Annotated in this window: 115 protein-coding genes, 2 pseudogenes and 1 riboswitch (2 of these 118 cut by a window edge); of the genes and pseudogenes, 29 read left to right on the forward strand and 88 right to left on the reverse strand. The window is 36.4% G+C overall.

Annotated elements, in window-relative coordinates; translation table 11 throughout:
• The 3 genes from CS937_RS02480 to CS937_RS02490 form a co-directional block, all read right to left on the reverse strand.
• On the reverse strand, positions 1 to 877 hold the 5' portion of the coding sequence (locus CS937_RS02480) for a peptidase (protein WP_099156908.1). It extends 308 nt beyond the left edge of the window; 877 of the gene's 1,185 nt are visible here — the first part of the coding sequence; it begins with the start codon at positions 875 to 877; its stop codon lies beyond the left edge, outside the window.
• 145 nt (positions 878 to 1,022) lie between these two features.
• Positions 1,023 to 2,216, reverse strand: a complete 1,194-nt coding sequence (locus CS937_RS02485; RefSeq protein ID WP_099156909.1) for an HD-GYP domain-containing protein — start codon at positions 2,214 to 2,216, stop codon at positions 1,023 to 1,025.
• Between the two features lie 207 nt (positions 2,217 to 2,423).
• Complete coding sequence (locus CS937_RS02490) at positions 2,424 to 2,627, reverse strand: hypothetical protein (protein WP_245835675.1); 204 nt, start codon at positions 2,625 to 2,627, stop codon at positions 2,424 to 2,426.
• Between the two features lie 361 nt (positions 2,628 to 2,988).
• Here CS937_RS02490 and guaC point away from each other — a divergent pair, with 361 nt between their 5' ends.
• The gene (guaC, locus tag CS937_RS02495; protein ID WP_099156911.1) at positions 2,989 to 3,972 is read left to right on the forward strand and encodes a GMP reductase; all 984 of its coding nucleotides are present in this window, start codon (positions 2,989 to 2,991) and stop codon (positions 3,970 to 3,972) included.
• Positions 3,973 to 4,463: 491 nt separating this feature from the next.
• Here guaC and CS937_RS02505 read toward each other — a convergent pair whose 3' ends face one another.
• The 6 genes from CS937_RS02505 to CS937_RS02530 form a co-directional block, all read right to left on the reverse strand.
• On the reverse strand, positions 4,464 to 4,853 hold the full coding sequence (locus tag CS937_RS02505) for an acyl-CoA thioesterase (RefSeq protein WP_099156913.1): 390 nt from the start codon (positions 4,851 to 4,853) through the stop codon (positions 4,464 to 4,466).
• A gap of 41 nt (positions 4,854 to 4,894) precedes the next feature.
• On the reverse strand, positions 4,895 to 6,067 hold the full coding sequence (locus CS937_RS02510; RefSeq protein ID WP_099156914.1) for an iron-containing alcohol dehydrogenase: 1,173 nt from the start codon (positions 6,065 to 6,067) through the stop codon (positions 4,895 to 4,897).
• Positions 6,068 to 6,315: 248 nt separating this feature from the next.
• On the reverse strand, positions 6,316 to 7,776 hold the full coding sequence (locus CS937_RS02515; RefSeq protein WP_099156915.1) for a CoA-acylating methylmalonate-semialdehyde dehydrogenase: 1,461 nt from the start codon (positions 7,774 to 7,776) through the stop codon (positions 6,316 to 6,318).
• 182 nt (positions 7,777 to 7,958) lie between these two features.
• Positions 7,959 to 9,470 (reverse strand): sodium:solute symporter family protein, encoded by a 1,512-nt coding sequence (locus CS937_RS02520; protein ID WP_099156916.1) that lies wholly within the window; start codon positions 9,468 to 9,470, stop codon positions 7,959 to 7,961.
• Positions 9,471 to 9,529: 59 nt separating this feature from the next.
• Positions 9,530 to 10,903, reverse strand: a complete 1,374-nt coding sequence (locus CS937_RS02525; RefSeq protein WP_099156917.1) for an LLM class flavin-dependent oxidoreductase — start codon at positions 10,901 to 10,903, stop codon at positions 9,530 to 9,532.
• A gap of 218 nt (positions 10,904 to 11,121) precedes the next feature.
• A riboswitch (SAM riboswitch) is annotated at positions 11,122 to 11,225 on the reverse strand.
• 468 nt (positions 11,226 to 11,693) lie between these two features.
• The gene (locus CS937_RS02530) at positions 11,694 to 13,274 is read right to left on the reverse strand and encodes a BCCT family transporter (protein ID WP_099156918.1); all 1,581 of its coding nucleotides are present in this window, start codon (positions 13,272 to 13,274) and stop codon (positions 11,694 to 11,696) included.
• 204 nt (positions 13,275 to 13,478) lie between these two features.
• Between CS937_RS02530 and CS937_RS02535 the strand changes: the two genes are divergently transcribed.
• Positions 13,479 to 14,105: a metal-dependent hydrolase gene (locus CS937_RS02535; RefSeq protein ID WP_099157758.1), complete on the forward strand. Its 627-nt coding sequence runs from the start codon at positions 13,479 to 13,481 to the stop codon at positions 14,103 to 14,105.
• Between the two features lie 34 nt (positions 14,106 to 14,139).
• Here CS937_RS02535 and CS937_RS02540 read toward each other — a convergent pair whose 3' ends face one another.
• From CS937_RS02540 to CS937_RS02560, 5 genes are all read right to left on the reverse strand, one after another.
• Positions 14,140 to 14,922 (reverse strand): ABC transporter permease, encoded by a 783-nt coding sequence (locus tag CS937_RS02540; RefSeq protein WP_099156919.1) that lies wholly within the window; start codon positions 14,920 to 14,922, stop codon positions 14,140 to 14,142.
• Positions 14,919 to 15,845 carry an ABC transporter ATP-binding protein gene (locus CS937_RS02545; protein ID WP_099156920.1) on the reverse strand — a complete coding sequence of 309 codons (927 nt, stop codon included), beginning with the start codon at positions 15,843 to 15,845 and terminating at the stop codon, positions 14,919 to 14,921. The genes CS937_RS02540 and CS937_RS02545 overlap by 4 nt, the downstream gene beginning before the upstream one ends.
• Before the next feature lie 3 nt (positions 15,846 to 15,848).
• Complete coding sequence (locus CS937_RS02550; protein ID WP_099156921.1) at positions 15,849 to 16,457, reverse strand: TetR/AcrR family transcriptional regulator; 609 nt, start codon at positions 16,455 to 16,457, stop codon at positions 15,849 to 15,851.
• Positions 16,458 to 16,607: 150 nt separating this feature from the next.
• Entirely contained in the window at positions 16,608 to 17,174 is a 567-nt protein-coding gene (locus CS937_RS02555; protein WP_099156922.1) for an NADPH-dependent FMN reductase, read from the reverse strand.
• 12 nt (positions 17,175 to 17,186) lie between these two features.
• On the reverse strand, positions 17,187 to 18,245 hold the full coding sequence (locus tag CS937_RS02560; RefSeq protein WP_099156923.1) for an LLM class flavin-dependent oxidoreductase: 1,059 nt from the start codon (positions 18,243 to 18,245) through the stop codon (positions 17,187 to 17,189).
• A 220-nt stretch (positions 18,246 to 18,465) separates the two neighbouring features.
• On the opposite strand from CS937_RS02560, the gene CS937_RS02565 reads away from it, so the two are divergent.
• Entirely contained in the window at positions 18,466 to 18,810 is a 345-nt protein-coding gene (locus tag CS937_RS02565) for a winged helix-turn-helix transcriptional regulator (RefSeq protein ID WP_099156924.1), read from the forward strand.
• 22 nt (positions 18,811 to 18,832) lie between these two features.
• On the opposite strand, the gene CS937_RS02570 is transcribed toward CS937_RS02565, so the two are convergent.
• The 13 genes and pseudogenes from CS937_RS02570 to CS937_RS02625 form a co-directional block, all read right to left on the reverse strand.
• On the reverse strand, positions 18,833 to 19,330 hold the full coding sequence (locus tag CS937_RS02570; protein ID WP_099156925.1) for a metallophosphoesterase family protein: 498 nt from the start codon (positions 19,328 to 19,330) through the stop codon (positions 18,833 to 18,835).
• A gap of 200 nt (positions 19,331 to 19,530) precedes the next feature.
• The gene (locus CS937_RS02575) at positions 19,531 to 19,806 is read right to left on the reverse strand and encodes a hypothetical protein (RefSeq protein ID WP_099156926.1); all 276 of its coding nucleotides are present in this window, start codon (positions 19,804 to 19,806) and stop codon (positions 19,531 to 19,533) included.
• A gap of 727 nt (positions 19,807 to 20,533) precedes the next feature.
• Positions 20,534 to 20,761 (reverse strand): hypothetical protein, encoded by a 228-nt coding sequence (locus CS937_RS02580; RefSeq protein WP_099156927.1) that lies wholly within the window; start codon positions 20,759 to 20,761, stop codon positions 20,534 to 20,536.
• Between the two features lie 268 nt (positions 20,762 to 21,029).
• On the reverse strand, positions 21,030 to 21,188 hold the full coding sequence (locus CS937_RS19315; protein ID WP_176555716.1) for a hypothetical protein: 159 nt from the start codon (positions 21,186 to 21,188) through the stop codon (positions 21,030 to 21,032).
• A 181-nt stretch (positions 21,189 to 21,369) separates the two neighbouring features.
• Complete coding sequence (locus CS937_RS02585; protein ID WP_099156928.1) at positions 21,370 to 22,806, reverse strand: DUF6179 domain-containing protein; 1,437 nt, start codon at positions 22,804 to 22,806, stop codon at positions 21,370 to 21,372.
• Positions 22,806 to 23,276 (reverse strand): DUF6323 family protein, encoded by a 471-nt coding sequence (locus CS937_RS02590; RefSeq protein ID WP_099156929.1) that lies wholly within the window; start codon positions 23,274 to 23,276, stop codon positions 22,806 to 22,808. The genes CS937_RS02585 and CS937_RS02590 overlap by 1 nt, the downstream gene beginning before the upstream one ends.
• A 291-nt stretch (positions 23,277 to 23,567) precedes the next feature.
• A complete protein-coding gene (locus CS937_RS02595) occupies positions 23,568 to 25,181 on the reverse strand; it encodes an ABC transporter permease (protein WP_099156930.1) in 1,614 nt (537 codons plus the stop codon).
• 24 nt (positions 25,182 to 25,205) lie between these two features.
• Positions 25,206 to 26,087, reverse strand: a complete 882-nt coding sequence (locus CS937_RS02600) for an ABC transporter ATP-binding protein (RefSeq protein WP_099156931.1) — start codon at positions 26,085 to 26,087, stop codon at positions 25,206 to 25,208.
• 172 nt (positions 26,088 to 26,259) lie between these two features.
• Positions 26,260 to 26,886 carry a TetR/AcrR family transcriptional regulator gene (locus CS937_RS02605; protein ID WP_099156932.1) on the reverse strand — a complete coding sequence of 209 codons (627 nt, stop codon included), beginning with the start codon at positions 26,884 to 26,886 and terminating at the stop codon, positions 26,260 to 26,262.
• A 453-nt stretch (positions 26,887 to 27,339) separates the two neighbouring features.
• A pseudogene (locus CS937_RS02610) lies at positions 27,340 to 27,489 on the reverse strand (FtsW/RodA/SpoVE family cell cycle protein); the annotation flags it as partial.
• 106 nt (positions 27,490 to 27,595) lie between these two features.
• Positions 27,596 to 28,192 (reverse strand): class I SAM-dependent methyltransferase, encoded by a 597-nt coding sequence (locus CS937_RS02615; protein WP_099156933.1) that lies wholly within the window; start codon positions 28,190 to 28,192, stop codon positions 27,596 to 27,598.
• A 264-nt stretch (positions 28,193 to 28,456) separates the two neighbouring features.
• Positions 28,457 to 29,116, reverse strand: coding sequence for a type A chloramphenicol O-acetyltransferase (catA, locus tag CS937_RS02620; protein WP_099156934.1), 660 nt, complete (start codon positions 29,114 to 29,116; stop codon positions 28,457 to 28,459).
• A 207-nt stretch (positions 29,117 to 29,323) separates the two neighbouring features.
• The gene (locus CS937_RS02625; protein ID WP_099156935.1) at positions 29,324 to 29,731 is read right to left on the reverse strand and encodes a pentapeptide repeat-containing protein; all 408 of its coding nucleotides are present in this window, start codon (positions 29,729 to 29,731) and stop codon (positions 29,324 to 29,326) included.
• A gap of 220 nt (positions 29,732 to 29,951) precedes the next feature.
• On the opposite strand from CS937_RS02625, the gene CS937_RS02630 reads away from it, so the two are divergent.
• The gene (locus tag CS937_RS02630) at positions 29,952 to 30,476 is read left to right on the forward strand and encodes a DinB family protein (protein WP_099156936.1); all 525 of its coding nucleotides are present in this window, start codon (positions 29,952 to 29,954) and stop codon (positions 30,474 to 30,476) included.
• Between the two features lie 163 nt (positions 30,477 to 30,639).
• On the opposite strand, the gene CS937_RS02635 is transcribed toward CS937_RS02630, so the two are convergent.
• The 3 genes from CS937_RS02635 to CS937_RS02645 form a co-directional block, all read right to left on the reverse strand.
• Positions 30,640 to 31,791 carry a PstS family phosphate ABC transporter substrate-binding protein gene (locus tag CS937_RS02635; protein ID WP_099156937.1) on the reverse strand — a complete coding sequence of 384 codons (1,152 nt, stop codon included), beginning with the start codon at positions 31,789 to 31,791 and terminating at the stop codon, positions 30,640 to 30,642.
• A 113-nt stretch (positions 31,792 to 31,904) separates the two neighbouring features.
• The gene (locus CS937_RS02640) at positions 31,905 to 32,162 is read right to left on the reverse strand and encodes a hypothetical protein (RefSeq protein WP_099156938.1); all 258 of its coding nucleotides are present in this window, start codon (positions 32,160 to 32,162) and stop codon (positions 31,905 to 31,907) included.
• Positions 32,163 to 32,198: 36 nt separating this feature from the next.
• The gene (locus CS937_RS02645) at positions 32,199 to 33,068 is read right to left on the reverse strand and encodes an alpha/beta fold hydrolase (protein WP_099156939.1); all 870 of its coding nucleotides are present in this window, start codon (positions 33,066 to 33,068) and stop codon (positions 32,199 to 32,201) included.
• A 129-nt stretch (positions 33,069 to 33,197) separates the two neighbouring features.
• On the opposite strand from CS937_RS02645, the gene CS937_RS02650 reads away from it, so the two are divergent.
• Together CS937_RS02650 and abc-f are read left to right on the forward strand one after the other, a co-directional pair.
• Positions 33,198 to 33,791: a TetR/AcrR family transcriptional regulator gene (locus CS937_RS02650; RefSeq protein ID WP_176555717.1), complete on the forward strand. Its 594-nt coding sequence runs from the start codon at positions 33,198 to 33,200 to the stop codon at positions 33,789 to 33,791.
• Positions 33,792 to 33,892: 101 nt separating this feature from the next.
• Complete coding sequence (abc-f, locus tag CS937_RS02655) at positions 33,893 to 35,449, forward strand: ribosomal protection-like ABC-F family protein (RefSeq protein ID WP_099156941.1); 1,557 nt, start codon at positions 33,893 to 33,895, stop codon at positions 35,447 to 35,449.
• A gap of 40 nt (positions 35,450 to 35,489) precedes the next feature.
• Here the strand turns inward: abc-f and CS937_RS02660 are convergent, their stop codons facing one another.
• Together CS937_RS02660 and CS937_RS02665 are read right to left on the reverse strand one after the other, a co-directional pair.
• Positions 35,490 to 35,894 (reverse strand): hypothetical protein, encoded by a 405-nt coding sequence (locus tag CS937_RS02660; protein ID WP_099156942.1) that lies wholly within the window; start codon positions 35,892 to 35,894, stop codon positions 35,490 to 35,492.
• A gap of 120 nt (positions 35,895 to 36,014) precedes the next feature.
• Positions 36,015 to 36,596, reverse strand: coding sequence for a vWA domain-containing protein (locus tag CS937_RS02665; RefSeq protein WP_099156943.1), 582 nt, complete (start codon positions 36,594 to 36,596; stop codon positions 36,015 to 36,017).
• A 97-nt stretch (positions 36,597 to 36,693) separates the two neighbouring features.
• On the opposite strand from CS937_RS02665, the gene CS937_RS02670 reads away from it, so the two are divergent.
• The 3 genes from CS937_RS02670 (at position 36,694) to CS937_RS02680 (ending at position 39,302) form a co-directional block, all read left to right on the forward strand.
• Positions 36,694 to 37,185 carry a hypothetical protein gene (locus CS937_RS02670; protein WP_099156944.1) on the forward strand — a complete coding sequence of 164 codons (492 nt, stop codon included), beginning with the start codon at positions 36,694 to 36,696 and terminating at the stop codon, positions 37,183 to 37,185.
• 78 nt (positions 37,186 to 37,263) lie between these two features.
• The gene (locus CS937_RS02675) at positions 37,264 to 38,106 is read left to right on the forward strand and encodes an aldo/keto reductase (RefSeq protein ID WP_099156945.1); all 843 of its coding nucleotides are present in this window, start codon (positions 37,264 to 37,266) and stop codon (positions 38,104 to 38,106) included.
• Positions 38,107 to 38,276: 170 nt separating this feature from the next.
• Positions 38,277 to 39,302, forward strand: a complete 1,026-nt coding sequence (locus CS937_RS02680) for a DUF3231 family protein (RefSeq protein ID WP_099156946.1) — start codon at positions 38,277 to 38,279, stop codon at positions 39,300 to 39,302.
• A gap of 45 nt (positions 39,303 to 39,347) precedes the next feature.
• On the opposite strand, the gene CS937_RS02685 is transcribed toward CS937_RS02680, so the two are convergent.
• The gene (locus CS937_RS02685; RefSeq protein ID WP_099156947.1) at positions 39,348 to 40,172 is read right to left on the reverse strand and encodes a M23 family metallopeptidase; all 825 of its coding nucleotides are present in this window, start codon (positions 40,170 to 40,172) and stop codon (positions 39,348 to 39,350) included.
• A gap of 4 nt (positions 40,173 to 40,176) precedes the next feature.
• A complete protein-coding gene (locus tag CS937_RS19320) occupies positions 40,177 to 40,347 on the reverse strand; it encodes a hypothetical protein (RefSeq protein WP_176555718.1) in 171 nt (56 codons plus the stop codon).
• Positions 40,348 to 40,421: 74 nt separating this feature from the next.
• Here CS937_RS19320 and CS937_RS19620 point away from each other — a divergent pair.
• Positions 40,422 to 40,573 (forward strand): annotated as a pseudogene (locus CS937_RS19620) (3-hydroxyacyl-CoA dehydrogenase family protein); the annotation flags it as partial.
• Positions 40,574 to 40,822: 249 nt separating this feature from the next.
• Here the strand turns inward: CS937_RS19620 and CS937_RS02695 are convergent.
• Together CS937_RS02695 and shc are read right to left on the reverse strand one after the other, a co-directional pair.
• Entirely contained in the window at positions 40,823 to 42,313 is a 1,491-nt protein-coding gene (locus tag CS937_RS02695) for a BCCT family transporter (protein ID WP_099156948.1), read from the reverse strand.
• Between the two features lie 260 nt (positions 42,314 to 42,573).
• Positions 42,574 to 44,451 carry a squalene--hopene cyclase gene (gene shc / locus CS937_RS02700; protein WP_099156949.1) on the reverse strand — a complete coding sequence of 626 codons (1,878 nt, stop codon included), beginning with the start codon at positions 44,449 to 44,451 and terminating at the stop codon, positions 42,574 to 42,576.
• 110 nt (positions 44,452 to 44,561) lie between these two features.
• On the opposite strand from shc, the gene CS937_RS02705 reads away from it, so the two are divergent.
• Entirely contained in the window at positions 44,562 to 45,716 is a 1,155-nt protein-coding gene (locus tag CS937_RS02705; protein ID WP_176555719.1) for a DUF2515 family protein, read from the forward strand.
• Positions 45,640 to 46,092 carry a CBO0543 family protein gene (locus tag CS937_RS19930; protein ID WP_425445446.1) on the forward strand — a complete coding sequence of 151 codons (453 nt, stop codon included), beginning with the start codon at positions 45,640 to 45,642 and terminating at the stop codon, positions 46,090 to 46,092. Before CS937_RS02705 ends, CS937_RS19930 begins: the two co-directional genes overlap by 77 nt.
• Positions 46,093 to 46,126: 34 nt before the next feature.
• On the opposite strand, the gene CS937_RS02715 is transcribed toward CS937_RS19930, so the two are convergent.
• The 5 genes from CS937_RS02715 to CS937_RS19325 all read right to left on the reverse strand — a co-directional run bounded on the left by CS937_RS02715 (position 46,127) and on the right by CS937_RS19325 (position 49,518).
• Positions 46,127 to 46,666 (reverse strand): GNAT family N-acetyltransferase, encoded by a 540-nt coding sequence (locus CS937_RS02715; RefSeq protein ID WP_099156951.1) that lies wholly within the window; start codon positions 46,664 to 46,666, stop codon positions 46,127 to 46,129.
• Positions 46,667 to 46,689: 23 nt separating this feature from the next.
• On the reverse strand, positions 46,690 to 47,508 hold the full coding sequence (locus CS937_RS02720) for a phosphotransferase family protein (RefSeq protein ID WP_176555721.1): 819 nt from the start codon (positions 47,506 to 47,508) through the stop codon (positions 46,690 to 46,692).
• A gap of 43 nt (positions 47,509 to 47,551) precedes the next feature.
• Entirely contained in the window at positions 47,552 to 48,193 is a 642-nt protein-coding gene (locus tag CS937_RS02725; RefSeq protein ID WP_099156953.1) for a YdbC family protein, read from the reverse strand.
• A 28-nt stretch (positions 48,194 to 48,221) separates the two neighbouring features.
• Complete coding sequence (locus CS937_RS02730) at positions 48,222 to 49,199, reverse strand: quinone oxidoreductase family protein (RefSeq protein ID WP_099156954.1); 978 nt, start codon at positions 49,197 to 49,199, stop codon at positions 48,222 to 48,224.
• Between the two features lie 148 nt (positions 49,200 to 49,347).
• Positions 49,348 to 49,518, reverse strand: a complete 171-nt coding sequence (locus CS937_RS19325) for a hypothetical protein (RefSeq protein WP_176555722.1) — start codon at positions 49,516 to 49,518, stop codon at positions 49,348 to 49,350.
• Between the two features lie 146 nt (positions 49,519 to 49,664).
• Between CS937_RS19325 and CS937_RS02735 the strand changes: the two genes are divergently transcribed.
• Positions 49,665 to 50,585, forward strand: coding sequence for an SDR family oxidoreductase (locus CS937_RS02735; protein WP_099156955.1), 921 nt, complete (start codon positions 49,665 to 49,667; stop codon positions 50,583 to 50,585).
• Positions 50,586 to 50,822: 237 nt separating this feature from the next.
• Here CS937_RS02735 and CS937_RS02740 read toward each other — a convergent pair whose 3' ends face one another.
• A complete protein-coding gene (locus CS937_RS02740; RefSeq protein WP_099156956.1) occupies positions 50,823 to 51,182 on the reverse strand; it encodes a hypothetical protein in 360 nt (119 codons plus the stop codon).
• Positions 51,183 to 51,385: 203 nt separating this feature from the next.
• On the opposite strand from CS937_RS02740, the gene CS937_RS02745 reads away from it, so the two are divergent.
• Positions 51,386 to 51,769: a MarR family winged helix-turn-helix transcriptional regulator gene (locus CS937_RS02745; RefSeq protein WP_245835676.1), complete on the forward strand. Its 384-nt coding sequence runs from the start codon at positions 51,386 to 51,388 to the stop codon at positions 51,767 to 51,769.
• Entirely contained in the window at positions 51,769 to 52,170 is a 402-nt protein-coding gene (locus CS937_RS02750; RefSeq protein ID WP_099156958.1) for a rhodanese-like domain-containing protein, read from the forward strand. The genes CS937_RS02745 and CS937_RS02750 overlap by 1 nt, the downstream gene beginning before the upstream one ends.
• A gap of 56 nt (positions 52,171 to 52,226) precedes the next feature.
• On the opposite strand, the gene CS937_RS02755 is transcribed toward CS937_RS02750, so the two are convergent.
• A complete protein-coding gene (locus CS937_RS02755) occupies positions 52,227 to 52,640 on the reverse strand; it encodes a DUF4181 domain-containing protein (protein ID WP_099156959.1) in 414 nt (137 codons plus the stop codon).
• A 343-nt stretch (positions 52,641 to 52,983) separates the two neighbouring features.
• Between CS937_RS02755 and CS937_RS02760 the strand changes: the two genes are divergently transcribed.
• The 4 genes from CS937_RS02760 (at position 52,984) to CS937_RS02775 (ending at position 57,568) form a co-directional block, all read left to right on the forward strand.
• Positions 52,984 to 54,492, forward strand: a complete 1,509-nt coding sequence (locus tag CS937_RS02760; RefSeq protein WP_099156960.1) for a spore germination protein — start codon at positions 52,984 to 52,986, stop codon at positions 54,490 to 54,492.
• Positions 54,489 to 55,631 carry a Ger(x)C family spore germination protein gene (locus CS937_RS02765; RefSeq protein ID WP_099156961.1) on the forward strand — a complete coding sequence of 381 codons (1,143 nt, stop codon included), beginning with the start codon at positions 54,489 to 54,491 and terminating at the stop codon, positions 55,629 to 55,631. Before CS937_RS02760 ends, CS937_RS02765 begins: the two co-directional genes overlap by 4 nt.
• Positions 55,632 to 55,665: 34 nt before the next feature.
• Positions 55,666 to 56,751: a GerAB/ArcD/ProY family transporter gene (locus CS937_RS02770; RefSeq protein ID WP_099156962.1), complete on the forward strand. Its 1,086-nt coding sequence runs from the start codon at positions 55,666 to 55,668 to the stop codon at positions 56,749 to 56,751.
• A 337-nt stretch (positions 56,752 to 57,088) separates the two neighbouring features.
• On the forward strand, positions 57,089 to 57,568 hold the full coding sequence (locus CS937_RS02775; protein WP_099156963.1) for a carboxymuconolactone decarboxylase family protein: 480 nt from the start codon (positions 57,089 to 57,091) through the stop codon (positions 57,566 to 57,568).
• Between the two features lie 260 nt (positions 57,569 to 57,828).
• Here CS937_RS02775 and sigJ read toward each other — a convergent pair whose 3' ends face one another.
• Positions 57,829 to 58,695, reverse strand: coding sequence for an RNA polymerase sigma factor SigJ (gene sigJ / locus CS937_RS02780; RefSeq protein WP_099156964.1), 867 nt, complete (start codon positions 58,693 to 58,695; stop codon positions 57,829 to 57,831).
• Between the two features lie 296 nt (positions 58,696 to 58,991).
• Positions 58,992 to 59,843 (reverse strand): aldo/keto reductase, encoded by an 852-nt coding sequence (locus CS937_RS02785; protein WP_099156965.1) that lies wholly within the window; start codon positions 59,841 to 59,843, stop codon positions 58,992 to 58,994.
• A 491-nt stretch (positions 59,844 to 60,334) separates the two neighbouring features.
• Here CS937_RS02785 and CS937_RS02790 point away from each other — a divergent pair, with 491 nt between their 5' ends.
• Positions 60,335 to 61,474 carry a glycerate kinase gene (locus tag CS937_RS02790; protein ID WP_099156966.1) on the forward strand — a complete coding sequence of 380 codons (1,140 nt, stop codon included), beginning with the start codon at positions 60,335 to 60,337 and terminating at the stop codon, positions 61,472 to 61,474.
• 190 nt (positions 61,475 to 61,664) lie between these two features.
• Here CS937_RS02790 and CS937_RS02795 read toward each other — a convergent pair whose 3' ends face one another.
• Positions 61,665 to 61,931: a plasmid pRiA4b ORF-3 family protein gene (locus CS937_RS02795; protein ID WP_218012832.1), complete on the reverse strand. Its 267-nt coding sequence runs from the start codon at positions 61,929 to 61,931 to the stop codon at positions 61,665 to 61,667.
• A gap of 310 nt (positions 61,932 to 62,241) precedes the next feature.
• Here CS937_RS02795 and CS937_RS02800 point away from each other — a divergent pair, with 310 nt between their 5' ends.
• The gene (locus CS937_RS02800) at positions 62,242 to 63,984 is read left to right on the forward strand and encodes an ABC transporter ATP-binding protein (RefSeq protein ID WP_099156967.1); all 1,743 of its coding nucleotides are present in this window, start codon (positions 62,242 to 62,244) and stop codon (positions 63,982 to 63,984) included.
• Between the two features lie 509 nt (positions 63,985 to 64,493).
• Here CS937_RS02800 and CS937_RS02805 read toward each other — a convergent pair.
• The 13 genes from CS937_RS02805 to tcuA all read right to left on the reverse strand — a co-directional run bounded on the left by CS937_RS02805 (position 64,494) and on the right by tcuA (position 77,063).
• Entirely contained in the window at positions 64,494 to 65,099 is a 606-nt protein-coding gene (locus CS937_RS02805) for a bifunctional 2-keto-4-hydroxyglutarate aldolase/2-keto-3-deoxy-6-phosphogluconate aldolase (RefSeq protein ID WP_099157760.1), read from the reverse strand.
• Between the two features lie 21 nt (positions 65,100 to 65,120).
• Positions 65,121 to 65,891: an SDR family oxidoreductase gene (locus tag CS937_RS02810; RefSeq protein ID WP_099156968.1), complete on the reverse strand. Its 771-nt coding sequence runs from the start codon at positions 65,889 to 65,891 to the stop codon at positions 65,121 to 65,123.
• 18 nt (positions 65,892 to 65,909) lie between these two features.
• A complete protein-coding gene (locus CS937_RS02815) occupies positions 65,910 to 67,139 on the reverse strand; it encodes an enolase C-terminal domain-like protein (protein ID WP_099156969.1) in 1,230 nt (409 codons plus the stop codon).
• A gap of 11 nt (positions 67,140 to 67,150) precedes the next feature.
• Positions 67,151 to 68,167, reverse strand: a complete 1,017-nt coding sequence (locus tag CS937_RS02820; RefSeq protein ID WP_099156970.1) for a zinc-binding alcohol dehydrogenase family protein — start codon at positions 68,165 to 68,167, stop codon at positions 67,151 to 67,153.
• A 20-nt stretch (positions 68,168 to 68,187) separates the two neighbouring features.
• Complete coding sequence (locus CS937_RS02825) at positions 68,188 to 69,462, reverse strand: TRAP transporter large permease (protein WP_099156971.1); 1,275 nt, start codon at positions 69,460 to 69,462, stop codon at positions 68,188 to 68,190.
• Entirely contained in the window at positions 69,459 to 69,950 is a 492-nt protein-coding gene (locus CS937_RS02830; RefSeq protein ID WP_176555723.1) for a TRAP transporter small permease, read from the reverse strand. Before CS937_RS02830 ends, CS937_RS02825 begins: the two co-directional genes overlap by 4 nt.
• 63 nt (positions 69,951 to 70,013) lie before the next feature.
• Positions 70,014 to 71,012: a TRAP transporter substrate-binding protein gene (locus CS937_RS02835; protein WP_099156973.1), complete on the reverse strand. Its 999-nt coding sequence runs from the start codon at positions 71,010 to 71,012 to the stop codon at positions 70,014 to 70,016.
• A gap of 105 nt (positions 71,013 to 71,117) precedes the next feature.
• Positions 71,118 to 72,128: an ureidoglycolate dehydrogenase gene (allD, locus tag CS937_RS02840; RefSeq protein ID WP_099156974.1), complete on the reverse strand. Its 1,011-nt coding sequence runs from the start codon at positions 72,126 to 72,128 to the stop codon at positions 71,118 to 71,120.
• A gap of 14 nt (positions 72,129 to 72,142) precedes the next feature.
• A complete protein-coding gene (hxlB, locus tag CS937_RS02845; RefSeq protein ID WP_099156975.1) occupies positions 72,143 to 72,694 on the reverse strand; it encodes a 6-phospho-3-hexuloisomerase in 552 nt (183 codons plus the stop codon).
• A gap of 4 nt (positions 72,695 to 72,698) precedes the next feature.
• On the reverse strand, positions 72,699 to 73,313 hold the full coding sequence (hxlA, locus tag CS937_RS02850) for a 3-hexulose-6-phosphate synthase (RefSeq protein ID WP_099156976.1): 615 nt from the start codon (positions 73,311 to 73,313) through the stop codon (positions 72,699 to 72,701).
• 9 nt (positions 73,314 to 73,322) lie between these two features.
• On the reverse strand, positions 73,323 to 74,273 hold the full coding sequence (locus CS937_RS02855; protein ID WP_099156977.1) for a sugar kinase: 951 nt from the start codon (positions 74,271 to 74,273) through the stop codon (positions 73,323 to 73,325).
• Positions 74,274 to 74,276: 3 nt separating this feature from the next.
• Positions 74,277 to 75,296: a LacI family DNA-binding transcriptional regulator gene (locus tag CS937_RS02860; protein ID WP_099156978.1), complete on the reverse strand. Its 1,020-nt coding sequence runs from the start codon at positions 75,294 to 75,296 to the stop codon at positions 74,277 to 74,279.
• Between the two features lie 258 nt (positions 75,297 to 75,554).
• A complete protein-coding gene (tcuA, locus tag CS937_RS02865; protein WP_099156979.1) occupies positions 75,555 to 77,063 on the reverse strand; it encodes an FAD-dependent tricarballylate dehydrogenase TcuA in 1,509 nt (502 codons plus the stop codon).
• A 176-nt stretch (positions 77,064 to 77,239) separates the two neighbouring features.
• Between tcuA and CS937_RS02870 the strand changes: the two genes are divergently transcribed.
• Positions 77,240 to 78,106, forward strand: coding sequence for a LysR family transcriptional regulator (locus tag CS937_RS02870; protein ID WP_099156980.1), 867 nt, complete (start codon positions 77,240 to 77,242; stop codon positions 78,104 to 78,106).
• A gap of 31 nt (positions 78,107 to 78,137) precedes the next feature.
• Here the strand turns inward: CS937_RS02870 and CS937_RS02875 are convergent, their stop codons facing one another.
• From CS937_RS02875 to CS937_RS02910, 8 genes are all read right to left on the reverse strand, one after another.
• A complete protein-coding gene (locus tag CS937_RS02875; RefSeq protein ID WP_099156981.1) occupies positions 78,138 to 79,304 on the reverse strand; it encodes a 2-methylaconitate cis-trans isomerase PrpF family protein in 1,167 nt (388 codons plus the stop codon).
• Between the two features lie 15 nt (positions 79,305 to 79,319).
• Positions 79,320 to 80,699, reverse strand: coding sequence for an MmgE/PrpD family protein (locus CS937_RS02880; RefSeq protein WP_099156982.1), 1,380 nt, complete (start codon positions 80,697 to 80,699; stop codon positions 79,320 to 79,322).
• A 14-nt stretch (positions 80,700 to 80,713) separates the two neighbouring features.
• A complete protein-coding gene (locus CS937_RS02885) occupies positions 80,714 to 81,169 on the reverse strand; it encodes a tripartite tricarboxylate transporter TctB family protein (RefSeq protein WP_176555724.1) in 456 nt (151 codons plus the stop codon).
• Between the two features lie 35 nt (positions 81,170 to 81,204).
• On the reverse strand, positions 81,205 to 82,683 hold the full coding sequence (locus CS937_RS02890; RefSeq protein WP_099156984.1) for a tripartite tricarboxylate transporter permease: 1,479 nt from the start codon (positions 82,681 to 82,683) through the stop codon (positions 81,205 to 81,207).
• 72 nt (positions 82,684 to 82,755) lie between these two features.
• Complete coding sequence (locus CS937_RS02895) at positions 82,756 to 83,877, reverse strand: Bug family tripartite tricarboxylate transporter substrate binding protein (RefSeq protein WP_099156985.1); 1,122 nt, start codon at positions 83,875 to 83,877, stop codon at positions 82,756 to 82,758.
• A 221-nt stretch (positions 83,878 to 84,098) separates the two neighbouring features.
• Positions 84,099 to 85,523, reverse strand: coding sequence for an SLC13 family permease (locus CS937_RS02900; RefSeq protein WP_141554319.1), 1,425 nt, complete (start codon positions 85,521 to 85,523; stop codon positions 84,099 to 84,101).
• Positions 85,524 to 85,715: 192 nt separating this feature from the next.
• Positions 85,716 to 86,393, reverse strand: coding sequence for a serine/threonine protein kinase (locus CS937_RS02905; RefSeq protein WP_099156987.1), 678 nt, complete (start codon positions 86,391 to 86,393; stop codon positions 85,716 to 85,718).
• A 275-nt stretch (positions 86,394 to 86,668) separates the two neighbouring features.
• Complete coding sequence (locus CS937_RS02910) at positions 86,669 to 87,931, reverse strand: MFS transporter (RefSeq protein ID WP_245835677.1); 1,263 nt, start codon at positions 87,929 to 87,931, stop codon at positions 86,669 to 86,671.
• A gap of 186 nt (positions 87,932 to 88,117) precedes the next feature.
• Between CS937_RS02910 and CS937_RS02915 the strand changes: the two genes are divergently transcribed.
• From CS937_RS02915 to CS937_RS02945, 7 genes are read left to right on the forward strand one after another with little or no spacing between them, the layout of a single operon-like run.
• Positions 88,118 to 88,756, forward strand: a complete 639-nt coding sequence (locus CS937_RS02915) for a GntR family transcriptional regulator (protein WP_141554320.1) — start codon at positions 88,118 to 88,120, stop codon at positions 88,754 to 88,756.
• Positions 88,753 to 89,949: a CaiB/BaiF CoA transferase family protein gene (locus tag CS937_RS02920; RefSeq protein ID WP_099156989.1), complete on the forward strand. Its 1,197-nt coding sequence runs from the start codon at positions 88,753 to 88,755 to the stop codon at positions 89,947 to 89,949. The genes CS937_RS02915 and CS937_RS02920 overlap by 4 nt, the downstream gene beginning before the upstream one ends.
• Positions 89,950 to 90,009: 60 nt before the next feature.
• Positions 90,010 to 90,924 carry a hydroxymethylglutaryl-CoA lyase gene (locus tag CS937_RS02925; RefSeq protein ID WP_099157762.1) on the forward strand — a complete coding sequence of 305 codons (915 nt, stop codon included), beginning with the start codon at positions 90,010 to 90,012 and terminating at the stop codon, positions 90,922 to 90,924.
• A gap of 14 nt (positions 90,925 to 90,938) precedes the next feature.
• Complete coding sequence (leuC, locus tag CS937_RS02930) at positions 90,939 to 92,375, forward strand: 3-isopropylmalate dehydratase large subunit (protein WP_099156990.1); 1,437 nt, start codon at positions 90,939 to 90,941, stop codon at positions 92,373 to 92,375.
• Positions 92,359 to 92,970 carry a 3-isopropylmalate dehydratase small subunit gene (gene leuD, locus CS937_RS02935; protein WP_099156991.1) on the forward strand — a complete coding sequence of 204 codons (612 nt, stop codon included), beginning with the start codon at positions 92,359 to 92,361 and terminating at the stop codon, positions 92,968 to 92,970. The genes leuC and leuD overlap by 17 nt, the downstream gene beginning before the upstream one ends.
• 34 nt (positions 92,971 to 93,004) lie before the next feature.
• On the forward strand, positions 93,005 to 93,253 hold the full coding sequence (locus CS937_RS02940) for a hypothetical protein (protein ID WP_099156992.1): 249 nt from the start codon (positions 93,005 to 93,007) through the stop codon (positions 93,251 to 93,253).
• Positions 93,250 to 94,743 (forward strand): sodium:solute symporter family protein, encoded by a 1,494-nt coding sequence (locus CS937_RS02945; protein ID WP_099156993.1) that lies wholly within the window; start codon positions 93,250 to 93,252, stop codon positions 94,741 to 94,743. The genes CS937_RS02940 and CS937_RS02945 overlap by 4 nt, the downstream gene beginning before the upstream one ends.
• A 203-nt stretch (positions 94,744 to 94,946) precedes the next feature.
• On the opposite strand, the gene CS937_RS02950 is transcribed toward CS937_RS02945, so the two are convergent.
• The 21 genes from CS937_RS02950 to CS937_RS03050 all read right to left on the reverse strand — a co-directional run.
• Entirely contained in the window at positions 94,947 to 95,738 is a 792-nt protein-coding gene (locus CS937_RS02950; protein ID WP_099156994.1) for an SDR family oxidoreductase, read from the reverse strand.
• Between the two features lie 15 nt (positions 95,739 to 95,753).
• Positions 95,754 to 96,629: a fumarylacetoacetate hydrolase family protein gene (locus CS937_RS02955; protein WP_099156995.1), complete on the reverse strand. Its 876-nt coding sequence runs from the start codon at positions 96,627 to 96,629 to the stop codon at positions 95,754 to 95,756.
• Positions 96,630 to 96,671: 42 nt separating this feature from the next.
• On the reverse strand, positions 96,672 to 97,922 hold the full coding sequence (locus CS937_RS02960; protein ID WP_099156996.1) for a nickel pincer cofactor-dependent isomerase, group 22: 1,251 nt from the start codon (positions 97,920 to 97,922) through the stop codon (positions 96,672 to 96,674).
• 65 nt (positions 97,923 to 97,987) lie between these two features.
• Entirely contained in the window at positions 97,988 to 98,515 is a 528-nt protein-coding gene (locus tag CS937_RS02965; RefSeq protein ID WP_099156997.1) for an ECF transporter S component, read from the reverse strand.
• A gap of 51 nt (positions 98,516 to 98,566) precedes the next feature.
• Positions 98,567 to 99,178 carry a uridine kinase family protein gene (locus CS937_RS02970; RefSeq protein WP_218012833.1) on the reverse strand — a complete coding sequence of 204 codons (612 nt, stop codon included), beginning with the start codon at positions 99,176 to 99,178 and terminating at the stop codon, positions 98,567 to 98,569.
• A gap of 51 nt (positions 99,179 to 99,229) precedes the next feature.
• Positions 99,230 to 100,369: a mandelate racemase/muconate lactonizing enzyme family protein gene (locus CS937_RS02975; protein ID WP_176555725.1), complete on the reverse strand. Its 1,140-nt coding sequence runs from the start codon at positions 100,367 to 100,369 to the stop codon at positions 99,230 to 99,232.
• A gap of 96 nt (positions 100,370 to 100,465) precedes the next feature.
• Positions 100,466 to 101,452, reverse strand: coding sequence for a 2-hydroxyacid dehydrogenase (locus CS937_RS02980; protein ID WP_176555726.1), 987 nt, complete (start codon positions 101,450 to 101,452; stop codon positions 100,466 to 100,468).
• 20 nt (positions 101,453 to 101,472) lie between these two features.
• Positions 101,473 to 103,002: a tripartite tricarboxylate transporter permease gene (locus tag CS937_RS02985; protein WP_218012834.1), complete on the reverse strand. Its 1,530-nt coding sequence runs from the start codon at positions 103,000 to 103,002 to the stop codon at positions 101,473 to 101,475.
• A gap of 12 nt (positions 103,003 to 103,014) precedes the next feature.
• On the reverse strand, positions 103,015 to 103,494 hold the full coding sequence (locus tag CS937_RS02990; RefSeq protein ID WP_099157000.1) for a tripartite tricarboxylate transporter TctB family protein: 480 nt from the start codon (positions 103,492 to 103,494) through the stop codon (positions 103,015 to 103,017).
• Positions 103,495 to 103,552: 58 nt separating this feature from the next.
• Positions 103,553 to 104,563, reverse strand: coding sequence for a tripartite tricarboxylate transporter substrate binding protein (locus CS937_RS02995; protein WP_099157001.1), 1,011 nt, complete (start codon positions 104,561 to 104,563; stop codon positions 103,553 to 103,555).
• A 13-nt stretch (positions 104,564 to 104,576) separates the two neighbouring features.
• Positions 104,577 to 105,632, reverse strand: a complete 1,056-nt coding sequence (locus CS937_RS03000; RefSeq protein ID WP_176555727.1) for an Ldh family oxidoreductase — start codon at positions 105,630 to 105,632, stop codon at positions 104,577 to 104,579.
• Positions 105,625 to 106,308 carry an RraA family protein gene (locus CS937_RS03005; RefSeq protein ID WP_099157003.1) on the reverse strand — a complete coding sequence of 228 codons (684 nt, stop codon included), beginning with the start codon at positions 106,306 to 106,308 and terminating at the stop codon, positions 105,625 to 105,627. Before CS937_RS03005 ends, CS937_RS03000 begins: the two co-directional genes overlap by 8 nt.
• 187 nt (positions 106,309 to 106,495) lie before the next feature.
• Positions 106,496 to 108,187, reverse strand: a complete 1,692-nt coding sequence (locus CS937_RS03010; protein WP_099157004.1) for a dihydroxy-acid dehydratase — start codon at positions 108,185 to 108,187, stop codon at positions 106,496 to 106,498.
• Positions 108,188 to 108,285: 98 nt separating this feature from the next.
• Positions 108,286 to 109,002, reverse strand: coding sequence for a FadR/GntR family transcriptional regulator (locus CS937_RS03015; protein ID WP_099157005.1), 717 nt, complete (start codon positions 109,000 to 109,002; stop codon positions 108,286 to 108,288).
• Positions 109,003 to 109,601: 599 nt separating this feature from the next.
• Positions 109,602 to 110,687, reverse strand: a complete 1,086-nt coding sequence (locus CS937_RS03020; protein WP_099157006.1) for a mandelate racemase/muconate lactonizing enzyme family protein — start codon at positions 110,685 to 110,687, stop codon at positions 109,602 to 109,604.
• Between the two features lie 76 nt (positions 110,688 to 110,763).
• The gene (locus CS937_RS03025) at positions 110,764 to 111,393 is read right to left on the reverse strand and encodes a YesL family protein (protein WP_099157007.1); all 630 of its coding nucleotides are present in this window, start codon (positions 111,391 to 111,393) and stop codon (positions 110,764 to 110,766) included.
• A gap of 12 nt (positions 111,394 to 111,405) precedes the next feature.
• On the reverse strand, positions 111,406 to 112,200 hold the full coding sequence (locus CS937_RS03030; RefSeq protein ID WP_099157008.1) for an MBL fold metallo-hydrolase: 795 nt from the start codon (positions 112,198 to 112,200) through the stop codon (positions 111,406 to 111,408).
• A gap of 221 nt (positions 112,201 to 112,421) precedes the next feature.
• The gene (locus CS937_RS03035) at positions 112,422 to 113,453 is read right to left on the reverse strand and encodes an iron-containing alcohol dehydrogenase (protein WP_099157009.1); all 1,032 of its coding nucleotides are present in this window, start codon (positions 113,451 to 113,453) and stop codon (positions 112,422 to 112,424) included.
• A gap of 45 nt (positions 113,454 to 113,498) precedes the next feature.
• On the reverse strand, positions 113,499 to 114,344 hold the full coding sequence (locus tag CS937_RS03040; RefSeq protein WP_218012835.1) for a carbohydrate ABC transporter permease: 846 nt from the start codon (positions 114,342 to 114,344) through the stop codon (positions 113,499 to 113,501).
• A 15-nt stretch (positions 114,345 to 114,359) separates the two neighbouring features.
• On the reverse strand, positions 114,360 to 115,292 hold the full coding sequence (locus CS937_RS03045; protein ID WP_099157010.1) for a carbohydrate ABC transporter permease: 933 nt from the start codon (positions 115,290 to 115,292) through the stop codon (positions 114,360 to 114,362).
• A gap of 27 nt (positions 115,293 to 115,319) precedes the next feature.
• Positions 115,320 to 115,343: the 3' portion of an ABC transporter substrate-binding protein gene (locus CS937_RS03050; RefSeq protein WP_099157011.1), read on the reverse strand. The gene runs 1,272 nt beyond the window's last position; 24 of the gene's 1,296 nt are visible here — the last part of the coding sequence; the start codon falls outside the window, past its right edge; its stop codon occupies positions 115,320 to 115,322.

A 115,343-nucleotide genomic window follows, 5' to 3' on the forward strand; every position in this document is an offset into this window, starting at 1 on the left:
GCCTCCCATTTTCCATAAGATTGTAGCACCCTGTCATGTTTTCACAAAGATAGTATAAATCTGTTTTCATATAAAAACAGCATTGGTAAATCGCTTTTATAACGATATCAAGGATAACTATCCCTACTATACCTGCAACAATTGTATCACCTACTGGAAGAAATACCTTTATACTGAATGCAATAAAAATCATCAGCTGGTCAAAACAAATACCAGCTAAGTATAAGACATTTCGTTGTTTTGGCTGTAATTTCCATGCAGGTGATAAATCTGTCTCAAACACGACAAAAAATAAGCGATTTCCTATATCCAGTTTAGCAGGTAGATCATACGAACGAACAGCCACTATATGACCGAATTCATGAATTAAAATCAAAAACAAAGTGATCCCTGTGTAGGTTAAAATGTTCAGCATCATAGCATCAAACAAAAATAAGTCCTGATACTCAGGAAATAATTGCGGATTCATTATAACAAAAATAATGTTGATACAAATGAGTGCCATAAATAGTTTTGTAGTTACTTTATTAAAAAAAAGACGTGCTACCTTAGGCGAAATCCATGTAAAACCGCCTGGGGACTGATCTTTTTTCTTAACAGCAATTGCTTCACCATCGATTTTTTTTACAAGATCCATTTCTAATAACTGTTTAGCAAAATTAACCAGGTCTACATCTTCATCTGGATACGCATTTTTTAGTTCCTGTTCAATAGTTGCTAATAACTCACCTTTATTTATTAAATGAATGGCATCAATACAAATCTTAGGCATTTCAAAAAAATCACCAGAAAGGCTTTCTTCAACAATATAATGCTTTTTATCTTGCCGAATTGTTAGAGGATATAAGGTTAGTCGAGATTGTAGGGAAAGATTCATGTTTTGCACCACCGATTTAGGGAATGAAATAGGATGCTAGAGTTCTAGCATCCTATACCTACTTAGTTGTTATTAACGTCCTACAAAAACACACCACCAGCAAGTAACTTTTATTTTTTTAAGTTTACGGATTTTCATATGTATTTCACCCCCTTTTTAAAGCGGCTGTCTTATCTATACTCTTATTTTGTGCATAATAAGTTTTGTGATAGTCGATCCAAATAGGATAAACCTTTTTAAATTTATCTTCTAGGTTGGGATCGAATTGTGTTCCCATCTCTTTAATAATACGCTTGTATGCTTCATCCAAAGGGAGTGCTGATCGATATGACCTGGAAGATGTCATCGCATCAAATGCATCTGCGATAGCGGTAATTCTTGCAAGGAAATCTATATTTTCTCCTCCTATTTGATCAGGATAACCATTACCATCCCAGCGTTCATGATGATGGCGAATCACGTTAATATTATCAGCAATTCCCACTACCTGTTGTACTGCTTTAGCTCCCACATCAGGATGTGTCTTAACTACATCAAATTCATCTTTTGTCAATCTTCCTGGTTTAGTCAAAATTGAATCTGGAATATGGATTTTTCCAATATCATGTAATAGACAAGTATAATAGAATGATTTAAGCTTTTCTTCCTTAAGTCTTCCTGTAGCCTTCGCTAAAATCATTGCGTATTGAGCAACACGTTCACTGTGTCCACGTGTATATGGATCTTTAAGTTCTAAAGTAGCAATAATCCCCTTAACAATACCTTCTAACTGTTTATCATAAGATTGTTTAACAGCATCAATGTAGTTCAAGAAACGATGGAGAAAAATGTATCCAATCATGGACAAAACAACTATTATAAGTAATGGGAACAAAACAACAGTATCTCGCAGAACCAAGCCTATTACGATGAACTTTAAAATTGTTCCGTAAGAGACTAAAGTAAAGAACTTTTTGTTAACAAATATTGGTGAAAACATTACGATAACTAATTCAACCACGTTTCCACTACTGTATGAAACATTACTATCCCAATAAATCCAAATGTCATTAATTATATTTAGAGAAGTATATGTTATAAAGTAAATGTATTTTATCAACCAAATTTTCTTTTTTTTAATCAAATGAAAAGAGAAGGGTAATAGACCAAACATTACTATGTACATCCAAAAAGTTATACCCATACTCAAAATGTCCTGTCCGGATTCCCAGGAAAATTCGGGTAATATGTAATAATAAGTTATATCGTAAGCTAGATATATAGTATAAAATAACCATAAAAACCAAATTGTGGTTCGTTTCTCTTCATTTAATAAGGATGTCTGAATTCGTTTCTGCATGTTGAATTCCTCTCTGTTTCTAGTATTCTTATTATACTATATAATAGATTTTACTTTTTTGAAAATGTTTCCTATCTATAGTCAATATTGCTTATATAAAGGCATGGTTTTTTTAAGCAGATACTTAAACCTAATTTTTATATAAAAATAAAATGGTAGACAAGGATCCTTTTATCCTTGTCTACTAAGAAATGGAACAGAACATTTTTAAGGTGAATCTTCCAAAGATGCTTTTGCTCCCATATCCTCTTTCTTCTTTTTAAATCCTTTGTCAAGTTGACCAGCGTTTTCAATGTCACCCGACATGCTGTAACCTTCAATTTCTACATTTCCCGTTGTTCCATAAAGTCCCATACCACCAAGTTCAGTATTTACATTTTTATTGTTTTCTTTCTTTTTTTCATCAGCCAATTGGTTCACCTCCATCAATTTGTAATATTCCCAGGGAAATGATTGTTATCCTTTTTAAAGTCTTCTACCCATTAAAAAAGTAATCCTATTCAAATCACTAAACTGAATAGGATTACCGAATTTATTTTATATTTGACACTATTTCCTACAATTAACCTTATCTTCAGCATTGTTATAATAAATTGACCATCTTTTGCATAAACAATTTTGCCCATATCGTTCATGAAATTTACGAAGAGAACCTAAAGCAGTTCCAATAAATTGTTTTACTTTGACAACCACCACAAAATAAAGTATATTACCAATAGACGAACATTATCATTAAACTTAACTTTATTATTCGTTTTTAGGAGTGTTAATCATGGAAAATGTATTTGATTACGAAGATATTCAATTAATTCCAGCAAAATGTGTGGTAAATAGCCGTTCGGAATGTGATACAACTATTACTTTAGGTGGAAATACATTTAAATTACCTGTAGTACCTGCAAATATGCAAACAATTATAGATGAAAAGATAGCACTTCATTTAGCAGAAAATGGATACTTTTATATTATGCATCGTTTTGAACCTGAAACGAGACTAACTTTTATTGCAGATATGCATGCACGTGGATTGTTTGCTTCCATAAGTGTTGGTGTTAAAGAGGAAGAGTATCAATTCATCCAGCAACTTGCAGATGAACAACTGTCACCAGACTACATTACAATTGATATCGCCCATGGTCATTCTGACGCAGTAATCGAGATGATCAAGCATATTAAGAGACTTTTACCTACTAGCTTTGTGATCGCCGGAAATGTTGGAACTCCGGAAGCAGTAAGAGAATTGGAGAATGCTGGTGCAGATGCAACAAAGGTGGGAATTGGTCCAGGAAAGGTTTGTATAACGAAGATTAAAACTGGATTTGGTACTGGTGGTTGGCAGCTAGCTGCACTACGCTGGTGTGCAAAAGCAGCAAGCAAGCCAATCATTGCTGATGGTGGAATTCGTACACATGGAGACATAGCTAAATCCATCCGCTTCGGTGCTTCTATGGTCATGATTGGATCCTTATTTGCCGGCCATGAAGAATCTCCAGGTGAAAGAATTGAAAAAGATGGTAAGCTTTATAAAGAATATTTTGGTTCAGCTTCGGAATATCAAAAAGGTGAAAAGAAAAACGTAGAAGGCAAAAAAATGCATGTCGAATATAAAGGTCCATTACAAGATACGTTAAATGAAATGGAACAAGATCTTCAATCCTCCATTTCTTATGCTGGAGGAACCAAATTGGACGCAATCCGAAATGTAGATTATGTTGTTGTTAAGAATTCCATTTTTAATGGGGATAAGGTTTATTAAAGGTTTAGGTAATCCTGGTATTTGTTAACTATACGCAAAGACTGTTTATTAATGAGCAGGCTTTGCGTTTTTTATAACACTTATTTTTAACCTCACTTCTTTAATTTCGATTTTCTTTTTGTGTAAATCACATAAAAAATGTTTATGACAACTATTAATAATGAACCACTTAATGCTCCTAATATATAGATCAAGATAAAATCAGGATTTACTATCATACTTCCAACAATCACTCCAATACATATCAAGAGAGCATATATACTAAGACTCCACTCAGAACTTTCCCAAGAATATTTCCTTTTCATACTCCCTTCCTCAATATACTTAAAATTATATGTGCATGAGCAACCTCCTATGGGTCAATGTGTTAATTTGTCTTCATTTCCTTCATTTATTGTTTGATGCAGGGAAGAATATTTATTTGCCACTCAGTATGATTGGGCGATGTGAGATGCGCATCTTACAGACAACCTTTTTTGGAAGACTTGGACTTAAAGCACGTGCAATTCTAATTCTTTTCTAATTGAGTCAGGAATTGGTTCAGACTTTTCTTTTCGTAGATTATAATTCACATAGGTAACATTTCCTTTTACACATAAGCGCTCATCCTGCCAAATTTCCTCGTATAGCTGTAAACTTGAATTCCCTATTTTTTTCACCCATGTGTACACGTTTATATTTGTTCCAAAATAAATCTGGTCTACATAATCAACATTCATATTTAGAATAATCATTTTCCAATTAGCAAACGAACTATCTGGGGTAAATAATTTGAATAGTTTATTCCGTGCTGCCTCGAACCAAACTGGAATGGTTGTATTGTTAATATGACCGACGCCATCAGTTTCTGAAACTCTTGGCTCTATAATCGTTTTATACATTTTCGCTCATCCTTATAAAATTTGATAAATCTACCCAAAGATTATGAGTTTTGCAATACTCCTTCATATGCATTAGTATATATTTGCTTGATAGAATTTTCATCTAAGGTTTTAGGACTTCTATTGAGTAGCCGTTTTTGTTTTACCCCATTCTTTGTTAAGTTTTCAATATCTTTTGACTGAATATTATAGGCACGTAATGTCGTCGGCAACCCAACATCTTTGATTAAATCTTGTAAACTCCTTACAACCTGCTGAGCAATTTCTCTATCACTTTTTTCGTTTATCGGTAGTGAAAAAGCCTTAGCCACATTTTTCATTTTATCGATACATGCCATCCATACTTGATCGTATACATATGACAAAAGTATTGCATTAGATTCACCATGTGATAATTTGAATAAACCACCTAGAGGATAAGCTAAGGCATGTACACCTGCAACTCCCGCATTATAAAAACTTAAACCAGCTATTAAACTTCCTAATGCCATCTGTTCTCTTGCATGTTTATCATTACCATTCCATACCGCAGTTCGAATATTTTCTACTATTCTTTTCATAGCATCTAGTGCAAGCGATTCGGTTAAAGGACTTGCATTAACGGATGTATAGGCCTCAATCGCATGTGTTAGTGCATCTATCCCACTTGCTGCTGTTACTTTTGGCGGTAAGGTATACGTTAATGTAGGATCGACGATAGCGTAATCAGCAAGAAGGTATTCATGTGTAATTACATCTTTCGTATTTTCTAGTGAAAAGACCGCTATATCTGTAACTTCTGCACCAGTTCCCGCTGTTGACGGTATTAGTACTTTTGGTAACCCTTTATTTAATAACTTTTTTGTACTACTTAAATTTAAATAATCTTCCACTCGTCCGTCATTGCCAGCTAATACCGCAGCAGCCTTCGCTAAATCCAAAGCACTCCCACCACCAATACCAATTACTAAATCAGGTTGGATTTTGCGAACTTCATTAACTACTTGATTACCAATTTTCACAGGAGGTTCAGGTACTACATTTTCTCCTAATTCAACTAGCGCATTTTGTCTTTCCAGTATTTCCAGAACAGGGTCAATAACCCCAAGACTTTTTAGCATAGGATCTGTTATAATAAAAATCTTTGTTGCTTTTAAATCTTTTAAAATATCTTCCAACTTGGTAAGAGATCCTTCCCCATGATAGATTTTTTTGGGAGATACAAACTGATCCATTCTACATAACCCCTTCACAAACAATTTATTCTTCTAATAACATTCGTTACTATACCCTACTCAATGATCCAATGTTCTAATAATTACCTATATTCTATCAGATATTAGTTTAAAGTTGAAAAGATTAAATAAATACGGAAATAATTTTCGTTGTAAAATTAGAAAGGAAACCTCGTAATGAAGGTTTCCTATTAACTCCGCTTCTACAAATTGATTATATTATGGAATACAAAATCGATTCACTACTTTTATACCCAGCGAGTAGTAATCACCTTCTGACGAGTATAAAACGCCAATCCATCTTTTCCATTAGCATGCAGATCACCATAGAAGGAATCTTTCCATCCTGAGAATGGGAAAAATGCCATTGGGGCTGGTACACCAATGTTCACACCAAGCATGCCTGCATCAATCGTTTCACGAAATTGCCTTACAGCGCCTCCGTCTTTTGTAAAGATACATGCACCGTTGGCAAAACGTGATTGATTTGTTAACTCAATTGCTGCATCAAGCCCCCTTACTCTGACAATCGATAGAACAGGCGCAAAAATTTCATCCTGCCAAATTTTCATTTCAGACGTTACATTATCGAAAATAGTAGGCCCTATAAAATACCCTTGACGCTCTTGATCACTATCAAATCGTCCATCACGTATCAGTTTTGCCCCTTCCTTTTCACCGGTTTCGATATAGCGAAGTGTACGTTCTTTATGATTTTCACGGATAACCGGACCCAAGAAGACACTTTCGTCCAAACCATTACCTATTTTTATATCATTCGCTTTTTGTTTAAGTAATGCGATAAATTCATCTGCAATGGAATCTTCAACCACTACCACAGAAGCTGCCATACAACGCTCTCCTGCAGAACCAAATGCAGCATTTACAATTTGCGTTGTTGCATTGTCTAAGTTGGCATCACGTAAAACGATCGAATGGTTTTTTGCCCCAGAGAGTGCTTGAACTCGTTTTAAATTGTCTGTACCTCTTTTGTAAACATACTCAGCTACTGGCTGTGAGCCTACAAAAGAAATGGCGGCAACTTTTTTATGATCCAGCAACCCATTCACAACATCATGTGCACCATGAACAATGTTAAATACACCTTTTGGCAATCCTGCTTCCTCTAGTAATTCAGCCAATCGATTTGCAAGTAAAGGTGTCCTTTCTGACGGTTTCAATACGAACGTATTACCGGTTGCGATAGCGATTGGAAACATCCAGCATGGAACCATCATCGGAAAGTTGAAGGGTGTAATTCCACCAACAACACCAATTGGATAGCGATATACACCTGATTCCAGACCATCAGCAATGGATGGTAGCTGTTCCCCCATCATTAAGGAAGGTGCTCCAGCAGCGAATTCAACGTTTTCAATACCTCGTTGAACCTCCCCCTTTGCTTCCTTAATACTTTTTCCATTTTCAACCGTTACAATTTCAGCTAGCTCATCCGAATTATCGACGAGTAATTGTTGATACTTAAATAAAATACGTGTACGTTTGGGAACGGGTACCTCCTTCCACGCTTGGAAAGCTTCTGCAGCTACTTCCACCGCGTTGTCCACATCATCAGCAGAGGAAATAGGGACATGAGCAATTACCTCTCCAGTTGCTGGATTATAAACTTCTGTTGTTTTATCAGATTTTGCCTCAATCCATTTTCCATTTACATAGTTTTTCAACGTTGCTATTTTTATTTGTGTCATAATAAAACCTCCCTGCAGAAAATCATCTACTACACTATCATTCTAGCTAGCTTCCTTGTTTTCCTTTTATTTTGTAAAATACCATTTCCAAAGTGAGAATCCTATGATTACTAGAAATGTTATAAATCCATATAGCCATACGGAAAGCATCGGATTAACAAAAATTTCAACTCATCCTTTCCTTAATTTGCTTTTGTATACCCTTCCTCAACCATTACCTTTTTCACAGTTTGTGGTTCTTTAAAAATTCGTGCCAGGATAACAATCGTGGCGATACCGATAAAGGTTGCAACTGCACCTGCTGACATTGTGCTTGGGATAATTCCTCCAAAATAGAGGATTAGATAGGAAAGCAAACCGACAACCATCGATAGTTCTGCAGCCCTTGCAGAAGCTTTTTTCTTTCCATAAACAGCATAGAGAATTGGTCCCATTGTTCCTGCAGCTATACCTGAAATACCAATCCACATAACATCCCCCATATAAGCTGGTGGCTTTAACACAATTAGAAAGGCTGCCATGCCAACCAATGGGACTGCCATTCGGCTGATTTGAAGGGCAATTTTCTGTGCCTTTTGATCATTAACATTGATAATCCGTTTTTTGACTAAGACTTTTAGAAAAATATCATTAGCGAATACGGTCGAGATTGAAACGAATAAACCATCTGTCGTTGACATAGCAGCAGCGAGTATAACTACTCCAAGAATCGCTACGATAATCGCAGGAAACGCCCAAGTCGCATATTCCATTAAGGCTAGGTCAGCAGCAACAACATTATCACCGAGTGCGGCTCTGCTGTACAAGCCCCCAAATAGAATAACAAGGGAGCATATAGCGGCAATGACATACGTCAAAATCATCTTCCCAAGATCCTTTTCACTTTTTAACCCAAGTACTTTGTTGAATAAATGAGGAGCAGATGCAAATGCCCATTGAATAATAATAGCACCAGTTACAACACCTATGGAATAAAAATGGGTCGAATCAGGATTAAATACTTTTACCAAATTAACGTCCTGATTGGCCAAATTCTGGGTAATGGCAGTAAATGTTGCAGTAATACTCCCGTCCCAGAACAATACAATTCCAGAAACAAAAATAAATATACCCGCGATGCCCATCATAACAGCTTGAACGGCATCTGTGTAAATATCAGCAAACGCCCCACCGGCAAAAACATATACGATTACGATTGCTGCAATAAATATCAATCCACCTGTATATGACATACCAAGCAGATATTCAAATATACGTGCCCCCGCTACAAACTGTCCCGCAATATAAAATATATTAAAAAGCAAAATCAAACCTGTTCCGACTCGTAAAATATCACTGTTGTAAAAGTCACCAAGCCAATCCGGTAATGAAAGCGATTTTTGTCCTGTATTCAATCTTCTTACGCGCTTGGCTACCATTAATACACCAATTGGCCCTCCACCAATGATTGCCAAAAACAGCCAAAGATTTGAAAAACCCCAATCATGAGACCAACCTGGATAGCCAAGAAATGTAGCAGCACTTAAATATGTTGCGGCAAAGGATAGACCGAGTACATATGGTCCGAGACTTCCACCGCCAATAGCAAAATCACTGACATTTTTCGTTTTTTTGGCACTGATGTAACCAAGTGCAAACATGACAACTAGAAATATAGCAAAACCTATCCATGTATAGAGTGTAACTGTACTCATTTCTGTCTCCTTTCACGTAATGTTGAAAATATTGAAGGGAAAGATTTAATCTCCCCTTCTTATTGGGTTTGAGTAATACCAAGCTTTTTCGCAGGATGATTAGCAGGTAGGTGCACATGTCCTTTTCCAAACATATTTTCCCGTAATGTTTTTCCCTCATATTCTTGCCGATAAATCCCGCGATTCTGTAGTTCTGGCACGACATGATCAACAAATTCTAGAAACGTTCCTGGTGAATACGTTTGAGCAATGTTAAACCCATCCACATCCCCCTCTATAGCCCATTCTTCAATTTTATCTGCAATTTGTTCTGGCGTTCCGATAAATTTCACAGTTCCATTGCCAAGACCATGATTTTTTACAGCTTCCCGTAATGTCCATTTTTTATTTGGATCTTTTGCATACATATCCAAATTTCCCTGAACCGCATCTGTTTCCATATCTTCAATGTACTGGTCCGGATCATATTTGGAAAAGTCAATTCCGGTATGGCCGGACAATAAAGAAGCCGTGCCTTCATAGCTGACATGATCGGTCAAATCTTCATACTTTGCGTACGCTTCCTCCTCCGTTGATCCGATTATCGGCAGAATCATTGGGAAGATACGTACATCTTCTGAATTTCTACCCTGCAGCTTCGTCCGTCTCCGTATATCCGCGCTATATTCCTTCAATGCATCTAGGGAGTGATTTTTCGTAAAAACAGCTTCAGCATGTTTGGCAGCGAAATCTCTACCTTTTGGAGAAGCCCCTGCCTGAAACAATACTGGTGTACGCTGAGGTGACGGTTCAACCAAATGCGGTCCTGGAACATGAAAGAACTCACCTTCATGGTTGATCAAATGAACCTTCATCGGGTCTGCAAAAGTGTCACGATCCTTATCATAAACAACAGCCCCATTTTCCCAGCTATGCTCCCATAGCTTATAAACGACTTCCAAAAATTCATCAGCACGGTCGTACCTGAGTTCTTTTGGAAGACGGCTAGATAGCCCAAGATTGACTGCTTCACTTTCCAAATAGGACGTTACTACATTCCATGCAACCCTTCCTCCTGTTATATGGTCAAGTGTTGACAGCTGACGTGCTAATGCATAGGGTTGTGCGTATGTAGCAGATATTGTCGGTGCAAACCCCAGATATTCAGTTGCCGCCGCCATAGCAGAAATCGGAATTAGTGGATCATGGGCCGGTAACTGCACAGCGCCCTTTGCAGCTGCATGATGACTATCTTCATAAACACTGTACGTTCCTAATACATCAGCAATAAACATTGCATCAAATTTCCCCCGCTCGAGAATTTGTGCTGCTTCCACCCAATAAGCTAAACTGTTGTGTGTCGTACCTTGATCCTTGTCATGCTTCCACAATCCAGTTGAGTGCGGAGAAGGCGAATTTTGAATAAAACCATTTAAATGAATTTGTTTAACCATAAATCTTAACCTCTTTTCCCAAAAATTTGCGGGACAGGGGGTCAGTCCCTTTGTCCCAATAAAATGAAACAGTTTGCTTCCTATCCTCCCCTTCCGTAAAATTAATCTATTCCAATTTGTTTACTTGGTTTTTACATAGTAAATCCCACAAATATTACTATTAGCGGAATTTAAAAAACCTCTCCCGATGAGGAAGAGGTTTTTATTCAATACACATCATCTCATCTTTCAAGCAATTGCTTGCTGGAATTAGCACCTTGTTACAAGTAACGGTTGCTGTGGGATCACAGGACCAGATTCCTCCCCCAACTCTTGATAAGGAAATATTCAATTTTTAAGAATTGTACATATCATAACGGAGGCACAAAAAACTGTCAAGTGTCAATTTTACATTTTTTCAAACAGTTGGGACGGGGGGTCAGTCCCCTTGTCACAATTGGTGGCGGGACGAAGGGACTGACCCCTTGTCACAGAATAATTTTTTCCAATTAGGAAATCATATGAGCAAAATATAGAAAGTTGGTGTATCCTATTTTTAAGTATTACATAAAACAATTTCGAAAAATAAACAAATTTATATACTGGGATTTCGGTGATAAGGCAAAATTTATCGCTATAACAAATTTACTAATGTATGCATTGGCGGTTTCATTCCCATCGAATAAGGTCACAGAATCACTTTTCTTTCTGTTCTTTTTAACTTCATTGTCCTATTTTAGTTATTTAATAATTAAACTAGTATTATCAAAAATAGTTCTAAAGTTAAATAATAAACGCGGTTGATAAAACATCAACCGCGTTTAATGACTTGATTTTTATCTTTTCTTACATTATTGATCCAAGCTTTATCCTGATCCATCATTTTTTTAGCAGCGTAAATAGTTAGAAATTGGATAGCTATAATTGGTATCCCCATTATTCCAGAAAGCACTTCCAATGGAGGCAGACCACCGACTCGCATTAATAATAAAGCTAGCACCGTAATTACTCCAGCAACAATAATCCGTAAACTCTTTGAAGGCTCTGCTTTACTCATATTTTTAGTACCAGTATATGATGCAATGGTATACGTTGTTGAATCCAGTGTTGTTGTTAAGAAAATCGTTGCAATAATGATGAAAATCACAATAGCAATTGTAGGTAAGGGCAATGAATTCAATATTGCCGGTATTGCCGCCATTTTATCTTCTTTTACAATATCAAGTACTGTAAGCTCACCTATGAGAAATCGATGGACCCCTAGACCACCAAGCACTCCTGTTGCTACCCAAGAAATAAGAGTAGGAGCCAATAAATAGGTTAAAATCATTTCTCTTATTGTCCGGCCTCTTGAGATCTTTGCGGCAAAAACACTGTGGAGCATGGCCCATGTAGCACTGTAAGCAAACCAGAAAACAGTATGGCTTTCAATGTGTGTGGTACCTTTCATGTCCAATGAGTTCGTATAAAGAGATAAATCAATATAATGCGATACAAGAAAACCGACACTGTCTGTAAAATAATCGAGAATAAAGACACCAGGTCCGATAATTATAATGAATAGCGCAAAAGCACCTGCTAAATACATATTAAGCGTGCTTAATTTCTTAATCCCTTTTTCTATGCCTAAATAAGCGCTAATTGAAAATAAACATACCCAAACTAGCGTAACAATGAATGTTAACATAAAATTAATTTCTAAGTTGAAAATGTCAGCCAAATTGTACGTTATAATTGGCGTTCCCAGTCCTAAAGTCACTGCTGCACCGGATAAAATACTAACAAGGAAAATAACATCTAATATTTTCCCACCAACTCCATCTGTAAAATGGTCACCAAAAATAACCCGACAAGCCTCAGAAATTCGCATAAATGGTCTTTTCCGCACATGTAAAATATATCCCATAGCAGGCGCAGCCATCACAAATATAGCAAAAACCTGAAAGCTCCACATAAACATACTGTAGGAATTCCCCCACATGAGCGCTTCCGTTGAACCAGGCTCAACACCGAAAGGCGGATCATTTGCAACAGCCGTCCATTGAATCATCCCCGTCCGCATAATAGTTGAGCCGAGCCCCATCGCGATTAAAATGGAAGCATATTCAAATAAATTAAACCTTGGCTTCTCCGTCGGATCTCCAAGCACGACATTTCCATATTTAGAAAACGATAAATAAAGGCCAGCTATAACTAAAATAATCGTATACCATATGTAGCCCCATTTAAAACTCTCAACAATTTGATTAAATAGGTTGTTCATTAATTCTAATGAATCACTTTCATTCAATGAAAATGGTATGCAAATTGCAATTATAATAATCAAAGAAGGAAGGAAAATCCGATAATCAATTAATTTCGCGCTAACCCCTCCGTCTTTCTTTTGCCTCATGTTAAGTAAACCCCCTATAAAATAATATTTTCTATACACTAATTACCGGAAAATTACCACTCTAAACATCTTTAGGACTGGGACAGGGGGTCAGGTCCATTGTCCCAATTTTTATTCCCATCTAAACAGAACATACATTTTGTTGTAAACTATAGGATGGTGTCAGAAGAAGAACAACCAATTTTTTACAGAGGAGCTATTTACGTGAATGGTACTGCACATGCAGCAGTAGGCGCTGCAACAGGATTTATTGTCGCAAATAATTTTCAATCAAGCCCGACTACAACATTCTTGTTGGTCAGCTTAGGTACGGTTTCAGGATTGATTCCTGACCTCGATATTGATGGAAAACTTCGTGGCAAAATCACCCTGTCTCATAAAATGTTTCAGACAGTTGGACAATTAATCGGTATTCTAATGATCATTTACAGTATTTACGAGGCAACAAATACGACGAGATACCTCGGGATAGGAATCGGACTTGGATTGATGGCCATTGCCTCATCTATCAGACAGAAACATATGTTGACAATTACTGGGATAGGTGTCTTAGCTGGAGGAATTAATTTACAGGAAATCTGGTTGATGTTACTTGGAGTATACATTTTAATCGCATCATTTGTGGCACATCGAAGTTACACGCATTCGATAGTAGGAATTCTTTTCGTTGGATTCATTGCTTCCAAACTGGAGTTGTCTCTCGGTGTTGAAGGTGTCTTTTATACTTGCCTAATAGGCTATATCAGCCATTTAATCACAGATAGTAAATTACTCCCGTTTAATAAACGTGGAATTAAACTGTTTTTACCACTATCATCAAAGGAAGTGTAATGGGACATAGGGTCTGACCCCGTGTCCCACCCTATTATCCGTTATGGTCTGCGAATCTCCAGTAGCTTAATGTGCTGATTAAACCTATTAAACTTGTAACGAAGATGATTATCACACTTGTAGCTTTTAACAGATTACCTTCTCCACTCACATTACTGAATAAAGCCGGTATTGCCCATGGAAAATAACTTCCATAACCGACAGTAGCAACAATTTGTGACAAGATCATCGTCATAATAACGAATCCAATTGGGGCTAAATAACCTCGGCCATAGCACGCGAAAAGCGCCACGGGAGTACTTAAAATAATCGTTAGCACAGACGTTACAACTAGCACAAAAAGTCCATGTTCCCACACTGTGCTGGACCACTGCGGCAACCCGATAATTCCCCCTACAAAAAACCCTACACCAATGACCCACACTGCTAGAAGTAATGACCATATGAATGTAGTTATAAATTTAGCAATAGGAATATATATCCGTGGAAAAGGAAGAGCAAGCAAATCTTTTACCGTTCGATCCGTGTACTCTCTGCCGAAAATCCAGCTCGTAATAAAACCAAATACAAGTAGGCCACCAATAGCAATTCCTTGTGCAAGAAGACCAAAATAGGATGGCCAATCTGCACTTCCAGCAAGTTGCGCTTTTGCCCCAAGTAACCCCCACTTTTCTGCCACAGCAGGATTTTTCAAAACAAACATAAAAAACCCACCCATGATCGGTAACAGCGTAAAAGCAATAAAGGTGATCCAAATAACTTTCGATTTACGAGACTTGAAAAATTCTGTTGCGATAATGTTAAGCATTTGATTCATAGAACCCTTCCCCCCTTTCTTCCGATAATACGTAAAAAGTAAGACTCTAAATCCTCTTCGTCAACATATAGCATTGTCGGTGGATGATCGGCTCTTACTAAAATTCTTGCCAGTTCTTCTGGATACGTAACTGCCTCGTTACTTTGAATTTCCAACAATCCAATTTCATTCTCACTCACGGCGTACCCTTTATTAGATAAGATTTTAAGCGATTCTTTTATATTCCGTGTGTTTATTAATAGTTTTACAATACGTTGTTTCTCCAGTTCCTCTTTTCGCAGTTCTTGAATTAAACTTCCATTATGGATGATACCAATTTTCGTTGCTATTTTAGAAATTTCCCCTAATATATGACTGGAGATAAAGATAGTTGTGCCTTTAGTAGATGCCAGTTCCTGTAATAACTCCCTGATTTCTACAATTCCAGCAGGATCCAATCCATTTGTAGGCTCATCCAATAATAAAACCTGTGGTTCATGAAGAAGCGCTCTTGCTATACCAAGCCTTTGTGCATTCCCCATCGATAAATGTTTTGCTTTTCTATGTTCATATTTCGTTAATTTCAGTTGCTCTATCACGCGTCCAACTGCTGAATTAGCCTGAACTCGATGCAATCTACATGTTAGTTCTAGATTTTCTCTAACAGTAAGCTCTGGGTACGAATATGGAGTTTCTACCATATAACCAACCTGTTTCCATGTATGATAATTACCTGCACTTACCCTTTGACCATTGATAAAGCATGATCCAGAAGTGGATTGAATCATTCCAAGCAGCATGCGAATTGTAGTGGTTTTTCCCGCACCATTCAATCCTAAAAACCCATAAATTTCACCTTTTTTCACCCGTAATGAAACATGATCAACTGCTTGAAAATCTTGATAGCTTTTCGTGAGATTATGCGTATATATCATATCTCGCATCGCTTATTTCTCCTTCCTGAAAAGACCATCAACGATTAAATCTACTAATAATTCTAGGGTTTGCGGGTAAACATTTTCTCCAATCTCATTCTTGTGAAGACTCATGGTGAACAAAGCGCGAAATAAACCTGCTAACACATCTTCATCTACCTTACGAAGAATACCTAAATCCTTCCATTTAGACGTTATCTGGGCTAATGTGTCAGAATCATTTTCCAAATGCGCTTCTAATTTCTCTTTTGGTAATTTTCTAAGCAATATATCATAATTGTTGTCAAAAAGAAGTTGATTGATTAAAACGTTCTCTTCTATCATGGTCAACGCATGTAGAAGTAAGTTTTTTATTGCTTGTTTAGGGTCCTGGGCACTGGTTATATCAAAATTCATAAATTCCCTTTTGATTGATTCCTCTTCCTGTTCAATGATTTCAAAGTACAGTTCCTCTTTGGAATTAAAAAAAGTATAAAAAGATCCAGGTGCAATTCCAACAGATTTGGTCAATTCTTGAATACTGGTCTTTTTCAAACCAAATTGACTAAAAAGATATTTCGCTTCCACCATCAACTTTTCCTTAATCTTTTCTTTCTCTTGCTCCGTAAAACCTCTAGGCACTTTAAACACCCCTTTTAATATATATGAATAAATATTTTTTTAATTCATATATATTTTATAACAATACAGAACGTTTTACAATATCGGGACAGAGGGTCAGTCCCCCCTTCCCACAAAGAGCGGGACAAGGAGCCTGTCCCCTTGTCCCGCTTAAAATCCGTATTCTGCTTCTTTTGCTTCACGGATGTTTGTGTAAGTTTCTGTTAATATTACTGTATCTTCCGCTAAACGATCGATCCGGAAAAATACATCGTCATTTGTAATTTCTTTTTGATAGAAATCCTTTTCCTCGATAAATACATAGGTTTGAACAATTTGTGCTTTCATATAGGTCAAAATTGGTTTTAATTGCTGTTCTACAATTAAGTAATGTTTTGATGAACCCGCTGTCACAAGCATACTGACAACTTTATCACGAAATGCATTTATCGGAAGTAAATCAAAAATGTTCTTCAATGTTGCTGGTATGGACGCTTGAAAAATTGGTGTACCAATAATAATCGCATCTGCTTCCATTAATGATTGCGCAACATATTTTGTGTCCCCTTCATATTCCAAATAATTACGTCCATCACTAAACTGAACATCATATTCAGCAAGGTCAATCAATGTAACATCTATATTTGGATATTTTTCTGTAACAGTCTTAATTGTATAATCCATAGCCGTTCTTGTTTTTGAGCCGACTTTTGAACCTGATAACCCGACAATCTTCATGTTGGATACCTCCTATTTATTTGCTGTATATTTTTTGATTGCTGGTAATATATCGGTACCAATCAACTCAATATTTTTCATTAATTTATCAAATGGCATTCCACCGAAATCGATTTGTGCAATGTAACGTTGGTGGCCAAATAACTCATACTGATAGAGAATTTTTTCAATGATTTCCTGTGGACTACCGATATTCATGATATTATGCGGATCAACGCCCTGTGCAAAGTGCTGCTTAGGAAAACCTTGCCCGTTCGTTTTTTTCATACCCTCATTAATGTGAGGATATAAGTCTTTCAGAGCTTGTTGTGACGTTTCAGCTGCGTAGAAGAATCCTGCAGTTGCAACTGGCAGCTTAGATGTATCAAAACCGCGACGTCCCGCTGCCTCACGATAAGCATCAATCGTTCGTTTGAAAATGGAAGCTGGTCCTCCTAAATGCGCCATAAACATCGGAACACCTGCATAACCAGCTTTTATCGCACTAGCAGGAGATCCGCCAACTGCACGCCAAATTGGCATGGACCCATTTTGTGGCCGCGGCAGAACCTTCGCATTGTTTAATGGTGCACGGAATTCTCCACTCCAATTAACAACTTCTTCTTCATTAATCTTAAGTAACAAATCAAATTTTTCCTCAAATAATGCTTCATAATCACGAAGGTTATAGCCTAACAATTCATAAAGACCGACTCTCGATGCTCGACCTGCAATAATTTCTGCACGACCCTTCGAAATCAAATCCAACGTTGCAAAATTCTCATACACACGAACTGGATCCGATGTACTGATAATTGTAGAAGAACTTGCAATCTTCATCTTTTCTGTTGCCTGTGCGATAGCTGAAAGAACAACAGCGTGCGCTTGTGTAGCAAAATACTCCTGATGACTTTCACCAACACTAAAAAAATCAATGCCTGCCTGTTCGGCTAGCTTAGCATATTCAATAATTTCATGGATACGTTGTTCCGCAGAAATTCTCTCACCTGTTAAAGGATTTGGCAAATGATCACCAAGTGTATAAATACCAAATTCCAATCCTTTACTCTCATCAATACGATACTTTTCCATTTATCCTCACCATACTTTCCACAGAAACAAAGGGTCAGTCCCCTTGTCCCAATTTTTCTCCGGGACGGAGGGACTGACCCCTTGTCCCGCTATTTATAATTTATTATTTCATTTAAGCTTGCTTTGCACTATGTTATTATAGTTTATAATCATCAAAAACATAAGTACGCACTTTTAAGTAATATAGTATACAAAAAGATACTATCGGAGGAGAGTAATGATGAAAATTGAACCAGAATTATGCCGAGTAGAAGATGCATTAGGTATTTTAGTAGGGAAATGGAAGCCAATTATATTATTAAATCTATTAAAAGAAGGTACACAACGCTTTAGTGAGCTTAAACGAAGTATGCCTGGAATCACCCAAAAAATGCTAACGAAGCAATTACGTGAATTAGAGGATGAGGATATTGTTGAGCGCGTTGTATACCCACAAGTTCCACCGAAAGTAGAGTATTCTATATCAGAATATGGAAAAAGCCTTGAACCAATATTAGCAGCCATGCATGAATGGGGAACGAAGCATACGTTGCATAAGAGGCAAAAATTGGAGCAAAAGGGCTAGAGGGAAAAGTTCCATGTCCCTCTTAGCTTCTCCCATCAAAAAATACAATTTCTGCCCTAATTCTCTCCTCCATTTCAAGAATTCCATATGAATAATAGGGCAGCTTTCGCTTATCGGTTGGCGATCCTGGGTTTATTAACAGTACATGTTTAAAGTATCGGATCAAAGGAATATGTGAATGACCAAATACAATGACATCTACTTCCTTATCATAAAATGCTGCTAATGCTTGTTTTTCCGTTGTCTTTTTATCACCATGTCCATGAACAATGCCAATTTTGTAACCATTAACCTCTACTACTTGCTGTAAGGGAAAAAATTCTTTAACAGCATCTTTATCGACATTTCCATATACTCCCTTAACTTCACCATAACTAGAAAGAGTATTGTATACTTCTAATGACTTCCAATCACCAGCATGAATAATTAAATCAGCCGTCCTACATTCATTTAGAAGACAGGTTGGTAACTGTTTTCCTTTATTTGAAATATGCGTGTCTGCTGTTACAACGATTTTCACTTACAATTCCCCTTCCTAATCCTAATTATTTTCAAAAGCTTCTTCTATCCCACTACAAGCTACAAACTCACTAAGAAAATCACTCTTTATTTCTTCTATAGGAAATTTCCGTCGGTAGGCATTTAATTTATAACGCTTACTTTTATAAAAAAATAAACTCCCTAATTCACTAAGGGAGCCTTAAAAAAATTCCTTACTAGTTACAAAACATCATTATTATTCTGCTGAGCCTCTTGCACTTGTTGACGAATATCATGCAGTTCTTCGTAAGCCTGTTGAAATTGTGCGTTCTCTGTCGCTTCAGTACCAGCTTGATTTTGGGCATTTTGTAATTCCTGTTCTGCTTGTTGTAACTGCTGCTCCGCTTGTTCAAGTTGTTGCATATTGGAACCCTGTGCTTGTAGCACAGCCTCCCTTGCCTCATTAATTTGCTGGCTTGCCTGCTGTAATGTCTGATGTAGGTTCTGTTGTTCCATCTAAGCACCCTCCATAAATTTTGATCGATGAAATCCTATATTTATTGTTGCTTAGATGTATAATTTTTATGTATTCTTCTTCTCTAATACCAAAATTGTCTGAAATTGTCAAGACTATAACAGTCATATATGTTATACTGAAGCCACAGTAGATTGGCTTCACACGAGGGTGGGGTACACTTTTACCTTCTTGGAAAATAACCTGGAAGGGAGGTGTTGCCTATGGATATGGGAAATGTATTAACATTGATGATCTCTTTCGGCATGTTAATCGCATTTATCATGTCCGATAAAAATAAAAAATAACCCCTCATTTGCTTTAGCCCAGCGCTGAGGGGTCATTTCCCAAAAAGTGCCTAACCGCTCTCTTGTTGGGGTTAGTCTATTGGAGCCGTTCCATGTACCAGCATGGACGGTTTTTATTAGTATATGCTTAGACAAGCTCTATATGTACAGTATACCACCAATTTAGTCTTTGTACACCTTTTAGGACTAATGCCTTATCGTTCAATAGTTTTTACCATTTGCCGCAAAGCCCCAAGATGATAAGATGAATGTGCAACGGTCCCCAATACATTTGTCTGCCATTCTCCCAAATCAATGGTATTGATTTCCTCCAACAGAGTTGTATATTCGTTCTTTAATTCCTATCTGATTTCCGCCCATTTTCGTTTCATCACAATGAATCTGCCAGCTTGTCTCCCAATTCTTTTCGAAATCGTCCCCACTAATCATTTTTTCGTATAACCCATAAATAATAGCGCACATGATCTGCATGGGCTGCTATAGTCGATCCATGTTTCGAATGTGAGGCATCTTCTGATGATAAACCATCCAGTGTTCCAAAAATACCGGTATTTGGTTTTGATTCAGTAAAATAACTACCCTCTTGCCCTGGTCCTTCAAATGTTTCAATCAAAAGCGTTTTAATGGAAGTCCCTAACGTCTCTGACATGCTAAATCCTCCTTTATATAAATTATGCTACGTATGAAAAATTAAACCATTTATCTATTTCTATATAAAACCTAAAACTTCTTTATGTTATTTTCTTATGTCTAATTTAGTGACATAGAGATAAGGATCAAATTTTCGAAGTAGTGGTGCAAAAAGACATGTAATCCTATACTGAAGCCGATGGTTGAAGATAAAATATAGGCACCAAGGTTATATCACCAAGGTGCCAGACAATACAGCTTTACTATTTATTTTCTTGTGACGACAGTTACTCCGCACCGCGCATTCGTTCGTTCATCAATTGTCCATCAGTACTTGAAGCATTATTGTTTTTGCCCTGTTTTTCATAATATTTTTCCTCTGGGTTATATAATTTTGTTTCATCCGTATTGTCGGAAGATGCCTTATTTCGTTTCTCATTTTCCATCTAGACTTCACCTCACTCATTAATCGTTTGATTTCTTTATTAGTTTGTGAGATAGTCTGGAAAAAATACAAATGAGTACACAATACATTCTTTCACTAAAAGTATATGAAACAAATCAACGTTTTAATATCAGAAAATGTGATTCGTTTTAAGGTTATAGATTATAGATTATCCTGCATCCCTAGTAAAAATTAATTTCTTCATAATCGATATCACCAACATATTTCTCAATTGTTCTTTTTCTTTCCATGTCCATATTTGTGATAAATGCAATAAATTGGTCCTTCCATTCCGATTCTGCCTTTTTCTCCTTCAACACTGTGGACGATAAATCCGCATCATCTCGAAATTCCTCATAGAACACCATTTTGACTAAAATTGCCAGCTCAATATCGCCAAAAGTCCTAAAAAGAGCTTCATATTCATTGGCAAACAAACAATTGGTATTCAGCATATCAGTATAATCATGAAGGGAATGAAAATGATCCCGAATCATTTCAACTTTACCCATTACATTTTTACAGCCCATGATTTTTTCAGTTAAGAATTGAAAGCGGTTATCACTCATTCTATCAGCTGCTTTGAATGCAGTTTCAATTGATTTTGGTTTCCATTCTTTTTCCATCATAACCACCGTATGCAAATTATTATGATTGACAGCGTTTATAATCGTTTGTATAAGATCAATCCCACACTGTTCCAAATAATTTTTCATTTTTGATTCATTTATATCTAAGTCGTACCTTAATTGGTCAATTGCTTTGTATATAATGGAATGCATTTGGGAATCGTTCGATTGAGTAAACAGACTTTTTAATTGCTTATATTGATTTTCGGAGATCCTCAATTGATTAGCATTCCCTCCTGATAGAATTGAAAAAACCGCATTATTGAATATTAACCTAAAAATATTGAAGAGTTCTATACGGTAATCAAACCTGCATATTTTTCCATAGTTAATTAAAATCTGTTGAAGATCCTCTTGATTGAATAAACGGCAAAACGCTGTTTCCATCATCAAATGCGTTAAATATTGCTTAAGATAAAAAACCCCTTGAAGACCCATATCATCAATCGCTAAAGGATAATCAATACTTGCCATTGTATTATGAGCGTCAAAAATAATCCCATATTTTCTTAGAAATACGGGTATAGATTCTTCGATTGTCACGTTATAGGCTTCTACTGCCACATCCAATTTGTTTGTGTTAATTTTTTTGAAAAGTTGTTCCGTTTCCTTGAAACACTGTTGGACCAATTTTACCCCTTGTTCATAAATACTGGTTACCTTAACCGTTTTTAAATAGGTAACTGCCTCTTTAGGATCATCAAACTGTAACGTATAAGCATCTACAGCATACAAAACGGAAGCAAAGATGCCCTCCGCAGTATCAGAGCTCAGGGAGGAACTTTCCCCCTGGGTATAACGTCCAAGCAACCCTTTCAGAATAAGCATTAATTGACTCTGAATGTCGTATACCTCTTTGTCATTTAGCATACCTACTCGTAATGCTTCATGCAAAAGTGATATCGTATACTGGTTTTGTGATAAATGGGTTTTTTTAATCGTTCCCTGTGCCGCTACCGGTTGAACATTATTTGGATTTTCTGAGTGCATTACAGTTCATCCCTTTCAAGCACAGACTTTCTAAATTGAGCATCACTTCTGAACTGTTCCGCGAATTCTTCAAGTTGGCTTTTTAAAAATTCCATAGAGCCCCTGCAAGTATCATCAAAATAATCCTTCATAATGCCAATCAGCAAGGAATCTCCTATCTCATCTTCCGTCTCGTTTTTTAAATAATGAAATATCTCCTGAAATTCATTTACCATGGATGCAAAATTTTCATTCGCAATATAAGGAGACCTACAAAAAGCCTCCACTAATTCCTTGATTACTTCAACTCCCAGTTCTACACGGGCATAGTCTCGTAATACGCGGTTTCTAACAATTAGCATGTTTTTTATTTCATCGCGAGTTAGGACTAGATCATATTCTTTTAACTTTTTATTTACTTTCAATAGTTCATTTGTATATTTTTCTTGCATAATGTGATCTATAGAGCCTAACAAACGAGGTAAAAACATAAGCATTCCTTCCCTTCAATAAAATTACCGGCATTTTTATTGACATTTTAAAATAAATATGCTATAATAATAAATTATTAATTTTATTTTGGATTATATAGTATAATCTTCTCTTCACTGATTGTCAAATGCATTTTAATAACCTATTTTAAGTAATAATAAAAGCCTAAGGGATACTAGTTAACAGTATCCCTTAGGCTTTTATTATTTTTAATACAGTTATAAATTTAGAGTAAAGATTAGTAATTATGAATCATTTTTTCATATGTTTCACTTACTTCTTGGTCACTATTAAGCTCCTTCAATCATATCCCGCCTACTATAACCAAGATAACCTATTACCATAAAAGCAATGCTAATCACAGTTATTGTAATGAAAATTGGAACATCAAAATCCTCCATCGGCATTTGTGGAATCCAGCTTTGAATGGCTGTTTTTGAAAACCATTCTGGTAAGTCTAATATACCGCCAAAGTAGTTTAGTACAAAGGAGTAGCCAAGATAAACATAAACCACTTTACCTAGTTTTGGTGCCCAACCGAGGGCTAAAGCCGCAAGTCCAGTAAAGAATAATACGGATGGTAAGAAGTTGTAGCCAGCAGCAAGAAAACCAAACGTATTCATCGTTGAGCTATCCCCCATGGCTGTGATAGCTGTACCACCAAGAGCACCTGCGGCTAATAAAATTCCTACTAAACCTGCAATAATAGCTAAGCCAATACTGGTCCAATAAAATTGGCTGCGGGTCACTTTTGTAGCATAAAGCTGACTTAAGTGTAAGCGACTTTCTTCAGAGAACAGTTTATTAACAATGGCAATTGGTAAAATCGAAACCAAACCAATCATGACCATCATAATCGTACTAGTGAATGATTCTTCAATGGAAACGCCTGAATGCATAAACATTTGTTTCATCATTTCGTTACTTTCAAGGAAGGTCTGCATGTCTCCATAAATCGAACCATAGGCAGCCCCCATAATAACAAAAGCAATCAGCCAACCAATTATGACGCCTTTGTTAATCTTGATAAATAAACCATGGACAGACAACAGAGATTTCTTTGCTCTTTCTCGACCTTCTCTTTGAGGAAGATAGCCAGCTCCCATATCGCGAGCTCCTTCAAGGGCAAAAGCAATAATCACTACGATTATACTGAAAATCAAGGCAAAAATAAGTAGGACCCAGTTATTTTCCGTAAAAGGATATGTTAAATACGTCCAACCCAGTGGATTGATCATGGATAAGTCAACATTGGAGACATCTGTCCCCGCACGAACAATATAAAGTAATCCGATAATTCCTAGTGCTGAACCTGTTGCACCAGATGAAGTTGACATAATTTGTGCCATAACCAGAGCAATCCCAGCACCAATAACCCCAGCCATTCCAACTGATGCCCCAAATAAAAAGGAACCTTCAGGAGTAATAGTATCGACACCGAAGCTCAGCATTACTCCACCAATAAAAAGTGCTAATAAGACATTAATGAAAATTGTCTCTATAATTGTGGCAAGAGCGTTTGCTTGACGGCCCACTTGAAATGAGCGCACAAGCTCAGTGAGACCAAGATCTTCCTCTTTACGAGTATGACCTATCACGTGTAAAACAGCTATTATCATCGCAAATAAACCACAGAATAGTAACATTTCATGCGAATACATTGCCCCTAAAGTATAATCAGTTGCTGTTTCGATTGGCGTAGGACCTACCATGGATATCATAGCAGGGTTTTGCAAGGTTTCGTACATTCCCAGCAACCCTTTTCCTTTTGCTATTTCTTCAAAAGCTGGAACATAAGCAGCTGAAAACAACCCAAGTCCTAAAACCCAAACAATAATTTTTTTCCAATCACGTTTTAGATATTGTAAAAACAGTATATCCCATCGCGCAAATTTTTCCTTCATCGTATTTCATCCTCCTATCGGCGCTTATCCTTCATAATGACGCATGAACAAATCTTCAAGAGTTGGCGGTACAGATTCAAATTTCTTGACACCTAATTTGCTTGCTTCCATTAATATATCGTTGAGATATTGATTATCCGCAGAGAATGTCGCTTGATTATCTTTTTGTTTAAAATCAAATACACCATTTACAGTGGCCATTTCAGTTACATCACCTTCTGTTGCTAAAGTAACAGTAGAACGAGCCAAATGACGCAGCTCATCAAGGGTACCTGTTTCCACAATTTCACCTTGGCGAATGATGACAACCTTATCCGCCAAGCGTTCTACTTCACTCAGAATATGAGAGGAAAGCAGGATGGCTTTACCTGATTTTTTGATTTTTTCCACTTCTTCCTGGAAAATTGCTTCCATCAAAGGGTCAAGACCAGAAGTTGGTTCATCAAAAATATATAAATCCGAATCAACAGATAATGCTGCAATCAAACCAACCTTTTGACGATTTCCTTTCGAATATCCTTTGGCTTTTTTCTTAGGGTCCAATTCAAAGCGTTTTATTAAGTAATCGCGTTTTTGCTTGTCTCCGCCACCATGCAATTTAAGGAATAGATCAATAATTTCGCCACCTGTTAGACTTCCCCACAACGAGACATCTCCAGGGACATAAGAAATTCGTTTATGAATTTCAAGGCTGTCTTTCCAAACGTCTTTACCGAATATTTCCACATTGCCGGCATCTCGCTTAATAATACCTAATAAAGTACGAATAGTTGTAGATTTACCAGCGCCATTAGGGCCAATAAAACCGACAACTTCTCCAGCATCTACCGAGAATGTAACATCACTTAATGCTTGAAATTTACCAAATTTTTTTTGTAAACCTTGCACTTTTACAATTTCTGTCATCACACTGACACTCCTTTTTATAAAATAGTGACATCTCTTTATAATGCGCTTTTCAGTTGGAGGAGAAGTTTAAAAACTTAGATAAAAAACTATAGAGACCCACATATCTAAAGTTGTAAACTTCCCACTTCTTTGTTAAATTTCTAACTTTTAATACAGTCCTATTTCATTTCTATTTGTAAAAGCTATGCTTCAGAATCTTAGTATAACCCTCCCATTCTTTAAGATATTGATTTCCAAATTCACCAATATCTTTAAAGGAATCTATTTGATGGATGGACTTCTCCCCAAATCCGAACATGGTCCAATTCAGGATTTCAATTGCTTTTTCGATATCAATCTCTTCACGGAACTTGGAATAATCAATATGTTTGTAAATTATCTTTTTACCTTGATCATATATTGGATCAACTTTCTCCTTTATAATTTCTTTTACTTCAGCCGCTTCCTCTTGGATGGAAGAGGCCAGGAAATCAAATACGTGAGGGAACTTTTGATGGATATTCAATTTCTGTAATCCAATATTTTCGATTCTTTTAAAAAGGTCGGTTTCACTTAAATCAATTTGTTCATAAAGCTTTTCAATAACTTGAATACCGTATTCGATTAAATATACATAAAGATCTTTTTTGCTATTAAAATAGTTAAATAATGAACCTTTAGAGATATTAGCCTCTTTCACAATTTCATTTGTTGATGCTTTTTCAAAACCACTTCTGACAAATTCCTTTATTGCAGCGTTAATAATTCGCTCTTGTTTCTCTGATTTTAAGTTATTAAACATGGAATAAATGGTCATTATCTCCTTTCCGTTAGGCTCAAGTGACCATCTCGGTCATTTTTATTATAATAAAAATGACCAGGTCAGTCAACAGGAAATAAAAAAATGGAGTTCAAGTATAGCCTTGGAATAAGTTCGATTAAAAAATCTTAAAATCCCATATTTTATAATAAATTTAAAGAGCCCATTTTGAAAAAAATTGATCAAAATAGACTCTTCTTCAGCAGTTTTTAGTTTGCTTCTTATAAAAAAGTTTGAGATTTTTATACCTATGATATTCAGCAATTGCGACCAATTGCTTGCCATCAAAAAATAGAAAGACCAAGAATCCAGGTCACGATCTCTTTATGCCCAGAGATTGATGGGTGAAGTCCGTCCAGTCCCATCCCGATTAGCGCCGATTTTTGAACAACGACCACTCCTAATAGGAATATTTAGATTCAATTCTAAATGAAACGACTCGAGACCAAAATTTTTACGTCGATACACACTTAACACGATACCCATTAAAAACGCAGTGAACAGAGTTGGCATCAATCCATAGCTAATAAAAGGCAAGGATATAGAAGTGATCGGTAATAAGCCTAGGATCATTCCAACATTATAAATGAAATAGACTACAAGAAAGAGTTAAAACAAGGATTAGCGCATACAAATACCCATAACGTCAATGGCCAAAACCCTTGATATTATCGGTTCTTTTTTTGGGATTGTGTGAAATAAAAAATTACTTTATACTACTGGATATAAACATTGAGGCATCTTGATTCATAAAAATACGATTTCCATGATAGAATGTCTTCATTTCAATTGATTTAAATCCAACTTCGGATAATCTTTTTTTCAGTTCTTCATGCGAAAAGCCGTTATGAACTTTCGGATGATTTATTTTATCGTTTTTATCAAAATCAATAATAATTAGCTTGCCACCATTATTTAAAACGTTGAACAATTCTTGTAAAATTTTCTCAGTATCCGGAATATGAAGAAGGACTAGTGACATTAAAACGATGTCTGCCTTAATTTCAGGAGTTTCTTTAGTAAAATCTGAATAAAGTACTTTTGAGTTGGTAATTCCTTTGTGAGAAATTTTAGCTTTCGCAACTTCCAACATTTGATTTGATGAATCTACTAACAAGATAGAATCTACTAAATCTGATAATTCTAAACTAATTAGACCAGTACCACTCCCATAGTCTATTAAAGACTTTAATTTACTGTTTCGTAATTCTGGTCTTACTTCCTTAACTATAATTTTAGCTAATTCAATTCTATCTTCTGTATCATATTTTTTTGCCATCTGTTCAAAAACGTTATTTTCCATATTCCATTCTCCTATTTATTAAAAATTAAAGCTACAGTGTGCCTCAGGATTTTTTTTATTATACTGCATTTCTGTATAAACAATTGTAAGTTTCTTTTCAAAATAGACAAATAGTATTTAGCATTTCTTCTTCCCCTAAATAACTAAATAAGAATAATAGTATGCAAATTTTTATAAAAAATGTGTATTAGGGAAAATGATTTTCAGCTATATGAACGGCGCTATCCTTTAGGATTAGCGCCTGATTGTATAAAAGATTATACGTTACCGTTTAAATGTTAACCATTCATGACATTTATTAGCCAACTGCTGTAACTCGTTAATAAACATACTTGCGTGATAGCCATCGCAAACAGCGTGATGCACTTGTAATGAAATAGGTAACAATATCTTATCGTCCTGCTTAAAGTACTTTCCATTTGTAATAATGGGTAACAAGAAATCTCCATTATTATTTATATTTAGATTAAAACCGGTAAAACTCACCCACGGAACAGTAGAAATGGGAAAAGCATTTTGTGGTTCATTCTCTTTTGTAAATAGTCCTAAAACATTAGAGTATTGCTCGCTATCATCTTTATAGTATTTATAAAATACACTAAAATCCTCCGAATACTCTGTCCATATGCTGGAGAACGTTTTGCTGTCATCTTGGAAAATGGTATAACTTGGATTCATTTCCTCCCAAAACCCTAAAGTGCCCTCATTATTAAAGCAAGTTCTTAATTCTTTTTGGGCATTTACTGCTTTGCTCACCATGTAAATAAAGGCAGGGAACAGCTTAACCTCCATAGATCGCAACTGTTCCAGTAACGTTGTAATATCTATATTTGCCGTTAGACTAAACGTACATTTTTGATTTAAATAATGATCAAAATAAGTTTTTCTTTCCCAATTGTTTCTATCAATTAAATTAAATTTCATTTAAATAGCCTCCTAAAAGTGTGTTTTTGCATTTTTAGGAGGCAAATTTATCTGCTTTTACCATAACCCTCTCCTCATGACATTTTTATTCATTTTACCATAAAATTCAGTAAAAATTTATACTTATATAACTATTAGTTGTACTTCATTGAAGTGAAGGAACTTAGAGTTAATATTTTACTTATCCTCACCTTTCACTTTAGCTTCTCAATCTGAATTCCTCACATGTTTTTCCAGTAGTTCTTCAATCAGCACACCATTTATTCGCAAACCTTTAATAGAGCAGTTACTAATGTCGACATTTGATAAATTACAGTTTTTTAATGTACTTGTATTTAAATCACAATTCTCAAATGTTACTGTCCTATGTTTAGCATCAGAATCATGGGCAGGATGTCCTTCTGGTGGCAGTCCAATATGACGAAATGTTGCCCCTCCTATTTGAGCATCCTCAATATGTAAATCACTTAAATTTGCATCTGTTATTTTTGTACCAGAAAGATTTACATTGTGAAAATGCAGTTTTTCCGCCAATACATGGTTAAATTTGGAACCAGATATTTCCGCCATTTCAAGATCCATGAATTGCTTTTTAAGTGGTGGTAGTCCTGACATTTGGGCATCTCCTTTTAATAAATTTATTTTCTAAGTTGGTAAACCTTTTAAATATGATTTCTCGCTTTTTTCATTTTGTCCTGCCAAATATCAAAAATAATTACAGGAATTTACTATTATAGTAGAGAACTAATTAAAATGAAGAATAAGGATGACAATGAAAATAAAAGCATATACATGTTGGTAGAAGAATAATTAATTGCCAGAAAGGAGTAGTTAAATGAATTTCAATATGGATGAAGCTATTGAACTATTGGATCGTACACCACAAACATTGGAGTATTTTTTATCTGGTTTATCTAATGGATGGTTGCAGTGCAATGAAGGTGAAAGAACCTGGAATGCCTCTGAAGTGATTGAGCATTTAATTGAGGGAGAAAAAAATAACTGGATTCCGAGATTAGAAACTATTCTAAGGGGTGGTGAAAATAAAGCCTTTCCCCCATTTGATCGCTTTTCTCACTTAAACAAGTCAGAGCGATCGATTGAACAAAAATTTCTTGAGTTTAAAACGATTAGATTTCAAAATATAACTAAACTTAAAGCAATGATTGAACCTGATTTTCATCTTGAACGCACTGGATCACATCCTGCATTTGGTACAGTGAAGTTAAGAGAACTACTAGCTACATGGGTAGTTCACGATTTAACACATATTTCTCAAATTACACGGGTAATGGCTGAGCGATACAGAAATGATGTGGGACCATGGATAGAATATTTAGGTATATTGAAAAAGAAGTAATAGGGCATCATTCTATTGAAATTTAAACCTAAATCATTACCTGAAGACTTGAAAAAGTTGAATTGATAGGTAATCCGTTCTTTATGGTACCAAAATAAAACTAACCTATCTAGATGTATTTAATCAAATAGATAGGTCATTTTCCTGTATGAAGCTAAAATACTTATTTCACCGAAACATACCCAGTCTTTTCCACAATTTGTTGTCCCTGATCAGATTGCATCCACTCGATAAACTCCTTGACATGTGGATTACTACTATTCGCTGTCACAGCATAAAACTCGGCTACAATTGGGTAAGAATTGTTTTGAATAGTTTCTTTAGTAGGAAGAACCCCTTCTACAGCTATGTTCTTAATCTTTCCGTTCTTAACCATCTCATGTGAAAAATATCGAAATGAAAATCCAATTGCATTACTTCGATTTTTATATTCGGAAATTTCTGTTATAATTCCTCCCATACCAGATACAATTTCCTCATTTGGCGGCTCCATTAACGGAATACCATCCATAAAACTGATTAATGAAGACTGGCTTCCGCTTCCCTCAGGACGTTGAAAGGCACGGATTACTTCATCATTACCGCCGACTTCACGCCAATTCGTAATCTCACCAGAATATATTTTTTGAATCTGATTGATTGTTAGTTTTTCAACCGGGTTATCTTTATTTACAAAAAATACAAAAGCTTCCCGCCCAATCGGAGTCAGTGTCAACTCAACCCCCATTTGTTCAGCACTATTCATTTGAACTTCGGATGGATGGGCCATAAATACGATGTCGACTTCCCCTCTAATTAATCGATCAAAAGCATTACTCGTTTGACTTGATAAAATCTCACTATTTTTGTCTTCCAATGGATAATCTTTTTCCGGATAAACTGCTCGCCCAAAGGCAGCATAAACAGGGTATAGTGCAGTTGCTCCATCTAGTTTGGGAAGTTGATCATTAATTGTAAAGGTCGACTCATCATTTAAAGAGACCACTTTTGTGTTCTCAACGAATGGACGATATTGCGTTAAATCTACATCTTGTGTACTTACAACTTCCAAGCTATTTATGTACATTTGATAGCCTTCATAGCTAAAACAAGAAACGACCGCTACAGCGACAAAAGTTATTGCACTAACCCTTACTTTTTTCTTATAAAATTGTCCATAGATTGCTAGAATACCAAGAATAATAAGTCCAATGGTTATCCCAAGAAAAAACGGAACATAAAAATCAGCTTCTCTGGAAAATAAAGCAAAAATAGTTGCAATAAGGCCAACGATACCTATAGATACAGCCATAAAAAGAGAACCTACTAATTTCATTCTATTGAAACACCTCCCACATTTTGCGATCTGGCCGCACTTCCGCTAATTGCAGATGATTTCTTTCGTTTTTCAATCGCGTTTGTACCCATAACCACAATCACACAAAAACGTCATGCAGCCTCTCCGCAAATTCTTTTGGTTGTCAAACTACCCCCAACATGATTTCCGGGAAAATAAACAATTGTTTTTCCTAATTTTTCCGTAAGTCCAGCGCTGTATTGGTTAGGGGGAAACTTTGAATCGATACCACTTGTGGTAATGATTTTCGTTGCTGAAGAACTCTGTGCAGCTTTAAATTTGCTGACATTCGGCTTGTAGCTTCTGAACGCTTGTTCCTCACATGTCAGGAAATAATCGATGTTATCCATTAACTTTTTCGTATCCTCTTCAGGACGTTCAGAATTTTAACGTAGTAATGAATTGACATCTTCCACAATTAATGAAGGACGATCCGTATACACATTATGATAACAATTCTCTGCCAAGATATAGTTACTATTGGATGACAAATGAAGTTGATTCTTTATTAACTTTTGCCATACATCTTCTATTTTTACAGCTTGCTGTTCAGGCATTCCTTGACTAATCATCATTTTAATAGAATACTCAGGTTCCCGCCCAATCACGGTTAGGCGGATATTAATTAATTCCCCAAATTTTTTAATCAAGCTTGCATCGTTTGTCATCTCTTCCAGTTCATCTGCCATTGCCTGATACATAAGCGGCTTTGATTTAAACTCAAGAATTCGTTCCTTGGCCTCATCCGTTAAATTTTGTTGTTCTGGTAATAACTGTTTATTCAATATACTTCTTAATTGAGTTGGTTTCATTTTTGAAAAACCACGATACATCTCTATCAATTTTGTATTCTGTTGTCCAATCACTTCTTCAAGTAATTCAAAATCAGTTGAGCTGGATTCTACCAAAATCAAGGAACGAACATTGTCTGGATGTTCAAAAGCAAAATGTTGAGCACAGAGCCCTCCATATGAATGCCCAATTAGAATCACTGGATCATCTACGTTTAATTTATTCAACAACATTTTAAGGTCATTTACAGTTGCAGATATATTCCGCTTTTCTGTTCCAAGTTCACTTTCACCACATCCAGCACGATGAAACATGATCACTTGAGCACGATTAGATAGCTCACTTGACACCTCTTCCCATTCATCCATTGCAGAACTTAATCCTGGGAGAATCACTACTGGCTGTCCGTTTCCCTCTACATTAACTTCTAACATTTTTGTACCAATATTTATTATACTTCGCATAACTTCTACCTCTTTATAATTATTGTTACACACGTAGCTACGATTGCGTTATAATTAGTATAATGCAAAGTTATGTAAAAATCTATAATAAATATTACATAACTTTATTTTAAGACGAGGGTGAAACAATTGGATGGATATGAAAGAAGAGCATTATTAAAGAAAACTTCAATCGAAAAAGCAGCTTTTCAACTGCTCAACTCAGGTGGAATCAAGGCCTTTCGTATAAAAGATATAGCTGAAATCGCCGGAACTTCTCCTGCTTCTATCTATAATTACTATGGCAGTAAAGAGAAACTATTAGTTGAGGTTATGAAAGGATTTTATGAACAGCAATATCAGAAGTTTACAAATCTGGTTCATAATGACGATTCTTTCATTGAGCAGTTAAGTAGCTATTTTCTTCAAAAGCCTGAAGGAACCAATTTACTCAGAAAAGACATTATGGAAGAAATATTAAAGGAACACAGTGAATTAAATGAATTAATTAAAGAGTACCAAAATAAAATGTCCCCCCTTTTTGTAGAATGGATTGAAAAAGGGCGTAAACAAGGATATGTGAAGGAAGGTATCTCCAATGAGACAATTATGTATTATTACAATATGATGTCCAAAGCTATGGATAATTTATTTAACCAACTTTCAGAACACCAAGATGTAGAAGAAATTTTCAAAGAGGTAAAACAACTGTTTTTCTATGGATTTATTAATGATGTAAAATGAATGTTTCTTATATATATGAATATGTTGTTATCCCCCTATCCTTTTCACAAATTGACCCTTATAATAGAAAAGATAAATATAAAAGAAAAGGTGTTTGAATCATGAGTTTATTGACAGTCAAGAATTTAAGTCACGGATTCGGAGATCGTGCGATTTTCGATGATGTTTCTTTTCGTTTATTACAGGGTGAGCACATTGGACTTATTGGTGCCAATGGTGAAGGTAAGTCCACTTTTATGAATATTATTACAGGAAAACTTGAACCAGATGCTGGAAACGTTAGTTGGTCGAAGCATTCAAGGGTTGGTTATTTGGATCAGCATACTGTCTTAAAACAGGGCATGACTATTCGTGATGTGCTTCGGACAGCTTTTCAATATTTGTATGATATGGAAGAAGCAATGAATCAACTCTATGCAAAAATGGGTGCAGTTGACCCAGATGAATTAGAGGATATCTTAGAAGAAACTGGCCGCATACAAGATGCACTTACGAATAATGACTTTTATATTATAGATGCAAAGGTTGAAGAAGTTGCGAATGGACTTGGTTTAGATGACTTTGGATTAGATCGTGATGTAAATGATTTAAGTGGTGGGCAGCGCACAAAAGTATTGCTAGCCAAGTTACTGTTGGAAAAACCAGACATTTTGTTACTCGATGAACCAACGAACTATCTTGATGAAGAGCATATCGAATGGTTGAAAAATTATCTACTGGTATATGAGCATGCTTTCATTCTCGTCTCTCATGATATTCCATTTCTAAACAGTGTTGTCAATTTAATTTATCATATGGAAAACCAGCAGTTAACACGCTATCCGGGTGATTACAATGAATTCCTGCGTGTGTATGATATGAAAAAACAACAACTAGCTTCAGCCTACAAGAAGCAACAAAAGGAAATTGCCAACCTCAAGGACTTTGTGGCTAGAAACAAAGCAAATGCTGCAACAAGTAAAATGGCAATGTCCCGCCAAAAGAAGCTGGATAAAATGGATATTATTGAATTAGATGCCGAAAAACCCAAACCTGAATTTGACTTCAAACTAGCACGGACACCCGGCAGATATCTTTTTGAAACCAATGATTTTATTATTGGTTATGATGAACCTCTTTCCAGAGAGCTCAATTTAACAATGGAACGAGGGCAGAAAATTGCTTTATCCGGAGCTAACGGAATTGGAAAAACTACTCTACTTCGGAGCATACTTGGTGAAATCCCTGCCTTATCAGGTTCTGTTCAGTTAGGGGAACATTTGCACATTGGATACTTTGAACAAGAAATGAAAGAAACAAGCAAAAATACATGTATCGAAGAAATTTGGGACACATTCCCTCACCTTAATCAATATGAAGTACGTGCATCATTGGCCAAGTGCGGTCTTACAACAAAGCATATTGAAAGCAATGTACAAGTCCTCAGTGGCGGGGAAAAAGCAAAAGTTCGACTTTGCAAATTGATCAATCAGGAAACCAATCTACTTGTTCTGGATGAACCTACCAATCATCTAGATCATGATGCAAAGGAAGAATTAAAACGCGCACTAAATGACTATAAAGGCAGCGTACTCCTTATCTCACACGAACCAGCATTTTATGAAGGTATTGTAACAGATGTGTGGAACTGTGAGAATTGGACAACGAAAGTGTTTTAAAGAATGGGGACAAGTTCTGTCCCCATATTTTAACTAGAATTTACTCGCCTTTGTCCCGCTCACATAAAATATCCTTAATTATTTCTATATGAAACGCCGCCCACGCTTTTTCTTTAAAATGAAATATGGAACTTACCGTTAAAGCAATGAGATACAAAGAAATGAAAATAGACCATATCAACATGTCTTTAAACAGAAATTCCTGGATTTTACTTGAAAACAAAAATAATAGCCACGGAATCGCAGTGACAAAGATAGGGATAATCCCCGTTCCATTTTGTTCTTTAATCATTCGAAAGTAAATTAATTTAAGCGTTTCGCTGTCAAGATTTTCATAAAAAGATTTAATTTCAGCTGTTTCTTTAATTTCCTTGTTGGAAAGAATATCCGTTTGTCTTTTTAACATCAAAAATATTTTATGTGCATCCCCACGAAAAGTAAACATAAGGCTTCCCCTTTCACATATATACGCTATAGTCTTTCTCTTTTTACCTACTATGTGAATTGTTTACTACTTACGGAAGATACATACATTTAATGAAATAGAAGGACAGACTCTAAATCCCTACTGCCTTTTATCGGTTACTATTTTGTTCACCGTATCATACATTTTCTCCATTCCGGTTGAAGTTGCTTCATAATCAAATGCGTTTTCTGTTATAATTCCCATTCGATTAGCTTCTTGACTAGCATCTATATTTGCGCCAAGAAATATAAAGTCCCAATTGTATTTTTCCTGATGATGTGCAATTAATTTTTTCACCTTTTCATACGTAAATTCACAGCTGACATTCTCTAAACCATCAGTCGTAATTACAAATATAACCTTACCAGGCAGATCATCTTCACTGCAATTGGATAACCTGTGGCTTACATCCAGAATGGTTTTACCTACCGCATCAAGTAAGGCTGTCATGCCTCTAACATAATAGTCTTTTTCTGTCAGCCTTGCTTGTTTTCCAACGATTCCATTCCATAATATTTCATACTTATCATCAAATAGCACAGTAGTTACAATTGTTTCTCCCTCGATCTGATTTTGCATCTCAATAAATGTGTTAAAACCGCCAATCGTATCACTTTCAAGTCCACTCATTGAACCACTCCGGTCAAGTAAAAAAATAATTTCTGTCAGGTTTTTATTCATTATCTCATCATCCTTCCATTCATTAATCATGCTATAATAATAACTAAACTGACAGATGATTTGGTCGCCTGGGAAGCGACATTTGGAGGTGAAACGAATGCTTGGGGAAAAATTATTGAAAAAATTACAGAAATATTTTGACGAAAAATTAATCCATATTGAATTTAGCCAATTTGAATCTGAAATTACTTTTAATCCCCTCAATGCCGACCAATTTGAATTAGAAAATTATATTCATAACAAGCGAAAACCCTCGTTTGCTGAAATTTTATTTACCTTTATCGATCAAAAAGACTATAGCGATTCAGAAGTATATAAAAAAGCAGGAGTTGACCGTAGACATTTTTCAAAAATACGATCCAACCCAAAATACCGTATTAGCAAAAATACTGCCCTCTCTCTTGCTATTGCTCTCCAATTAAACAAAAAAGAAACCGAACAACTCTTAAGTGCTGCTGGTTTCTCATTATCAGACCATGAAACCGTTGATTTAGTAATTCAATTTTGCCTGGAGAAAAAAATATATGATATCGATGACGTTAATCAGGCATTAGAATATTTTAGTTTGAAACCACTAACCCGAGCATAAACTATCGATCCAAATAGTTGAACTTAAATTCTCATAAGTGATAATCTTAAGATATTATTATTGAAGGAGTGATTGGTTATGAGTTTATCCATTCCAGAGATCACACTAAATGATGGTCTTACACTACCAGTTATCGGTTTTGGTACATATCGATTAAATGGAAATCCAGGTGTCAATGCGATCAATAGTGCAATTGATTTAGGGTATCGACTAATTGATACTGCTTATAATTATGAAAATGAAGGAACTGTTGGTGAGGCCGTTCGTCGCAGTTCGATTCCTAGAGACCAGCTAAGGATCACTTCCAAATTACCTGGCCGCTACCAGGAGTATGATAAGGCCGTAACTACCATTCAAGAATCATTATACCGAGCAAATCTTGATTATTATGATTTATATCTTATTCACTGGCCAAACCCTAAGCAGGACAACTATGTTGAGGCATGGCAGGCATTAATTGATGCGAAAAAATGGGGGTTAATTCGTTCTATCGGTGTATGTAACTTCCTACCTGAACATATTGATCGATTAAACAAGGAAACTGGTGTTAAGCCAAGCATAAACCAAATAGAATTACACCCGTACTTTAACCAAGAGGAACAACGAAAATGGCATGAAGAAAATAACATTACAACAGAATCCTGGAGTCCCTTAGTAAGGGCTAATGAAGTGTTACAAAATGAAACCTTACGAAATATTGCTAGGGATCACAACAAAACTATTTCCCAGGTAATTTTACGATGGCATTATCAACTCGGAACAATTCCAATTCCTAAATCATCGTCGCCAAAACGCCAACTAGAAAATATCTCAATCTTTAATTTTTCCCTAAATGAAACAGAATTGAGCACAATTGCAGAATTAACTCGCCCTGATGGGAGAATGAAGAACCAAGACCCTGCTATTTATGAAGAATTTTAAATATATATAACTGCGCATCACTTTATGAATAAGTGGTGCGCTTTTTTAGCGTTGGATTCATTAGACTTCCCTCCTATTAATGGTAATCTCAGTCATTACATGTATTTAGAATAAAAGCTTGTAAAAACGTTTAAACTAAGATGACTAGACTAGGAAGAGGGAATATATTCATGAAACAAAATAAAACAACTAATTTAAAAAAAATGAATGAGACGCTATCATCAACAGAAATGGGAAAACTGTGGGTAGCTTATGAAGGAAATACCATGGCTAGGTGTGTTCTTAGTTATTTCCTTAACCATGTTGAGGACAAAGATATTAAGCAAGTTGTACAAAAAGCGTTGAAATTAAGTAAAACACTATTGGTAGAAATTAAAGAAATATTTACACAAGCTAACTTTCCTTTACCAGTTGGTCTTACAGATAACGATGTGAACTTAGATGCACCAAGACTATTTTCCGATGAATTTTATCTACATTATTTAAAATATACGAGCAAAGCAGGTATGAGTATCTATTCAATTGCCATTCCTATCATGATAAGAAAGGATATAAGAGAATTCTTTATTAAAACCTCTCAAGCTACTGTAGAGCTTATATCAGATGTGAATGATGTAATGATGCAGAAAGGGTTCTTACCTTTGCCACCATCTATACCCATTCCAGACCAAATTGATTATGTCAAAAAGCAAAATTATTTAAATGGCTTTTTTGGAAATGTTCGATCATTACATGCATTAGAAATTGCACATCTTTACGATAATATCGAGAACAATGTAACAAGCAAGGCGCTTTTAATAGGCTTTAGTCAAGTAGCCAAGGATGAACAAGTTAAAAAATTTCTATTAAGAGGAAAGGAAATCACCAACAAACATATAGAATACTGTACACAGCAGCTACATAAAGACAATTTACCTTCTCCATCGTTATTGGATGATCTAGTAAGCACTACTACTTCCGCTCCTTTTTCAGACAAGCTAATGACGTTGCATAAAATCGATATGTTTTCCATGAAAGTTAGATCGTATGCTAATGCAATATCACTTAATGGAAGACGTGATATTAGTGGTATGTATGCTAAATTTTTAATGGATACTGCACTGTTTGTTGAGGACGGCGGAAATATTACGATTAATAAAGCCTGGATGGAACAACCACCAAAAGCAGCCGACCGAAATAATTTAGCAAAAGAGTAGGTTTTGGGACAGGGGGGACAGGTTCACTGTCCCTCCTTTCCTTTCCTATCTGACAAAGTCTCCTTGTATAGGTTCTTCCCCATATTTAAACTGTATTCGAACTGATTTCCCTGCAAAAACGTTTGGAGAATCCATTACTTGAAAATGAATATGAGGCTCACTTGAATTTCCCGAATTACCGCACTGACCAAGCACTTCTCCTCTCGCCACATGTTCACCTGGATTGACTGAGATCGAACCTTCTTTAAAATGAGCAAGCAAGCTATACTCTCCATTTTCGTTTTCGATAATCACGTGATTTCCAAGGGGTTTCTCTGGATTCATTTCACCTGGAACATTATCATCAATACTATTAACAACTGCGATAACCTTACCATTCGCAGGTGCTACAACTTCTTTACCGAACGCATAGTAATGTTTATTCTTTTTAGGATTCCCATGATGAGTACTTCCATTTTTCATCATTACCAAATCATAAGCATACCGTTGTGAGGCTGTAACGTAGTGATAATTAATAAGCTGGTTTGTACCTCCCCAGAAGACAAACCATTCATCTTTGATTGGCATGGAGTATTTATTTTTAGTATAAATCTGGTCAGACCCAGGATACGTCGCTAGAGGTGCTAACTGAAGAGCTTGAATTATTCCGTGTTTATCAAAAACAACCTGGAATCCCCTCGATTGATCCCCATCGATCCAAACATAACGTTTCATATGCTTGTCAATCGTGAAATTTGTTTCCAGATCATATCGGCTTACACCTTGATTAAAAGACTCTGCAAGCTTTTCAAAATCGTCAAATGAAATATTCTGTTGGAATTGCTCACTAGTCTGCTGATAAATTCTAGAGAAACCTCCTTGCAAGAACACCTCATTAAATTCTCCGGTAAAATCCTGTCCTTTTTCTTGACATTCTGCATGCTATTTCCACTACTGACTTCCGTAATTCCAATATCCCCGGACCAGTTAACAGTCTGCCCGACACTGCTGATAAAGGAAGAATACCTGCTGCAATCAATGCCAAAATGCTACTTTTTACTTTCAAGAAAAACACCGCCCTCTATTATTTGATTAATCTGTCTACTATATTTACGTATAACTCCTTAAAAAGTTCCGTAGCTACATAAAGAGCAGCCAGGCTATAAGTTCCATTATTAGAAGCAGCTCAGGAGCTCTTATTACATGAAGTTGCCGATCCGGAAACAATCGATAAAACATGGATGATCGCTACAGGTTCACCAAAAGGTCCATTTGCGATTTTAGACGTTATAATATTGCCAAAGGAAAAATCTGAAGGTAATCCAGAATTTGAAAAATTTAGCCGGGACAGGGGGACAGGTTCATTGTCCCAGTTTTTGAATTTGTTAAACACCTAAAAAAGCGTAGCATCACCACTAGTAACTGGTGATGCTACGCTTTTTTTGTTTAGGAAAACGAATAGCGTGTTTTGAATATCCTCCCACTATGTGCTCAAGTAATGACTTGTCTACAGAGTGGTTTTTAGGTTGTTTGATGTTAACTCATTTTTTTCTTTCTATCATTTTCATTTCTTTATTAAGAGATTTTATCAAGGAAATCATCATTAGAATCATAACGAATGAAAATGGAAGTGCAGCGGCGATAATTGTATTTTGCAGTGCTGTTAACCCTCCAACATAAAGTAAGATTAGAGCAACGGAAGACTGCGCGAGACCTAAAGCAATTTTGACACTAGTTGGAGGTGTTAAAGAACCGTTTGTAGATTGCATCCCCAATACAAATGTTGCTGAATCTGCTGAAGTAACGAAAAATGTCATGATAAGTAAAATCGCCATAATCGATAACAGGAATGAAAATGGTAATTGATCGAACATATTAAATAATACTAATTCCGTTGTAGACTTTGTTAAATCTGTACCATTATTTTGTACATAACCTGCTGTTGTTCCAAAAGTTGCAAACCAGATAGATATGATTAACGTCGGTACTACAATCACTCCAAACATAAATTGGCGGATGGTTCTTCCGCGGGATACGCGGGCAATGAACATACCTACAAACGGTGCCCAGGAAATCCACCAGGCCCAGTAGAAAAGGGTCCATGCATCAAACCAGCTTCGATTATCGCCTTCAAGTGGCGCCGTTCGGAAACTCCACTGTACAATGTTTTGTAAGTACAGACCAACTGTTTCAGTGAACATGTTAAGGGATAGCAATGTTGGACCGACAAACAGCACGGTAAAAAATAACAAGATAGCAAGTACCATGTTCGCATTGGATAAGTATTTAATCCCCTTACTCAATCCTGACCAGGCAGACATAAGAAATAAAATGGTGACGATGAAAACAATAATGAACTGTGAGGTAAAACCAACATCTATTCCAAAAAGATGGTTTAGCCCACCATTGATTTGTACAGCTCCAAATCCTAGTGAAGTTGCAACACCAAATATGGTTGCGAATGTAGCAAGAACGTCGATCGTTTTACCAAAAGGACCTTTCATTTTGTCGCCGAACAGAGGTTTCAGTGTCGCAGAAACTAAGCCGGGTTCACCTTTGCGGAATTGGAAAAATGCGAGTGCAAGTGCAAATAGTCCATACATCGCCCAACCATGAATACCCCAGTGGAAATAGGTGATGGCAAGCCCATTTTTAAAAGCCTGTTCAGATCCTTCCCCTCCAAAAGGGGCATCTGAAAACGAATGAGAAAGTGGTTCAGCTGCACCATAGAAGACTAAACCGATTCCTAAACCTGCAGAGAAGAGCATAGCAATCCATGATGTAGTAGAAAAATCAGGCTTTTCATGATCTTTTCCTAAGCGGATTTTCCCATAAGGACTAATTGCAATAATAACGGTAGTAATCACTAAGGCGGTCATCAGCCACATATAATACCATCCGAATGTTGTGGAAAGAAAGGCGTTAATATTGGTAGTTACTTGCTCAAATTGTGTTGGTGTTAATACGCCTAACGTAACAAAAATAATAACTAATGCGATAGTAATGTAAAAAACAATCGATATTTTTTTCATAACTAAACTCCACATCCTATATACAAAAAAAGTAGCAACGTAATATCGTAATAATCTTATAATATCGCAAAGAATAGATAGTTATGCGAACTCTTTGCGTAAAACTTACAGAAAAAAGTGGGACATGGGGTCAGACCCCATGTCCCGCTTCTCTTATCTCTTTTTCTCTGTTCCTAGGCAAAACGCTCACCATCTATCACTCTTACACAAATATTAATAACAAGTGTTCGGCTTATTTAACGCGTTTTCTCTAGCAACAATTAATCGTACTTTTCTACATAATGGCTTAATGTAAGCAGTGGCCATATATAATTATAACTGTGATAATAAATATAAAAGCTTCCAGGAAGTCCTGCTCCTGTAGGATACGTGTATGTCCAATCACGTTCATTTAACAGCTTTATCAAACAATCTATCCCTCGGTCAATTTCCTCGGTTCGATAATCGAATACTGAAATGAGTGCATCTACAGCCCATGCAGTTTGTGATGGTGTGCTAGAACCTAGTGATATATACCTTCTCTCCCTATCACTCGCACATGATTCACCCCATCCTCCGTCTATATTTTGGACATTCTTCAACCAATTAATGCCCTTTTTGATTGCATCTTGCTCCTTTTTCACCCCGACTGCTCTCATTCCAGTTAGCGCTGCCCATGTTCCATAAATATACGAAATCCCCCAACGGCCATACCACGAACCATCCTTTTCCTGGTTTCTCTCTAACCACTCCACTCCCCGTTTTATTTGTGGATGGTGAATAGTTAAGGATGCATCTTGACCTAGAAACTCCAATGTACGGCCTGTTAAATCGGAACTTGAAGGATCGATACTCGCTGACTCTGCTCCATCGATTGGAACTAGGGTCAAAATCTTTTTATCCGTATTTTTTTCAAATGCTGGCCATCCGCCATCATCATTTTGCATCGATAAAACCCAATTAATCCCTCTAAACCAGGATTGTCTTAAATGTGGAGATGCACGCACTGTTTTTCTAACTGCACGCAATGCTGCTGTCGTGTCGTCTACATCAGGATTCCATTTATTTATATCTGAAAAACCCCAACCGCCTGGTAATACATATGGATTATGAATTACCCAATCACCAAATTGGTAATGCTGTCGTTGTAAAATATACTGAATAGCTTTTTGAATAGTTTGTGAAGCGTTATCCACACCCGAAGCTTGCAGTGCATAGGAAATAAGGGAGGTATCCCAAACTGTAGATGTTGAATTTTGTATATGTCCGTTCGACTGACATTTTAATGATTTTAAACCACTAACCGCTTGTTTTATTACTTGATCGTCTTTAGAATGCCCCAATGCTAATAGGGAAAAAATCATTAAAAATGTGGCACTAAAATAACTATATAATGTCCCATCAGATTCAAGTCTGGCTAACATATACTTTTTGGCTTCTTTCAAAGCCATTTGATGTAGCTTACTAGGAAATCCTATCAAACTGTTAACACATTGTTTAATGGAATCTATCAATGATCTAGCTTCAGGGGACCTAAGTTCTTTAAAACTATCATTTTCTGATATTCTACTGTTTAATAAGTCAGGTAAATTGGGAGAACCTTTCCTTTTTAAAACAAACTTTTGATCAGCAACTATTAGAATAGGAACCATATGTACGCGTGCATACCCCACAAAATCAAAAAAGTTAATTGGGAAAGATTGAGGAAGTAAGATCATTTCTATTGGGACAGGAAAGTATTTTGGCCAAGGGATTTGGCCTGTCACGGCTAACATTACCTTCGTAAGCGAATTCGCTTTGTCGAGGCAACCTTTTCTAATAATATATTGTTTTGCCTTCTCCATCTGTTTAGCATCTTTTTGTTGATAACCAGAAAAAAGAAGTGCATAGTATGCCTCGATTGTTGCTGAAAGATTACCTTCTTTTTCATCCTTATAAAGTTTCCACGACCCATTTTCACTTTGTTTTGACTGTATACGCCTAGCTAATTCCTTTATCAATTCTTCGTCATTTATCTCCAATGACCTTAATAAAATAATCATATATGCATCTGTCATTGAACTTCCTTCAAAACAAAATCGCCAAGTTCCATCATTTGACTGCTTATCTTTCATAATCTTAATTAGACGATTTATTTCAGTTTTGACATCATTTTTCATAGCAATCAGCCTCTCCATAACACGGTCTTATAGATTACTTTATTCACTGAAAAAATACAATATAACATCTGATGGTCAAGAATGGTGACTTGGTAAATGGGGGTGAATAAATGGGATTCAGTTGTATCAAACGAAAATTGTACTTTACTAATAAGCTTTCACCACGTTTAAAAGATATAAAAAAAGACCTAAAAAAAAATATTCATCATCCCATTACTGTAAAGGATTTAAATAAAGATGAACAAAACATTATTAACCGAATTAAAAGTGAAACAGCACAAAAAAATAAGAATAACACGACAAGAACCCATTATTATTTAGAGTTTTATAAGCAATTCCCCGAAATTCATTGGGCATTTTTAGGTCATATGGTATCTAGAAATGGCGGGTGGAATATGACAGATTTAAGAGGAGGTTTATTGTCCAGATTACTATCAGAAGAAGAACAAAATAACTTTTTTGCTTTTTTGGAACGGGGCAATTGGCTCATCTTCCATGATATTTATCCCCAATTGTTGTTATATCAAGAAAGCGTAAACCGAAATACCAATTTATTTTATATGCTTCAAGTTATTGGCGCCTCCACATTTATGGAAGTGATATGGAATTATTTTTGGGAAAATAAGGATGAATATCTTTTAGCAATAGCTCTTGTGATTAATGAACAAAGCTATCTGGAAGAAAGAGTAATTCAAAAACCTTATTACCAAAAAACGGTATTAGAAACAATAGAATTCAAACTTCAAGACCTTTTAAGCTTAAATCAAATTCTTTTTCCCTACATAGATGAAAGTGCCATAAGGCTCACTGGTCAAACCATTCATCACTTCTCCTCGTTACATGATCGCATTTTACTAGGAAAAAGATTGTACAAATTACTGTTTGAACGTGAAAACTACCATAAGTTTTTCAAATGGGCATCAAAACAACCACACACTGGATCCAGAAAAGACTATTGCTCAATGTTATTTAATGACATAAATGAATCTATACCCGGAAAACCGTTCAAACGGCGAACAGAGAATTGTAACTTAAAGCCTGGCTCACATCGTATATACAGTCCAAAATTAAAGTATGCCTGGAAGAACAGAGAGCATGAACAAGCAGAAAAAGGAGACTGGTATCACAAATGGAAAGTCGTACATTATTTAGAAAAATACACGCAACATGTGGATGGGGATATTCTTGATGAATACTGTGACACGCTGGAGAGGATCGAATTCGCAATCCTCGCAAAAGAAAAGTTTTTATACAAAAATATCTGATAAGAAGGCCATACTATGTACCATTCTATTTTCGACACTTATAGGCACTTACTTGGATCTAATAATGGTTGGAAATGGATTGTATTCATTTCCAAATCGCCCTTTTCCAACTATATTTTCAATTAATATTTTATTTACGTTTGTCATACTACCAGTGTTAACAGTCAGCATTATATATTTATTTAAAAAGCTTACCACCTTATTACGATTAGGATTTGTTCTTATCATTTTCTTTCTACTACCGTTCATCGAACATTTATCAGAATTTTTCGGAGTATTTATACATTCCAATGATTGGCACCATCTCTATTCCAGTTTTGGTTACACATTCTTTATAGTAATCATATGGAAATTTTATACATGGTTATGCCCTTAAGCGGGGACATGGGGGTCCGTCCCCGTGTCCCACACTAGTCTAACGGATTAATAATTGCTAGTACTTGGTGATCTTCCCATTGTCCGTTGATCTTCACATTCTTCCTTGCAATTCCTTCTTTGTGAAAACCGGATTTCTCCAATACTCGAATAGAACCAATATTACTCGGCATAACTCCTGCCTCGATTCGATGCAGTTTAAGTGTATCAAAAGCATACTTCACAAGTAATTGGACCGCTTCCGTTGTGTAACCTTTACCGTTATGAGCTTCATCTAAAAAATATCCAATGAACGCAGCTTGTATTGATCCACGTACTACTTGGAAAAGATTGATCGTTCCAACTAATTGATCATTATCATTTTTAAAAATGCCGAAATTATAACCACTGTCTTGATTTCTATTCTCCGCAAATGCTTTTATCCGTTCGACTTGTGCTTCAAGTCTATAAAAATCATTTTCTCGTTCCATTGCAAATTCCTCGAAAAATGATTTGTTATCCAGTTGTAATTGAAGCAATGCTTCTGCATCCTCCGGGACAAATTCTCTGATATAAATATGATTTCCTTTCATGATAACTCCCCCAATATTTTATACAATCAATAATTGCTTCTCCATCTTTCTACCCATTTGTCAATTCGCACAATATCTTCCGGTAATAATGCGCCTGCTAAATCTCGTTTTAACCGAAGACCAGCCCACACGTTAAATAATGGCAAGAACTTTACTTTTCCAAAAGTACTTTCATATCCTGCTTGCCATCCCTCTTCAAAAGTATTAACCACGCTAGAGTCAACATATTTATTTGCTTCTAACTGTAATATCGATAATGTCCGTGCAAAGTCGAATCTTGAATCACCAGTCGAAGCATTCAACCAATCTATAACTCCAGTAATTTTCTCTCCGTCTGTAAGAACATTTAGAGGATGAAAATCCAAATGAAGTAAACAATTATTTTTCAGACTAGGATAGGATAGTTTAGTAAAAATTTCTTTCTCATCTCCTTGTGGGACAAACCATGGCGAAGTTCCACTATCATCATTTGGTGAAATTTTATGTATAGTTGCCTGAACGCGTCCAAATTCAAATCCTATCTTTTTTGCATTACCTGGTCGTTGTTGCAGTTCCGCTAAAATTGTTTTTCCTGACACCCATTCCATTAGCATAGCTGCATAACCTTCATATGTGATTATGGAATTCACAATTGGTACTGGTACCCCATTATCCCCTGCCAGTTCAATTATTTTCTTTTCTTGGATAAATTGTTGGTATCTATCGAATGGCAAGACACGTAATGCATAGCTTGCCCTATCTTGTACATTAATTTTAAATACAGAACTGTCTCTTCCTCCAACTATCTTATTATAGGAGACATAGGATGAGATTCCTAGTTGATGTATAATTTTGTCAATGTTCATCATTACCCTCCTTTCTTAATTCCTAATTTTGTTTAAAAGGTAGTCAATTCGCACAAACCCGCCATGATTCTTCAACTCGGAATTGTTCTCCATCAAGTTCCTTAACATCTTGTTCTGGCTCGGCTATTTTTCTTAACTCAGGAAAATACTTACTCCTATAAACTTGATGAGATGCTGAATCTTTCCATCCTGTAAGAACAAGAAATTGTCGTTTATGATGTAGTGAGCGTGCAAATTCTCCTCCGTACATCCCTTCTACTTGTTTCATTCCAGGATTCCAAATGGTTCGTTGCATTTCTAAAAAATGGTTCGTTCTGTCTTTCTTTACATTTGATAGTGCTGTCCGGAAAAAATTCGAATGTTTCACAACCGCTTTGATATCTTGCCTTGAACCTGAAATTCCAAATTCTTTCTGAAACAGGTCTACATTTATAGAGGCAAATGTGCTCCCTTGACTAGAACTTACATATACTTGATCATGTTCATTTTCCATAAAATAATTGTATACTTCCTCATCTTCCCAAAATGAAAAAATACAGGCTGTTTGTGTATCTTTTATACTCCAGCCACCAATTTGCCCCAAGAAGCCTTTACTATCACGAAGCACGTTCCATTTCTGTTGGGCTTCGGAGAAATTCCGTGCATCATTGACGTTTACATTACATAAAATTCGTTTAATTAACATAAGTTTCACCTCTAGTTACAACAATTTCCTAATGCCCCCGAACATTTAACACAATCTTCCCAATACTTTTCCTGGACTCTAGCAGTTCATGCGCTTTTTGCACTTCTTCAATTGGAAATTCCGCACCAACTTTAATCGTTAATCGTTTATTCGCAATGTATTCCACTACCTGTCTACTAGCTTCTTTTAATAACTCTGGTCGTTCCTTTCGTGTTGTTCCTAAACTGAACCCTAAAACTGACCGACAGCTTGAATGGAGTTCATTCGTATGAAAACTTCCAATTTCTCCTCCTGAATTGCCAAAATGAACAAGCCTGCCAAACTTAGCCAAACATTGTATACTCTGTACTGAAATTTTTCCAGCTATAGAATCCAGTATAATATCAGCACCAATGCCATTCGTTACGTCATTAACATGTTTAGAAAAATTATCATATAACATGACATGATCAACACCCGCTTCTTCCACAATGGAAAACTTACTTTCATGGCTCACGGTTCCAATGACTGTTCCTGCACCTAATAATTTTGCAAGTTGGATAGCTGTAGTCCCTACCCCACCCGCTGCTGCGTGCACAAGTACAGTATCACCTTTTTGCAGACGTGCTACATCCATTAATAGTTTATAAGAAAGAATCGAAACAGTAGGACAAGCCGCGGCTATTGTAAAATCTATTTCATCCGGAATAACAAATGTCAATGCTTGCTTGGCAACAACGTACTCGGCATAGGAACCATTTGCAGGAAAAGCGATCACCCGTTGTCCAATAGCTAGATCTGTCACTTGATCACCTACTGAGGTAACTACCCCTGCCACATCGAGACCAATCCCCATTGGAAAATACGCATCACCCTTTCGACCTGTCCGTTTCTTTATATCAGCAAAATTAACACTTGTTTTTTCGACTCGAATCAAAACATCGTTTGACCCAACTCGAGGCATATCAACTTCTTTTATCTTTAATACCTCTGGTCCACCAAACTTCTCAATAACCACACGCTTCATAACAATAACCTCCTCCACATACCATTGTAAAATAATTTCTGCATAATTAATAATAGTAAAAAATTATCGGAATGTATAAGCTGAAGTGGGACAGGGGGTCAGTCCCCTTGTCCCACAATAAGGGAAATGGGACTGACCCCCTGTCTAATTAAATTACTGGATAATACTGCTCGTATCTTGGATTACAATAATAGGGTGGTCTTGGTCCTATTTTAGGTACTTCCCATTTATTGGGGTTATTATCGTATACCATTTCTTCTTTTGCTTTTGAATAGTTAATTAATAATAATCTTACTTCAGGATCGTAATAATATTGCATCTCAGCGTCCTCCTACAAAATCTTTTTCCTTTTATCCTATTCCTTTATTCACTTATTGATCATGTACAGGGTACGGATGCACGATATTCGCCAATTTAACATAATGTAGTTGGAGATTCGTTTTATTTAGGAGGATGGACCAAACGATGTCTGAAAATAATAAAACCAACCGCAAAGTGTATCCGATGTATCCAAATTACGGAAAAATCACGCGCTACGAGGATATTGCAATTACAGTTCCTGAACAACGCCAATACCGCCAACCCGGGATAGAGCGTTTAATGGTACCTGAACCAATTATCGAAAATCCAAATTATAAAGGTAGTGAAAAACTAGTAGGAAAAGTGGCTCTTATCACAGGAGGAGATAGCGGTATGGGAGCTGCGGCTGCGATTGCTTTTGCAAAAGAAGGTGCAAATGTAGCCATTTCATACCTGGATGAGCATGAAGATGCTACTCGAACTAAAAACAGAATTGAAGAGATTGGACAACGCTGCCTATTACTTCCAGGCGATTTAAGAGACAAACAGCAATGTGTCGAAATTGTTGAAAAGACAGTTGACAGTTTTGGGGAACTTCATATTCTTTGTAACCACGTTGGTATTCAGTTTCAGCAATTAAGCTTACTAGATATCACTGATGAACAATTCGATGAGACATTTAAAGTAAATATTTACTCCCACTTTTACACGACTCGCACAGCACTTAAATACTTAAAAGCCGAAAGTTCCATTATTAATACATCATCTGTTGTAACATTTGATGGAAATGAACAATTAATTGATTACACAGCAACGAAAGGAGCAATCATTGGATTTACCCGTGCATTGGCCAGCAACCTGGTGGGTAAAGGAATTAGAGTAAACGCCATTGCCCCCGGGCGAGTATGGACTCCTTTAATTCCATCTAGTTTTTCTGCAGACCAAGTAGCACTTGCTGGTAATCCAATGGATCGACAAGGTCAACCATTTGAAGTTGCACCTACATTTGTCTACCTTGCATCTGATGATTCACGATTTGTCACTGGGCAAACACTACACGTTAACGGGGGCCAAGTATTTGCCTAGCATCCTAGCTTCCCCTACAAAAACTCTTGTACTAGAAGCCTCATTATTTTTGCATAAAGCTCACTGCCCCAGCGGTTATTCACTATTTTAGTTTTGTCGGCTTATTGAAATAATTTCTACTATGTACTAGGAAGAATACAACAAATTTTAATAGAGCACTTAGACTGCTAAAATCAAATTTTTCCAATAAAAAATGCCTCTAACAAGAGAACGATTGAGTATTAATCTTATCTATACTCAATCTGCAAAAGAACGAACCAACATGTTACCCGCTAATACCGACGAAATCATATGTGTTTCAGGCAACAAGAAGATATTAAGGTAAAAATTTTCTGATATTCCAAACCATATTACCCAATAGATGTTTGGTATAAAGACAAAAATAGCCAACACAACTGTTGGAATAAGGAGTTTCCAGTTAAAGGTGAACTCCCTACTGATAAGTTTTTCTAAACCTTTCCATTCCATCAAAACACCAAATAAAAATCCCCACAAAGCCATTGTAATCTGAAGTGTAAATGTATCATCTGAAGCTCGCTCCCCTGCTACTTGCAGTTCATAATAATCATCAACCATTAAATAAAGCAGGGCTACCATTCCTAAAAACTACTGCTAACGCATCAAATAATTTATTGATAATTGTCCCCCCTTTAAAATCCGTCTTATAAAAATCCCATGTAATTGTTTGACATTTCAATATAATCAGTTATACTGATTATATAATATACTGATTAACGGAGGTGATTCGTATACTTCTTAACAAGTCATATGGTTTTTTGCTTGCAAAGGTGGAAGAGGAGATGGAATCGCGATTTATAGATAAACTTTCCTCTTTAAAATTAAGCGCTAAACAATACGGAATTCTTCAATATTTGGATGAAAAACCTAATTCTTCTCAAAAACAAGTAGGTGATGCGTTACAAATTGATCGCACAACAATGGTTTCACATATTGACCATCTGGAAGAAATGGAATATGTTCGGCGAACGAGAAATCCAAACGACAGAAGATCCTTTGTATTAACAACTACAAAACTAGGTCAACAAAAATTAGAAACAGGACGAAATCATATCGAAAATATTGAATTAGATGTCCTCTCAAGTCTTACGAATAACGAACAAGAAGCATTAAAAACGATTCTATTAAAAGTGTGGACGGACATCTATACAAAAGGAGGAAAATGATGAATCGAATGGAGTACTTTAAAGCAAGATTGGAAGCAACCATGAGTCCAATGGGATATCGTAATGCAAAGAAAGAACACCCTGAAAATTTCGTACTAGTGGATGTCAGGGTTGGCCCAGACGAAATAAAAAAAGAGAAAATAAATGATGCGCTGGTTATTCCTTTGAACGAAATACAGGACAGAATGGAAGAGCTTCCCAAGGAAAAAACCATTGTATTATATTGTTGGGATACATGGTGCACACTTGCAGCCAAAGCAGCTGTTGTGTTACTGGAAAATGGTTTTGACGCAAAAGAGCTCTATGGCGGGTTAGCCGCTTGGAAAACACTCGATTTTCCGACAGAAACATTGTCGAAATTAGCCACTCATACAGGAGAAGGTATACAGTGCGGATGTTAAGCGGTGATCAATTTTTGGATAGTGGGACAATGAACCTGTCCCCCTGTCCCACTCAGTTAAAGGTTTTTATCGATCCAAAATAATACCCAAATAAGGACAACGAATGTTAAACCAATCTCGATCAGTGAAACGACATAATTTTTCCGATTCTCTGCATATTTCCATTCAACATATGTTTGAAAGCTAAGTTGAATTATCATACAAAAGATTGATATTGTAATTGCGATAAGCGGTTTGCGCATAAATACTATTGCCACTGCCATAAGAACGAACATAAAAACTATGCGCAATAACTTATCACCTTTTTTATGAAAGTCATTGATATAGTTATTCGAGAACCACTTCCTTCTTTCAGCCCCAATAATACGACGAATGATAGCTGGAATTCCACTTAAGAGGAAGATAATTGCTCCCATTATAACAATAAAATCCCTCCAAAATCCTGGCTGTGGTCCATAGTACTGTTCCATTTAAATCAACTCCGTTTTTTTCACATTTCCTAAGATGAAATACAGATATTGCCTCTCCCTATCGGATTTAATTTCGATTATTTCAAATACTTGTATAAAACTCAATATATTTCCACAAAAAAAGAACACGCTCATTTAAGAACGTGCCCTCAAGACTAATGTTCCTGTACAAATAATTCGATTTGGATTTGAAAGCTTACATTATAACAACTCCATTCCTATTATAATAAATAGGAGTTTATCCGAAGTATTGGATAACTTAGCATTCTTGTACCCTCTCATAATTGTATAAATAAAATTGGGTACAATACTAATTAAATCAATACGAAGGGAGAAGGCAATAATGGGTTTGTTTAAAAAGTCATATATAAAAAATAAATCAAAAACCAACAACCCATCCAAAGAAAACATAAGTCAAAACATTGACAAAAATATTATAAAAAATGAGCAAATTTTAAAGGACATTTTTCAGAATTGCTCCGATATTATGTACCGTAAAATTACAATTCATGGTCAGAACAAGCTGTTATTGATCTACGTTGATGGGATGGTCGATGTAGATATCATTATATCAAATATTCTAAAACCATTAATGTACGAAGGGCTGCCTCAAGGGCTTGGTTCAATCGATAGCGTCGCCCAAATGTGTGAGGAAAAGCACTTATCCGCTTTACAAATCAAGAAGCTTTCTGATTTTGGAGATATAACGGATCATATTTTAAAGGGAAACCTTGCTATATTAGCCGATAAAGAAACAACTGCATTAGTCGTCGATGTCAAAAAGTTTGAAACAAGAAGCATAGACGAGCCTGCCAACGAGCCGTCTCTACGAGGATCCAGAGAGAGCTTTACAGAAAGCCTGCGAACAAATACCACGATGTTACGGAGGATAATTGTAACACCCAAGCTGAAAATCGAATCAACAACAATCGGAAATCTGACACAAACCGAAATTGCTGTTGCCTATATAGAGGGAACTGTTTCCATGACTGTTTTAAATAAAATTCGTGAAAGATTAGATCGAATTCAAACCGATCGAATTTTAGAATCGGGCAATATCGAAGAATTTATTGAAGAAACCCATTTTTCTCCCTTTCCGCAACTATTGAACAGTGAGCGTCCAGATGTTGTTGCCTCTAGCTTGCTTGAAGGAAGAGTGGCGATATTAACCAATGGATCCCCGTCTACACTTATTGCTCCAATGACGTTTTGGGCTGGATTACAGGCACCTGACGATTATCATCAACGCTTTATATTTGTATCTCTAGTTCGATGGATTCGATACGTATTTACCATTATATCGGTACTATTGCCTTCATTATATATTGCATTAACTAACTTTCATCCTGAAATGATTCCCCCTGTACTGATGTTGAATATAGCAATACTGCGAGAAAGTGCACCATTTCCAACGGTGATTGAAGTTCTTATGATGGAGATCGTGTTTGAGGGGTTGCAGGAAGCTGGCATTCGTTTACCAAAACAGATTGGCCCCCTCGTAAGCATCGTTGGGGCATTAGTCATTGGGGAAGCAGCTGTTAACGCTGGAATCATCTCCGCTCCTGTAGTCATTATCGTGTCGACTGCCGGAATTGCATCGTTTATCATTCCACGGTACAGCTTCGGTTTTCCTATGCGGATGTTACGATTTCCTTTATTACTCCTTTCTGGGATATTTGGTTTATTCGGTATAGCAATCGGGATCATTGTGATTATCATACATCTAATTCATCTTAATCCATTTGGAGCACCTTATCTATACCCGGTAACTCCGTTTAACAAGCGAGATTTCAAAGACGTATGGATACGGTGGCCACGAAAACTTGTAAAAAAAGGAGGCGATAAGGCGTGAAGAGAACTACCAATCTTTGTATTGCATTCCTCTTTTTATCGGTGACAACCGGCTGCTGGAATCTTGAGGAACCGGATCAACTTTCATTTGTTACAGGAGCAGGGTTAGATTTAACAGAGGATGGAAAGTTGGAAGCGAGTTATCTAGTCGTGTTACCCGCGTCTCTTGGAAGTGGACAGATCAGCGGTGGAGAAAATAAAAATAGTTTCCAGGTGATGAGTGCTACTGGAAAGAACGTTTCCGACGCGATGGTGAACGTGCAGTCAAAGCTTTCCCGGAAAGTGTTTTCTGGGCACCGCGATATCTTTCTTGTTGGACAGCGGTTAGCCGAGCATGGAATGGGCAAAACAATCGATCCGTTCCTGCGAATTCCAAAATCAGAGATGCGTTCCATGATATACGTTGTGAAAAACGGTAAGCCAAAAGACGTCTTTTCTATTGTACCGTTTTTTGATCGATTTATAACAACGTCACTCTCTGATGAGCAAAAAGCAATAGGGTTGAAGCCCTATCTAGCCCGTGAATTTGTAGTAGATGTATTGAGTGAAGGAAAACAACCTCTAGTCCCAGTAGTTGGTTTAAATCCGTCTGGCCATTACAGCTATCGAGGCTCTGGCATTTTTAACAAAGCTGACAACGTGAAATTAGTAGGATTTTTAAATATGAAAGAAACAGCATATGCGCGTTGGATTACAAACGATCTAACCAGAGTTACCCTTACTTCTTCCATTCCTAAAGAGGATGGAAGCATAAGTTTAACGTTACATTCCTTAGATCAGAATATCCATGTCCAAAAAATCGATGAACAATTACAAATTACCGTCCAACTCTCTGGCAAGGGAACCATTATTGAAAACACTACGAATTTAGATCCAACTAAGCAAAAGGATCTCCAACTCATACAAGATGAACTTAATCAAAAAAACCAGAAATTGGTCCATAAGATAATCAAAAAAGTTCAAGAGGAATACAAAATGGACATCTTCGGATTTGGCGAACAGGTTCATCAACAAAGCCCTCAGCAGTGGAAATCCCTAAAGCAAAATTGGACCGAAACCTTTTCACAGCTAAATGTCTCCGTTAAAGTTGACCTTCAATGTACGAATCTAGGTCAAACCGATTCATCTATTTATCCTTAATTCCGGTTTGTTCTAAAAGGAGTTGTAAGAACGCATGAAACTTTCAAGAATACAAGTTGTTTGGATTATTGTAACGACTTTAATTATTGCGATGATTGGGTTACGAATTACGCCTGCGATCCAAATTGCAAAACAAGATGCATGGCTCTCCATGTTGGTTGGTGGCATCGTAAGTATACCTTTAACCCTTCTTGTTGTTCATTTAAGTATTCTTCACCCCAATCGAACATTGATCGAATTTGGCCAAACCGTGCTGGGCAAATGGTTAGGGAGAACAATTGTCCTTCCGTATCTCATTTCCTGGTATATACTTCCGGCCGTTTTACTTCGTTCATTTGGAGACTTTATCCATCTTATTATTCTTGACCAAACTCCTGTATGGATCATCATGTTTCTCTTAATCAGTGTCGTGACTTATTTGACCTATTCCTCAGGTATTACAGGAATCGGCCGATTTTGTGCTCTGGTGGGTCCTATCATTGTGTTCACGTTACTTGTCAGCTTTATTTTAAATGTACGAAACGTCGAATGGCATCATTTATTTCCTATCTATACCGATTCTGGTTGGATAGACATTTTAAAGGGATCGCTTCCTCCTGCTTTTTGGTTTGCTGGACCATTCATTTTATTGGTTATTGTCGCATTTATGGAAAAACCGAAAAAAGCGATTTCAACAGCTATGTTAGGAATAGGCATTACTGTTTTCATGGTCTCTGCTGCCACACTTATGGTGCTATTGGTTTTTGGACCAGATTTAGCAGCGAAATTAAGGTTTTCTTTTTTTGTATCTATCAGAACGATTGATATTTTAGATTTCATCCAAAACATCGATATATTGATTGTGTTTATTTGGGTTTTCGGAGTAACTGCCCAATTATCATTATATTTTTTTATCGCAAGTTATGAAACGGCACAGTGGTTCAAGGTGAAGGATTGGCGAAAATTCATTTGGTTCGGTGCACCAGCTATTTTTGTTATGGCTATTTTTATACCGAATGAGGCGACAATTACATTATTCAGTAAATTTTGGACATCTGTGGTATTCCCTATTTGTGGTATCGGTATCCCATTTTTATTATGGACCATCTCGGTCATCAAAAGAAAATCTGTAAAACTGTAAATTCATCTGAAACTGAAGTGGACCTATTTTGATTCTATCGTAATTCTTAATATTAGTTAGTCTGATGTTTAGTTCTGATTGACCATACACAACCTTGAAAACAGCCTTATATTTATAACATGAGGAATGATTTGTCACAAAATAAATCATTGCATCGTTATATAGTTGAGTGGGATAAATGAAAGGAGGCGAAACCATCGTTAAAGTAAAGCTGTAACTTTAAAAGCGACATTTTGGCGAATTCGTTACTTTAATTTTTGGTAATTATCTTGTTCGTTATACGCTTAAGTTAATGTGTACGGAATACTAATCTTAACAAAGGAGATGTACAGCAATCATGACACAACGTATTAATTACATGCAACAATCACCAGAATTTTTCAAAAAGATGATGGAGCTCAGTAATGCCGAGAAGGAGAGTTCAATTGAGGAAAAAATCCTACATCTTGTTCACATAAGAGCTTCACAAATGAATGGATGCGGTTTTTGCCTAGATATGCATATCAAACAAGCCAAGATCGATGGCGAGAGCGAGCTTCGCCTTTACCACATCTCGGTTTGGCGAGATTCAACACTGTTTAGTCTACGCGAACGTGCTTCACTGGAATGGACTGAAGCGTTAACTAAATTGCCTGAGAAAGGTGTGCCTGATGATATTTATGACCGTGTTAGTGAGCAGTTGTCTGAAAAGGAAATTTCGGATCTAACCTTTTCCATCATGGCTATCAATGCTTGGAACCGCATTAACGTCGCTTTAAAAACTGTACCAGGGTCTGCTGACACAGCGTATGGATTGACGAAAGCTGGCCTAAGCTAGACAGCAGCTCGAGAGCACAGTAAGCGTATGTCTCGCCAGTCGCTTATATTGTGGAAAATGGTTCAAACGTTCTCAAACCGTAACTCAGCGTGAAAGACTTTAATAGTTTCTACAAAAAATACCCTTAAGATGGTTTACTTTTTTAAAGTATCCATCTTAAGGGTCATAAAGCAATTAGATACGAATGCTATGAGAGTAAATTTCCCCTAGTGAATCACTCACACTATAATCTCTTATTCTTTTTCATATCTTTGTTATAGTTATTCTATTCCTACACGCTTTAGCTTGTCGGGGTTCCGGACTAAATATAAATTACGAACTAAACTTCCCTCCACATGAAGGATAGCTATCGTATGAATGCCTTCGCTTGAACGAAAAATAAGAGCCGGTTGTCCGTTAAATTGGCTGATATCTATCTGTAGAACTCCCTCTATCATGGATGATTTGCGTAAACCACCAAACAAAAAACGTGAAACATGATCTCGTGTTTTGATCGGATAAACAGCAGCCGATACTTTTCCGCCCCCGTCTGTGACCAGCACAACATTTGGATCCAGCATAGATACGATTTGATTTGGGTTCCCTTGTTTAAGTGCTATTAGAAAATCATGAACTAATTCTTGAGTGGCTGCTTCGGCATGAATTGGCTCTTCTGGTGCAACCCCCATCTTTGATCTCGCACGACTTAACAGTTTCCGGCAATTCACCTCACTTTTTTCAATGAGTTCGGCAATCTCATTAAAATCAAAACCAAGCGCCTCACGAAGAACAAAAACAACACGTTCCGTTGGTGTCAGCCTTTCAAGCAGTACAAGCATTGCGTATGACAATTGATTATCGCGGTCTACAGATGCCATTGCATCTACATCCAAGCTACCAAGAGGCTCCGGAAGCCATTCTCCAAAATATTGTTCCCGTTTCTTACGTGCTGATTTTTGTATATCACGACAACGATTGGTTACCATTTTACAAAGATACGCTTTAGGTTCAGTCAACTTCTCCAGTGGTACATCATATAATTTTAAAAAAACATCATGTACAACATCCTCTGCATCAGAAACCGAACCTAACAATTGGTAGGCAAGTTTAAACAACAACCCTTTGTATTGCTTATACAATTCTTGCATCATTTCACTTCCATTCTCTATCTGTTTGCTAACTCGTAGCAGTGCTACAAATATAACGATTCGAGAAGTAATTTTGTGACAAAATCCAGAGTTGTTCCGTAATTTTATACATAACCTATCCTACTTCTTTCTCAATATGTATGTCTTACATTAATTTGTGAAAACAATAACTTCATCGCGAACCTGCTCGGAGACGGTTTTTGCTTTAAAACGGAATTTAAGAAACGCCGTTATTGACGATCTACTTATTGAAGTTTTCTTCCAATTAATATATTTTTCCCATTTAAAAGTTCCTTTTACCGTTCTACTTTCATTGTACCTAGTGATTTAACCATTACTGGATCTCTATGAGAGAAGAAACTACTTTTATCTTTATCAAGTGTAGCAATTGTCTTCATGTCATTTTCACTTAACTCAAAATCCCAAATAGTAAAATTTTGTGTGATACGTTCTTCATGAACGGACTTAGCAAGAGCTGATATTCCCCGTTGGGTTAGCCAGCGAAGAACTACTTGAGCGACTGATTTGTTATATTTTTCACCAATTTCCACTAACACTTTATTTGTGAAGAGACCATTTTTTCCTTCCGCAAATGGTGCCCACGCTTGAACCGCAACATTGTATTCTTGGTGTACCTTTAAAGATTCTTCTTGTTGCAAGAATGGGTTTACTTCAATTTGATTCACTTGTGGAGTGATTTCATTGTGTACAATTAAATCAACCAAACGATCTGTATGGAAATTACTAACGCCAATGGAACGTATTTTTCCTTCTTTATAAAGTTCTTCAAGTGCGCGCCAAGATCCATAAACGTCTCCATATGGTTGGTGAATTAAATATAAATCAAGATATTCAAGCTGCATGAGTTCGAGCGTTTTTTCAAATGCTACTTTTGTAGCTTCATAGCCTGTATCATTAACCCAAAGCTTTGAAGTAACGAATAATTCTTCACGAGGTACACCACTTTTCTTGATTGCATTACCCACAGCTGATTCGTTCATGTAAAGTGCTGCTGTATCTATCAAACGATAACCAGCTTTAATTGCTTTAAGAACACTTTCTTCCGCTTGTTGGAGATCAGGAATTTGGAAAACTCCAAACCCATTAAGTGGCATCTTTACACTGTTATTTAATGTTACATATTCCATATTTTTTACCCTCTTTCTATTAAAGTTAAGTTTAGTATAAACCTTGGAGTGCACTCTAAGACAATAGCTTGCATCTCTCTTCCTAACTGGTAGTATCAATGCTACTACAATAATGATTACTAAAACAGTATGACACTATTGCCTTTTAATGTAACATTTACTTGAGTTACTAATCCACTAACTAGCTGCTAAACTTGAAATTGCTACTAATTTTTTTCCTACATATTCGTCTACCAAACTGGTTATCCCTTCTTCTTTAATTAAACTTCGCCATATATACCAACTTCTAGCTGTTTGTTATAACCGCATGGACATGGATAAAAACGAAAGTGCTTCAAAATTTCTATTTATGAAACTTTTTAAAAATTGTTCTATAATGGAACGTACAATGTAGGAGTGATTCCACAAGGAAATTGTGGGATAAATTATAAAGCACCAGCAGTGCCAACTACATCGCATACTCAATTATTTTCAAAAAGGAGGACCCAGTCATGAATATTGTCGTTGCACCGGATTCATTTAAAGGAAGCCTAACAGCTACGAAAGCCTCCATGACTATCAAAAATGCAATTATGTCACTTGGGAAACAAGATACAGTTATCACCAAGCCAATGGCCGACGGAGGAGAAGGAACGGTTGATGCGTTATTAACCGCATCACATGGAACTAGTATCCCTGTGTCTTGTACCGGACCTTTAGGTGAAAAAATAGATACATATTACGGCATTATAGCTGATACTACCGCCGTTATTGAAGTTGCAACTATCGCAGGACTAGTACAAGTTCCAGTTACCAAACGAAATCCAGATGTAACAACAACGTTTGGACTCGGTGAAGTAATAAAAAATGCACTTGATCACGGATGCAAGTCCTTTATCATCGGGCTTGGCGGAAGTGCAACAAATGATGCTGGACTATGTTTATTGCACGCACTCGGTATGAAAGCGTGGGATCATGCTGGTAATGAAATCGGTATGTATGGTCAGGATTTACTGAACGTATCGCGAATCAACCTGGATACCCTTGATCCAAGATTATATAATGTGAGCATAAAGGTTGCTTGTGATGTGAAAAATCCACTATACGGGGAAAAAGGTGCCAGCGCTGTTTATGGACCACAAAAAGGGGCTACAGAAGAACAGATTAAAGCTTATGATACAGCCGCAAAACGCTTTGCTGAACTAATAGAGGAAGAGCTAGGGAAGAAATTTAGCGCTACACCTGGAGCTGGTGCTGCAGGTGGACTAGGGTTCGCCCTCCTCACTCTCGGTGCAGAACTACTATCTGGTGCAAAACTAGTAGGAAAAGTTTCATCCGTTGAAGAAGCAATCAAACATGCTGACCTCGTTATAACCGGTGAAGGACAAAGTGATGAACAAACTTTATACGGCAAAGCACCTGGGTACATTGCTGATTTAGCAAATAAATATGGAGTACCAGCTGTTCTTATTTCAGGTTCCCTTTCTGGTGACTTGGATCCATTTCTTCAAAAATTTAGTGGTTGCTATTCCATTATTAACCGCCCATTATCAATCGAGAAATGTATGGAGAATGCAGCAGAACTATTATATCTGCAAACAAGGCAAGTGATTCATTTTGTGCACAGATTGAACAATCGAACAAACACCTAACAATCGAAGCATTATCTTTATTTCTTTCACCCATGGCCAAGTTCAGTTCCTACGATTGATAGTAAAAATTTGGGGTATCGGGAAAAATAGTGTGGAAAATCCTACACCAAATACTTTATCTTAATCCCAGTCGGCTTTCGAATTACTTTCTGTAAATTTTTTAGCCGTGCCTCTTGAAAAGGAATTACTTTCATTTGTTCCATAATTTCGTTTCGATTTTTCTTGAAATGCTTGTGATTCTCGTATGCTTCTTCATCATTGTAACACGGATATTTTCAGCGGATAAATCAAAATCATAAAAGTGATAAAAATCGCTTGGATAGCCACCTCTAAAATTTGTCACAGTTTGAATAACATCATGGAGTTTTTTAAAAGTAGCATCGGTCGGCATGATAACTCTTCGATAGATTAGTGGATCAGTATCAGCTAATTCCACTTCGATTTGATATGCTTTCATTTTCTTACCCTTCTTCTAAAGATCCAATGTATTTTCTTCGAGTGTAGCATAAACTAGATTTTATTCCCGGGACAAGGGTCAATCCCTTTATCCCAGACGGGGACTGACCCCTTGTCCCACTTACTCCGAATCAACACTGTTCAAAATATTATAAATCGTTTATAATTTCTATATTAGATACAAGGAGGTAATTTACATGAGAAACATGACAGTTACAACCATACAAACATATAAGGGTGGAACATTAACTTAACTTGTAATGGTGTCCCCCTTATATGTGTTTATTTAAATAACACAAAAGGGGTAAATCATGAAATTTCCAATCAAAAAATTCTTTTCATATTATAAGCCCTATTTAGGGTTGTTTCTACCGATATTGGCATGCGCCCTTATCGTATCTGCAGTTACTTTGGTATTTCCGTTACTTGTTCGGTATATTACGAAAGATGTTCTAGAAGGAGACTTGTCCACTGCGCTGAATCAAGTATATTGGATTGGAGGACTAATGCTTGTTATAGTAGCTATCCAGAATATCGGGAACTTCATTGTGGACTACAAAGGTCATGAACTCGGTGCTCGTATGGAAAGTGATTTGCGCAAAGAGCTCTTTGAGCATATGCAAAAGCTTTCCTTTAGCTTTTACAATAAGGAAAAGACCGGTCAGCTCATGTCTAGATTAACAAACGACCTACTCCTGCTTTCTGAGCTGTACCATCACGGTCCAGAAGACTACATTAAATATCTAGTTCGCTTAATTGGTGCATTTATCATTTTGATTTTTATTAATGCACCATTGACTATCGCAGTATTCTGCTTTCTGCCACTCTTAGGTATCTTTGGATTGTATTTTAACAAGATATTGAACAAAGCATATATACGAAACAAAGAGCGAATTGCGGACGTAAACGGACAAGTAGAAGATAGTCTATCGGGAATCCGCGTAGTAAAATCCTTTGCCAATGAGTATTTAGAAATCGAGAAGTTTACTATTGAAAATAATCGCTTCCTCAATAGCCGAAAGAAAACGTATAAGGCTGAAGCATACTTTTATAATTGTTTTGAAACGATTATTCAATTGATTACCATCACAGTAGTCATCTTCGGCAGTGCCAGTATCGTTAGCAACAAGTTAGATTTAGCGGATTTGATTACCTTTTTACTGTATATCAGCTATTTAATTGAACCCATTCAAAAACTGACTCATATGAGCACGCAGTTTCAAGAAGGAATCACTGGCTTTCAGCGCTTTATGGAAATCATAAATCTGAAACCGGCAATCGAAAATATACCGAACCCCATAACACTAAGAGAGGTACATGGTAAAATTGAGTTCAAGCAAGTATCATTCCGTTACGAAGAGCATTTGGATGATATCTTTGTAAACCTGTCGCTTCGTGTCCAACCAGGAGAGTACATTGCGTTAGTAGGTCCGTCTGGTGCCGGAAAAACTTCATTATGTTCCCTTATCCCTCGCTTTTATGATGTGACAGATGGAGATGTGTTGATAGACGGAATCAACGTTCGTGATATTGATATACAGTCCTTAAGAAAAAGCATCGGAATTGTACAGCAGGATGTCTATCTTTTCACAGGAACAGTGATGGAAAATATTCGTTACGGAAATCCAGAAGCTAGTGATGATGAAATTATCGCTGCTGCCAAGCACGCAAATGCCCATGACTTTATCATGCGTCTGCCAAACGGCTATCAATCTGAAATCGGACAACGAGGTGTCCGAATGTCTGGAGGTCAGAAGCAGCGCCTAAGTATCGCTCGTGTGTTTTTAAAAAATCCACCAATTCTCATATTAGATGAGGCAACAAGTGCTCTAGATAACGAGAGTGAAAGCATTGTCAAGCAATCACTAGAAGCGTTAGCAAAAGGACGTACAACCATTGTCATTGCCCATCGCCTTTCCACTATCCGCAATGCAGGGAGAATTATCGTATTAACGGAGGATGGAATCGAGGAACAAGGTACACACGATACTTTAATTGAACACGATGGTTCGTATGCAAATTTGTATTCCAAGCAGTTTGAATTACAAGTATAAGATATGTGAACAAAAATCGGACTCTTCTTTCTTTTAAGAGGGGTCTGATTTTTTTCTGCTTGATAGATTCCAAAATCAATTAGATTATTTGAGACGGAGACGTATTGGAATTTTTCGAGATCATTTCGTACCTCTTGCAGCTGAGAAAAGTGTAGTAATTATTCTGTTAAGTAATTGGTAAAACAGTAATATAATAAAAAACACTTCCCAATTAAGAAGTGTTTTTCACTGTAAGACAAAGCTCGTTTCAAAGCAGCCTTTTCCTTTTTTATACATGCTTTCCCCTAATTTATTATGCCTGTAACCAGAAAAATCCGCGTGTACTTAGTATAGGCTTTATTTCCATCATGTAGTTTATCTCAAACCCATCGATAGCCTACTGAACCCTCGATAACCCCAACACATTTCCCAATAAAATCTACTTTTTCATGGGGCCAGTAAACGGTGTGATGCCATTATCCTTCAAGGCGTTTCAGCTATATGCAAGATTCGGATTTATTTCTAGCTTTTTACCCTTTTACCCTCAAAAGAAACTCTCTTACCCTTTTTTCAATCTCATCTAAATTTCCCTTTAACAAAGAGCTTCCAACTCCTACAGCCTCAGCTCCATAATTAAACCATTCCTCAACATTATCCAAATCTACGCCACCTGTTGGCATTATCGAAAGTTGTGGTAATGGTGCTTTAAATTGCTTAATTGCTTTTGGACCAAATAAACCACCAGGAAACAATTTAATCATTTGACAACCATTCGAAAGAGCGGTCATCATATCTGTCACAGTCATGCATCCTGGAAGATAAGGTGTTTGGTATAGATTGCACAATAAAGCAGTGTCTTTATCAAAACCAGGACTTACGATAAATTTTGCCCCTGCTTGCATTGCCAGCTTTGCTGTAGTCGCATCCAATACCGTTCCAGCTCCAATTAAAATTTCAGGAAAACGTTTAGACAATGTTACAATAGCTTCCTCAACATGTGGAATTGTATATGTTAATTCAATACTAGTTATTCCACCACGAATACACGCTTCCGAAAACTCAATTGCCTCTTTGCTCGAATCTGCACGAACAACAGCCACAATTTTTGATTCCTTGATTTGTTGTAAATTAGACATTTGCACTGAACTCACTTCCCACTAGATTTTAGTTGCTCCAAAGCCACCATCAACCGTTACCATAGATCCAGTAACAAATCCAGCTGCTTTTTCTGAAGCCAACCAAATAACTGCACCTTGCAATTCTTCTGGATCCCCGAAACGTTTCATAGGGGTATGATCCATAATTGATTTAACACGGTCTTCCGTGAGGATTTTACGATTTTGTTCTGCTGGGAAAAACCCTGGAATGATTGCATTTACTCTGATATGAAAAGGTGCCAATTCCTGGGCCATAAATTCAGTAATACTATTAATTGCTGCCTTGGACGCTGAGTATGTTACTACTTTAGTGAGTGGCGTAATAGATGAAACAGATGAAATATTTATAATGCTGCCACCACGATTCCTTTCTTTGTTTCGGCGCGCAAATTCTTGGCACGTAAACATGACTGCTTTCAAATTAACATCCATTATGTTGTTCCACTCGTCTTCTTTAATATCAAAGAATGGTGTTTGGCTATTTACACCTGCAGTATTTAATAAAACATCCCAACCACCGTAATCTCTATCAATAATATCAGCAGTTTCTTTAATAGAATCTAATTGTTTTACATCTGTTTTTAAAAAGCTCACCTGAACATCATGTTGTTTAATTTCATCTATAATTGAGTTTGCTTTTTTTTCGTTTCTTCCAGTTAAAATTATATCCGCACCACTTTGTGCCAATCCTAACGCCATGGAAGAACCTAGTGTGCTTGTTCCCCCAATAACTACTGCCAATTTTCCTTTTAGATTAAACATTTCATTCATCATTTTACCTCCTCACAACTAATATGCTTTTATAGGATCTGCCCATTTATCGTTTGTATTTGGTAAGGTAGGGAACCAATCTGGCCTTTTTGGATCACGATCGTACGGATACCCACCTAACTCTTGATAAAGTTCCGCATATTCCTGTAACTTATCATAATCAAGTTCAACGCCCAGTCCTGGTTTATCGGGAATTTGTATTTTTCCATCTTGATATTTCATTTTTCCACCTTTTATTACATCGTCTTTTAAATGGTGATAGTGAGCGTCAATGGCAAATGGCATACTTGGTAATACTGCGCCCAGATGTAACATTGTAGCTAATTGCACACCTAATTCTCCTGAAGAATGGACTGCTGTTCCAAGCTGAAATGTATTACAAATATCTGCAGCCTTTATACATTGTCTGATACCGCCCCAAAATGTTGTATCTAGTAAAATAACGTCTACTGACGGATTCTTAATATTCTCCGCAAGCTGTTCAAAATTAACTACAACAGTGTTTGTTGCTAACGATTGTGCTATTTTTTCACGAACCCGACGCATTCCATTTAATCCCCAAGTTGGATCTTCCAAATAATCGTTATTCATCCACTCAGTCTTTTTAGCGAACTTTACACTTTGCTCAACACTTAGAATACAATTTGGATCATAGCGGAATTGGTCACTAGAATACTTCTCACCTATTGCTTGAAAAAGTTCACATTCGTAATCTGGATGAAACACCCCACCTTTTAACTTATGAGACCGAAATCCGTAATCATCTTTTAACTCCTGAACATGATTCAATAACTGTTCCTTCGTTCGTACTTCATTCTCACCATTTTTGTTCGGATAACGGAAAAATAAATAACTAGCAAATTCAACTTCATCGCGCATTTTTCCACCTAAAAGTTGATAAACTGGTACACCCAACTTCTTACCCATAATATCCAAACACGCAAACTCAATTGCAGCTAAAAGTTGTGTACGATTATTGTAAAGTGATGCAGTAGGATTACTTATTTTCCATTTTAATTCTTCAGTATTAAATGGGTCATGGCCAATTAAATAACTCTCAAGCTGCTTAAAAGCCAGTTCAGCACTTTCTCCTCCACCGCCCATTTCACCTACTCCGGTAATACCTTCGTTGGTTTCCACTTCAATTATCGTGCGGACAAATCTTCCCCAATGCACTCCATTGCTATGCCTAAGCGGGGATTCTAAAGGCACCGTAACAGTTGTTGGCTTAATTCTAGTTATTCTCATAATTTCACCTCTTAGAGCTTTATGATCACTTTACGTACCTCTGATGGCATTTCTTCCATTAATTCAAACGCTTCTTCGGTATCATTTAAAGAAAACTCATGACTAACCAAGTCTTTTACATCAAAGTTTTTAGAATTGAATAATTCAACAACCTTAGGAAAACGATGTGTCTGCAATCTTGAACCGCATATCGTCAATTCTTTTTTTGTAATATTAACTTGTGCAATCCGAGATATTTCTACATGAAACCCTAGCAAAACTACTCTTGCAGCAACAGATGTAACATCAATTGCTTGTTCAACTGTTGTTGGTGTTCCAACAGCATCAATTACAACGTTTGCACCCATTCTATTAGTCCAATGAGATAATTCTTTACTGACATCTTTTTCTTTTGGATTTATTGTTAAATCTGCTCCCCACCTTTGAGCAAATTCTAATCTTTCTTGGTTAAAGTCTGAAATCGCCACTTTTGCACCAGCATTCAAGGCCATTTTCAAACAGCATAATCCAATTGGGCCAGCACCAATAATATAAACCATATCATCTTTTTGAATTTGCCCACGATATGTCGCTTGTGCCCCAATTGTAAAAGGTTCGATCAAGGCTATTTCAGACCAGTCAAGTGATGAATCAACACGATGCACAAGATTTTCCGGCATCACTTTTACTTCACATCCGCCACCATCTCTATGGACACCGTAAACTTCTACTTTTTCACATATATTTGGTCTTCCATGTCTACAAGCATAACATTCACCACAAGCCGTCATTGGCTCAATTACCACTTTATCTCCAACCTTCAATCCTGATACCGACTCGCCCATCTCAATGATTTCTCCAGCTACCTCGTGTCCAATAATACGTGGATAGCTAACGAAAGGATTTTGTCCATGAAGAATATGCATATCTGAACCACAGATTCCCATTGCTTTCATACGAATTTTAACTTCATTAGCATTACTTAACGTTGGATTTTTCACTTCAACCACATGTAAATCATGAGGCTGTGTTACTTGTATTGCTTTCACAATTACTCCCCCCAATTAAATTAATCAAATAAACTTGGTAAAAATAATGTTATCTCTGGGATAAACGCAACCAGCATCAAAACTATTAAACTAACAGCAAGAAACGGTAACAAAGCTACTGAGGCTCGGCCGATTGGAATTTTACCGATACTTGATGCTACAAATAAACATACCCCAACTGGAGGTGTAGAAAGCCCAATCATTAAGTTAAGTACCATCATGACGCCAAAATGAACTGGATCCATTCCTATTTGAGTTGCAATAGGTAAAAGAACTGGAAACAAAATAACAATAGCTGCAATAGTTTCCATGAACATACCGACAAAAAGTAGTAATAGGTTAATCAAAAGAATAATGATAATTGGATTCTCTGATATAGACATAATTACATCCGCAATAAGCTGAGGTATTTGTTCACTAACTAAAATCCAACCAAATAAATTTGCAAATCCAACGAGAATCATTATTCCTGCTGCATCTACCACTGAATCCAAAATTATTTTGGGTATTTCCCTTACTTTTAAGTCTCTGTATATAAATAATCCGACAACTAATGCATAAACAACCGCTATTACCGCTGCTTCAGTAGGTGTAAAGAATCCACTTAATATCCCAAACAAAATTACTACAGTCATCAATAAGGCCCAAAAAGCACCCCAAAACGATTTAAATATGACTGATATACTCTGACTCGCCTCACGAGGATATTTGCGTTTTACAGAAATTATATACGTGACAATCATCAACCCAACACCAAGTAATATCCCAGGAATAACACCTGCGATAAATAAATCACCTATGGAAACAGTTGCTAAAGTGCCTAAAATAATCATAGGTAACGATGGTGGAATAATAGGACCGATAGTTGATGATGAAGATGTTACAGCTACCGAAAAAGATGCATCATACCCCTTTTTCTTCATAGCAGGAATTAATACCGAACCAATACTAGCCGTATCTGCAAGTGCTGTGCCTGAAATCCCTGCAAAACCCATTGATGCTCCAACGTTAGCTAATCCTAGACCGCCACGAATATGCCCTACTATATTATTCGTGAAATCTATTATTCTCTTTGTAATCCCCCCTGCATTCATTAGATTTCCTGCCAAGATAAAACCAGGAATACAAAGAAGTGTAAATGAGTTAATTCCTTCAAACATCTTTTGTGGAATAATTGTTAATGAGATATCACCTAAGAGAAGATAAATACATGATGATAATCCTAAGCTAAATGCTATAGGCACACCAATAAATATCATAATTAAAAACGATAGAAATAAAACTAGTGCCATCATACCTCAACACCTGCTTCCTTCTCTTCTGTTGCACTTCCCACTAGAATGTGATAAATATTTACAAAGCTGTATACTGCTAAAAGCACAAGAGTAATAACCATACTAAGATAAATATAAAACATTTCTACTTCAATTGTTGCAGAGGTTTGTCCCTCTCCAAGTAATGAAAAATCATATGCATAAGTTACTAGCATTCCCGAAAACACACCTAATACTAGATAAATAAATGCTTCATAATATTTTTTAAACTTTTTAGGTAAGAAATCAACTAATAGATCCACTCTAATGTATCCTCTTCTCTCCATTGCAACTGGTGCTCCAAAAGCAATAGAGTAAACAAACAAATACCTTGTTAATTCCTCTGTCCATACAAAAGATAACGGTGTATATCTCCCAGTGATCTGAATTAGTACCACTATAATAAGCGCCGAAAATGTTAGAATTGTTAAAAACTCTAGTATCCTAGTTAAAATTTTTATCGCTTTCAAGATGTTTCACCTCTTAAAAAAAGATAAGGGGATAACATCTACTAAAAGATGCCCCCATTATTGTTATTCAGCTGCACTTAGAATTTTTTTGTATAATTCTAACTGCTCTTCTGAAAGACTATTTTCAACAGCAGGTTTCATCGCCTTTGCAAAGGCTTCCTGATCAACCTCAACAAATTCCATGCCTTCATCTTTTAACTTTTGTTCATAACCTTCTGTTTCTTTTTCATAAAGATCCATACCAAATTTTTGAGCCTCTTTTGCAGCTTCTTTAACTGCAGCTTGCATGTCTTCATTTAAGGAATTTAATTGTTCATTTCCTACTACAACATATATCCAGCTACGTACATGCTCCGTTTTATTCACATAATCTTGTACTTCAAATAGGCTACCACTATGGATCAAATCAACCGGGTTCTCTTGACCATCAATGACACTTTGTTGTAAGCCGGTAAACACTTCACTAAAAGCCATTACCTGTGGACTAGCTCCCGCCTTTTCCCATGCATCCATAAATAATGGAACATTAGGGACACGCATTTTAAATCCTTCTAAATCAGCAGGTGATTTAATTGGTTTATTTGATGTCAAATTACGTGGTGCACGTAAATGATAATAAAGGGGCGTTACACCTACCTTATCCTTGATTGCGCTTTCAATTTCTTTACCAATTTCACCTTCTATTACTTTCTTGACATGTTCTTCGTTCTTAAATGCATATGGTACCGCCATAAGAGCCGCTTCGGGTGCCCAGTTTTGCATTGTTTCACCAGAGATAGTCATGTCTACAGTTCCTGCCTCAATACTATTCAATACTTCCGTTTCACTACCCAATTGTTCGTTAGGATAAATTTCGATTTCCAATTTACCATTTGTTTTTTCACTAACTAATTCAGCAAATTTCTCAGCAGTTTTGTGCCATTGGTGGTCTTCATTTGATAAATGACCCATTTTCCAAGTAATCGTTTCTCCATCACTTCCACTTGCTGATTCATCTTTACCACACGCTGCTAGTACAAAAATAAGTGATACTCCTATAAGTAAACCAACTATCTTTTTCATAAAATTTTCCTCCTAATTGTAAAGTTTTAAACTCGATATTCACTTGAAGACTATAAGTAAAATTACTGAGATTCCCCCTTTACTTAGTAAAAATGGACATGTTGCCTATGAAATTAAATACTCGTGTATGCTTTTTGGTACAGGTATACCACTCTTCAAACGATCTTCTTCCTTCACCTGCTCTGGTTCACCTGGTACCATTACTGAATTAAATCCTGTTGCAGGTTCTAACTCATGTAGTTCGTCAATCATTTGATCAACATTATTTAGGAATTGTTCTTTATCAATAAACAGCCCTGGATCTACAGTTAAGATCATATGTCCTAGCCGTCGATAATTTCTATAGTCACCATACATTGTAGCGATATTTGTCCCAAATGCGGATCCAGTCAATATTCCAGACAGAACATCAACTGTCAAGGCTAATCCATACCCTTTTGGGCCGCCAATAGGCAAAAGGTTTTTAACTAAATTAGGATCTGTAACTGGATTCCCATTAGCATCGACACCCCAATTATCTGGTATTGATTTTCCTGTTTCCCTTGCATGCAGAACTTTTCCAAGTGCTACATTACTTGTTGCCATATCCAATACGATTGGCTTGTGATTTTTTGCAGGAAAACCATAAGCTATCGGATTTGTACCAAAGTATGGCTTTGATCCACCGAATGGGACTACCGCACTGTCCGTATGTGTCATGACCATGCTCACAACTTCTTCTTTAGCAGCTTGTTCAGCAAAATAGGACAATGCACCGCAATGACTGCTATTGACGATTCCTACCATACCAATTCCATTTTCTTTTGCTAATCCAATTGCTTTATCCATTGCTTTTTTCATAATCACATGGCCCATACCATTATCACCGTCAAATAATGCTGCAGTTTTACCTCTATTCTCTACTTTAAATTGTGGATTTGGATTCATTCCACCTTCATTCATACGCTTAACATAATGCTCTGTTCTTAAAACACCGTGAGAATGTACACCTCTTAAATCTGCATGTACCAGTACATCCGCTACTATAGCTGCATGTTCCTCACTTACATTCACTTCTGTTAACTTGTTTTTAACTAGTGATTTTAGTTCGTTTTTTTGTACAATTACATCTGACATTTATATCTTCCTTTCTAGTCAAGGTTTGCATGCTGTTCCTTCATATAATCATTAATGTTATCTCGACCTTGTATTAATGAAATAACAATTGCATCTAGTAAGATATGGACACTTTGATCAAATTGATTACCCATCGGTTGCATAGTTGCTGTTTCTACGGGTTGTCTACTTTTTGTTGCAGCAGGTACTCTAATAACTTCATGAGCTGTTTCACCAATGACCGAGTTCTCATTAGTTGTAACTAGTAATATCTTTGCTCCAACTTTTGCCGCTTGTTCCGCCGTTAGTAAAATCGATGTTGTACTTCCAGAGCCACTTATCGCTACAAGAACGTCACCCTCTTGAATACTGGGGGTAACTGTCTCACCTTTGACAAAAACATGATACCCAGCATGCATTAATCGCATTGCAAACGCTTTCCCCATTAGGCCAGAGCGACCTTCTCCAGCAACAAATATCCTGTTTGCCTTACTAAGGGTAACCATTGAAGATTTTATTTGCGAATCATCTAGTTGTTCAGCTACTTCTTTTAATTCTTCAAGTATTTCCAAATGAACTCTCTTCATAGATTCAAATCACCTCCTGAATTTTCTTAGCAGCTTCTGCAGGATTTGATGAACCTGTAATATAGCTTCCAACAATATAGATGTCTGGATGAAGCATTGAAAAAAGTTTGACACGGTCTGGATTAATTCCCCCAGCAACAAATATATTAAATTCCTTTAATATATCCCGAAAATCATCTAGATAATCCAATGATGATGTATTCGCCTGCATATCTTTACCAATATGCATAGATACCGATGTAACGCCTAATTTCTCAAGCTGTACTATCCGATCCCTCGATGTAACACCCAATAAATCTACTACAACTTGTTTTTTAAGCTCTTCGGCGATTTGTAAGGCATCCTCAATGGTTTTATTCGCTGAAAAAGCCATTACTGTTGTGGCATCAGCGCCTGCTTCAAATGCCTGGAGTGTCTCGTGTTTCCCAGCATCACATGTCTTCATATCTGCTAGAATCCTTTTTTCAGGATATCGTTCTTTCATCTCTTGAACGATAGGCATGCCGTATTGTTTGATCACACCTGTCCCAATTTCTATATAATCAATATAATGATAGATTTCAGATACAATATTGAAACATTCCTGTCTACTCATTCGGTCGAGAGCTACCTGAATCATATTAGAACCCTACCTTTCAATAACCTTCTTATCCTCTAATCTATTTAACGCATCTTTTAAGTAAGGTAATCCCTCATTATCCCCAAACACTCCAACGACCATCGAACCTATAATATTTGCAAATTTTAATATCCTCTCAGGAGCCCAATTATTTAATATTCCATATAGAGCACCCGCATCGAATCCATCACCGGCACCAACAGTGTCCAAAGCATTAATGTCCCTTTCTGGAGGCTGTCGATACAAATTATCATCTGTCCACAGCATTGCACCGTTTTCGCCTTGTTTAATAAATAGGTGGGAAACAGAATATTCCTTTGCCTTTTCAACTAATTTGTTTATATCAGTTGTTCCAAATAATAATTTTGCTTCTTCTATCCCTGCCAATAAATAATCAACATCTGCCATCCATCTCAACAATGTCGTTCGAGCTTTATCCTCATTCCAAAGTTTCAAACGTATATTAGGATCCATTGCAATTTTTAAATTATTTCTTTTTGCCAACTGAATAGCTTTATCAATAGTTTCAATATTCTTGCTATTAACCGCTGGATATACTCCAGTAATATGTAATAGTTTTGCTTGTCTAAAAAACGCTTCACTTAATGTATCCGCATTCAAAGTTAACGTAGGTGATTTGTGTCGATAATAAAATGTATTGGATGAACCATCACCATTTATTTCCTTAAAATTTATAGATGTTGGATAACCCGGCATCAGTTTAACTTCGCTTACATCAATACCTTCTCCACGTGCAAAATTATAAATATATCTACCAAATTCATCGTCACCCAATCTACTAATCCATCCTGTCTTTAATCCTAAGCGTGCACAGCCAATTGCTACATTGAATTCTGCTCCCCCAACTTTGCGTCTAAAAGAATTAACAAAACGTAAAGGTCCATTTGTGTCGGGATCAAAGGTTATCATGGCATCACCAATTGTTATAACATCATTCATGACCTACACCCCTTTCTTTGTTGAATTACGAATGATTAACCTTGGTTCGTATCGATGTACAGCTGGTTCTTGTTTCGATTTTTTGTCTTTAATTTTATTTAATAGAATAGTAGCCACTTCTTTCCCCATTTCAAATGTAGGCTGTGCAATGGTAGTTAGCGGAGGTGAATGGATTGGACCAAATGAAACTTCATCAATCGTAATTAATCCCATATCTTTGCCAATTCTAATTTGGTGTTCAAATGAATATTTCAGTATTTCCATTAACGCTAAGTCATTCCCAGAAACTATAGCATCAGGTTTTTCATCTAATGAAAAGAGTTCATTTAGTCCCTGACGTATCTTAGAAAGTTCCATCCCTTTAATGTAATCAGAACGAACAGAAATTTTATTTGCCTCTAAAGCGTTTATATATCCATTTATTCGTTCAACCCTAGGAGTAACATTATCGATTAAGGATGTAGTAACTATAGCAATTTTTTCATAGCCATTTTCTAGTAAATGATTAACCGCTAATTCAGAAGCCTTTTCATTATTCAAAAGAACCGTATCCGTATTCAGTCCTTCAACTAAACGGTCTAAAAAAACAATTGGGAAATCCTGTTTTAACAATTTTTCATAAGTATCGGAATTACCACTAATCGGTACAACTATTAACCCGTCTACTTGCTTTGCTAAAAGTGTTTCTATATATTTTTTCTCTTTTTCCGGGTTATCATCGGCATTACAAATAATTGTTGAAATACCATTTTCATTACATACATTTTCAATAGATCTAATAACTTGGGTAGAAAATGCGTGTAATATATTCGCCACGATAACCCCAATTGTTGATGTGCTTTTTTTCTTCAAACTTCTTGCAACCACATTAGGTTGGTATTCTAAATCTGATATAGCTTTTTTAATTCTTGAACGAGTTTCTTCACCCATATACTCAAAACGGTTATTCAAGTATTGAGATACAGTACTTTTAGATACTCCAGCTTGTTTTGCAACATCCGCAATCGTAATCTTATTTGACATATAATCACCTTACTAAAACGGTTTACTAAATCGATTTAGTGAAAGTATACATTAATTGAAAGCGATTTACAATAGTTGTTTTATTTTTTTAGGGGATTTTAAATATTTTATCTTTTTCAAATAAAGCTAAGTAAATATTCTATAACCGAACTTCTCCATTAAAATACCCTTCTAACCTAATTTAAAGATTAGAAAGGTAAATGTAAGAGATGATTCATTTTATCTGATTTAAAAATAAATAAAGTAAACAATGAATAACTAGTTCAAATTTAATTGAGCTTTTACATATCTTCCTGCTGATGTTCCAGCTGTCCTTCCAAATACCGCTCCAGACATTAATCCAGATCCACCTGGATAGTTGCCATAGAAGATACCACCGATCATTTCTCCAGCAGCATACAACCCATTAATTGGTTCATCATTATTATTTAGTACTTCTCCTTTTTTATTTGCTTTGAGACCACCGAAACAGAATGTAATTCCACAAGTAACAGGGAAAGCATAGAAAGGACCTTTTTCAATTTTTAATGCCCAATTAGATTTAGGTGGTGTAATTCCTTCAGTTCCTTTGTTATCCTTTTCTGCTGGTTTATAATCACCTTTTTGAACAGCGTTATTATACGCTTCGATTGTTTGTAAAAATTGTTCCCTATTAACATCTAACTGTGCAACTAATTCTTCAATTGATTCTGCCTTATAACAAGTAGCTTCTTCTTTATCATACTCATCACGAAGCATTGGTCTTACTTGGGAGTCATAAATTTGATAAGCGATGTGCCCCGGTTGCTTTAATACTTCACGCCCATATTTTGCATAAGTAAAGTTTCTAAAGTCGGCCCCTTCGTCAACAAAACGATTTCCTTCCTTATTAATCATAATTCCTAGTGGGTAAGAATGTTTCTTGAATATATCACCTGGTTTTGTAAAATCACCAACTATTGGAGCGTTAGCATCTGTTCCAATAGAATGACAGCCATTCCATTCTCCAAATGGTTGTGCACCTATTTCAAATGCCATCGATAAACCGTCGCCAGTATTAAATTCCGTACCTCTTACAATTGCATTATTCCAAATTTCCCCTAGTTTTTCTGCTCGAAGTTTCTTATTCGCTTCAAAACTTCCACAGGCTAACACAACACTTTTTGTTTGTACAATTACTTCTTTTTCCTTCTTTTTAACTACTATGGAAGAAATCTCATTTCCATCTTTGTTAATTTTAACAGCTGGAGACTCGTACCATACATCAATACCTAATTCTTCTGCACGATTATTTAACTGCTCAATTAAACCTACTCCTCTATTCCATGTTTTTACGGGTAACCCACCCCAGAAGTGATTAATTCCATCTTTCACAAAGGATTGATTATCATAGATGAGATCAAAATCCACTTTATTTTCATGCATCCATTTTATCGTTTCATAGGATTTCGTTACAAGGTGTTCTGCTAACTCTGACTCTGATTTATTTCCAGTAGCTTTCATAAGATCTGTATGATATTGCTCTACTGTGTACGGAGGCATATGAATCTTCGCTGCCTCTTCATCTGTAATCTTTGGAATTACTTCCCTTAAATCTTCTAATCCGTTAAAGGCAAAGCGAATAGCTCCATCCGTAAAAAAAGAATTTCCCCCACGTTTGTTCTTTGGTCCTTTTTCCAACACTAAAACTTTTGCACCACTTTCACATGATGCAATAGCAGCACATAACGCAGCATTTCCTGCCCCAACTATCACAACATCGTAATACAAATCATTTTTACTTGTCATTTTAAACACCTCTTGAATATTTTTATACTTCATTTTTTTCACATTGTTCCAAATAACTTATAAATAGGTTAAAATAGAATTTAGTATAAGTAAAATAGTTAATTTTTATGATTTAACATAAAAAAAATTTATAAACAATAACTATTACCCCATTACACATTTAAGGAGTTTTTTCAATGAATGAAAAAGATTGGGAGCTACTTTTAACTTTATATAAAGAAGGTACTATTACTAGTACTGCACAAAAATTGTATATTTCCCAGCCGGCATTAACATATCGGATCAAACAAATAGAAAAGGGATTCCAAGCTAAAATTATTTATCGTGGTAACAAAGGTGTTGTTTTCACTACCCAAGGTTTGTATTTAGTAGAATACGCACAAAAGATGGTAAATGAATTACGTAAAACAAAGGATAAAATCAGAAACATGGAGGATGAAGTTCAAGGAATTCTTCGTCTCGGTGTATCAAGTAATTTTGCATTATATCAACTCCCTGTTCTCTTAGAGGGATTTCTTTCAAAATATCCAAATGTAGAAATAAACCTCACTACTGGTTGGAGTTCCAAAATATTAACAAAGTTACAAAGCGAAGAAGTACATATTGCTATCCTTAGGGGTGAGCACAACTGGACAGGAGAGCAACTTATTTTAAACCAAGAAACATTATGTGTTGCTTCTAAGGATATAGTAGATTTAGAAGAACTACCTAACCTAAACTTAATCAAGTACCAAACAGATTTTCATTTAAAAAACACTTTTGACCAATGGTGGCAGAATAATTATACTACCCCTCCAAATGTGACAATGGAAGTAGATCGAATTGAAACTTGTAAAGAATTAGTGAAAAAAGGAATTGGGTATGCAATTTTCCCTAGTATCTCATTAAAGGATGAAGATAATTTGTTTACAATTGATTTAGAAGAAAATGATCAAAAAATATTAAGAAAGACATGGCTCCTACACCGGAAGGAACTATTAGAATTAAATATCATTCATGCCTTTGTAACCTTTATGAAAGACTTTTACGGAATAAAACAATAAAGCTGGTCATCGACCAGCTTTATTGTTTTTCTTATGATGTAAGTTCCTGTTTTTCTATAAAAAGACTAGAAGAGAAAACACTGCTACCTTCCATAAGTCTTCTTGCTGTTCTACCGATAGCAGCACGACTAACGACGTATTCACCCTCTATATGTTCAACACTTGCTTCTACTTCAATAATACCTGCTGGGTGCCCTATTTTTATGGGCCCCTTTTTATCGTTTGAAAGGATATCTTCTACAACTGTCCCTGGTATTTGACACGCTGTTGCAATAGCAATCGCCCCACTTACCGCAAAAGCCTGGTGAAGAGAACCCATAGCAATGTATCTTCCTGTAATATCAATATCCTCTTCATCAATAATCTCACCTGTACTACTCACGTAACTATTTGGTTTGGAAACAACTGCAATTTTAGGTAGGGCATGAGAAGTAGGTCCTGCTATAGACGCATCTTCAATTAAACCGATTTGAACCCCGATACTAACCCTTATTTCCTCTAAGATATCAAGAAATGGATTTTGATTAAATTCTTCACCAATTTCAGTTCCTTTAATGTTCAGTTGATCGGCAGTTACAAAGATAAGTGTATTTGCAGAATCAACCACGGAAACATCATATTTCTCTCCTGACCGAAGATTTACAGTGTCTTTTACATTTCCTGTAGGTAGTATTTTTCCAGTAATGGATCCACCCGAGTCTAAAAAATTCACATTTATTCTAGGGGCTGTTCCAGGTACTCCATCAATAGAATAATTCCCTTCATATACGGCTCCATCACTAGTTGTTGGAACCTCCACTTCTATCATTTTGTTTGTATTTGTATTAAATATTCTTACGACTGTATAAGGTTCTTTTATTTTGCAAAATCCTTCTTCCACAGCATATAGGCCCACTGCTGCCGACATATTTCCGCATGTTGGTTTAAAATCTATTTCCTCTTCTGAAAGGCTAACTTGTCCAAATGTGTAAACAATGTCGACATTCTCACTCTCTGATTCCTCAATTAATGCAACTTTGCTTGTTAATGGATCTCCCCCACCTATTCCATCAATTTGCCTAATATCTGGGCTTCCGTAAATTCTAAGTACTGACTTATTACGATCCTCTTCTCTTTCTGGTAGGTGTTTTTTATTTATAACTAATCCCTTACTTGTACCGCCTCTCATTAAAACACATGGAACCTTTGTAATTGCCATATTATTTCCCCCTATTTAGCAACTTTTAATAGAAACATTTGGCTGGCAAATGGCTACCAAATCCGAGATATCATTTAAACTTTCTAGATTTTGAACCATTTTGATTATTTCCCGTACACTAGATTCCCCAATTAAGTCTTTTGAAAGGAATAAGAACTTTTCTTCCAATTCCTTTTGTGTCAGTGGGTTTGTCGGATCCCCTTTAGCATCCGGAATGAGTTCGGAATAAATTCCATTTGTTGTTTCAATTTCTAATGAGCATCCCCAATTCTTTGGATAAGCATTCTCAAACTTTTCATCAACTATAATTTCCACCTTTTGAGCTAAACGGATTGTTTCCTCATCTTTAATCCTGTCAGGGCTAAATTGATTCATAAGTGCTTGCCCGTCAATTAAGGTAACTGCAACACCATATGGAATACTAAATTTTGCATCCATTGAATTTTGTGGGGTATGAGTATATCCACATTGAACCTTAGCCACTTCATAGGTCCTAACCTTAATTGACTTAATTTCCTCAAGGTTTATGCCTGATTCTCTTATTTTTAACGCTGCTTGAATCGATGGATGCATACTTCTACAGCAAGAGAAAGGCTTTCTCGTAATATTTCCTATTAAGAAATCATCTTCTAGATTTTCTATAATTGCATCGAAAGAATATTCCTCAGAACTACTTTTATAAAAACCACCATCTTCTGCCTCAATGATTTGATTTGAACCTGTTAATCCACCATTCACTAGAATTGTGGCTAATACACCACTTGCAGAGGCAGAACCAGCGTGAAACATTTTAGTATTAGCTCCGTTTGCTGTAAATGCCCATAAACCTGATGACTGTGTTCCAGCTATGCCTAGAGCATTTACCATTTGATTTTCATCAAATTTAGAAAGCTTTGCAACACTTGATGCAGCACCAAAAGTTCCACACGTACTAGTCGCATGCCATCCTTGCATCCTGTGCTTTGTAGCATTTATTCCTTTTCCAATTCTTAGCATTGTTTCATATCCAACTACAATCGAGGTAAGGATGTCTTTACCAGAACTTTTCAATATATCACCATAAGTAAGGACGGTTGGAACTACAACTGCACCTGCATGTGATTTTGCTTCTTTATGAACATCATCCATTTCAATAGCATGTGCCATTGATCCATTTAAAATAGAAGCGTATAATAGTGAACTTTTATTGTTTATACCTATTATGGATGCTTGTTGATCCTCCGTTGATAGACTTAATTCTTTAGATAATTTTTTTATTTCCTGTGTTTGTGCACCGGATAAAATACAACCTAATGAATCCAATAAACACATTTTCGCTTCATGAACTACGTTATCAGGCAAGGAATCATAATCTAACTGGACAAAATAATTAGCTAATTTTTCAGTTATTGTCATATGCTTTCTCCTCTTTAACTAAAGATAGAAATTCCTAAAAGACCTGTTGGCCAATATAGATTTAGTACATTTCCAAATAACATAAGTCCTACTACTACTAAAGCAGTAGACAAAACTGTTGTTATAATACGGAATTTAGATTCAATCAATAAAAATACTAATAAAAATACAATAGTAGCCAACATAAAACCTATAAAATAAATCAACGCAATATATCCAACAGCCCAAAGAACATATTTTAAAACTTTTTTAATTTCCCCCACATCATCAATTGAGTTTTCCTTATTACTTCTTACAATCTCAATTGTTTGCAAAACAATTGATACGAATGCTAGAAATGCTGCACCTATTGCAACAAAGAAAGGAAAAAACTTAGCTTTATCTGCAAACGTATTAGCCTCAAAAGCCATTAGACAGAATACAATGAATAGAAAAGTTGTAAACAAAATTGATTTTATCTCTTTTGACATTAAACTCACTCCTATTAGGCATTTTAGGACATTATCTATGCAGGATTCGCCTTCTCTGTAGAACGTTTCATAATATAACCACCTGCTAATAGAGCTACAATTATTACCGCAAGTACTATTACTCCAGGATGTAATAACCATGAAAATCCAAACCTTTCCATAGAAATCCACAAATACCTTTCAGTGGCTTGTGATAATACAAAACCAATGAGTAAAGGTGCCCTTGGCCAATCTAATCGCTTCATTACCAATCCAAGTAAACCTATACCAATAAACAATAACAAGTCTCCAAAATGTCTAGAACTTTGATAAGAAGCAACTGTTAAAATCACTAGTAAAAATGGAACTAATGATGTCGCAGGAATTAAGCTTAATCGAGCAATGTATTTACTTAACAAAATACATGCTGCAGCACCAAATATATTTGCAAATACTAATGTCCAAACGATAGACAATGTAATGGATACGTCTTCATTAACCATTCTTGGTCCAGCCTGTAATCCAAGCAAGGAAAGTCCCCCAAGTAATATTGCGGTTGTACCACTGCCCGGTATACTAAACAACAAGGTAGGAATAAGAGCTCCACCTTCTTTTGCATTATTAGCCCCCTCAGGTCCAATAACACCTCTAATATCACCCTTACCAAAATTTTCATTATCCTTCGATGTTTGTTTGGTAATTCCATATGCTATCCAATCAACTACACTTCCTCCAAGTCCAGGGATAAAACCAATTAAGGCTCCAATACTTGCCCCTTTTAAAACTAACCATTTATGTGTAATAGTATCTTTTATTCCATGTACCCAACCACCTTTTAATTCAGCAGTCTTTGAGATACTTTGTTTTTTAGCTAACAACTCAATCATTTCTGGAAATGCAAATAGTCCTAAAGCAACAACAGCTAATGGAAGTCCATTAAAAAGGTATAGCCATTCAAACGTATAACGATATTCCGCAACTGCTGGTGCCCCGCCAATGGATCCCAGCATTAGGCCAATCATTCCTACTAGTACACCTCTAATAGGCGTATTTCCAGATAAAATACCAACCATGCTTAATCCCAATATAGACAGCATAAATAGCTCAGGGGATCCAAACGCTAACACTATTGGCCTGGCTAAAGGTATAGAAATAAAAAGTACAATCCCCCCAAAAACTCCCCCGATCATGGAAGAAAAGAAAGCTGCTCCTAATGCTCGACCAGCCTGACCTTGTCTTGCAAGTGGATAACCATCCATTATAGTGGCTTGCGATCCCGAAGAACCTGGCATACCGATTAAAACAGATGGGAATGTATCACCTGTGTGGAGAACAGCTGCCATACCAATTAACATTGCCATTCCAGTATATGGATCCATACCATATACGAATGGAAGTAAAATTGCCATTCCTACTGTTCCACTTAACCCGGGTAGAAGACCAATTAAAAGACCTACAAAAATACCGAGGAACATAAATGGAATTCTACCTGGATCTAGTACAATCGATAATGCTTCAAAAGCTGCTTCAAACATTGTAGATATGCCCCCTTAAATTGAATAAAAAAGGAATTTAATCCTTCACTTTTATTGGAATATAATTAACATTTATTGATATCTTGTTATCTCATATTCTTTCTCCAGATAATCTTTTACCCAGTTTAATACCTCTTCATCCGTATCTAACATATTACTAACCACTTTATTTAGTTGGTCACCAACATAAGGTGTATAACCGCCTAGCACTTCTTCACCTTTTTCCATAAACTCAGAACTATCAATTATTTTTTCTGCACCATCAGTTAGTGCTGTCACTGCCTCTTTCGGCGCATCACTGTGTAACCATATTACTTTTTGAACAGTAAATGAGGATCCTAGAAATGCCTTGTATGCTTCCCACGCCTCACCTGAAGGTTCTTCACCATATGCCTCTACATAAAATTCTTTTAGAGATGGTAAGTCAGGGAAAGCCGGATCACGAATAACTTCTCCATTTTCATCTAGTTGACCAAAAGCAAATAATGGATTCGCTTTTCCTTCTTCAACTAAAGGTTGAACATTTGTTAAAAAAGCCGTGGACGTTTGATAGTCAATATTAGATTCGCCTGATTCAAATGCTACTCGAGAAGGACCACGCCCGTCATATCCTAAAACAGCTTCAACATCCATTTCTAATACTTCAAACGCTAACAATGTTACTAAGTCTAATCCCGTTGCACTAATACCTGCATAAACCAGATCTTGTTTAGGATTTTGAATATCTTTTGGACTCTCAATCCCAGTTTCCGGATTCACATAGACGACTCCACCTGTTGGAAGACCTAACACTGGCTTCATTTCTTTTAAGTCATATTTAACAGCAGGATCCCCAAGGAAGTACGGTACATGAGTTGAGGCACTTGTTACTAAAGCAAACTGTCCATTATGTTCTCTAGAAAAAACAAACTCATTGGCACCGTTAATACTACCACCACCGGGAACATTTACTGTTTGAATGGAAGGATTCCCCTCAACACTCTCATTTAAGAATGGCGCCACAAATCTAGCAAAAGTGTCCGTTCCACCACCAGTACCAAATGGAACTACCAATTCTATTGATTTCTCTTCGTAGAACGGACCGTCAGATGAACCAGATGCACTTTCCGATGAGCATCCAGCAAGAATAATCGAAACAAGTAACATTAAGGCTAAACCTACTGTTAGATTAGATTTCCTGAAAATCAACTTCATAAAAATACCTCCTATTTTTGTATACGCTTACAGAATAAAATAAAAAAATTTAAACAATTTAATATGTTCAAATTTTAAGATTAATTCTGATTATAGAATAAACTAAGCCATAATTAAAATAGATTATTTCTATGATTATCCATAAGTTTTTTTTATGTTTCCTCCCTAAAAATAACTCTCACATCCTATGAATCAAGGATTAAGAAAGATCAGACTATGTTTTACCAAAAATATAAAGTTGCTAAAATAGATACAACCATCATCACAAAACTAGAAACAATTCCAATTATATACTGTTCCCTTCTCTTAAAAATACCAGTTTCATATGCAAAGTAACTGACAGGGGAATGAATTGGTAAAATCATTACCCCACCTATAATCATAACTACTAAAAATGCTAATCCAATCGGCGTTATTCCAATTAATTCCGCGTAAGAAATTACAATCGGAAAAATCACTATTAATGCGGAGGATGGGACAATAAATAAAAGCCTTAGCACAAAAATAAAAAAAGCTATTCCAATTACTTTTACTACAGTCGATGTATCCTGAGGGAAAATCGCTATTAATTCCTTCGCTAAGGCGTTTGCTGTGCCGTTTGATTCTAATAAAATTCCAATGGAAAAGGAGGAACCCAATAGTAAAAAATTTTCCCAATCAAAATTTCGAATTGCCTGGTTATCTATTAATCCCAATTTCGGTAGTGAATAAAATACAACAAGGAGCATTGGTGGTAATAAAAGAGGAATTTGATCGTGATCAAACAATACCCATGTAAGAATCATAAGCAAGAAACTACCCGTTACAATCCAAAACTTAATCGATAAAGTTTCAGGTTTTTGATCATAGTTAGAAACAGTATTTTCAATGGCCGTGCTCTCATTAGGAGTTATCCATTTTAAAAATCTCCATACAAATAAATTGACGATGAACATACTGACCCAAAGTGGTGGAGCCACTTTTATAAACCATTCCATCCACCCTAGATTAGCTATTTGATAATCATCAAACAATTGGGATGCTAAGATCGGAAATCCACCACCAGTGAAGATAATCATTGTAGCCTTTTGATTCATCATTCCTATTACATACAAACAATATTTTTTGAATAAACTTTTCTCCGAATAGCCGTAATACTCGTTTAATCTATTGATTATAGGTAATAGCATTTTAAAGCGGGCAAATGCAGAGGGCATAAAAATGGGGAGAAGACATATAAAAACAGGTAGTCCAAATATAATAAAATGAGGACCACCTTTACTTAGTTTAACTAATACTATAGCAACGGCACGATCAACACCAATTTTCACAAGTGATTGACTGATAATCGTTAGCATGAAAATAAAATAAAGTGCAGGAGAAAGAAAGCCTACGACCGCTTCTTCAACACTATCAACAAGGTTAAGAATTAGCATACTAGCCAAGATTAGAATACTAATTGCTCCTGTCGGAATCGGAGATGTAACCCATAAATAAACCGAAAATACTAACAAACCAATTGTAAGTTGTTGTTCCGTCGAGAAATTTTCCAGAATTGTTGTACTAGCAATTGGAACAATAGAAATAAAAATGAGCCAAAATATTAGATGATAAATAAATACTTGACCAATCCCTCTTTTCACTATATCTATTAACTGCTTACTCATTAATACCTCAACATCCAATCCGCTTGTTACTTACCTTCTCTAAATAATTGTATTATAGTAGGATTCATAAAATAAAATATATTATTTTTATGAATAACCATAAAAGATATTTATACTAAAACATTAGCTGATTAACAAATGCAGGAATTTTAACAATCAGTCAGTAAAATTATCGTTTTTAATTCTTATCTACTATTTTTTAAACGTCGTATATTTCAAAACAAACTTCATAAAATCATCAAAGGATGAGAATAATTTTTGCCTCTGATTATACCATTTTCGAACCGTTTCCATTAGCCAAAACGGTACCGGTTTTCCATCAATTATGTGATAGTAATCTTCATATGCCTTTTTTAAATGCTCCCAGCGAAAATCATTTCCAGGTTGAACATATTCGGAGACATCAAGAATTTTTGCTCGTCCGTTTTGTAGTAAAATATTTTTTAAATGGATATCACGCGGATTTAATCCCTTTGCACGTATATATTCTCTTGCATCCTCCACGTCCTTTAACACCTGTTTAGGAATATGCACACCTTGTAAGATGCAGTCAAAAAGCGTTGTTCCTTCCTCGTAACTTAATACGAGGTATTGCTCAGTAGATGCAAAACAGGTTGAAAAGAAAGATGCATCGCCTAGTTCACGATAAACTTCTGCTTCCGTTTTTATTTTGGAAACCTTATCCTCAGCATAAAGTTTAAATGCATAATCTGGAGCGTAAATAGATTGAAATACGGCCGCGTCTGTCCCCACACCAATACACTTCAGACCATCGGCATCACCATGAATGGTTACAGGTTCATTGTTTGGATTTGAAGAAACGGTGATTTGGGAAAGGGAATGAATAGCTACTTCCCAATTATTATCCATATTAATTCTCCCTTCACTATCTAACCTTTAGAAATATTATAGCTAATTTGACCTTCTACTTTCACCTTATAATGGCAAAGTTCTGAATAACTACTTATTCAACATCCCTTAACAAATTAAATTTCTATTTATTCCATCAAATTGTCTGACTACCGATAATTTGATTTAAGGTTCTCTTAAAATACTACCCTTTATAATATTTGAAAACTATATTATCCTTTAGATTTTTGTAAAACAAATAACAAAAACGGTTAAATCATTGCGATTTTAACCGTTTATTGTTTGGCGTATCTCCGTTCTGTTGTATGCACAACTTTCAATGTATAAAGCAATAAAGCGATCACAAGTACCATCACAATAGCAAGAAATAACCATCCAAAAACAAATGTTCCTGTTTTGTCAACGATAGAACCAAAAAGAGGCGGAGCAACAATCACCCCTAAAGAGCCTAGCGTAATACTGATTCCACTAGCAATTCCTGATTGTTCTCTTGGTACAAGTTCTGTTGCTGTATTCATCCATATACCATTAAATCCTGACATACAATACCCAAGGAAAACAGTAACTATCGACATCGTCCAGAAAGAAGTACCAGGTGGTAAAAAAGCAACAATCAGTGACAGTAAGAACGAGATGAACGAAATAATAATTAGAACAATTATTCGTTTTCCATCAAATAAATGATCACTAATAATTCCCCAAATAATCCGACCAAGGGATCCGCTAACTTCTGAAATAACCAACAAAACACCAGATAAAACTAAGCTTATTCCCAGTCGTTCATAAGCGTACAACACAAGGTAAGTGTTTAAAGCCATTTGACCACCATTCAGACCCATTGCACAGATACTGACAAGAATCAGTGCTTTATTTTTAAACATAGCTGAAATAGATGGCAGTAAGTGCGTCGGTTTATTACTTTTTAAACTTTTCGTATTTTTTACAGACGGGGGATCCTTATAAAATAAAAAGGCTATAAACCCAACAACAATTAACAATAAACACGCACTAAGCAATACTGGTCTCCATCCCCATTCATTAGCGAGAGGCAGTAGCATTAGTGCAGAAAGGGCCGATCCAAACGTGACACCCATTTGTTTAATTCCCATTGCTGTTCCGCGCTTTTTAGAGGTGAACCAATAAATAATTCCCCTGTTAGAGGCGGGATGCATGGATCCATAACCAACTCCACCTAAAGTTATTAAGAAAAGTAATACTAAAAACGCAGAGGTAAACGTCATCAATAAAAAACTTAGTCCTAAACAAATTGAAAGCATTAACAATACCCGTCTTGACCCTATTAAGTCCGTAAAATACCCCACTGGAATGGAAGCAAACGATTGTCCCAAAAATAATGCAGCCGGAAGCATCCCAATTTGCGCCATTGAAAGAGATAAATCCGCACCTATAAGTACTCCAAGCGGTGCTAGGCTCCTCCCTATAAATGCCACACATACTTGTGCGATAAACAACCACGCTAACATTTTCCAAGGACTAACGTTTTCAAACGAAATCCGCTGTAAATCATTCATATTCATTCTCTGATCAACTCTCTTAAATTAGTCGCGAAACAATTCTTTGTCCCGTGGGTTACTATAAATCAGAAACTATGTAATTTTTACATTGTTGACAAAATACTGATAACAATATACTATATCAGAAAACGTTTTCATGTAAAGGAGGTGACTTCCATTAGCCCCATTATTAAACCAGAACCACTGCATGTGCAGGCATATAAATATATTCAAAATTACCTGTTAGAAAGTGAATTTTCACCTGGGGAACGTCTAACCGAATTAGGCTTAGCTGACATGTTAGGAGTAAGCCGCGGACCAGTCCGTGAAGCCGTAAGATTATTGATACATGATGGCTTACTGGTTCAAAAAGGTGTACATATATACGTTTTTGATCCAACATTTGACGATGTAATTGACATTTACCTTTGTAAAGAAGGATTAGAACCACTTGCAGCAAAATTAGCCGCACAAAACATGACGCAATCTGATCAGGGTACCCTTCTCGACATAATAAACCGTACCAATAAGGCTTTAGCGCATGATGAAAAAAGAGACATAGTTAAATTTAATACGGAGTTTCATGATTTAATCATTCAATCTTCAGGTAATACGCAATTAATTCAATTTATGAATTTAATACACGCGAAAAATTTGTATATGCGTAACAACATTTTAAGCAACTACGCCCGAAGAGATAATTTTTTTGAGGAACATGTGCGAATTGCTGATGCTATTGTTAATGGAGATGGAGTTCAAGCAGAGTCTGAAATGAAACAGCATATTCAGAATGATATAAACATGATTGGTACTATTTTTAAATCAAAACAAAAGGATGATTCTATATGAGTCAAACATTAGAAGGGTTGAAGGTTTTGGAATTAGGCAGTCTTATTGCAGGACCATTTGCCGGAAGATTAATGGCTGAGTTTGGTGCAGATGTTATTAAGGTTGAACCACCTGGTAAAGGTGACCCGCTCCGAGATTGGAGATACATTTACAAAGGTCAATCACTTTGGTGGAGACTCCAGGCGAGGAATAAAAAATCAATCACCATTGATTTAAAGAAAAAAGAAGGTCAAGAAATAATTAAATCGCTTGCAAAAGAATGCGATATTATTATTGAAAACTTTCGCCCAGGAACACTTGAAAAATGGAACATAGGTTATGAACAATTATCTGAAATAAACCCAGGTATTATTATGGTCAGAGTATCTGGGTACGGTCAAACAGGACCATATCGCGATAAAGCAGGCTTTGGTAGTGTTGGAGAGTCAATGGGTGGAATCAGACATCTGACTGGATATCCGGACCGGGCGCCCACTCGAGCAGGAATTAGTCTTGGGGATTCCTTAGCAGCGATGTATTCTGTCATCGGTGCACTTATGGCCGTTTATCATCGAGATGTAAAAGGAACTGGAGAAGGTCAAATAGTGGATGTTGCACTATACGAAGCTGTCTTTAGTTTAATGGAAAGTCTGCTCCCCGAGTATGATAAATTCGGTGTAGTTCGCCAAAGGACAGGATCTTCTTTACCAGGTATTGCCCCTTCTAATACGTATCAATGTAAAGATGAGAAGTACATTGTTATTGGAGGAAATGGAGATGCCATTTTTAAAAGGTTAATGTACGCAATTGGGTATCAGGAATTAGCAGAGGATGACAGGTTTTCAAGCAACAAAGGTCGGGCTGAGTACGCAGACTTTCTAGATTCAAAAATAGAAGCTTGGACTAAAACAGTAAATCTTGAAACTGCTGTACAAGTACTTGACGATGCAAAAGTACCTGCGGGAGCTATCTACAGTATAGAAGATATAGCAAAAGATCCACAGTATATAGCACGGGAGATGATTCAGAGTGTCAGCCTTGGTAATGACGATTCTTTAAAAATTCCTGGTGTTGTACCTAAGATGAGCAAGACACCTGGGGGAACGAGCTGGTTAGGTCCTAATCTCGGTGAACATACTAATCAAATTCTCAAAAAGTTATTAGCATTCGATGAGGAGAAGATTATTAAACTGAAAAAGGAAGGAGTTATTTAGATTAGTAGATTAGCAAGAAGGGTGCGTCTTGTTCTTAATTTTTAAAGGTAGGTGCTGGATGTGAAACGAATTTTTATTCATGATGTTATTACAAGGGATGGACTTCAAAATGAGGAGCAATTTATTCCTACCGATAAAAAAATTGAGTTAATTAACCAATTAAGTAATACAGGATTAGACAAAATTGAGGTAACTTCCTTCGTCTCACCGAAGGCAATCCCAAATTTGAGAGATGCAGAAGACGTAATGAAAAAAATCAAGCGAAAGCCTGGAGTTACGTACTCTGCCCTAGTACCAAATCTTAAAGGAGCAGAGCGTGCTATTCTCTGTGCAGTAGATGAAATAAATCTTCTAGTTTCTGTTAGTGATACGCATAACCTTAAAAATATACATCAAACAACCAACCAAACACTTGAAAGCTACAAGGAAGTTATGCGTTTTTTATCCAAGGAAGATATTCTTGTTAATGGTTCACTTGGTACATCATTTGGATGTCCCTTTGAAGGGGAAATTCCAGAAGAAAAGGTGCTACGTCTTATTGATCAATATCTTGAGCTGGGTGTCAATGGAATTACCCTGGCTGATACCACTGGAATGGCAACACCATCACAAGTATACCAATTGTCAACGAACATTTTGAACCACTGGCCAGACCTCCCATTAACTCTTCACTTTCACAATACAAGAGGGATGGGTTTAGCAAATGTTATGGAAGGTATACGTGCTGGTGTAATCCGCTTCGATGCTTCATTAGGAGGTTTAGGCGGCTGCCCTTTCGCTCCAGGAGCAAGTGGAAATATTTGTACAGAGGATTTGGTTCATATGTTGAAATTCATGGGATATGAAATCAGAACAGACCTTGATCAGTTAATTAACGCTGCAAAATATTTGCAATCAATCTTAACACATGACATTCCAGGACAGATAGTAAAAGCGGGAAAAATAACAGATCTTCATTCTACATCTGAAATTTAGAAAGGAGACAGGCAATGGCTCCAAAAACACTTTTTGAAAAAGTTTGGGTAAAACATGTAATTGATACGTCCCTTGATCTACCATTACTTTTCATTGATTTACACTTAATTCATGATGTCACGTCGCCACAAGCATTTACTTTGCTGAAGGACCAGGGTCGGAAGGTTAGACGGCCAGATTTAACATTTGCATCGGCTGATCACAATGTTCCAACCACTGACCGAAACCTAGAATTTAAAGATCTACTTGCAAAAATACAAGTAGAGACGTTAATCAACAATTGTAATGAATTCGATATCACCGTTTATGACTTAGACCACCCAGATAACGGCATTGTACACATAATTGGACCCGAACTTGGTTTAACTACACCTGGAAAAACCATTGTTTGTGGAGATAGTCACACTTCCACACACGGTGCATTTGGTGCTTTTGCATTTGGAATTGGTTCGAGTGAAATCACGCATGTATTGGCTACTCAAACCCTTCCACAAGCTAAACCAAAAACAATGAACATTCAAATCGAAGGTCAAATGCCTGAAGGAGTTAGTAGCAAGGATATTATTTTGAGCATCATTGGTAAAATTGGTACTCTTGGTGGAGTTGGTTATGTAGTTGAATTTACGGGAAGTACCGTTAAAAACATGTCTATGGATGAACGGATGACCATTTGTAATATGGTGCTGGAAGCGGGTGCTCGGTCAGGTATGGTTGCTCCAGACGAAACTACCTTTGCCTATTTGAAGAATCGCAAGTATGTACCTAAAGGTGAAAAGTGGGATGAAGCGGTTGCAAATTGGCGTAAACTTTATAGTGACCCTGGAGCTGTTTACGATAAAACAGTAACGATTAACATAGCCGATTTAGCTCCACAAGTAACGTGGGGAACCAATCCTGGTCAAGTTACATCAATCGATAAATCTATACCTTCCCCAAACAGTATTACCGATTCCACCAAAAGAACTGCCGCGGAATCAGCTTTAACTTATATGGATTTAATTCCATTACTAAATATGAACGAAATAGAAATTGACCGGGTATTTATAGGGTCCTGTACAAATGCTAGAATGGAAGATTTGCGGCTAGCTGCCAAAGTTGCCTATGGTCACAAAGTTCAAAACAATGTTACAGCATTAGTAGTTCCTGGATCCTATCATATTAAAAGACGTGCTGAACAAGAAGGATTGGACAAAATTTTTATAGAATCGGGATTTGAATGGCGAAATCCAGGCTGTAGTATGTGTCCTGGAATGAACCCGGACATCGCTAAACCAGGAGACAGAGTAGCCTCTACCTCTAATCGTAACTTTGAAGGTCGCCAGGGAAAGGATGTAAGAACACATCTAGTAAGCCCAGCAATGGCAGCTGCAGCAGCAATAACTGGACATCTAACTGATGTTAGAGAATGGAATTATAAAGGAGGGGTGAAAAGAAATGAAGCCTTTTCGTAAGTACACAGGTTCTGTTGTACCACTTAATAAATCCAATATTGATACCGATATCATTATTCCTACCGAGTTTTTGAAGCGGACGGAAAGAACAGGCTACGGACAGCATCTAATGTATTATTGGCGGTTTAATGAAGATGGTAAACCTAATGAAGACTTTGTATTGAACAACGAAACATATAAACAAGCTACTATCCTGCTGAGTGGAGAAAATTTCGGATGCGGCTCGTCGAGAGAAAATGCGGTTTGGGCTCTACATGATTATGGATTTCAAGTGATTATTTCCCCCTCTTTCGCGGATATATTTAAAGGGAACTGCTCAAAGAATGGATTGTTATTAATTGAACTCGATCATACCCAAATGGAAGAATTATATGCTAGAGAACGGGATAATCCCGCCTTTTCATTACATGTAGATTTAGAGAATCAAATTATCCAAGATAAATTTGGATGGACAGTATCATTTTCAATCGCTCCCAGTATACGGCATAAATTTTTAAATGGCCATAATGATATCGACCTGACGATGGCAGCAGAAGGAAATATTTTACAATATGAGAAACAAAGAGCGTTTTATATGGATCCGTTTGTCAATTAAATTCCGAATATTATAAAGGATGGGAGTAATTTGAATGTTAAAATTCAAAAAGGAACCAATTAAGAACGGAAAGTTATGGATTGTTTTTGGTGTTTTATTTCTGTTAAGTGTCCCCTGGTATTTACCTGAAGGCAGTTATAAGCCGTTATTTCTAGGAATACCATATTGGGGTTGGATCATAATTCTTGTATCAGTAGCTTTTTCAGCAACCATTACGTATGCGATTAAATACTTATGGATAACGGAGGAAGAAGATTCGAATTATAAGGAGGATGAGCAATGACAGGAGATTTAGCTTTTGGTGGTTGGTCTGGCGTTCTAATAATAGTGGTGTATGGGCTCATCATGTTATCAATCGGATTGATTACGTTTTTTAAAAATAAAAATATCCGAGAAAGTAACCAAGAATACTACTTAGGCGGAAGAGGCTTAGGTGTGATGGTCCTTTTTTTCACATTCTATGCTACCCAATACAGCGGTAATACTATTATAGGATACGCTCCTCAAGGGTATAGAATTGGCTTCGAATGGTTACAATCTATCACATTCATGATTCTAGTCATGGTTGGATATTTATTGTTCGCTCCAAGGTTATATGTACTTAGCAGAAAATATAATTTCGTTACACCATCAGACTGGCTTGCTAAGCGTTTCCGGTCAAAAGGTATTACCATTTTAGGTTCCTTTCTTATGCTATATGGCTTAGGTAACTACCTTTTGGAACAACTTGTAGCTGTCGGACAAGGTGTTTCAGGACTAACTGGTGGTACTGTACCATATCAAATTTGTGTAATCTTTTTCATCGTGATTATGCTTATCTACAGCTGGCTAGGTGGTATGCGTTCGGTAGCTTATACAGATACAATGCAGGGAATTGCTCTTCTCTTTGGTGTATTCATACTAGTTATAGGATCAATCCTCTATTTTGGCGGGCTGCCATCAACTGCGGATTACATGGCAACTTTTACACCTGAGAAACTAGGTGTTCCGGCAACAAATGGATTAGTCGGTTGGTTCAGTATGCTAGCCCTTGTACTGATTGGAGCATCCATTTACCCTCATGCCATTCAACGGATTTTTTCCGCGAAAAATGAAAAGACATTAAAAAATTCATTGATTGGTATGGCATGGATGCCTTTCCTTACCACTGGAGTAATCTTGTTGGTTGGAATTATCGGAGTCAGTGCATTTCCAAACTTGAATGAAATGGAATCTGAACAACTGGTTGGGATGATGGCGAATGCTATTGCGTCGGAGAATGTATTTTTCTATTGGGCAATGATACTGTTATTCGGTGGAATTATTGCTGCTATTATTTCAACTGCTGACTCCGTATTATTAACTTTTTCCTCAGTCATTTCAAAAGATTTATACGGAAGATATATTAATCCAAAAGCAACAGAACATAAACAGATTTTCGTTGGAAAAGTTGCCGGTATTGTTGCAACTGGAATACTATTAATAATAGCTTGGTATCCTCCTGCAACATTATACCAGATATTTGTTCTCAAATTTGAATTACTCGTCCAAATTGCACCAGCCTTTATTCTTGGACTGTACTGGAAACAGCTACATACCAAATCCGTTTTTGTCGGAATGGTTGCTGGTACAATTCTTGCTACTACAATGACATTTGCAAATTTTACACCATTTGGCATATTCAGCGGACTTTGGGGGTTATTCGTTAACCTGATTATATGTGTAGTTGGTAGCCTTTTATTTACTATTTCAAGGTCTGAAGAAGAAGCAATTGATAAGGTTATTGGGTTGTAAAGAGATTAGTTGTTAGAGATATTGATAAACTGCCTTTCTTACGTATTATGCGCAAGAAAGGCAGTTTTTTAATGTGTATAGATTGGAGCTGGACGTCGCTGATACTGTTGTTCAGTTACCCACAGTATTCAAATTTTATACTATCCTAGACAAGAGGAAAAATATTATCAACAATTAACCAGTAACTATTCAGCATTTTTCAATTATAACGCCTTTACAAGTCCACCATCCACGACAAACGATTGTCCGGTTATATACGTGTTCGCACCTGATGATAGGAAAACTACCATTTTAGCAAATTCATCAGGACGGCCATATCTGCCTATTGGAATTGATTGTTCCGTTTGTTCACGTAATTGCTCATAAGAAACACCTGTTTTATCAGCTCTTATTTGATCTAATTCAGCAACTCTATCTGTTGCAATACGGCCAGGACCAACTGTATTTACCATAATATTATCCTTTGCTAGTTCTTGGGATAAGCTTTTTGATAAACCTACAATTCCAGCGCGAAATGTATTGGATAAAATTAAATTATCTAGTGTTTGTTTAATAGACGACGATGCAAAATTAACAATCTTTCCTTCACCGGTTTTTCGCATATGCGGTAGTACCTCACGAATTAAACGGATAAAACTTAATAAATTCAATTCATATGCTTTTTGCCAATCTTCATCAGAAAATTTGTCAAATCCCCCTGCTGGTGGACCACCAGCGTTATTAATTAAGATATCAACCTTCCCATTCCACTCAACAGCCGTTGCGACTAATTGTTTGATTGATTCAGGATTCGTGATATCACAAACCGTGTAACGAACATGTTCGTTTCCACTCTCCATTTTAATTTCTTCCACCGCTTCTTTTAAGGTTTCTTTATTACGGCTGGAAATAAGAACATGCGCACCTTCTTTTGCAAATTGTAGTGCTGTACCTTTCCCTAAGCCTTTACTTCCTGCTGTTACGACAACTGATTTCCCTTGTAATTGTAAATCCAAAACGAATAACCTCCTTTATTTTTCAACCTTTAAATCTTTTACCGAATTCACAAGTGGTGTAAAACCTTCAATTTCACACGAAACAACATCTCCGTTCCTAATAACTACAGCACCAGGGGTACCAGTAGAAATAATATCACCAGGAAGTAACGTCATTACTTTTGAATGAAAGGATACGAGATTCCATGGCAGAAATGTCATATTAGAAACAACATTTTTTCGATGAAGCTTGCTATTTATAATTGTAGATACTTCTAAAGCATTGACATCCTCAATTTCATTAGTCGTTACGAGATGTGGTCCAAAGCTAAAGAATGTATCAAAACTTTTTGAACGTGTTAAATACCGTGGGTTTTTTTGTAAAATATCTTCTGCTGTCATATCGATAACCGTTGTATAACCAGCTACATAATTTATTGCATCTTCTTCTGAAACGTCTTTACACTCTTTTCCAATAACAATTCCAAGCTCTGCTTCAGCTGTCGTACGCTCTGATTGATTTGGAATTTTAATTACATCATTCTGGCCAATTATTGATGTATCTGGTTTCATAAAACTAGCAGGCTCTGTATTTGGAGCTTTTTCACTAAGATCGGATGCATGTTCGACATAATTAAGCCCAATTCCCCAAATCTTACGAGGATGACGATATAAAGGAGCATATGTAACCAGTTCACTGTCCATATAATCTACTTTTTCAAGCTCCTGCATTCCTTGATTTTCATACCAAGCACTAAGTTCAGCTAACTGACCAGATCGAATAAGCTCTAACAAGTTCGTTTTCCATTTTCCACCTAATGATTCATTCACCCTATCTAGTAAATAAACCTTTTCATTCAAGACAATTGCTGCTATTTCAGAACCGTTATGTTTTATCGTTGCCAAACGCATATTTGTCCTACTCTCCTTTGTGCATTTAATTTATATTATAACTTAATTTTCAGATATTTTGTATTGTAATTGTTCCTTTTCAAAATCCATTTTTATCTTTCTAATAACCTTATAATCTATATTATTCTCAAGTTTATCTAATACAGATTTCGAAATATATAGTCGACTAAGGTGAAGCGTATTAGCTATTTGGATAAGAGTTATTTCTTCTCTATCTACTTCCGGGCCTAAACTTAAGAGAGCAGATTCTATTGCTTTCTGTTCCGATTCGTAGAATAGCGGAAACATGGCCCTCTGTAGGTATGTTGCTGTAATTGCATTCATATAGGTGGATTTTCTATCTATTTTTTCTATCAATTTTTCCGTTGTAAAATCAGCCAACCCAACACCTTGTGCATTCCCATAAGATTTATCAGCTAAGTCTAACACAACAATACGTTTAATATTCGGCTCTACCGGTTCAGGTACACCTTCGATTCGCCAACGTCCAATAATATTCGGATCCATTCCAGTTCCACTGAAACATTTCCCCATTTCTTCGACTATCAGTACATCAACATCCTTTATTGGTATGGAAGGCATCAGTTGTTTTGAATGCTTTAATAAATTCGCCTCTTGCTCATGCCAACTTTCAACATTAATACCTTTAATGACGGACGTTTGGTCATACCCATTTTCAACAATAGCAAGCCCCATGCAGATAGGAGCATGTTCAAGTGCATACTTTGAAACCTCAATAATATTGTGTTCCATCTTATTTGCACCTTGCCCATGAACGAAGCTTGCTCCTTTTTGTTTACCGAGTCCAATGGTAACCATTTTACTTAAACCACTCTCTACTTTTCCACGAAAGGCAGTATGAACTTTAATTCGATTGATAACGATAATAGCATCAGCCTGGTAGGCAAACTTATCCATGTACACAGGCAAATTATCTGGGGTAGTTCCAATCTTTAAGACTTCCATTGAAGAGCGAATGGGAGCTTTAACAGATTCCTCCGTTATCCCAAGATGACGAAGGATTTCAACCTGTCCTTCTGAGGTAGCACCGCCATGACTTCCCATCGCAGGAACAATAAATGGCTTGAGTCCCTTTTCTTTCAAGTAACTAACAACTTCCTTAAGAATTGTTACGATATTTTCAATGCCTCTACTACCTGCTGTTATAGCAACTTCAGCATCTTTAGGAAGCGAATTTAGCTTTTCATTCCTTTGCAACTCTATCCTGATTGTATTTTTTAAATCATTCAGTTTTTCCCCATTGAATATTTGTTCAATTTCATATAAGTACACTTTTTTCCCACCTCCCTTTCAATTGCCAACCAAGTTCATTTTCACTAAAAGTTTCCCTATCTGGCTTATTTGGCTATAAGTCTAGACTTTTCCAATGCTTGTATACTAGCAGGAACTAGAATAAGTTGGATGATAATACCTGGTAATGCCGTAACAAATGCAGAGGTAAAAAACACTGCTAAACCATATGGATTGTTGGCTAGGTTAAAAAGAAAAATGTTTACAATACCCAACACAATTCTGCCACCAAGCATTGCCCCCAATATACTGATTAAAATTTTACCATTAGTATAGTGATACAAAATACCGGTTAAAGCACCATAGGTACCCAATTCAAATATCATTGCTATACCTATAGGAAAGATTGGAGGCATTCCAGTTAGAATGGATGCTAATAGAGGCAACGTCATACCGCATAAACCACCTAAACGCCAGCCACAAAGGAATCCACAAATTAGTACTGGAATGTGCATGGGTAATAAAACTGAACCTGGGTAAGCCATCGGTATCATTTTTACAATCTGTGGCAATAACAGTCCAATGGCAATACACAGGGAAGTAAAAACAATACTTCTAGTATGAATATACCTCATATAGGATCTCCTCATGTTATTTTAGAATCTTATAGTCACAACAAAATGTATCTATTCCCACAGTAAGGTTGTATCAAACACAAGGTCACATTTGGATTTGATATTTAGTTCTGAGAAATAATCCTCCTCCAGGGGAATCCATTGATTAACGAACCTTTGATACATTGCTTCTCCGTTACGTTTAAGGATTCGCTCCTCTTGAACTTGTGAATCCACTGTTAAAAATATACTGTAGTCATAATCCTGCTGAAGAATAGGATGCATAGCATATACACCCTCAACGATAGCAAGCTTCTTTAGCTCTACAAAAATGGGCTCAGTCAAAGATTGTATGGTACAATCATACGGACGATAACTTACAGTTTCACGAGATTGCAAGGGAATAAGCACTTCTTCCCGGAATCTCTCGTAATGTATATTTCCGCCTGGCTGTGCCATTCGTTCCCTTGTTTTCATTTCGAACGGAAGAAAGAAGTCATCCATATGAAATACATTACAGTCAAACACTTTCGCCAAGAAGGCTGCCAAAGTGCTTTTTCCACTGCCACAACGGCCATCTACTGCAATTAATGCAGGCTCACCCTTCATCAAGAGCCTTTCTACTGCTTCTACGATAGGAAGATAACGAACCAGCCCTATTTTCTGTTTAAGACCTATTTCCATACGGATTCCACCTCCCTATTTGTGCAATCCCATTTTTGTTAATGATACCCACTATACTTTCACAGCTATATCGTGAACTTTTTCATCAACTAAGTATTTCTTAATAGCATTCTCATTCCATTCTATCCCAAGCCCATCTCCTTCATGAGGTTTCAGTGTTCCACGACTAGTCACTTCCATAGGATTATGCATAATGAGATCAAAGTTTTTGACATTTGTACCGTTAAACTTTTCTAAGATTGATACTTCCCTGGAAACGCACCCCAATTGTACATGAATATCCCAATGATAATGTGGAGCGATAGATACTCCTTGGGTGCTTGCCAAACTTGCAATTTTCATCCATTCCGAAACACCTCCACATTGTGTTGCATCTGGTTGGACATAATTTAGGGAACGATCCTTAATAAACTGTTGGAATTCCCAACGGGTCGCTCCAATTTCTCCAGTAGCTAGTGGAATAGAAGTTTGGTTTTTTAATCGTATATAACCTTCAAAAAAATCCATTGGCAGTGGTTCTTCAAAGAAAGTAATGTCATATTCTTCCACACGTTTACAAAGGTCTAAGCATGCATTAACATCTAAGAAAGATTGATTAGCATCAATCATTAATTTAACATCTGGACCAATGACATCTCGTACTAGTTTTACACGCTTAGCTTCTTGAGCATTGGCGAGTCTGCCAACCTTCATCTTAACAGCGTTGAACCCTTTGTCCATATACCCCTCTACTTCTTCCTGAAGCTTTGTAAAAACTTCTAATCCTTCATAATAGTAGCCACCAGACGCATAACAAGGTACTTCTTCTCTACTAGCCCCAAGCAGTTTATAAAGTGGCATTTTACTTAATTTCGCTTGGTGATCCCAAAGCGCAATATCAATAGCAGAAAGCGCATGTAAGAGATTTCCTCTTCTACCTGCCCGGACTGTTTGGAAATATAACTTATCCCAAATCTTTGCAATATCCCTTGGATCCTCCCCAACTAACATTGGTACTAGTAATTCATCCATTGCAGCTTTAGCCGCACCCCCACTCACATCTTGAAGACAAAATCCAACACCTTCAATTCCTTCATCAGATTGAATTCTTACTAAGAGGTGTTCACGATGTGTTAGGGTCTTAATCGACCACCCTACAGGACGTTCTAACGGGATTCTTACCCATTGTGTCGTTACCCTTGTAATCTTCATAACAATACCCCTTTTCAACATATTGTATTTAACATTTTGAAATGTAATTGATACAAGTAATTTCTTAGCAAATCATCGTATGATTCTAAATTTCCACTATAGTAATCTAGCGTATTGTACCCCATTCACAACATGTTGTGGAACATCACCATTTTCAACTCTTTCTATGTTTTCAAACGCCATTTTGAAGACACGATTGAGAGTATCTCTTGTCCCTGCCCCGACGTGAGGAGTGGCAATAACATTATCTAACGTAAGCAAGGGATTATTTATTTCAGTCGGTTCAGATTCCCAAACGTCAATTCCCGCACCAGCAATAACATTATTTGTTAATGCTTTAAATAAAGCGGATTCTTCAACAATGCCTCCTCTTGAAACATTGATCAATACCGCATTGGATTTCATCATTTGTAGCTCTTTCTCTCCAATTAACCCCTTTGTTTCAGACAAAAGAGGAATATGAAGACTTACAATATCTGATGACTTCAAAATCTGCTCTATTGATAAAAAAGTTGCATCCAATTCCTTTTCAATCTCTAAAGGCGCCCGAAATTTATCATAATAAACTACTTTTGTTTCGAATGCCTTAGAACGTCGAGCTGCTTCTTGGCCAATATTTCCAAACCCAATAAATCCATGGGTTTTTCCACTCATTTCGTAGGAGGAAGGTCGAAATTCCCACATTGGCCAATCCCCTAACTTTGTTTTTTCATTTATAAGTGGAAGTTTTCGATATAAAGCTAGAATTAGTAAAATTGTAAGCTCAGAAACTCCTCTAGCATTTGCTCCTGGAGTATTCGCTACTGGCAGATTGTATTTTTTAGCATCTTCTAAATTAAAGTTATCCACACCAATCCCAGTTTTTTGAACAAGTTTTGCATTTTTTGCTTTAGAAAAAATGGCTTCATCAAGATATTTTGTTGCAACTAGTAAATAATCAGCTGTTAATAGATTCTCTTGTTGTTCAGTCTCACTCATCTCTTCCCAAAACAATAAATCAAATCCATCAGGTTTATTTTCAACCAAAAGTTGTTTTAAACTATCAAACACTTGGTCGAAATAAAGTATTTTCTTACTTGTCATTTTTATATTCCCCTCCATATCTAAGCTAAATTTTCCTCATCACCTAGATTCATTTTTTGTTCCTTTCTTTTTTTCATTAGTTTTGTAACCATAGGAGTAAGCACAGATAGAAGGATCAGGATGATTAAAATTAAACATATTGGACGGGTAAAATAGTAAGAAAGTAAATCCCCCTTAGCAAGAACTAATGATTGTCGAAATCCTTTCTCTGCAATTGGACCCAAGATCATCCCCAAGATAACAGGTGCAGGATGAAATCCAATTTTGCGCATTAGATACCCGATAAAACCGAAGAACACCATTACCCATACATCAAAGAAATTATTGTTTATTGCATAAGCTCCAACAATACATAATGCAACAATAATTGGACCTAAAATTTTATCCGAAATACTAGATGCCTTCACAAAAAACTTTGCACCTAACAAGCCAATGATCCCCATTAATATATTTGCTAATAAAAAGCCAAAAATAACAGAGTACGTAACGCCTGCATGTGTCGTAAATAATTGATGCCCTGGTTGAAGACCTTGAATTAACAATCCTCCAAGTAGGACAGCTGTTGTTGAGCTTCCGGGGATACCTAATGTGAGTAATGGAATCAATGCTCCACCAGTTACGGCATTATTAGCAGATTCCGGTGCGGCAACTCCCTCAATGATTCCAGTCCCAAACTTATCCTTATTTTTCGAGAATCTTTTCGCTTCATTATAGCCAACCCATGAACCAATGTCCCCGCCTGCACCGGGGAGCATCCCTACAAACGTTCCAATTCCAGATGAACGTATTATTGTTTTGAAAATACGTTTAAACTCCTTCATTGTCGGGAGTACTCTACCTGAAATCGATGCCTTTTTTAATTTTTTTTGTTTCGTTTTGGGCTCCCTTTGCATCATTACTTGTGATAAAGAGAATAATCCAATCATCGCCGGTACCATAGCCACACCACCCTGTAACGTTGTACTTCCAAACGTAAACCGAGGGTATCCTGTTAATATATCAATCCCAACTGTACCAATAAGCAACCCAATAACGCCCGATGCCAAACCTTTTGCCATCGACTTCCCAGCAAGACTACCAATAATCGTTAATCCGAATATGGCAATTAAAAAGTACTCAGGAGAACTAAACCATAAAGAAATTTTCGCTAGCGGTGGTGCCAAAAATAAGAGAAACAATGCACTGATAAAACCGCCAATCATTGACGATACCGTTGAGACACCAATAGCTTTTGCACCAAGCCCTTTCTTGGTCATTTGATAACCATCAAGAGCTGTTGCCGCCGAAGCAGGAGTTCCAGGAGTATGAATGAGAATGGAAGAAATAGACCCCCCGTACAGAGCTGCCGTATATATAGCTGCCAACATGGTTAAGCCTGCCACTGGTTCAAGCCCGAAAGTCACAGGAACTAGTAGGGCCACTGCCATTGTTGCACTCAGTCCTGGAAGGGAGCCAACAATGATTCCACCTACTACCCCGGCAAACAATGCTAAAATCGTTTGTAATGTAAATAAATTACCAAGCACTTGCGAAAATAGTTCTGCATTCACTTCATTACCCTCCTACTCAAACAAAATTCCCTTTGGCAGTTGAACGTTCAATTGTAAAATAAATACCAGATAAATAAACAGATTGAGTCCTACGATTGTGAAAGCGTAAGACTTCCAATCTTTAACCTTTAAAGCCCATAAAAAACCAGCTATAAATAGTACCGTTGCAGGGAAAAACCCCAAAAATTTAATGACGACCGCATACGCAATAACCGCCAATAGCGTAATCATTGGAGATTTCAGAAGTTTTCCTGTTAATGGTTCTTCCTCACCATCATACATTTCATTATGATCACCTACTTCTGCTCTCATCTTCTTGGTTTTCCTTATCCCACCTATTACTATCAAAACAGCAAAGAAAACAAGTAAATAAAGAAGATACCTAGGGGCCATTACAGCATCCTCATTCATATCTAACGTTTGGATATACAAAAAGATAGATACAAGAAACATGATGATGGATACATAGATATCCTGATGAATCCTTTGCATAAGTTAACCTCCCTTTTTATAAGGGTGACCGTACCAATGGTCCGGTCACCAATACTTTTTACCACTCTACTAAATCGATTAATTCCTTAACATCTTCCTCGTCGCTTTTTAGTAGATCCATATACGCTTGACCTGCTTGGAAATTCACTGCTAAGCCCATATCTTTCATTTTTTTAATGTGATCCGGATTTGTAATCGCTTTCTTTAGGGCTTCACGTAAAATTTCTACTTTTTCTTCAGAGATCCCTGACGGTGCAGCTAAGCCCCTTGCTGACCAGGAATAAACATCTGGGTAACCTGCTTCTGCCAATGTCGGAATATCAGGAAGGAACTCTGAACGTTCTTCTGACATTGTTGCTAAAATTTTTATTTCGCCATTCTGGTGTGCAGTAAATGTTTCCCCTACATTTGCAAACAATACATCCGTGTGCCCACCTAACACTTGTGCTTTACTGTCTGCTGCTCCACTATTATGAACTGGAACAAACTTCGTACCATACTTTGCATTAAGTTTTAATGATGCATAATGATCATCACTTCCAACACCTGTGGATGTTGCTGTTAATTCATGTGTTTTTGCATATTCAATCAATTCCTTTATGTTCGAGAAGCGATCATCATCTGGATTAATTGCAATTGCACCAAAGTCTGATACTTGATTTGCTAATGGTACAAAACTGCTCAAATTTTCTTTACGTTCAATGTTAGGGTTCAAATAACCTGTCATAAGGTTCGGAGTATTAATAAATCCTAAAGTATAACCATCTGGTTCAGCATTTGCTAGCTCGCCCCAACCAACCCAGCCTCCGCCCCCTGCCTTGTTAATAATATTTACAGATACACCAAGTTCTTCTTCCAAAAATGGCTGCAATATTCTTGCACCCGTATCAGTACCTCCACCAGCCGCATACGCAACAATGATATTAATAGGCTTGTTAGGATAATCTCCGGAGGATTCCTGATCATTCCCATTTTTTGCAGATGATTCTTCATTTCCATTACAACCGACAAGTAATACAAGACTAAAGACCACCATGATTAGAGCCTGAAAAATTGATTTAGTTTTCACAATTCTTTCCTCCTTAAAAAATAGTTTTTACTCCGTACCGTCGTGCAACTAGTGACAATTCATCTACAACTTCCTTAGATAAAGGAATGCCGTTCACCTCTCTTTCAAACTGTTTCTCAGTCTCGATTTCTCCTGGTAAATAAATCTTTTCAACACCCTCAATTAAGGGGACCTCACGAATTTTATCAATCATTTCATCTATTCTATTTTTAAACTGATCTAGTGTTTGCAATAGATCTGCCCGAAAAACAAGGAAAAACTGTCCAACATTTTGTGTTTTCGATAAATCCCTATATAGATCTCCAATATGTGGTCCAAATGCAGCACCAGTAAAAATAGCAGATAACGATTCTACTAAAAATGTAAGCCCGTAACCCTTTGGTCCTCCTACTGGTAATACCAAACCATCAATTGCCTCACTTGGATTCTGAGTCGGTTTTCCTTCTTTCGTAATAGCCCAACCAATTGGAATGTTTTGGTTATCTTTTTGTGCTAATAAAATCTTGCCTCTCGCTACCTTACTCGTTGCCATATCAAAAACAATATTTTGATGCCTTCCTGCAGGTATACCGTATGAAAATGGATTTGTTCCAAAAAAACGTTCCTTACCACCCCAAGGTGCCATATTGGCAGGTGCATTGGTTACCGCTATACATACACAATCATTTTTTGCTGCATACGAAGTATAATCAGCAAGCATCCCACAATGATTTGAATTTTTGATTCCAACTATCCCAATCCCCGATTGTTTTGCTTTATCAACAGCTAACTTTATACCTTTTGTAGCTAAAACTATTCCTAAACTATTTTCTCCGTCAATAAGTGCACTGGCGCTTGTTTCCTTTTCTATAAAAGAGCCATCCACTTTATTAACAATTCCTCGGTCTAATCGCCTTGTATAAATATCTGTTCGACTCACTCCATGGGAATCTACCCCTCGTAGGTTTGCTAAGACAAGATGCTTTGCAACAATTAACGCGTCACTTTCATCAACCCCAGCAGCAATAAATATATCTGTAATAAATGTCTCAAGAACTTTATGAGGAACTCGAATTGCTTTCTTAATCAAAGATGACACACCCTTTTTGGTTTAACGTTTCATCTATCCAACTTCGATCCCATTTCCCTTTATATATGGATGTTATAATTTCTTCTTCTTTTTCAGCATGGGCATTCGCTTCCTTTAGAATCTGCTTTGCATCTTCTTTTGGAACTACAACGACTCCATCGTCATCCCCAACAATAATATCTCCAGGTTTAACAGCGACCCCGCCACAACTAATAATCGTATTTATTTCACCGGGTCCTTCTTTGTATGGGCCCCTAGGAGTTCCACCTTTAGCAAAAACAGGATAATCCATGTCAGCAATACGTTTCAGATCACGGACTGGTCCATCAACTATATAGCCAGAAATTCCTCGAAATTTTGCATAATGACACATGATCTCTCCCAAGATTGCATTTCCCATGTCCCCACAAGCATCAATAACGATAATATCACCAGGCTGTGCCAAATCCATCGCTTTATGTACCATTAAATTGTCAGATGGATGTGTTTGTACGGTGAAAGCACTTCCGACAACATGGATACCGGGCTTATTGACAGATTTAATGGCGTAATCCATCGCTCCAAACCTTCCCATAACATCACCTATATTCGCAGTAGGCAAAGCTTTAAATCCTTCGATAATTGACTGATCTATTCTTTTTATTGAGCAATTAATTCGAAATCCATTTTCAGCCATGAATCCCTTTCCCTCCTCATCCATTTCCAATAGATTACTTCATAAATAACGAAGCAGAAGTAATCTAATGGAAAAAGCATATTTAGTCTCTATTTTTTAATAGCAATAAACATAAATAAAACCAATCTTCTGAATATGGTTCCAAAAATAATACAGGTTGTGATTCTACCAAACTATTGATATGGATTTAATTGTTTTTAACTGGCAATAGGAAATCAAAATCACATCCTTCATTTGCCTGTAATACATGATCCCGATACATTTTCGTATATCCCCTTAAATTTGTTTCATCTGCAAAAGGCGTCAAATTATTTTTACGTATAGTTAATTCATCATCCGTTACATGTAATGTTAATCTCCCGTTTTTTACATCTAAGGAAATCTCATCCCCATCTTGTATTAAACTGATAGGCCCACCTATTGCGGCCTCGGGAGCAACATGAAGAATAACAGTGCCAAAAGCTGTACCACTCATACGACAATCAGAAAGACGAACCATATCACGAACTCCTTCTTTCAGTAATTTCTGAGGTATTGGAATCATACCTGCTTCAGGCATACCAGGAGCACCAACTGGACCTGCGTTTTGTAAAACTAAAACACTATCTTTATTTACGTCCAGATCATCAGAATGTATCCGATTCTCCATATCTTCTATAGATGAAAATACAACAGCCTTCCCCCGGTGATTTAATAGTGACTTATCTATTACGGCTTTTGGTTTAATAAGTGAACCATCTGGAGACAAATTCCCTTTCAATACCCTGATTCCCCCTTTATGATAAAGAGGATTATCTAGTGTATAGATAACATCTCTGTAACTATCTTTTACGTTAATATTTTTTACATTTTCTTGGATTGAAAGCCCATTTACAGTTCTTTCATTTGAATGAAGCAACGGTAACAATTCATGAAGTACTGCAGGAACACCACCGGCATGATAAAATTCTTGCATTTGATACTTTCCTGCTGGCCTAAGGTTAGCAATGAAAGGAGTAGATTGACTAAGTTTGTCAAAGTCATCTAAACCAATAGTAATGTTTAACCTTTTAGCAATAGCAATCAAATGAATCACCGCATTGGTTGAACCACCTATAGCCATTAGTAGTTTGATAGCGTTTTCAAAAGACTCTTTAGTCATAATATCAGATGGTTTTATGTCGTCTTTCACCAATTGGACTGCCTGTTCCCCGGTTTTTTTGGCCAAACGGAGACGCTCGTTTACAGTAGCAGGAGCAGCAGCACTACCAGGTAGCATCATACCAAGCGCCTCAGCACAAGATGCGATTGTACTAGCTGATCCCATTACCATACAATGACCTGCGGTAGGAGCTAATTGGGCGTTTATTTCATTTAATTCAGCTTCATCTATCGTTTCCGCCTTATATTCCTGCCAAAAGTAGCGGCAATCAGAACAAGCTCCAAGGGTTTTGCCATCATATTCTCCATTCGCCATTGGTCCTCCAGTAAATAGAATTGCTGGTTTATTTGCGCTTGCAGCACCCATTAATTGAGCAGGGGCCATCTTGTCACAGCCACCAATCAACACTACTCCGTCAATTGGTTGGGCCCTGATCATTTCTTCCGTATCCATTGCTACAAGGTTACGGTAGAGCATTGTCGTTGGACTCGTAAACATTTCCCCAATTGAAATTGTTGGGAATTCAAGCGGTGTTCCTTCAGCAGCGATTACACCATTTTTAATTGCATTAACCATCGGCTGAATATGACTATGACACCGGTTTACTTCACTAAATGTATTGCATATTCCGACAATTGGTTTTTGTAAATCACGTTCATCAAACCCAAGGTGACGTTGAAATGCAGTTTTTAGAAAGCTACTAAAACCAGTATCACCATACGAAGTAGTAAATTTCATGCATACGCTCCTTTCAATCCAACATAGTTGTAGTAAAAGATTTTGCGAGATTATTCAATTTCTTCAACAAAAACCCGTTTAGCAGCTATTTCTTTAAATCAAGTTTTAAAAATGCTTTGAAAATGACGTTGTTTAATACCTTGATGATGCTCCCACATTGTTCTTTTTGCTTCTTCTGGATTATTGTTCATAATGGCTAAAAATATATTTTCATGTTCTTTCATTACTTCATTAGTTAATACATCACTTTTAATTGAACTTTCCTTACTCTCTTTCAAACCTTGTAAGATCCTATCAGCCATTAAATTCATAACTTCCAACATTACATGATTATCAGCTATTTCAACTATCGTATAATGAAATTGATAATCCTCTTCAGTAGCAAATTCAACTTGCTTCTTATTGCCCTTAAGATTTTTATACACATTTGTTAATTTTTCTTTTTGTTCTTCAGTTATCCTAGATGCTGCATAATAGGCAGCATCTACCTCGATTGCCTGTCTAAGCTCAAATAAATCTTTAAAACCAGACCGTTTATCTGCAATTATTTGGGATAGCTTATTTAATAACCCTTTTTGAGATTCCATATTTAAAAACATTCCAACTCCAGGACGCACTGTAATCACATCTGTAGACTCTAGAACTGTTATAGCTTCTTTTACAGAAGTTCTGGAAACACCTAAAGTTTCTGCTAAATACCTTTCTGAGGGTAACTTTTCACCAGGTTTAATCTCTTCTTCTTCAATTGCAGTTTTAATTTGTTCAATAATATCTTGATAGACTCGTTTTCTTTTTTTAATCGGTTTCAAATGCATGTTCATCCCCCTCACTGACTCTGTGACCTAGTGGACAGTCCAGTTTAAAATTTATAGTACATGTATATAATATTGTAATGTTATATACAGATAGATTATTCTAAAAATTTATAAAAAATTTTAACCAACAGCATTTATTCTTCTATAACAAAATACCTGCCGCTTGAAATCAGGAAAGTAATTTCACGTGACAGGTACTATATATTTGGGTCTTCTCTGGTTTTATTTTTAGTGTGGCACGTACAGTTGGTGGGATTTTAAACTCACCGGAAACCAACCAATTCACGTTTTGAGTTTCTGGCCAATGCAAAGGACAAAAACGGTATCATTTCTTATTTGCTGACCATTTGCTTCAGACAATAATACTGCCTCTTTTTGCAACCTTAACCAACATATGAACTTTCGCAGTTTCGGATGAATTTAACCGTTTTGTCCCACCATGTTCATTATCAGGACATGGCGGGATTCATTTTTTTTCGAAGGAAAAATAAAGATATGATCTTTAGGGGCTTTTATATAATCAATCACAGCAGAAATAAAATATATACATAGAAAGAAACAATTTCCTTCTTCTTATCGAATAAAAACAATGGAATCATTTAATAGACTTCATGCTTTGCAATGAAGTTTTCATCCCAGCTCAATCCAAACCCAGGGGCGTCATTTACTTTTACAATCCCGTGCTCACACCTTATTTGCTTTTCAAACAATGGACTAGCCCAACTCATCCACTCTAGTTTCTTCGAATAATTAATAGAAGCAAAAATTTGTGATGAAAATTCTGGGAACAAATGTAGTGAAAAAGGCATATTATTGCATTCAAATAATGGAAATAATTTTGTCCAACCTGTTAAACCACCAATTCGTTGTAAGTCTGGTGTATAAATAGGTTTTGGGCATTTTTCGAAAAATCGATGAAATGGCTTTACCCCATACAAATTTTCACCCATCGCAATCGGAATACCCAAAACTTTGATCAAATAATTATAATCTTCCATATTATCTGTAGCAACGGGTTCTTCAAGCCAACTAATGTGATATTGAGAAATTTTTGTAGCGACGTTTATGACTTGTTCTCTATTCCATCCCTGGTTTACATCTGCTATAATTTCAACTTGCTCACCAACTGCATTCCTAACCTCTTTAACAGCTTCTATATCTTCATTTTGGCTGCTGCGACCTAGTCTCATTTTTATTGCGGTAAACCCTTGATCAATAAGTTGACTTGCCTGCTTAGCTGCTTCAATTGGGGAAACTAACCATAAAGCATCACTTGCATAGGCAACCAGATTATCCCTCTGTTTTCCACCTAAAAGTTGATAAACTGGCACTTCCAATGCCTTCGCTTTAATATCCCATAAGGCAATATCAATCATCGAAAGAGCAAAGGTGGCTAATCCTTGATGTCCAAACAATCTTATGTCATCCCACATTTTGTACCATACTTTATTTGTATTACATGGATCCTCACCAATAACAGACTCTTTTAGCATTTTCAAGCACGATATAATAGCACTAGAACCATGAAAATTAAATCCTTGAATATAGGAAAGTCCATTAATATTATCATCCGTGTACACATCCAATAAAACAAAATAAATCTTATTTGATTTTCTAACACTTGATATTACTGAAAAATTAATAGGAACTGACACGATTCTATACTTTAAATTAATGATTTTCATGACACGCCCACCTTTTTCAACCTAACATAACCCGATCATGACCAAAATTCCAATCCATCATAAGATATATACTCCCTTACAATGTTTCTTCATACCTATACTGTAAAGACAAAATAGCTTTATAAGCAATCCACGTACAAACAAAACTTAAAACACTTCCACTAAAGAAGAGTATTAAACCAGGTAATTTTAACATTACAAAATATAGACCAATCGCTGATAGAATCATACCTAATGAACGTATTGGTACAAGAAAAATAATGGCAAATGTTCTTTTAAAATATTGGGAAAACTTCAAATCAAAGTGCGTATAAATTGGAAAAATAAACATACAAAATACCATAAAAATTAAAAAGATAGCGATTAAACCAACACGGTGCACTAAATAAATAAAATGTTCACGATTAGAAAATATTGCTAAATCAACATATAGAATAATACCAATGAGTAAAAGAATGAACCCTAGGCAGTTAATTTTCCAAAATTCCGTCCGATAAGATTGCCAGAACGTTTTAGAAATAGGAATATTCGTTTCTCCTATAACTAACTTTTTTACAACAGTAAACATTGCAACGGTAGCAGGAAAAAAACCTAAAAACACTATTCCAATTAGGGTGAAAGTTATCCATAAAATATTTATGTAAGCTAAGGTAGTAATCCATCTACAAAATTGATAAATCCATCCCATCAATCTATTCATTTCCATGAAGTAACCTCCTCATAAATTATCATTTCTAGCTATAAATCCATCATTCTTATCAAACAAATACCAATGTCCATGTTTCATAATATACCCCTTGACAATCCCACTATATGCCTCTACTTGCCTTATGAATTCCTTTGGATTTGCGGTGTTTTCTTTAAACATTCCAAAATGCATAGGTATGGCATATTTGGGCTGAATATGGGCAGTTAGCCTTGCTGCATCAGGTATATTCATACATCCAAGTCTCCCATTTATACATACCATCATCATATCAAGCTCCCAATCTGTAACCCCAATAAGATCATCCGAGTATGTTGTATCGCCAGTGATATAAAACTTTATCCCGTTTAAATCAATTACGTAACCAATACTATCATTGGTGTGGATTGCCATTACAGCTTGTAACTGTAAATTACCTAATTGTATACCTTCTCCTCTATCAAGTTTTATAAGTCTAGTAGAAGAAATATTCATATCACGTAATATTTTTATACATGAAGATGGCCCTACTAGCTTTGACGATGGATTAAATTGTGAGATAAGAGGTACTGAATCAGGATCTAAATGATCTTTATGCTCATGCGTAAATAGGATAAAATCAGCTTTTGTATTTTTCGCTTCCGAAGGAGCTGGAATAATTCGGTGGTAACCTATAGTTTTTGAACAAGCATTTGATAAGTATGGGTCAATATGATAAATTATGTTATCAGAATCCATTAAAGCGAAACCCGCCTGCCCTGTCCACGCTATCCCTAGTTGACCTTCTTGTACCTGTAGCTGATTTTGTTCTTGTGTAAAATTCAACATAGCAATTCACCCTTTGCTAAAATTTAAAATCGTTGATTTGAAAACGCTATTAAATTGCTTTTAAACTATTGTTTTTAACAGCTTTCGTACCTATTAAACACCTATTTATGATTATCTTTTAAAAAAGTCTCATTGCAGTACTCATTCTGCATTGGTTCCTAGATCAAATGTTAGTATATTTCTTTATTACAAGTTCAGAACAATTCACTATTTCACTAGTCTCATAATGAAAGGTATCTTTTCAATTGATCAAGTAATTCTGGAGTCCAATCAATAAATTCAAAGACGGTATGAAAATTTCTGACTTTCCGATTATATGTCTCAACAGTAAGCAGTGTTTCTTCTATCTCTTCCCACGAGATCCCCAGAATATCCGGCCGATAAAGTACACTAGCATCATCAAACGCTTTTAAAAGCATATGATAACGGCTATCTTTCATATAGAATTGCTGCAAAAATGAAGCTATAACTATTCCCAGTGCTACAATTTCTCCGTGAACATACGTTTTTCCAGTTACTAATTCTAAATTCCAAGCAAAAAGGTGTTCAGAACCAGCACTAATTGGTTTATCAGGATGTAAGATATATAATTCAGCTGAATTCTTGATATTTTCCATTAATAAATGGACGCCCTGTTCAGTCATCTCTCCGATCTCATCAGCACGTTTTGTCATAGAATCAACTAATTGGACAATCTGTTCTTTAATTTCTTGATCCACATCTTTCGTCAATCCTTTTTGAGAAGCTATCATCCAATCATTTAACGTTGTTTGCAAATATAGAAAATCTCCATAACCTGCACGATTGTATCGTGGTTCGGATAATCGAATCAGTTCGTAATCCACTAAAATTCTTTTTGGATAGCCATCCACCTTAAACCCGAAAGCGCTGCCATTTCTTTTAATTGAAATAAAATCGCTAAAAGGAGCATTAGTCGATGTAATCGATGGGACTAATAAAGGAATTTTCCCATGCTGATAGGCAAAGTACTTAGCTGCATCAATTGCTGTTCCACCTCCTAGCCCTACTATTTCTACATTATCAATTAAAGTTTTACTGATTTCGTCAAGCTTTTCTTTATCCAGTGTATCCACCAGGATAACTTGTTCAGGTGGATTGTCTTCAAAAAACTGTTTTCCTAAATTCCAGGGAATTTCCATCGTAATTATAATATAACGCTGCAAATTAATTGTTTCTTTTGTAATTAAAAGCTTCCCATATTTTGTATGAATGTGTTGAACCAAATTAAACATATTAAACCTCCTCGTTTTGTATAGAAATTTTTTAACGAAAAACAATTATCCTTTTACAGATCCTCCTGTCAACCCTTCAACTAGATAACGCTGTAAGAAAATAAATACCATCACTACTGGTATGCAAACAATGGTAGACGCGGCCATCATTCCACTCCAATCATGTTTAAACTGACCAGCAAAGGAAAGTATCATCCCCGGAGGTAGCGTTTTCATCCCAACATCGTTAATTAACGTCAAAGGAAATAACAAGTTATTCCAAGCGTCCATAAAAGCAAAAATGCCTGTAGTAACTATCCCTGGTACTATTAGAGGTATTACAATTTTTTTCATAATCTGAAATCTACTGCATCCATCTATCATTGCGGCTTCTTCTATTTCAATTGGTATCGAATCCACAAATCCCTTTATCATCCAAATACCAAAAGGGATAGTAAAAGAAGTAAATCCTAAAATCAAACCTAAGTAAGTATTTAATAAGTTAGTCTGAACAAAAAGTAAATAAATTGGAATCAGCAATACTACAAGCGGAAACATTTGCGTTACCAATACACTCATTAAGATAGATTTTCGAAATCTAAATCGTAAGCGAGACAATGCATACCCCGCAAGTGTTGCTACTATTATAGCAATTACTACAGTTCCCAATGAGGTTATGACACTATTAATAAAATAACCGTAAATTGGATTTTCTCCATTAATAAGTTCTATATAGCTTTGTATATTAAGACCTTCTGGCCATAAAGTAGGTATTGCATCGAATACGTCCATATCCCTTTTTAAGCTTGTCACCAGCATCCAATAAATTGGAAATAATGTCCATAATAAAGTTAAAATTACAATTATCGCCATAGCACTATACCATAATGAAGAATGTTTTCGTTTTATCAATTATTTCACTCCCTATTAATATTCTTTTTGCAACAGCCGGATATAAACAATTGACATGACAAGGAGAACAACTACCCATATCATTCCTACGGCAGACGCATAACTGAGTTGGAATTTTTCAAAAGCCAATTTATAAATATGAAGAACCGAAGTTAATGTAGATTCTCCAGGCCCACCGCCAGTCATTGTAAAAATTATTGGGAAATTATTAAAATTCCTTATTAACATTAACAGGCTACTGATTACTAGAATACCTTTTATATTTGGAAGGGTTACATGCCAAAATTCTTGCCACCTATTGGCTCCTTCTGCAAAGGCAGCCTCCTGTAAATCTCTGGGTACTGTTTTTAATCCAGCAGCAATCATTAAGGTGTGGAATGGAATTTGGTTCCACACATGCGCTACAATTATTGCAATCATAGCTAAATTTCCATCCATTAACCAAGGTACGTATTCTTCAATAACTCCTAACCTCTGCAGGAAAAAGTTAATTATCCCCACATCATAATCAAACATATACAAAAATAAAAATCCTACAACAATTCCTGGAATTACCCAAGGTATTAGAATTAACCCCCGCAACCCCGAGAATTTTTTGGGTAACTGGTCTAATGCAATAGCTATAACAAGTGCGATAATTACACTTATGAATACAGTAGTAAGAGTAAAGGTAAATGTATTTTTTACGGTGGTCCAAAATGTATCATCATGTAATAATCGCTGAAAATTTTCAAATAGGACAAAAGAGTTTTGATTAGGCTTGGTTAGTTCTCGATTATAAAACGATAAAATAAAGGCTCTTAACAAAGGATAAAGAATAACAAAGCTCATTATAATCAGCCCAGGCGCCAACAATATGACCGCGGTTTTTGAAGAATCGTGGAGATTTCCCCCACGATTCTTCAATTGAACATTATTTTTCTTTTTCCTAAACTTATTATTCGGCATATAATAACCTCCAATTAAATGTAGGATTTATTCATTATCTGCTGTAACTGT

The organism is Virgibacillus ndiopensis, assembly GCF_900187325.1.
In the GTDB taxonomy this organism is placed as follows: Bacteria; Bacillota; Bacilli; order Bacillales; family Amphibacillaceae; genus Virgibacillus_E; species Virgibacillus_E ndiopensis.

Bases quoted from the DNA above. Each gene is read 5' to 3' on its own strand.
- CS937_RS02860 (WP_099156978.1), bottom strand. From the start codon at position 75,296: ATGTCAAATAAGATTACGATTGCGGATGTTGCAAAACAAGCTGGAGTA.
- CS937_RS02810 (WP_099156968.1), bottom strand. From the start codon at position 65,891: ATGAATGAAATGTTTAATCTAAAAGGAAAATTGGCAGTAGTTATTGGG.
- abc-f (WP_099156941.1), top strand. From the start codon at position 33,893: ATGAGTTTATTGACAGTCAAGAATTTAAGTCACGGATTCGGAGATCGT.
- CS937_RS02815 (WP_099156969.1), bottom strand. From the start codon at position 67,139: ATGAGAATAACTAGAATTAAGCCAACAACTGTTACGGTGCCTTTAGAA.
- hxlA (WP_099156976.1), bottom strand. From the start codon at position 73,313: ATGATTCAGGTAGCTCTCGACCGAATGAGTAGACAGGAATGTTTCAAT.
- CS937_RS02585 (WP_099156928.1), bottom strand. From the start codon at position 22,806: ATGCACTCAGAAAATCCAAATAATGTTCAACCGGTAGCGGCACAGGGA.
- CS937_RS02660 (WP_099156942.1), bottom strand. From the start codon at position 35,894: ATGTTTACTTTTCGTGGGGATGCACATAAAATATTTTTGATGTTAAAA.
- CS937_RS02775 (WP_099156963.1), top strand. From the start codon at position 57,089: ATGACACAACGTATTAATTACATGCAACAATCACCAGAATTTTTCAAA.
- CS937_RS02730 (WP_099156954.1), bottom strand. From the start codon at position 49,199: ATGAAGCGTGTGGTTATTGAGAAGTTTGGTGGACCAGAGGTATTAAAG.
- CS937_RS02645 (WP_099156939.1), bottom strand. From the start codon at position 33,068: ATGCGAAGTATAATAAATATTGGTACAAAAATGTTAGAAGTTAATGTA.
- CS937_RS19930 (WP_425445446.1), top strand. From the start codon at position 45,640: ATGAATACTGTGACACGCTGGAGAGGATCGAATTCGCAATCCTCGCAA.
- tcuA (WP_099156979.1), bottom strand. From the start codon at position 77,063: ATGACAAGTAAAAATGATTTGTATTACGATGTTGTGATAGTTGGGGCA.
- CS937_RS02515 (WP_099156915.1), bottom strand. From the start codon at position 7,776: ATGACACAAATAAAAATAGCAACGTTGAAAAACTATGTAAATGGAAAA.
- CS937_RS02525 (WP_099156917.1), bottom strand. From the start codon at position 10,903: ATGGTTAAACAAATTCATTTAAATGGTTTTATTCAAAATTCGCCTTCT.
- CS937_RS02580 (WP_099156927.1), bottom strand. From the start codon at position 20,761: ATGTCAGAGACGTTAGGGACTTCCATTAAAACGCTTTTGATTGAAACA.
- CS937_RS02900 (WP_141554319.1), bottom strand. From the start codon at position 85,523: ATGAGTAAGCAGTTAATAGATATAGTGAAAAGAGGGATTGGTCAAGTA.
- CS937_RS03015 (WP_099157005.1), bottom strand. From the start codon at position 109,002: ATGCATTTGAAACCGATTAAAAAAAGAAAACGAGTCTATCAAGATATT.
- CS937_RS02545 (WP_099156920.1), bottom strand. From the start codon at position 15,845: ATGCGAGATATGATATATACGCATAATCTCACGAAAAGCTATCAAGAT.
- CS937_RS02705 (WP_176555719.1), top strand. From the start codon at position 44,562: ATGGGATTCAGTTGTATCAAACGAAAATTGTACTTTACTAATAAGCTT.
- allD (WP_099156974.1), bottom strand. From the start codon at position 72,128: ATGTCAGATGTAATTGTACAAAAAAACGAACTAAAATCACTAGTTAAA.
- CS937_RS03020 (WP_099157006.1), bottom strand. From the start codon at position 110,687: ATGAAAATCATTAATTTAAAGTATAGAATCGTGTCAGTTCCTATTAAT.
- CS937_RS02740 (WP_099156956.1), bottom strand. From the start codon at position 51,182: ATGGTAGCCCTGCTTTATTTAATGGTTGATGATTATTATGAACTGCAA.
- CS937_RS02735 (WP_099156955.1), top strand. From the start codon at position 49,665: ATGTCTGAAAATAATAAAACCAACCGCAAAGTGTATCCGATGTATCCA.
- CS937_RS02885 (WP_176555724.1), bottom strand. From the start codon at position 81,169: ATGTCAAAAGAGATAAAATCAATTTTGTTTACAACTTTTCTATTCATT.
- leuC (WP_099156990.1), top strand. From the start codon at position 90,939: ATGGCTCCAAAAACACTTTTTGAAAAAGTTTGGGTAAAACATGTAATT.
- CS937_RS02520 (WP_099156916.1), bottom strand. From the start codon at position 9,470: ATGAGTACAGTTACACTCTATACATGGATAGGTTTTGCTATATTTCTA.
- CS937_RS02980 (WP_176555726.1), bottom strand. From the start codon at position 101,452: ATGACAAGTAAGAAAATACTTTATTTCGACCAAGTGTTTGATAGTTTA.
- sigJ (WP_099156964.1), bottom strand. From the start codon at position 58,695: ATGCAAGAATTGTATAAGCAATACAAAGGGTTGTTGTTTAAACTTGCC.
- catA (WP_099156934.1), bottom strand. From the start codon at position 29,116: ATGAAATTTAATTTAATTGATAGAAACAATTGGGAAAGAAAAACTTAT.
- CS937_RS02635 (WP_099156937.1), bottom strand. From the start codon at position 31,791: ATGAAATTAGTAGGTTCTCTTTTTATGGCTGTATCTATAGGTATCGTT.
- CS937_RS02665 (WP_099156943.1), bottom strand. From the start codon at position 36,596: ATGAATAAAAACCTGACAGAAATTATTTTTTTACTTGACCGGAGTGGT.
- CS937_RS02785 (WP_099156965.1), bottom strand. From the start codon at position 59,843: ATGGAATATGTAACATTAAATAACAGTGTAAAGATGCCACTTAATGGG.
- CS937_RS02745 (WP_245835676.1), top strand. From the start codon at position 51,386: ATGGAATCGCGATTTATAGATAAACTTTCCTCTTTAAAATTAAGCGCT.
- CS937_RS02965 (WP_099156997.1), bottom strand. From the start codon at position 98,515: ATGAGGTATATTCATACTAGAAGTATTGTTTTTACTTCCCTGTGTATT.
- CS937_RS02805 (WP_099157760.1), bottom strand. From the start codon at position 65,099: ATGTCTAATTTACAACAAATCAAGGAATCAAAAATTGTGGCTGTTGTT.
- CS937_RS02770 (WP_099156962.1), top strand. From the start codon at position 55,666: ATGAAACTTTCAAGAATACAAGTTGTTTGGATTATTGTAACGACTTTA.
- CS937_RS02750 (WP_099156958.1), top strand. From the start codon at position 51,769: ATGAATCGAATGGAGTACTTTAAAGCAAGATTGGAAGCAACCATGAGT.
- CS937_RS02990 (WP_099157000.1), bottom strand. From the start codon at position 103,494: ATGCAAAGGATTCATCAGGATATCTATGTATCCATCATCATGTTTCTT.
- CS937_RS19315 (WP_176555716.1), bottom strand. From the start codon at position 21,188: ATGGAAAATGAGAAACGAAATAAGGCATCTTCCGACAATACGGATGAA.
- CS937_RS03045 (WP_099157010.1), bottom strand. From the start codon at position 115,292: ATGCCGAATAATAAGTTTAGGAAAAAGAAAAATAATGTTCAATTGAAG.
- CS937_RS02835 (WP_099156973.1), bottom strand. From the start codon at position 71,012: ATGAAAAAGATAGTTGGTTTACTTATAGGAGTATCACTTATTTTTGTA.
- CS937_RS02695 (WP_099156948.1), bottom strand. From the start codon at position 42,313: ATGAAAAAAATATCGATTGTTTTTTACATTACTATCGCATTAGTTATT.
- CS937_RS03010 (WP_099157004.1), bottom strand. From the start codon at position 108,187: ATGAAATTTACTACTTCGTATGGTGATACTGGTTTTAGTAGCTTTCTA.
- CS937_RS02625 (WP_099156935.1), bottom strand. From the start codon at position 29,731: ATGTCAGGACTACCACCACTTAAAAAGCAATTCATGGATCTTGAAATG.
- CS937_RS02575 (WP_099156926.1), bottom strand. From the start codon at position 19,806: ATGGAACAACAGAACCTACATCAGACATTACAGCAGGCAAGCCAGCAA.
- CS937_RS02910 (WP_245835677.1), bottom strand. From the start codon at position 87,931: ATGAATATGAATGATTTACAGCGGATTTCGTTTGAAAACGTTAGTCCT.
- shc (WP_099156949.1), bottom strand. From the start codon at position 44,451: ATGAAAAATGATGTCAAAACTGAAATAAATCGTCTAATTAAGATTATG.
- CS937_RS02670 (WP_099156944.1), top strand. From the start codon at position 36,694: ATGCTTGGGGAAAAATTATTGAAAAAATTACAGAAATATTTTGACGAA.
- CS937_RS02675 (WP_099156945.1), top strand. From the start codon at position 37,264: ATGAGTTTATCCATTCCAGAGATCACACTAAATGATGGTCTTACACTA.
- CS937_RS02555 (WP_099156922.1), bottom strand. From the start codon at position 17,174: ATGAAGATTGTCGGGTTATCAGGTTCAAAAGTCGGCTCAAAAACAAGA.
- CS937_RS02975 (WP_176555725.1), bottom strand. From the start codon at position 100,369: ATGAAGATTACAAGGGTAACGACACAATGGGTAAGAATCCCGTTAGAA.
- CS937_RS02890 (WP_099156984.1), bottom strand. From the start codon at position 82,683: ATGTTTGAAGCAGCTTTTGAAGCATTATCGATTGTACTAGATCCAGGT.
- CS937_RS02920 (WP_099156989.1), top strand. From the start codon at position 88,753: ATGAGTCAAACATTAGAAGGGTTGAAGGTTTTGGAATTAGGCAGTCTT.
- CS937_RS02955 (WP_099156995.1), bottom strand. From the start codon at position 96,629: ATGCGTTTGGCAACGATAAAACATAACGGTTCTGAAATAGCAGCAATT.
- CS937_RS02630 (WP_099156936.1), top strand. From the start codon at position 29,952: ATGAATTTCAATATGGATGAAGCTATTGAACTATTGGATCGTACACCA.
- CS937_RS02600 (WP_099156931.1), bottom strand. From the start codon at position 26,087: ATGACAGAAATTGTAAAAGTGCAAGGTTTACAAAAAAAATTTGGTAAA.
- CS937_RS02505 (WP_099156913.1), bottom strand. From the start codon at position 4,853: ATGTATAAAACGATTATAGAGCCAAGAGTTTCAGAAACTGATGGCGTC.
- CS937_RS02895 (WP_099156985.1), bottom strand. From the start codon at position 83,877: ATGAAGTTGATTTTCAGGAAATCTAATCTAACAGTAGGTTTAGCCTTA.
- CS937_RS02595 (WP_099156930.1), bottom strand. From the start codon at position 25,181: ATGAAGGAAAAATTTGCGCGATGGGATATACTGTTTTTACAATATCTA.
- CS937_RS02725 (WP_099156953.1), bottom strand. From the start codon at position 48,193: ATGTTAATTAAACGAATTTTATGTAATGTAAACGTCAATGATGCACGG.
- CS937_RS02680 (WP_099156946.1), top strand. From the start codon at position 38,277: ATGAAACAAAATAAAACAACTAATTTAAAAAAAATGAATGAGACGCTA.
- CS937_RS02795 (WP_218012832.1), bottom strand. From the start codon at position 61,931: ATGAAAGCATATCAAATCGAAGTGGAATTAGCTGATACTGATCCACTA.
- CS937_RS03025 (WP_099157007.1), bottom strand. From the start codon at position 111,393: ATGGAAATGAATAGATTGATGGGATGGATTTATCAATTTTGTAGATGG.
- CS937_RS02590 (WP_099156929.1), bottom strand. From the start codon at position 23,276: ATGTTTTTACCTCGTTTGTTAGGCTCTATAGATCACATTATGCAAGAA.
- CS937_RS02605 (WP_099156932.1), bottom strand. From the start codon at position 26,886: ATGACCATTTATTCCATGTTTAATAACTTAAAATCAGAGAAACAAGAG.
- CS937_RS03030 (WP_099157008.1), bottom strand. From the start codon at position 112,200: ATGTTGAATTTTACACAAGAACAAAATCAGCTACAGGTACAAGAAGGT.
- CS937_RS02540 (WP_099156919.1), bottom strand. From the start codon at position 14,922: ATGAATCAAATGCTTAACATTATCGCAACAGAATTTTTCAAGTCTCGT.
- CS937_RS03035 (WP_099157009.1), bottom strand. From the start codon at position 113,453: ATGTTTAATTTGGTTCAACACATTCATACAAAATATGGGAAGCTTTTA.
- CS937_RS02755 (WP_099156959.1), bottom strand. From the start codon at position 52,640: ATGGAACAGTACTATGGACCACAGCCAGGATTTTGGAGGGATTTTATT.
- CS937_RS02615 (WP_099156933.1), bottom strand. From the start codon at position 28,192: ATGGAAAATAACGTTTTTGAACAGATGGCAAAAAAATATGATACAGAA.
- CS937_RS02760 (WP_099156960.1), top strand. From the start codon at position 52,984: ATGGGTTTGTTTAAAAAGTCATATATAAAAAATAAATCAAAAACCAAC.
- CS937_RS02825 (WP_099156971.1), bottom strand. From the start codon at position 69,462: ATGATGGCACTAGTTTTATTTCTATCGTTTTTAATTATGATATTTATT.
- CS937_RS02875 (WP_099156981.1), bottom strand. From the start codon at position 79,304: ATGGCAATTACAAAGGTTCCATGTGTTTTAATGAGAGGCGGTACAAGT.
- CS937_RS02945 (WP_099156993.1), top strand. From the start codon at position 93,250: ATGACAGGAGATTTAGCTTTTGGTGGTTGGTCTGGCGTTCTAATAATA.
- CS937_RS02565 (WP_099156924.1), top strand. From the start codon at position 18,466: ATGAAAATTGAACCAGAATTATGCCGAGTAGAAGATGCATTAGGTATT.
- CS937_RS02790 (WP_099156966.1), top strand. From the start codon at position 60,335: ATGAATATTGTCGTTGCACCGGATTCATTTAAAGGAAGCCTAACAGCT.
- CS937_RS02940 (WP_099156992.1), top strand. From the start codon at position 93,005: ATGTTAAAATTCAAAAAGGAACCAATTAAGAACGGAAAGTTATGGATT.
- CS937_RS02530 (WP_099156918.1), bottom strand. From the start codon at position 13,274: ATGAGGCAAAAGAAAGACGGAGGGGTTAGCGCGAAATTAATTGATTAT.
- CS937_RS02720 (WP_176555721.1), bottom strand. From the start codon at position 47,508: ATGAACATTGACAAAATTATACATCAACTAGGAATCTCATCCTATGTC.
- CS937_RS02800 (WP_099156967.1), top strand. From the start codon at position 62,242: ATGAAATTTCCAATCAAAAAATTCTTTTCATATTATAAGCCCTATTTA.
- CS937_RS02905 (WP_099156987.1), bottom strand. From the start codon at position 86,393: ATGGATAATAATTGGGAAGTAGCTATTCATTCCCTTTCCCAAATCACC.
- leuD (WP_099156991.1), top strand. From the start codon at position 92,359: ATGAAGCCTTTTCGTAAGTACACAGGTTCTGTTGTACCACTTAATAAA.
- hxlB (WP_099156975.1), bottom strand. From the start codon at position 72,694: ATGAAGAGAGTTCATTTGGAAATACTTGAAGAATTAAAAGAAGTAGCT.
- CS937_RS02970 (WP_218012833.1), bottom strand. From the start codon at position 99,178: ATGGAAATAGGTCTTAAACAGAAAATAGGGCTGGTTCGTTATCTTCCT.
- CS937_RS02485 (WP_099156909.1), bottom strand. From the start codon at position 2,216: ATGCAGAAACGAATTCAGACATCCTTATTAAATGAAGAGAAACGAACC.
- CS937_RS03005 (WP_099157003.1), bottom strand. From the start codon at position 106,308: ATGGCTGAAAATGGATTTCGAATTAATTGCTCAATAAAAAGAATAGAT.
- CS937_RS02855 (WP_099156977.1), bottom strand. From the start codon at position 74,273: ATGAATGATGTTATAACAATTGGTGATGCCATGATAACCTTTGATCCC.
- CS937_RS02870 (WP_099156980.1), top strand. From the start codon at position 77,240: ATGAATGAAAAAGATTGGGAGCTACTTTTAACTTTATATAAAGAAGGT.
- guaC (WP_099156911.1), top strand. From the start codon at position 2,989: ATGGAAAATGTATTTGATTACGAAGATATTCAATTAATTCCAGCAAAA.
- CS937_RS02880 (WP_099156982.1), bottom strand. From the start codon at position 80,699: ATGACAATAACTGAAAAATTAGCTAATTATTTTGTCCAGTTAGATTAT.
- CS937_RS19325 (WP_176555722.1), bottom strand. From the start codon at position 49,518: ATGCAATATTATTACGATCCTGAAGTAAGATTATTATTAATTAACTAT.
- CS937_RS02640 (WP_099156938.1), bottom strand. From the start codon at position 32,162: ATGGATAACATCGATTATTTCCTGACATGTGAGGAACAAGCGTTCAGA.
- CS937_RS02560 (WP_099156923.1), bottom strand. From the start codon at position 18,245: ATGGAAAAGTATCGTATTGATGAGAGTAAAGGATTGGAATTTGGTATT.
- CS937_RS02510 (WP_099156914.1), bottom strand. From the start codon at position 6,067: ATGGATCAGTTTGTATCTCCCAAAAAAATCTATCATGGGGAAGGATCT.